This is a genomic window from Variovorax sp. SPNA7, assembly GCF_033807855.1.
Lineage (GTDB): Bacteria > Pseudomonadota > Gammaproteobacteria > Burkholderiales > Burkholderiaceae_C > Variovorax > Variovorax beijingensis.
The window spans coordinates 2,974,957-3,084,450 of sequence record NZ_CP138513.1 but is presented as its reverse complement, the minus strand read 5'-3'; the positions used below and the strand labels follow the sequence as shown (position 1 = coordinate 3,084,450).

Sequence of the window (109,494 nt, the reverse complement as noted above, 5' to 3'; positions counted from 1 at the left end):
GCTTCGGCCAGACCGGCCCGCACACGCAGCGCCCGGCCTTCGACCAGGTGGTGCAGGCGATGGGTGGCGGCATGTCGATCACCGGCACGCCCGAGACGGGCCCGACGCGCAGCGGCATCCCGATCGGCGACCTCGGCGGCGGCATGTTCGGCGCGATGGGCGTGCTGGCCGCGCTGGTGGAACGCGACCAGACCGGCAAGGGCCAGCATGTCGACATTTCGATGCTCGACGCGCAGATCTCGCTGCTCAACTACATGGCGACGATGCACCTGCTGTCGGGCCACGTGCCCGAAGGCATCGGCAACGGGCACTTCGTGCATGTGCCGTACAACAGCTACCCGACAGCCGACGGCCACGTGATCATTGCGTGCATCGGCGACCCGTTCTTCGACCGTTTTGTCGAGTTCATCGACCTGCCGGCGTTGCGCAAGCCCGAGTACCGCCAGCAGCCGGTGCGCTTCGCGGCCAAGGCCGAAATCGATGCGGTGGTCGGCGAAGCGATGCGCAAGCAACCGACCGCCCATTGGCTCGAACGCCTGCGCGAGGCGCGTATTCCGTGCGGCCCGGTCAACAACTTCGAGCAGGCGCTCAACGATGCACAGGTGCTGGCGCGCGACATGGTGGTCGAGGTGCCGCTGAAGACCGGCGAGCGCGTGCGCATGCCGGGCAATCCGATCAAGTTGTCGGCGGCCGAGCAGGGCAGGGCGTTCACCTGCCCGCCGGCGCTCGGTGAAAACACGCGCCAGGTGCTCGGCGACCTCGTCGGCTACGCACCCGACAAGCTCGAAGCACTGCGCGCCGAAGGGGCGATTGCATGAGCGCGAGGGAAGCGATTCACATCACCGACGTCGCTCCGCGCGACGGCTTGCAGAACCAGGCGGTCCACGTCGGCACCGAAGGCAAGCTGCGGCTGATCGAACTGCTGGTCGAGGCCGGCCTGCGCAGCATCGAGGCGACCAGTTTTGTCTCGCCGAAGGCCGTGCCGCAGATGGCCGACGCAGGTGAACTGCTGCCGCAGGTGAAGGCGCGCTTTGCGGCGCTGCGCACCTCGGTGCTGGTGCCCAACCTCAAGGGGCTGGAGCGCGCGCACGCAGCCGGCGCGAAAGAGATCGCCGTCGTGCTCTCGGCCACCGAGACCATGAACCGCAAGAACATCAACATGGGCCTGGACCAGGCGACCGAGGTGAGCGAGCAGACGATCGCCGCCGCGCGCGCGCTGGGCCTGCGCACGCGCGCCTACGTGGCCGTGGCCTTCGACTGTCCCTTCGAGGGCGAGACGCCGCTGGACGAAGTGCTGCGCCTGTCGGCCCGCATGCACGCAGCCGCGGCCGACGAGATCGTCATTGCCGACACCATCGGCTCGGCCTCGCCGGGCCAGGTGAAGGAGCGCATTGCGGCGCTGCGCGGCGTGGTGCCGATCGAGCGCCTCGCGGTGCACCTGCACGACACGCGCGGCATGGGCGTGGCCAATGCCTGGGCGGCGCTCGAAGCCGGCGTGCGCCGCTTCGATGCGAGCGTCGGCGGCATCGGCGGCTGCCCGTTCGCGCCCGGCGCCGCTGGCAACGTGGCGACGGAAGACCTCGTGCTCATGGCCGAGCGCAGCGGCTTTGCCACCGGCATCTCGCTCGCCGGCCTGCTCGCGGCGGTGGACTTCGCGCAGGACGAACTGCAACGGCCGCTCGGCGGCCGTGCCATCAGCTGGCTGCGCCGCCAGCGTGACAAGGACACACAAGACAACACCAGGAGACTTGCATGAACCCGACCTTCAACCTTTCTCATCCCAACCGCCGCCAGATGCTCGCCGGCCTCGCGTCGCTCGCCGCCGTCGGCACGGGCGGCAGCGTCTTCGCGCAAGGCGCCAAGTACCCGAGCAAGGCCGTCACGCTCGTGGTGCCGTACTCGGCAGGCGGCGGCACCGACATCGTGGGCCGCCTGATGGCGCAGCGCCTGTCGGAGCTGTGGGGCCAGTCGGTGGTGGTCGACAACCGCACTGGCGCCAACGGCGTGATCGGCTCCAGCACCGTGGCACGCTCGGCGCCCGATGGCCACACGCTGCTGCTGGTGGTGGGCTCGCATGCGGTCAACCCGGTGCTGATGAAGTCGCTGCCCTACGACACCGACAAGGCCTTCACGCCCATCACCAACATCGCGAGCTCGCCGTCGGTGCTGGTAGTGCAGGCCAACGGCCCCTACAAGACGCTGGCCGACCTGCTGACCGCGGCACGCAAGGAAGAGCTGGGCTGCGGCTACTCGGAAGGGCAGACGCGCCTGACCGGCGAACTGATCCGCCAGGTCGGCCACCTCAAGCTGACCGGCGTGCCCTACAAGGGCGGCGCGCCGATCATGGTCGACATCATCGGCGGCCACCTGCCGATGGGCGTGACCAGCGTGCTCACCGCGCTGCCGCACGTGCGCTCGGGCGCGCTGCGCGTGGTGGGCGTTGCGGCCGATCGCCGCATGCCGCTGTTCCCCGATGCGATGACCTTCAAGGAAGCGGGTTTGAACGGTGTCGAGTCGCTGAGCTGGTATGGCCTGTTCGGACCGGCCGGCCTGCCGGCCCCGATCGTGGCGCAGATCAACCAAGACTTGAAGAAGGTCGCGGCCGACCCCGCGGTGCAAAAGCAGATGCACGACCAGGGCGCCGACATCACGCTCACGCCGCCGGCCGAGTTCCGCACCTTCCTGGCGAGCGAGACGAAGAAGTGGTCGCTCGTCACGCAGCGCGGCGGCATCACGGCGGAGTAAGCGGGCATGGCGAATCCCATCCTCCGGCAGAAGCTCGAACGCGGCGAGTTCATCGTCGCGCCCGGGCTGCACGACATGATCGCCGCCACCGTGGCGAACAAGGTCGGCTTCGACATCGTCTACGGCACGGGCTACTGGCTCACCGCCTCCAGCCTGGGCCTGCCCGACGCGGGCATTGCCACCTACACGCAGATGCTCGACCGCATGGCGACGCTGGTGCGCACGAGCCAGGGCGCCGTCATCGCCGATGCCGACACCGGCTACGGCGGGCTGCTGAACGTGCACCACACGGTGCGCGGCTACGAGGTGGCTGGCGTCACGGCCATCCAGCTCGAAGACCAGGAGTTTCCGAAAAAGTGCGGTCACACGCCCAACAAGCGCTGCGTGCCCATGCAAGACATGGTCGAGAAGATCAAGGTGGCCGCCGAGGCGCGCGAGGACAAGGACAACTTCCTCATCATCGCCCGCACCGATGCGCGCGCTTCGCTCGGCATCGACGAGGCGATGCGCCGCCTGGAAGCGTATGCCGAGGCCGGTGCCGACATCCTGTTCTTCGAGGCGCCGCAGTCCGAAGAAGAGATGCGCAAGGCTTGCGCTGCATTCGACAAGCCGATGCTGGCCAATATGGCCGATGGCGGCACGACGCCGATCCTGCCTGTGAATGTGTTGGAGGAGATCGGATTTGCGCTGGCCATCTACCCCTCGCTCACCAGCCTGTCGGCCGCCGCCGCGATGGAGCGCGCGTTAAGCAACCTCAAGCACAGCGGCGTCAGCCAGGCGCCCGAGGTGCCGCTGTTCGACTTCAACGAGTTCTGCGGTCTCATCGGCTTTCAGGACGTGTGGGATTTCGAGAAGCGCTGGGCGCGCTGAAGATTCAATCAACAAAAGAACGGAGACAAAACCATGACGAACAATTACAAGGCGCCGCGCCGCCGCTTGCTGGCGATGGCAATAGTTGCCACCAGTGCGCTCACCATCGGCATCGCTGCAACGCCGGCGCACGCGCAACAGGACTACCCGAACAAGCCGATTCGCCTCATCGTGCCTTTCACACCCGGCGGCGTCACGGACACCGGCGCGCGCGTCGTGGCCGAGCGCCTCGGTGCTCGGCTGGGCCAGCAGGTGGTGGTCGACAACCGGCCCGGTGCCTCCGGCAACATCGGCACTCAGATGGTCGCGGCCGCGCCGCCCGATGGCTATACGCTGGTGCTGGGCTTCGACGGCACGCTGGTCATCAACCCGCATGTGTTCGCGAAGGTCCCCTTCGACACAGTGAAAGACTTCGTGCCCGTCAGCAAGATCGGCGATGCGGTGCTCGTCATCGTCACGCACCCTCCGGTGCCCGCGAAGACCTTGCCCGAGCTGATCGCGTTTTCGAAGAGCAATCCGGGTGGCTTGTCCTACGGCAGCTCTGGCACGGGTGGCACGCCCCACGTCGCCGCTGAAATGCTCAAGGTGAAGACCGGCGCAAACTTCGTCCACGTGCCCTACAAGGGCGGCGGCCAGGCCATGACCGACGTGGTCGGCGGCCAGCTGCCGATGCTCTACACCGCCGTGGCCGGCGCGCTGCCCTTCATCGAGAGAGGGCAGGTGCGCGCCATCGCGATTTCGAGCGCGCAGCGACTGCCATCGCTCCCCAACGTGCCCACCGTCGGCGAAACCGTGCCGGGCTTCGAAGCGAGTTCCTGGATCGGCATCCTCGCGCCCGCCAAGACCCCCACGCCCATCATCGACCGCATTCAGCGCGAGTTGCATGTCGTGGTGAACGAGCCTGCGGTCAAGGAGCGCCTGGCCAAGCTCGGCATCACGTCGGTGGGCAATACGTCGGCGGAGTTCGGGCAACAGATTCAGGCGGATTTGAAGAAGTACGCGGATGTAGTGAAGGCGGCCGGAATCAAGATTGATTGAGGCGAGACATCGGGTCGGGACATGGGCAGCAGCGCTCCAACGCTCAAGGTGCGAGGCCCGCTGATTTCACGATGGACGCGTATTTGCTGACTTCCGCTGCCGTGTAGCTGGCGAACTGCGCGGCGTTGCGGGTATCTGGTTCGGTGCCGATTTCCCGCAGGCGCTGCACCATGGCGGGAGCCTGCAGCACATCGGCCATTGCCTCGGACAACTGCTTGAGTACAGGCTGCGGGATCTTGGCGGGTGCAAACACGCCGAACCAGGCGCTGACTTCGAAGTCCCGCAGGCCACTCTCCGCGACCGTGGGCACGTCGGGAAGCAACGGACTGCGACGCAGACTTGTGACGGCCAGTGCCTTGACCTTCTGGGCCTTGAGGTTGGGCAGGGCGGTGGTCTGAAGGTCGAACATCACGGGGACATGCCCGGCCAGCACGTCCGCAAGCGCCGGTGCGCTGCCGCGGTACGGCACGTGCAGCAGCTGGACATGCGCGGCGTTCGCGAGCATCTCGCCCGCCAGGTGGTTGGATGTTCCGGGGCCGGCCGACGCAAAGCTGATCGTGCCGGGGCGGCTCCTGCCGGCTGCGATCAGTTCCGCCACATTGTTGTAGGGAGCGGAGGGATGGGCTACCAGCACGAAGGGAATCGATGCCAGTGCGCTGACGACTGCAAAGCCCTTGATCGGGTCGTAGCCCACCTTGCTCATGGCCGGATTGATCGCCTGGGAACTGACGGTGCCCATGAGCAGGGTGTAGCCATCCGGCTTGGCATCTGCGACGAAACGTGCGCCGATGGCGGTGCCGGCGCCGGCCTTGTTCTCCACGATCACGGGCTGTCCAAGGCGCGTCGCCAGCTGCTCTCCGACGGTGCGCGCGAGGATATCGGCCGAGCCTCCCGGCGGATACGGAACGACGAGCGTGACCGGGCGGGCAGGGTAGGTCTGTGCGAGCGACGGCGCAGCAAAGACGACTGCGGCCAACAGCACCGGGGCGGCGAGCAGCTTCATGAGTTTCATCGTGGACTCCGTTTGGCAGATGCGGGCGATGCCGGCGGCGCTCCCCGGCGCCTTTGCCGACATGATGCAAACGGCGCGTCATAACGTCCAATACGGACTGCGTACCGAATCCATACATGAATCGAATCACCATGGTCGGCGCGCTGCGCCGGGATTCAGGTGTCGCGCGCGTGCGAGACGACCTTGCTCGCCACCGAAAGGAAAGAATGGATCACAGGGTTGTCGTTGGTGCGGCTGTAGGCAAAGGCCAGTTGGTAGGTGGGTGGCGCACGCGTTTCGGCCACCTCGAGAAAAGTCACGTCCTTCATGGCCAGCATGCGCATGGAGGCCGGCACCAGGGCGATGCCCAGGCCGCCGGCGACCAGTGTCAGCACGGCCTGCATCTGGGAAGCTTCCTGGACGACCCTCGGCGAGAAGCCCGCGGCCTTGCAGGCGCTGAGCAGCGCCGCCACGAAACCCGCGCCCTCGGCCGCTGGAAAGGCGATGAAGGACTCTGCCGCCAGGGCCTTGATCTTCACGGAGCGCTGTTTTGCCAGGGCATGGCTGCGAGGCACGGCAATCACGAAACCCTGCGCCTGGAGATCCACAAAGGCAAGGTCCGGCGCGTCCTGCAACGGGCCGACCACCAGGGCCAGGTCGACCTCGGCGCGCCGCAGGGCCTCCACCTGCCGGGTGGTGGTCTCCGCGGTCACCTGCAGGTGGACCGTCGGGTAGTCGCGTTGGAACCGCTTGAAGATGTCGGGCAGAAGATCGAGCGCGGCGCTTGGCACGAAAGACAGGCTGAGCGAGCCTTCGGCACCCTGAGCAGCACGCCGCGCGCGTTCCGTGGCTGCATGGGCCTGTGTCAGCAGGCGCTGCGCATCCTTCAGGAAAACCTTGCCTGCCGGCGTCAGGCGCACATGGTGTCGGCTGCGGTCTATCAGCAGCGTGCCCACCTGCAACTCCAGGTTGCGTATGGCCACGCTCAGTGGCGGCTGGGACATGTGCAGCTTCTCCGCTGCACGGCCGAAGTTGAGCTCTTCCGCCACCACCACGAACTGACGCAATTGCCTGAACTCGATCATCTAGGGAGCCTTGTGAAAGTTGACTGGATATACACAGCTCGGATCACGACTCCATTTAAACAGTATTGGATGTATCAAGAGCGCGCGCCTAGCATGAATGGCATCCCCCATCGCCGAACGAAGGAGCCACGCCCATGCAGCCGTCCCTGCTCGAAGAAATCCCCGCCGTTCCCAACCCCTATCCGGTCGTGTCGAAGATCGAGTACCCGGAGGTCTGGCGCCTCTGCACCCAGGCACGCGACCTGGCCTGGAACCCGGTCGCCGACATCGACTATTCCGATCTGCAGAAGGCCGACCTGCCGCCCGAGGTGCGCAAGGCCGGCGCCGAATGGTGGAGCCTGCGTGCCTGGATGGAGCACGGCGCCACGCCCTATGGCGCAGAGCGCCTGCGCGAGGCGATCTTTCAACACCAGCCGTTCGAGGTGAAGCAGCACATCACCAACTTCATCGCCGAAGAATTCCGGCATCACGAGGCCAGCTTCCGCATTGCCGACGCGCTCGCCGAATACGAGCCCATGCCGCGGTCGGACTACTTCAAGGACATCATCCCGCGCTTCCACGACGAGTCGGACGAAAAGGCCATGAGCTTCTTTGCCGGCCTCTCGGTCAATACGCTGTTCGAGCAGCTGTCCGGCGACCTGCTGCAGGCGCGCTACGAGAACGCCCGGTTCCACTCGATCCGCGAGGTCTGCCGGCTGATCCTGCGCGACGAGGCTCGCCACATACAGTTCGGCCGCATCATCATGCGGCGCTTCTTCAGCGAGTTGCCCTCGGAGGAAAAGCGCCTGATAGGCCTGAAGGTCGCGAAGAAGCTGCGCGGCAGCCTGCTCAACGGCGTCTATGCCGTGGTCAACCTGCCGGATGCCGAGCGCGCGCGCTCCGGCCGCAACCGGGCGCTGGCAGCCGACCACGGCCTTGGCGCGACGCACCCCGATGAAGAGATCGGCATCATCCGCATGGGCGTGAACAAGATCCGCGAGGATATCGGCGTGTACGGCGTCGAGATCCCGGCCATCCCGGAAATCGACAACGTCGTGCACTGAGGCCGCCATGCATCAACGCATCGTTCCCGACAATGTTGCAGCGCCTGCGGGTGCCTACAGCCACGGCATCTCCACCCATGGCCCGGGCACCTGCCTGCATGTGGCGGGCCAGATTGGCATAACTCCGCAAGGCCGCCTGCTGGAAGGCTTCGAGGCCCAGGCCGACCAGGCCTGGAGGAATCTGATGACAGTGCTGCAGGCGGCCGGCATGGACGCATCGCACCTGGTCAAGGTGACGACGTACCTCACCCGTGCCGCGGACCTGCCCCGGCTCAATGCGATCCGCAGCGTGCATCTTGGATCGGCGCGGCCGGCCTCGACCCTGGTGGTGGTCGCGGCGCTGGCGCACCCGGACTGGTGTTTCGAGGTCGAGGCCCAGGCCTTCCGGGAGGACTGACCAGCCATGCGTGCGATCTCCCGGTCCGGCGCAATGGACGAACTGCTGCGCGAGGTCGGCCCGGTGTGGCAGCAGGACATCCGCAGCGCGGGCGACCGGGTCAAGGCCGCCTACCTGCCTGTGTTGATGGCGGCACCGCGCGACGGCGTTTCCGTCACGCGTGAACTTTCGTACGGACATCACGCGCGCCAGCGGCTGGACGTCTATCGTCCGGCAGTTGCGCGCGATGCGCCCGTGGTGGTCTTCGTGCACGGAGGTGCTTTCGTGCGTGGCGCCAAGGACATCAACGAGGCCATGTACGCCAACGTGCTGACCTGGTTCGCCCGCCAGGGTTGCGTGGGCGTCAATGTCGAGTACAGGTTGGCACCGGAGGCGCCGCACCCGCAAGGCGCCCTGGACGTCGCCGCAGCCTGCGCCTGGGTGTCGGGGCACATCCGCGGCTTTGGCGGCGATCCGCGCAGCATCTGCCTGATCGGCCATTCCGCGGGCGGCACCCACGCGGCGACCTTTGCCTGCGATCCGGCGCTCGCCCACTTGCGACGCGACGTGTGCTGCCTGGTGCTGGTATCCGCGCGGCTGCAGGCCGACACCTTGCCGGAGAACCCCAACGCGGCCGGCGTGCGGGCGTATTTCGGCGAGGACGCAAGCCGCTATCCGGTCCTGGCGCCCATGGCGCACGCGGCGCACCTCGCAATGCCCGTGTTCGTCGTCAATGCGCAATACGAGAACCCGCTGCTCGACGTCTATGCGACCGAATTCGCCTATCGCGTGGCGGAGGCGCGCCGTGTCGCGCCGCGCCACATGACGGTCGCGGACCACAACCACGTGTCCGTCATGGCGCATTTCAACAGCGGGGAGCAACTGCTGGGCGAGCAGATCCTCGACTTCTTCGCGGCCTCCTGCCGCCGGTAGGGGACGCCGGGCCGACTCAGCCTTCAATGCTCGGCAAGCTCGCACCTGCCGCATGGTCGATGACGTAGAGCCACGAGCCATCCGCCTGCCGGCGCACGACCTCGGCCGAACTGCCGGCGAGGATCGTCTTTCCCTCCGGTGAGGTCAGGCTGTAGTCGGCGCGCAGGAGTGCAAGGCCGTCCACTTCCACGCAGAAGTTGTTGCGGGACACCATCACTCCCGGAATCTGCAGCAGCTTGCCGAGCTCGGCGGCGATGGCGGATTTTCCCCTGCAAGTCTGGACGGAAGAGTCGGTGCGCAGGGCGGCATCCGGTTCGTACAGCGACAGCAGGTTGTCGATGCTGCGGCTGTTGAATGCGTGGGCAAAAGCTTCGTTCATTGCGGCGGGGATCGTGACCTTGAACATGGTGGATGGACTCTCTCTGAAATACGATGGCGCTCATCACAGCATGCGGATCCAGCACTCACCAAATGGATAGAACTGCAGAGAACCCGGCGGCTCCGGCCGGCATCGACACACCTGCGGCCAAGCACGCGAGCGAGTGCCCCGTCGAAGAATGGCTGGCCTTCCTGGGACACCGCTGGAATGCGCTGATCCTCTGGCATCTGCAGACCGGGCCCAAGCGCCATGGCGAACTGGTCGGGCGCCTGGCCGGGATCACGCCCAAGGTGTTGACCGAACGCCTGGATGGCCTGGAGCAACGGGGCCTGGTTTCCCGGGAACTCCTGGCGAGTTTCCCCCGCGGGGTTCTCTACACGTTGTCGGCGCGTGGGCAGTCGCTGGTCTCGGTGCTGGATCGGTTGGAAATGTGGGCCAAGGCTGGCTGATCGGGCTGACCTGAGGCGTACCCGCCAGTGGTCAAGCCTTAACTCGCGAGGTACCGCCAGATCAGCATCACTCCCGAACACAGAACGATCGCACTGACGATGCGCAGGAATTGCGCACGCGACAGTGACAGCGTGATGCGCCGCCCAAGTGCTGTGCCGGCAAGCATTGCGGGCAGCAGCGCCACGGCCAGCACGAGAATCTCCTGGTTAGCGTAAACGCCCGCAAGCAGAAACAGCACCGCGCGCGTCAGTGTGGAAAGACCGATCAATGTGGACTGCGTCACCCGGATGCGTTCACTGGCCTCGATACGCCCGGCCAAATAAATGGCGTAGATGAAACCACCGCTGCCGAACAGGGCGGAGAACACGCCACCCACCAACCCGAACGGCAGCGCAGCGCGCGATGTGAACTTTGCGCCCGATTTGAAGCCGCTGAGCGAATACAAGGCATAGCCCACGGCGAAGACGCCCAGTGCCAACAGCAAGGTCTGCGGCCGGCCGAGCAGAAGGATGGCGGCGCCGCACAGGCTGCCCAGTGCCATCGCCGGCACGATGCGCCTTAATTCGGTCGTGTCGGCCGCCTTGCCGTCGCGCGCCACGTTGACGCCCGCTGCAGCGAAATCCAGCAGCGCCAGCAGCGGCACGATGGTGGCGACCGGTACGAAGTGCGCCAGCACCGGGCCGGCCACCAGTGCGGTGCCGAAGCCTGCGAGGCCGAAGATCACATAGGCGAGGGCCACGCCCAGGCATACGACCAAAAGGTGAAGCGGGGGGAGCGGCAGGCTGGCATGAACGAAAGCAACGAGGGCATCCACAGGGCAATTGGGCAGAGTTGATCGGGTCCGGCCAATCTATCGGCCCATGCCCGAAACGCCCAATACAGAATGCGGCGCGCGCTTATCTCGAAATCAGCTGGATTCACCGACCTTGGCGCCCAGTGATGCTTGCAGCACATCGGCGAAGCGCTGCACCAGCGCTGGTGCAGCGCGCCGCCACAGCGTCAGCACGCCGGTCGTGCAATCGCCGCCTTCGAGCGGCAGAAGACAGACACCTTCCGGGGCCAACTGCGCCATGGATTCGGGCACGACGGCAATCCCGAAGCCCCCCTGCACCAGCGCAAGTTGCGCCCACTTGCGCGAGCGCACCGAGGCAGCCAGAGGCTGAAAGCCCTGCGCCCGGCACAGCTCGGCCACTCGATGGCTCAGACCTCCGCGCTCGAGGTGCGGTGTGGCGACGAAGCGCTCATGGCGAAGTGCACCCAAAGGCACACTGGCTCGGCCAGCCATTGCGTGGCCGGCGGGCACCACAGCTACCAGCGGCTCCTCGTACAGCGGCACGTAGTGCACGTCGCCAAAACGCCGAAGGATGGGTGCGCGTGCAAGTCCCACGTCGGCGCGGCCCTCGTGAATGTCCAGTGCCTGATGTTCCGAGGAAGCCTGCGACACCTCGATCGACACGCCGGGATGTTGTTCGGAGTGTTGCTGCACCAGTGCAAGGATGGGAGCGTTCAGGGGAACGGAACTCGAATGCAGCAGTTGCAGCGTGCCTTCGGTGCCGCGCTGCGCGTGGCTGGCGCGAGCCGCCGCATCCTCCAGCGCGGCAAGAATGCGGCGCGCATCGGTGTATAGCGAACGTCCCGCCGCCGTCGTCTCCAGGTGACGCGTGTCGCGCTCCAGCAGGGCGGCCTGCAGTTCTCGTTCCATCTCGCGCACCTGCCGGCTGAGGGCCGACTGGGCGATGAACAAGCGCTCGGCTGCCAAGCTGAAGCTTCCGGCGTCGACGATCTCCACGAAGTAGCGCAACTGCCGGTGGGTGAGCATGGGAAGATCTTCTCACGGAGGCCTCGACGCATAGAAACTCCGCCTCAGAGGTAGGCGTCAAGGGCGGAGTTCAGTCGCCAGTGCTGCGCGACCAGAAGCACCGAGATTCTCGGACCGCTAAAACACCATCTCCGGCCGATCGACGGGCACGCCGTCGAGTTTGATGGCGATTCTTTCGTTATCGCTGCGCACAACCAAGAAATCAACGGCCTCGCGGTCGCTGAGGTTCAGCTCCTGGTGTGGCACGTAAGGGGCGAAGTAGACAAAGTCACCAACAGACACCTCGGCCGCAAATTCGAGTCGGTCGCCCCACCGAATTTCACTGCGGCCCTTGAGCACATAAATGGCTACTTCATGGCGACCGTGATGGTGCAGTCCCGTTTTCGCACTGGGCTGGATGGTCACTGTGCCAATCCAGGTTTTTTGCCCTCCGGTGCCAGAGAAATCGAGCGCAGTTGCACGTCCAGTTCCCGATGGGTCACGCAAGACCAAGTCCAGTTTCCGTCCCCGCACAACCGTTACACCGTCGCGCCACTTTGTCGTTTCAGGCATCGCTCACCTCCATTTCGGGTCTCAATCCAGTTTAGGGCGAAAGCATCTTTGATATCAAGGCCACGAGAGACTCAAGTGAGTTATTGGGAATGCATTCGCAATTGCAATATAGTCGAGGCATGGAACATCAGACCCGCCTACGTGAAGCAGTGCGCAATGCCTTGTCGGAGAAGCAGCAGTGCCTGCTGATGGCCAGCGCATGGGTGCGCGTGGCGGGCGCATTGATGCTGGCCGCGGCGCTGTGGCTGGCTGTCGGTTGGGCGCTGAAATGAGCGGGGTGCCGATGCCTCCTCCCGCCATCCGGTTGAACAACCTCACGGTGGCCTATCGCGGCCACCCGGCCGTGCATCACCTGTCGGGAGAGTTTGCGCCGGGCTCGCTCACCGCCATCGTCGGGCCGAACGGTGCGGGCAAGACCAGCCTGCTTGCCGCGATCATGGGACGCATCCGGCCGGCCGAGGGCGGGGTCTCTTTCGATGGCGCCTCGCGCGACCGCATCGCGTGGCTGCCGCAGCAGGCCGAGATCGACCGGAGCTTTCCTATCCGCGTATTCGACCTGGTGGCGCTCGGACACTGGGGACGGCTCGGCTGCTTCAAGGGCATCGCCGCGCGGCAGCGCGATGCCGTGGGAGACGCGCTGGAGGCCGTCGGCCTTGGCGGCTTCCAGCGCCGCAGCATCGCCGAGCTGTCGGCGGGGCAGTTCCAGCGCGTGCTCTTTGCGCGCGTGCTGCTGCAGGACGCACCGGTGATCCTGCTGGACGAGCCGTTCAATGCGATCGATGCGCGCACTACCGCCGACCTGCTCGCCGTGGTCGCGCGCTGGCACGCGGAGGCGCGCACCGTGATTGCCGTGCTGCACGACCTCGAGCAGGTTCGCCTGCATTTCGACCGCACCCTGCTCATGGCGCGGCGCTGCGTGGCCTGGGGGCCGACGGCCGAAGTGCTGCATGCCGAAAACCTGTTCCGCGCGCGCCAGATGGCCGAGGCGTGGGACGAGGATGCGCCTGTCTGCAAGGAGGCTGCATGAGCCGCCGGGCCGCTCCCAAGGCGAATACCGCAGCGCGTAGCGCGGAGGTTGTGTCATGAACGCTGGGGCTCTGCTGGTCCAGCCCTTCGTTGAATACGGCTTCATGCGCCGCGCGCTGGTGGCCACGCTGGCGCTCGGCCTGGGCAGTGCGCCGATCGGTACCTTGCTCGTGTTGCGGCGCATGAGCCTGATGGGCGATGCGATGGGCCACGCGCTGCTTCCAGGCGCGGCGCTCGGCTTTCTGTTTGCCGGCTTCTCGTTGGCGGCGATGAGTGCGGGCGGGTTCTTCGCGGCGCTCGCGGTGGCACTGGCCGCAGGCTTTGTCACGCGCGTCACGTCGCAGCGCGAAGACGCGAGCTTTGCGGCCTTCTACCTGATCGCACTCGCGCTGGGCGTGCTGCTGGTGTCGACCCACGGCAGCAGCGTCGACCTGATGCACATGCTTTTCGGCACCATCCTTGCTGTGGACGATGCGGCGCTGCTGCTGATGGCCGGCGTCGCGAGCCTGACCCTGGTCGTGCTGGCGGTCATCTATCGGCCGCTGCTCGTGGAATGCCTCGACCCGGGCTTCCTGCGCAATGTGGGCGGGCCCGGTTCGCTGGTGCACGGCGTCTTTCTGGTTCTTACGGTTGCCAACCTGGTGGCGGGCTTCCAGGCTCTGGGCACGCTGATGGCGGTCGGCTTGATGATGCTGCCGGCCACCGCGGCGCGCTTCTGGGCCGCCGAAGTCTGGAGCCTTGCGCTGGTTGCAGCCGGCATGGCGCTGCTGTCCGGCTTTGCCGGGCTGCTGCTGTCCTTCCATGCGCAGTGGCCGTCGGGGCCTGCGATCGTGCTGGTGGCGGGCGCGGCCTACCTGCTGTCGCTGGCCTTCGGCCCGAACGGCGGACTGCTCGCCCGGTTCCTGCGCTCGCGTTCTCATCGAAATGCCTGACATGAACCCCCACGCTCATCACTTCGTGTATTCGCTGCCCCCCGAGGGGGCGCAGGCCTCCCTTGGGGCGGCCCAGCGGGAGACCTGACATGAACTTTCCATCGAACCCCGCGCGCCGCCGGTTCTTCGCCGCGTCGCTCATCGCGCTGCCGCTGCCAGTGCTTGCGCAATCCACCACACCACGGCCGCTGCGCGTTGTCGCGAGCTTCTCGATCCTTGCCGACATGGCGCGCGAGATCGGCGGCAGCGCGGTCGAAGTCGCGGCCCTGGTCGGCCCGGATTCCGACGCGCACGTCTTCCAGCCGAGCCCGGCCGATGCGCGGCGCCTTGCCAATGCCGAACTGGTCGTCGTCAACGGACTGGCATTCGAAGGCTGGATGGACCGCCTGGTGCGTTCATCCGGCTATCGCGGTCCCGTCGTCGTGGCCAGCGAGGGCGTGCCGGTGCGTCGCATAGGCCGCGAACCCGATCCGCACGCATGGCAAGACCTTGCCAACGCCCAGCGCTATGCCGCGAACCTGCGCGATGCAATGGCGCGCGCACGGCCGGCCTTCGCGGCCGAGATCGGCCAGCGCTGCGCGAGCTACATCGAGCGGCTCCAGGCGCTCGACCGCGAGGTTCGCGCGCGTTTCGACGCGGTGCCGCGCCAGCATCGCCGCGTGATCAGCTCGCACGATGCCTTCGGCTATTTCGGTGCGGCCTACGGCATCGAGTTTCTTGCGCCGCAGGGCATGAACACCGACAGCGAGCCTTCCGCCGCCTCGGTTGCGCGCCTGATCGACCAGATCCGGCGCGAGGGTGTGCGCGCGGTGTTCGTCGAGAATATCTCCGACCCGCGCCTGGTCCAGCGCATTGCGCGCGAAGGCGGGGGCATCGTCGGCGGCCGGCTCTATTCCGACGCGCTGTCGGCACCGGGGACCGAAGCGGACACCTACCTGAAGCTGTTCGCGCACAACGCCACAACCATTGCCTCGGCGCTCTCGGCAAAGCGCTGAGCTTGCCGGGCGCCCGATCAACCTTCAATCACAGTCATCCATGAGCCTCATTCCCGTCACCATCCTCACCGGCTTCCTCGGCAGCGGCAAGACCACGCTGCTGAACCGCATCCTGAAGGAGCAGCACGGCCACAAGGTTGCCGTGATCGAAAACGAGTTCGGCGAAGCCGGCATCGACAACGAACTGCTGGTGCAGGAAGAGGGCGAGCAGATCATCGAGATGAACAACGGCTGCATCTGCTGCACCGTGCGCGGCGATCTGGTGCGCATCCTCGGCGAGCTGGCGGCGCGCCGCAAGAGCGGCAGTGCGAGCTTCGACCGCGTGATCATCGAGACCACCGGGCTGGCCGACCCCGCGCCCGTGGCGCAGACCTTCTTCGTCGATGAAGAGATCAGCCAGGCCTACCTGCTCGACGCGATCGTGACGCTGGTCGACGCCAAGCATGCGATGGCGCAGTTGGACGAACACCATGAAGCCCAGGAGCAGGTGGGTTTTGCGGACCGCATCCTGCTGTCCAAGACCGACCTGGTGTCGGTCGACGAGGTGAGGGCGCTCGAGCAGCGCCTGCTGCGCATGAATGCGCGTGCGCCGATCACCGCGGCCCATTTCGGCCAGGCGCCGATCGACCAGCTGCTCGACATCCGCGGGTTCAACCTGAACGCCATCCTGGAGATCGAGCCCGACTTCCTGACCGACGTGGACCACGAGCACGATGACGACGTTTCCAGCTTCGTGTTTCGTGCCGAACGGCCCTTCGACGCGGCGCGGCTGGAAGACTTTTTCGGCGCCATCCTGCGGATCTACGGCACCCACCTGATGCGCTACAAGGGCGTGATCGCAGTGGTCGGGCTGGACACCCGCGTGGTGCTGCAAGGCGTCCACATGCTGATGGGCACCGAGGCCGGCCCCAACTGGAAAGAGGGAGAGCCGCGCCACAGCCGCATCGTCTTCATCGGCAAGCAGCTGCCCAAGGATGTGCTGGTGCAGGGACTTGAACAATGCCTGGCAGCCGCAGCAGCATGAAACCATGCCCATCGAACCGCCGCCACAGGGCGATGCGCGCCATGGCATGCATCGCCGGCCTGGCGATGCACCCGGTCGCATCGCGCGCCCAGGCCGCCTTGCCAGCCGTCGAAGTATCGGCCGGCGAAACCGCTCCCGGCAGCAGCCTGGGCCTCGACCTGCCGAACGCGACGGGCTCGCGCCTGGGCCTTGCACCGCGCGAGACGCCGGCCAGTGTCAGCAGCCTGGGCAGCGCCGACATCGCCGAACGCAACCTGGCCCGTGCACAGGATGTCGCCATTCGTTTTCCCGGCGTCAGCGAAGCGCCGGCGCCCGGCAACGGTGGCACCAGCCTGGTGGCGCGGGGCTTTGCGGGGCACAACTCGGTGGCCCAACTGGTCGACGGTACCCGGCTGGTGGTTGCGTCCGGCACCGTGACCTATCCGTTCTCCACCTGGCCCTTCGAGTCGGTCGAGGTGCTCAGGGGGCCGGCCTCGGTGCTCTTTGGCGACGGCGCCATCGGCGCGGCCGTCAACTACATCACCAGGCAGCCGCGCTTCGACCGCACGGAGCGCGAAGCCTTCTTGAGCCTGGGCTCCTTTGGCACCCGGCAAGGCGGCGTCGGCCTGCGTGGGCCGATCAATGACACCTTGGCCTATTCCGTCTACATCGACGCGGGCGCGAGCGATGGCTTTCGCCGCTTCGAGAACTACGACCGGCAGAACTACGCGCTCGCTCTTGCGGCGCGTCCGAGCAGCGCGCTCAAGCTGACGCTGTCGTTCGATGGCGGCCGCAATGACGACGCCCGCTACTTCGGCACGCCGCTTCTCGATGGCGTGCTCGACGGCCGGCTGCGGCGCACCAATTTCAACGTGGACGATTCGGTCGTGAAGTACGACGACCGCATGTGGCGCGCCAAGGCCGAATACCAGCTCGGCGACGGCATCCAGCTGCGCAACGAGCTCTACCACCTGGCGTCCGCGCGCCATTGGCGCAACGCGGAGGCCTATGCCTTCAACAAGACCGGCACGCGGGTCGGCCGCAGCGACTACATCGAGATCCTGCATGACCAGGAGCAGACGGGCAACCGCTTCGATGCCACCTTCGACGGCCAGCTCGGCGGCCTGAAGAACCGCTTCGTCGCCGGGCTGGACTGGTACCGCACGACCCTGCTGCACACCAACAATTCGCCCTATGGCGGCGCGAGCACGGTCGACCCGTTCTTCTTTGCACCGGGCCATTTCATCAGCCCGGTGCCAACGCTTCCGGGACGCCGTTCGGCCCTGGAGACGACGGCACTCTTCGCGGAGGATGCGCTGGAACTCGCGCCCGGCTGGAAGCTCGTGGCCGGCCTGCGCAGCGACCGCATGCGGCTCGACAACAACGATCTGCGCACCGGTGCCCATCTTTCGAAGACATACAGCCCGGTCACGGGCCGCATCGGCGCGGTCTGGACACCCAGCGATGCGGTCTCCTTCTATGGCCAGTACGGAACGGGCACCGACCCGTTGAGCGGTGCGCTGTCGCTTCCGAATGGTGGAAACTCCTTCGACCTGACCAAGGGCCGGCAGCTCGAAGTGGGTGCCAAGGGCAGCCTGCCGGCCATCAAGGGCGAATGGACGCTGGCCCTCTACCGCATCGAGAAGCGCAACCTGATGTCCCGCGATGCCAGCGATCCCACGAGCACCCAGCAGGTCGGGCGCCAATCGTCGACCGGCATCGAACTGGCCGTGGCGGCCGAACCGCTGCCCGGCTGGACGGTCGACGCCAACGCGGCATTGCTGCGTGCGCGCTACGACGACTTCAACGAAGCGGTCGGCGGGCGTGCTGTCTCCCGCGCGGGCAACATCCCCGTCGGCGTACCCGAACGCACGGCCAACCTGTGGACGGCCTATCGCTTCCAGCCCCGGTGGCAGCTGGGCGTCGGTGCGCGCTACGTTGGCGCGCGGCAGTCCAATGCGGCCAACACGGCGCGCCTGCCGGCCTACACGGTGTTCGATGTGTCGCTGGCCTACGAGTATTCGCGCAGCCTCGATTTCAGCCTGGCCGTCAAGAACCTGACGGACCGCGACTACGCGGTCTCGGGCACCGGCAACGTGCGCTGGCTGCTGGGAGCGCCGCGCACGGTGCAGCTGACGGCGCGTGCGCGCTTCTGAATGATCGACGCCGTGCGGCTGGCAATTGCGCCATGAAGAAGGCGCTCATCTTTCTGCACAAGTGGCTGGGCGTGGTGCTTGCGCTGTTCTTCCTCATGTGGTTTGCGAGCGGCGTCGTCCTGTACTTCGTGCCGTTCCCGAGCCTCACATCCGTGGAACGCCTGCAGGCCTTGCCCTCGCTGCAACTGCCGCCAGGGTGCTGCCTGACCGCCGAGGAGGCGGCTCGGCGCGCCGGCCTGCGCTTCAGCGAGGCGCGCCTGGGCATGGCAGGTGCGGACCCGGTCTGGCGGCTGCTGGCGCATGAAGAGCAGGGCGCTGCTGCGCCCCATTGGCGAACGCTCGACGCGCGCAGCGGCGCCTTGCGGCCGCCGCTTGCAGATTCGCAGGCGGCCGCGGTGGCCGAAGCCTTCAGCGGGCGCCGCGCGCAGCACACCGAGCGTCTGGAGCGCGACCAATGGACCGTGCCGCAGGGCCTCGATCCCTACCGGCCGCTGGTGAAGGTCGCGCTGGCTGGCGAGGACGGGCTGGAGCTCTATGTTTCGCCGGACGCGGCAGAGGTCGTGCGCGACACGCGCCGTGCCGAGCGCTTCTGGAACTGGCTGGGTGCCGTGCCGCACTGGATCTATCCGACCGTGCTGCGGCAGTTCCCCGCCGCCTGGCACCACGCCGTCGTGTGGCTCTCGCTTCCCGCGACGCTGCTGGCGCTGAGCGGCGTGGTGCTTGGCACCTGGCAACTCTTCCTGAACCGTTCGCGCTGGATTCCCTACCGCAAGTTCTGGCTGCGCTGGCATCACATCGCCGGGCTGGCGGCGGGCATCTTCACGCTCACATGGATCTGTTCGGGCTTGTTGTCGATGAATCCGTTCGGCGTGTTTTCAGCGCGCGGAGCGACGGCGGACGAGCGCGTGCGCTGGGCCGGTGCGCCGGCCGAGGCGCGGCTCGATCCGGCCGAGGCGCTGAGGCAGGCCAACCGGCAGGGCCTTGCGGCGCGTGAACTGGAACTGCTGCACGTTGCGGGGCAGCCGTGGTATCGCTTGCAATCTGCCGAAGGCCAATTGCTGGTGCGTGCCGACACGCGCGATCCGGGGCAGGCCATTGCCGCGCTGCCTGCGGCCACCGTGCAGGCCTTGCTGGCCGCGCTGCGTCCAGAGGCCGGCGCTCCCGCGGTGCGCCGCATCGATTCGTACGACGATCTGTACTACGCACGCGATGCAGCGGACCCGAACACCCGCCATACCCGTCCGCTGCCCGTGTGGCGCGCCGACTGGGCCGACGGAGTGGCGGCCTTCGCAGACCCTGCGTCGGCGCGCATTCTTTTGCGCAGCGATGCGTCGGGCCGATGGCAGCGCGTTCTCTACCATGGCCTGCACAGCCTGGACTTCGCGCCGCTTCTCGCGCGCCCCTGGCTGCGCCATGCGCTGGTGCTGGGCTTCTCGCTGCTGGGGATCGGGCTGTGCGTCACGTCCTGCGTGATTGCCTGGCGCACTCTGGTTCCCTCGCGGCGACGGCAGGCACCAGCAGCAGCGGCGGGCGCCCTCAGGCCGCAACGGCAATCGGAAAGCGCGCCTGCAACCCATCCGGCCCGCGCTCGAAAGGCACTGTGACGGCTTCCCTCGCAGCCTGGGGAAGATTGCGCCAAAGGTAGTCGCGCGCATTGCCCGGGTCACCGGCCACGTAGAGCTGCGTGGTCAGCAGTTCGCGCGTGCCGAGCTTCACCTTGACGTGGATGTGCGGTGTGCGGCCGCTGTAGGGCACCGGGCGGATGGTGCGGAACCGGTAGCTGCCGTCTTCGCCGACCGTGACGCGGCCGAAGCCCTGGAAGGCGGCGTCGGCGCGGTCGCCGTCGCCGGGGTGGTGGTAGTGGCCGTTCTGATCGCACTGCCAGATTTCGACCTGCGCACCGCGCAGCGGCCTGCCGCCCAGGTCGGTCACCGTCCCGTCGACCCAGGCCGGCTGGCCGCCGCGGTAGTCCAGCGTGCCGTTGCGCAGCAGGTCATGGTCGGAATCCTGCGGCAGGCGGACGGGATAGAAGGGCCCCTCGGTCTGCGAAGGCGTTGCGAGCCGGCTTGCCGCCGGCTGCGCGCGGGCGCCCAGCCAGAGCGCGGGCATGGCGACGAGCGCTGCGGCGACGGTGCGCCGGGAAAGGCCGGGTGCGGGTAGGGCGTTCATGGCAGGTCAGAGCCGTGCAGCATGCGCCGAGTTCCGCGTGCGGGTCAACGGTACCCGGCCGTGTTTGAATGCACCGGTGAATCCGAAATCCCCCATGCCCGAACAGCTGCTACTCCCAGGCATCGATCCCGCGCCGCCGCCATTGCGCCGTGCACGCCGCACCGCACCACCCAAGGAGCGCCTGCCGCGCTCTCTCTTCTTCGCGATCTTTCCGCGCCCCGAAGACGCCGCGTCGATTGCCGCGCTGGCGACGCGCCTGAAGGACCGGCACGCGCTCAAGGGCAAGCTGACCGAGGCGCATCGCCTGCACGTCACGCTGCATCACCTCGGACATTTTCCGGCGGTGCCGCGCGAAAAGGTGCAAGCCGCCCTGGAGGCCGCCGCCGCCGTGGCGCCGCCGTCGTTCGAGGTGGTGTTCGACGAGGCCATGCGCTTCGAGCAGAGCAAGGCCTTCGTGCTGTGCGGCGGCGGCAGCGGCACCTCGGCGCTTGCAGCATTCAGGCAGCGGCTGGGCGAGGCGCTGGCGGATGCGGGCTTCAAACCCGAGCGCGGCTTCACGCCCCACATGACGCTGGCCTACACGCCGCGCAAGATCGAGCCGCATTTGGTCGAGCCGGTCCGGTGGATGGCCGACTCGTTCTCGCTGATCGAAAGCCACGTCGGCGAAGGCATCCATGAGGTGCTGGGGCGGTGGCCTTCGAACGGGGCGGCCTGAGGCGTGACGGATCGTCTGTTGTGCATCGCGCCTGTGCGATCTGTATCTGTTCTTCGATGATCGGATGGCGACAATGAGGCTTCGCTGAACGGAAGCCAAGAATGACATTGCAGACCCGAGACCAGATTGCCGAGCGCATCGCCGCCGAACTGGGCCACAGCTTCGAAGGCGAACTCGTTGCCGGCGGCAACTACATCCCCGTCGTGCGCGACGGCCGCACGCTCTACACCAGCGGCCAGGTGCCGCGCGTGGGCACCACGGTGGTCGTCACCGGCCGCGTGGGCGACCAGGTCTCGCTCGGCAAGGCCCGCGAGGCCGCGCAGATCTGCGCCTTGCGCTGCCTGTCGCTGCTGCGCCGCGAACTGGGCTCGCTCGATGGCATCGAGAAGGTGCTGCGTGTTGGCGTGTTCGTGCAATGCACGGCCGATTTCACGCAGCAGAGTGAAGTGGCCGATGCGGCCTCCGAGCTGCTGCACCGCGTGTTCGGCGAGGCCGGCGTGCATGTGCGCACGGCCGTCGGCGTCCATGCGCTGCCGAAGAATGCGAGCGTGGAGCTGGAGATGACGGTGGCAGCCAAGGGCGACGCGGGCCGCGGCAGCTAGCGCTTCGGCAGGCCGGCGATGTCGCGCGCCAGCGAGGCGATCGTCAGCGGCGCGCAGCCTTCGGCGTTGTTGCTCACCGTGACGTAGGCCAGCTGGCCCGCGCCGGTGGTTCCCGCGATCACGCGGGCCAGGGCCTCGCGGGTCTCGGGGTCGGGATCGACGATCCGGTCGAACGGGCCGTAGAGCTTTTCCGCATCTTCATAGCCGAAGCGGCCGTGGCGGCGGTGCAGGTTCCAGCGGCACACCAGCGGCCCGGGCCAGAGCGCGCGCAGCATCGGCAGCTGGTCTTCGATCGGCGGCATCTTGGCGTGCAGGCCCATGCAGAAGGTGGCGCCCACGCTGCGCAGCATGTCGGCGAAGGCGGGGCAGAGCAGCTGCGGGTCGCGCACTTCGACCGCGATCACCGCATCGGGCGCCGTCGGCTTCAGGCCGGGCAAGGCTTCGAGCATTTCGCCGATGCGCGCGAGCAGCGCGGGCTGGTCGGCCAGCAGTTGCGCAGGGATCGGGCTCAGCTGGAACACCAGCGCGCCGATGCGGTGGCCGAGGCCTTCGAGCGCCGGCTGCACGAACTCCTGGACCGCGATCTCGCTGTTCAGGAACACCGGGTTGGCCTGCGTGCCGCGGCCGCTTTCGTCGCGCACCGTAGCGTCGGTCACGAGGCTCGGCGCCTTCACCACGAAGCGGAAGTCGTCGGGCACCATGGCCGCGTAGCGCGCGTACTGGCTGGCGGTGAGCGCGCGGTAGAAGTTGCGGTCCAGGCTCACGGTGCGAAAGAGCGGATGCCGGGCGAGCGCGGACAGACCGCTCTTCGACAGCACCGTTTCAGCGTAGTCGCCATCCCAGACCAGGTTCGCCCAGCCGGGATAGCTCCACGATGAAGTGCCGAGCCGCAGGCCGGCCGGGAGCGCCGCGGCCAGCTCGACCAGTACCGGGTCGGCGGGCACCGGTGCCACGATGGCGCCGCGCGGCTTCTTCTTCGCGGGCGGCTCGACCTCGGCCTCCGGCGGCACACTGGAGGGCGCCTCGGGTGGGCGCGGAAGATCGGGAAAAAGGGAGTCCTGCACTTCATCAGCCATGTTGGGGCCGCATTCTCGGCCAACATCGGGAGGCTGCGCCGCGACGGGCACAATCCGCGCCATGAAACAGTGGTTGCGCACGCAGGGTGGCTGGTGGCTGGCATGGCTGGTCCTCACGGCCGTGGGCGCGGTGTGGCTCGCGCGCGCCGAGCTCGCGCAGCTGCAGCAGGATTTCGAGACCGATGCGCGCATCGCGCACCGGCTCATGAGCCAGCAGGTGGTGCAATACGACGCTGTGCTGGCCACGCTCGCGCTGCTCGAACCCGGCGACGGTGCGGACCATCCGGAGCAGCGCCTGCCATCGGTCTATCCGTCGATCCTGCGCGTGCAGCGGCGCGAGCGCGACCAGGCCTGGCCCGACGAGAAGCAGGCCGGCGCGCTGGCCGCTGCGGAAGCGCGTTCGCGCAGCGAGCGCCGTGCCGAACTGGCGGGACTGGACCTCGCGCAGGGCCGCTACCAACTCGTGATGGGCGCCACGCCGATCAGCTACGTCCTCGAGATCGACCTGGCCGGCTCGGTGCCGTGGCGCGACTGGCCGATGGACCCGAAGCAGAGCCCGGTGCGCGTGAGCCTGCAGCGCGGCGCGCAGCAGTTCGTGCTGCAGCCGGGACAGGCGGCGCAAGCGGACGCGGGTGGCTGGCGCTTCGGCTTGACCAAGCCGCTGGCCTCGTCGAGCCAGCCTTTCGACCTTGTGGCCGAGCGCCATGTGGGCTGGGGTGAACTGCCGTGGCGCAGCATCGCAGGCTGGGCAGCGGCGGCGGCGCTGCTGCTGGCGGGCCTGTGGACTGCGCAGCGCCAGCGCATCGCGCGCCGCCGGGCCGAAGAGCTGCTGCGGCTCGGCCAGGTGGCGCGGCTCAATGCCCTGGGCGAGCTCTCGGCAGGGCTGGCGCACGAACTGAACCAGCCGCTCACGGCCGTGCTGGCCAATGCCCAGGCCGCACGCCGGCTGCTCGACGACGATCCGCCCGACCTGGCCACGGCGCGCAATGCCATGGGCCAGGCCGTGGAGCAGGCGCGCCGCGCGGCCGGCGTGGTCGGCCGGCTGCGCCGCGTCATCGAACGCCCCGAAGCTGGCGGCGACGTGAAGCCGCTGGTGCTGCAGGAGGTGGTGCGCAGCGCCATGCACCTGCTGGCGCCCGAGTTCGCGCAGCGCGGCGTGGCGGCGCAGTTCGACGCCACCGCGCAGGCGCCGGTGCGCGTGCAGGCCGAAGCGGTGGCGCTCGAGCAGATCGTGCACAACCTGCTGATGAACGCCTTGCAGGCGCTCGACCTGGTGCCTGCGTCCGAACGCCGCCTTTCTGTTTCGGTCGGGCGCAATGGGCAGGAGGGCGTGCTGACCGTGACCGACAACGGACGCGGCATCGCGCCCGAGGCCATGCCGCGCCTCTTCGAGCCTTTCTTCAGCACGCGCGAGGGCGGCCTGGGCCTTGGCCTGAGCCTCAGCGAAACGCTGGCGAGCGGCATGGGCGGCAGCCTCACCGCAGCCAATGCGTTGCCGCGCGGCGCACGCTTCACGCTGCTGCTGCCGCTGGTGGCCGCGTCGACGGAAGGCAAGGCATGAACACCACCTCGGCCGCCCACCAGCCGCAATCGCCGCTGATCCATCTCATCGACGACGACCAGGCGGTGCGCGACAGCCTGTCGCTGCTGATCGGCACGGTCGGCCTGCGGGTGCAGGGCTGGGCCGATCCGCAGGCCTTCATCGACGGCTTCGACCGCGCGAGCGTCGGCGCCATCGTGCTCGATGTGCGCATGCCCGGCATCAGCGGCCTCACGGTGCTCGACCGGCTCATGGCGCAGGGCGTCGACCAGCCGGTGATCATGCTCACGGGCCACGGCACGGTCGAGATGTGCCGCCGCGCCTTCAAGGCCGGCGCGGCCGAGTTCCTGGAGAAACCGGTGGACGATGAACAGCTGCTCGAAGCCCTGCAGCAGGCGGTGCGCCAGCATGTGCGCTCGCGCGAACGCTCGCAGGCCGACAACGCGGCGCGCGAGCGCGTGGCACAGCTGTCGGAGCGCGAGCGCGAAGTGCTTGCCTTCATCGTGCAGGGCCTCACCAACAAGGAGATCGCGCGCACGCTCGCGCTGTCGCCGCGCACGGTCGAGACGCACCGCGCCAACCTGTTCGCCAAGCTCGACTGCGATTCGCTCGCGCAGCTGATCCGGCGCTACGCGGTGCTGGTGGCCGGCGAAGACTGAAAGCGGGCGCTCCGTAGAACTACGGAGCACCGGGCGTAGCCGTACGAATGGCCTCGGCGGACGGTGTTTCCTACAGTGGCGCAGCCGCCGGCAACCGCCGTGGCCATCACCTCGCATCCACTGGAGAAAACGAAAAATGGGTTCCAACCTTCGCTTCGGCGCTCTCGCCATCCTGCTTGCCGCATCGGCCGTCCAGGCCCAGGCGCCCGCACCCGCGGTGCGCACCGAGAAGAACATCTCGCTCGCGCTGGCCAACCAGATCGCGGCCGAAGCCGTGGCCGCCTGCGCCGCCAACGGCTACAACGTGGCCGCCACCGCGGTCGACCGCGCCGGCACCGTGCGTGCCGTGCAGCGTGCCGACAACGCCGGCCCGCACACGCTGGCATCGAGCGAGCGCAAGGCATGGACCTCGGCATCGGCAAAGGGCGCGACGCAGGCCATGATGGAAGGCGCGCAGAAGAACCCCGGCGCCGCCAACCTGGTGTACCTGCCGGGCTTCCTGCTGCTGGGCGGCGGCGTGCCGGTGAAGTCGGGCAACGAAGTGATCGGCGCCGTGGGCGTCGGCGGTGCGCCGGGCGGCCACCTGGACGACCAGTGCGCCAACGCTGCCATCGAGAAGGCCAAGGGCCAGCTGGGCTGATGATGAAGCACGGCATCTGCTCCGGGCTGCTGGCGGTCGCGCTTGGGCTGGGCGCATCGGCCGGTGTGTCGGCCCAGGTGCCGCCGCAGGCCGCCGAGCTGCTGGCCTATGAAGGGCTGCACCGGGCGGCCTGGCATGGCGACCTGCCGAAGCTCAAGAGCCTGGTTGCGTCCGGCGCCAATCTCGACGCGCGCGATGCGCGGGGCCGCACGCCCCTGCACGTTGCCACGCATGCCCGGCAGCGCGAGGCGGTGAAGCTGCTTGCCAAGGCCGGCGCAAACCTCGACCTGCTCGACGACGACCGCTACGACGCCGTCACCATCGCCTCGGTGGCCGACGATGCCGCGACGCTCGCACTGCTGCTGTCGCTCGGCGCAAAAGCCGGGCAGGTGACGAGCCGCTACGACGGCACCGCGCTCATTGCCGCCGCGCACCTGGGCCATGACGAAGTGGTGCGCCAGCTGATCGCGGCCGGCGCGCCGCTCGACCACGTCAACAACCTGCACTGGACGGCGGTGATCGAATCGATCGTGCTGGGCGATGGCGGCCCGCGCCACCAGCGCACGCTGGCCGCGCTGATCGATGCCGGCGCCAACCTTGCACTGGCCGACCGGCAGGGCAACACGCCGCTGCAGCTGGCCCGCGCCCGCGGCTACACGGCCATGGTGAAGCTGCTGGAAGCGCCGCGCGCAAGATAGGGCGGCTCGGGGACAATCGAGCCTCACCACGAGGAAATTGCCCCATGTACATGCCGCCGCAATTCAATGCCAAGGACCCGGCCATCGCCCTGGAGCTGATGCGTGCGCATTCCTTTGCCAGCCTGATCTCGAACGACGACGAGGGCTTGCCCTACGTCACCCACCTGCCGCTGGTGGCCGAGCAGCAGGAGGGCGGCCAGCTGGTGCTGCTGGGCCACTGCGCCAAGCCCAACCCGCACTGGCGCCATCTGCAGGCGCGGCCGCAGGCGGTGGCCACCTTTCTGGGGCCGCATGCCTACCTGTCGCCCTCGGTCTATCCGGACCTCGCGCGCGTGCCGACATGGAACTACCTGGTGGTGCACTGCACCGTCCAGGCCCGGCTGATCGAGGAGCCCGCGGCCAAGGATGCGCTGCTCAAGAAGCTCATCGGCGAGCACGAGCCCGGCTACGCGCAGCAGTGGCGCGACCTGGGCGAGGAGTTCCAGCTCAAGATGCTGGCCGGCATCGTCGGGTTCGAGCTGCGCGTGAGTGCCCTGCAATGCAAGGTCAAGCTGAACCAGCACCGGCGCGAATCGCATGCCGCCATGCATGCCGTCTACAGCGCCGGCACGCCAGACGAGAAGGCGCTGGCCGTGTGGATGGAACGCCTCGGCATGACGGCCGAAGCACCGGTGGCGGAAAGAAGCTGAGATGCGCATGTTCGGACTGGTCGGACTGCTGCTGGCGCTCGTGATTGCCGGGGTGGTCGCGAAGAAGCAGATGGCCAGCGTGGCGGCCCCTGCGCTGCCGTCGGTGCCCGGTGCCGCCGCGCCCGCATCCGGCGAGGCGCCCGCCGATGCGCGCACGCAGGCCCGGCAGGTGCAGCAACAGGTCAAGGACGCGCTCGACGCCGCGGCGCAGGCGCGCAAGATGCCGGATGACAACTGAGCCCGCTTCCAAGTCCATGGACGATGCGCACTGGATGGCGCTCGCGCTGGCCGAGGCGCGCCTCGCGGCCGAGGCGGGCGAAGTGCCGGTCGGCGCGGTGCTGGTCAGGAACGGGCAACTCGTCGCCACCGGGCGCAACACGCCGGTCGCGCAGCACGACCCGAGCGCCCATGCCGAGATCAACGCACTGCGCGCCGGCGCCGCCGCGCTCGGCAACTACCGGCTCGACGGCTGCGAACTGTTCGTCACGCTGGAGCCCTGCGCGATGTGCGCGGGCGCCATGCTGCATGCGCGGCTTGCGCGCGTGGTGTTCGGCGCGGCCGACCCCAAGACCGGCGCGGCCGGCTCGGTGCTCGACCTCTTTGCCGAACCCCGCCTCAACCATCGCACGCGAGTGCAGGGCGGCGTGCTGGCCCCGGAGTGCAGCGCGCTGCTGCAAGGCTTCTTCCAGCAGCGCCGCGATGCAGCGCGCACGCAGGCCGAGCCGCTGCGCGACGATGCGCTGCGCACGCCGCCCGGGCGCTTCGACGCGCTCGCCGGCTACGCCTTCGAGCCGCGCTATGTCCATGACCTGCCCAGCCTGCAAGGCTGGCGCATGCACTACCTCGACGAGGGTCCGCAGGACGGCTCGGCCGCCGCCTGCCTCTGCCTTCATGGTCCGGGCGAATGGGGCTACTTCTTTCGCCACCTCGTCGGCGCGCCCGGGCTGCGCACGCTGGTGCCCGACCTGATCGGCTTCGGCAAGAGCGACAAGCCCAAGCGCGAAGCGGCGCACCGCATCGAATGGCACTGCCAGGTCCTGAGCGAATGGCTCGACCGCCTGCAGCCGCCGCCGATGGTGCTGGTGCACAGCGCCGCGGCCACCGGCCTTGCCACGCGGCTGCATGCCGAAAAGGGCAGCCTGTTTGCAGCCGTGCTGCTCGCGCCCGAAGGCGGCGAGCCGGTGGGCGATGCATGGCGCGCGCCGTTCCCCGACCGCGGCTACCAGGCCGCGCTGCGTGCGCTCGGGCCCGTGGCGTCGTCGTCGGGCCCGAGCCCGCAGCAGGCCGCGCTGCTCGCCCAGGAGGTGCGCAACGCAATGGGATACTCGACGCCGTGAGCAAACACATCTACATCTATTCCCCCTCCAGCGCGATTCGCGACAAGGCCGCCTTCCGGCGCGGCGTGGCAAGACTCAAGGCCCTGGGTTACGAAGTCGAGGTCGACGAAACGGCTCTGGCCGCGTACCAGCGCTTTGCAGGCGACGACGCCACGCGTCTCGCTGCCATCAGCCGCGCTGCCGCGAGCGGCGCCGACATTGCGCTGATCGCACGCGGCGGCTACGGGCTCACGCGCATCCTCGATGCCATTCCATACAAGGCCGTGGCCAAGGCGATCGGGCGCGGCACCGAATTCGTCGGCCTCAGCGACTTCACCGCGCTGCAGTGCGCACTCTTCGCCAAGACCGGCGCCGTGACCTGGGCCGGTCCCGCGGTCGGCGAAGACTTCGGTGCCGAAGGCGGCGCGGACGACATCATGGAAGCCTGCTTCGACGACCTGGTGAGCGGGCAGGGCGAAGGCACCGGCTGGCGCATGCCGGTGCGCGATGCCGGCCTCAAGGTGAAGCCCGTGCACGACGCCACCTTGTGGGGCGGCAACCTGTGCGTGCTCGCGAGCCTGCTCGGAACGCCTTATTTCCCGGTGGTGGAGAAGGGCGTGCTGTTCATCGAGGACACCAACGAGCATCCCTACCGCATCGAGCGCATGCTCGACCAGCTGCGCATGGCCGGCGTGCTGGCCAGGCAGCGCGCCATCGTCTTCGGCCAGTTCACGGGCATGCGCAAGGTGCCGGGCTACGACCGCGGCTTCGGATTCGATGCGGTGGTCGACCGGCTGCGCGCCACCCTCAAGGTGCCCGTGCTCACGGGCCTGCCTTTCGGGCACGTGCCGACCAAGGTGCTGCTGCCCGTGGGCGCGAAGGTCGAGCTGGCGGCCGAGGGGCGCGACGTCTTCATGGTGTGGGGCCACCGGCATGGCGACCACGGCCATGACCATGACCACGGCCATGCGCATTGAACGCGAGGCGCCGCGCTATCCTTCAGTGGGTGAAGCGCTGATGGGCGCGCGGGCCCATCGAGCCGGGCAGGCCGCCCTTGAACATGCTGTTGATGGCTTTCATCTGGCGGCGGGCAGCGGCTTCGCCGTCGATGGCGCTCAGCGCAACCATCACGTCCTGCCGCAGGTACCAGAGCGCTTCCACGTCGGACGCAAAGCGCACGCGTTGCGCCACGCGCTGGACCGAGTGCCCGCCGTGCGCCTGCAGCACCGACAGCATGGCGGCCCGGATGCGTCCCAGCTGGTTCTCTCCCACCCGGGGAGACCCGATACCGGGAATTCCGAGGAGGCGGAAAAAACGACGAAGAGTCTGCATGTGGACTAAAGGCGTATTGCCGGGGGCCAGGACGGTCGCTACCTTAAGCCTCGGACGCCCGATTCACAAGTTCTGAAACACTGTTTCTTGTTTGTAAACAACACACTTTACGTTGCACTTAAAGCCTCCGTAGTGATATGAGTACAAAAGTAATATAAACAGGCCGCTGTCACAGCATGGACGTCAATTCCACAGTCGTATTCGCAGACCTGACCGGAAGCTCCAGGGTTTTCGAAGCCATGGGAAATGCGCGCGCCACCGATACGGTGACGCGGCTGACCCAATGGATCGGCGGCGTCTGCCAGGCGCACGGCGGCAGGGTGGTGAAGTCGCTCGGCGATGGCGTGTTCGCCATTTTTTCGAACGCGGCCACCGCCATGCAGGCGGTGATCGAACTGCAGCGCTATCACCAGAAACGCCTCATGACCTGGCCTGTGCCGCTGCGCATGGCGCTGCAGATCGGCGTTGCAAGCGGCGAGGTGGTCGAGGTCGAGGGCGACTGCTTCGGCGATGCCGTCAACCTGGCGTCGCGCCTGAGCGACCTGGCGGGACCGGGGCAGATCTGGGCCACCGATGCAGCCATTGCGCAGTTGGGCGAAACCGGCGTCCGGCATCGCGACCTGGGGCTCATCACCATCCGCGGGCGCAGCGAGATGTCGGCCGTCCACCGCATCGACTGGCAGGAGGAAATGACCTCGTTCCTCACGCTGCCGGCCGCGCTGACGCCGCTGCGGCTGCCCGATTCCTCGATGGGCCAGATCGAGCTGGCGTGGCTCGACGTGCGTTCCACCTTCCGCACCGAAGAACTGCCGATCCATCTCGGGCGCGTTCGCGATGCGCAGTTCGTGGTCAACGATCCGCGCGTCTCCCGGCTGCATGCGCGCATCGAACTGCGGCATGGCAGTTGCGTGCTGACCGACCTGAGCACCTACGGCACCTGGGTCCGGTTTCACGGCAACGGCGGGCCGAGCCAGGAGGTGGCGCTGAGGCGCGAGGAATGCGTGCTGCACGGAAGCGGCGAGATCGGCCTGGGCGCGCCGCTGAGCGATTTCACCGCGCCGACGATCGCCTTCAATACGGCCGGCGCCGAGGTGCAGCTTTCGCACCGCGAGATCACGGGCTGAGCGGCACGCGCCGCGCAGTGACGTTTGGCAACGATCCGGCGAGGCGGCAGGTGCACTCGCAAAGGGCTTCGGGCGTTGCAACCACCATGGGTGCTGGTCGTCAGCACCCTCTCAAGGGAGCTGCAGTGAAATTCAAAAACAAGCGTTCTTCAGTCTTCAAATGGGTGGCCATTGGCGCGATTGCGGCCAGTGCGCTGCTCGCCGCGGGCGTGGCCAGCGCGCGCGGAAGCTGGTCGGTGCAGATCGGGGCGGGTGGCTACCCGGCGCCGTACTACGCGCCCCCGCCGCCTGCCTACTATCCGGCACCGATCTACTACGCGCCGGCCCCGCCGGTCTACTACCGTCCGCCGCCGCCCGTGTACTACCGGCCGGCGCCCGTCTATGCACCGCCGCCCGGACGGATCTACTACGGCCCGGGCTACCCCTACCGCCCGCCAAACGGCGACGAGTGGGACAACGACCGGGAATACGAAGACCGGGACTGAGCGGCCAGGTGCCGCGCTCAGCGCGGCGGCGCGGACAGGATGGCGGAGAGTTCGCCCATGTCGATGGGCTTCTGCAGGTGGTGGTCGAACAGGTTCTGCGTTGCGGCGCCGGCCGCCTCTTCCTCCGAAAACCCCGAAATGGCGACAAGCAGCCGAGGGCCGCGGTCCGCGGCGGCCGAACGCAGCCGCCGCGCCACCTCGGTGCCGGGAAAGTCGGGCAGCGTGAGGTCGATGAGCGCCGCATCGAAGCGCTCCTCCGCCGCTGCATCCATGGCCTGCTGCGCCGTGTAGGTGCAGCGGGCGGTATGGTCCTGCAGCGTCAGCAGTTCCTGCAGCAGGTCTGCCGCGGCTTCGTTGTCATCGACGATCAGCACATTCACTGGGAGGAGGCTTTCAAGCAAGTTGTATCCACCCAGTATCCCGGCCAATCGCCTCCCGTGCAGTAGGAGGGCGCCTACGCCCGCACTTGCGTCGCAGTCTTCGCGGCGGCCTGCAGCGGCAGCTCGACATGGAACAGCGAGCCTTCGCCGGACCGGCTCTCCACCTCGATGCGCCCGCCGTGCAGGCCCACGATCTTGCGCGTGATGTAGAGCCCGAGGCCCAGCCCGGGCGCATGCTTGCGGCTGTCGTCGGTGCGTTCGAACTGCTCGAAGATGCGCTCCTGGTCTTCGGGCGCAATGCCGATGCCCTGGTCGCGCACGGTGATGTGCGCGGTGCCGTCCCGCTCGTACAGCATCATCTCCACGGGCTTGCCGCCGCCGTAGCGCAGCGCATTGGTCAGCAGGTTGGTCAGCACCTGCTCGATGCGGAACTCGTCCCACACGCCACGCAGCTCGCCCGGCGCTTCCAGTGCAATGAGAGAGCCCGCGGCCTCGGCCTGCTGCTTCAGGCCTTCCACCACGGCCCGCGCGAGCGCGGCAAGGTCGACCGGCTTGGGCTGGATCGACAGCGCGTCCCTTCGCATGCGCGTGACGTCGAGCATGTCGTCGATCAGCCGCACCATGTTGCGGATCTGCCGCTGGTCGCGCTCGATCATGGCGGGCAGGCGATCCGCGGCAAAGGACTCCAGCTTGCCCCTGGACACCTGGACCTGGCGCAATTGCGTTTCGAGGTAGAGGGTGTTGAGCGGCGTGCGCAGCTCATGCGAGACCATCGACATGAAGTCGTCGCGCATGCGCACCGCGCGTTCGAGTTCGTGCTGGGTGTGGCGCAGCTGCTGGACCAGTTCTTCCTGCTTCTGGTTGGCCACTGCGAGCGCATTCATTTCGTGCCGCAGCGCCTTGCGGTGGCAGTACAGGTCGACGAACACGTTGACCTTGCCGGTGACGGCATGCGGATCGAGCGGCTTGTAGAGGAAGTCGACCGCGCCGCTTTCATAGCCCTGGAACGCGTAGTTCGAATCGCGGCCCGCCGCCGTCACGAAGATGATCGGGATGTGCCGCGTGCGCTCCGTGCCGCGCATCAGCTCGGCCAGCTCGAAGCCGTTCATGCCGGGCATCTGCACGTCGAGAATGGCCAGCGCGAACTCGTGGTCCAGCAGCAGCGCAAGCGCCTCCTCGGCCGAGGCCGCGCGGTATACCGCACGTCCCGGGCCGCGGATCAGGGCCTCGAGCGCAAGAAGGTTTTCGGGCAGGTCATCGACGATCAGCAGCTTGCTTTCGACGTCAATGGGCATGGGCGGACTCCAGTTGCAGCAGCAAAGTGCGAAGCTCGCGCAGGGCAAGCACGTGATCGGGGGAATGGCGGGCAATGGCTGCCCGGGGCATGGTGGGAATCTGGGCTTCCTCCGGGTCCTGGACGGCGGTGATGCCGCCGGCCATGTGAATGCGCAACAGGCCTTCGGCGCCGTCGTCGTTCGCGCCCGTAAGCAGGAAGCCGGCGAGCGCGGGGCCGTAGGCATCGGCGGCCGAGGCCATCAGCACGTCGATCGAGGGCCGCGAAAAGTGCACGGGCGGCTCGCAGCTGAGCGAAAAGCACCGGTCGCGCTCGATCGACAGGTGATAGCCGGGCGGCGCGAAATACAGGCTGTCGGGCGCGACCGGCATCTTGTCGGCGGCCTCGTGCACCGGCATGTGCAGCCGCTCGGCAAAGATCTCGGCCAGGTGGCTCTGGTGGCCTTCGGGCAGGTGCAGGACCACCACCACTGGAAGCCGCCACGGCGGCGGAATACCGTGCAGGAGCGCCAGCAGCGCCTCGATGCCGCCCGCGGACGCGCCGACCACCACGGCCTCGACGCGCCGCGCAGGGGAGGGGCGGGCATCCGGCTTCATGTGGCCTTGCGGTAGATGCGCTCTGGCTGCGAATGGGCGTCGAAGCGCTCGGCGTAGCTCGAGAAGTCGATGCTCTCCTTCGCGCCCAGGCCCAGGAAGCCGCGGTGGCAGAGCGACTCGTGGAACAGGCCGAGCGCGCGGTCCTGCAGCTCGCGGTTGAAATAGATGAGTACGTTGCGGCACGAGACGAGCTGCGTCTCGGCAAAGACGCTGTCGGTGGCCAGGCTGTGGTCGGCAAAGATGACGTCGGCGCACAGCGCCGGGTCGAAGCGCGCGGCGTCGTAGGCCGCGGTGTAGTAGTCGGAGAAGGAACTGCGCCCGCCGGCGCGCTGGTAGTTGGCCGTGTAGCCGCGGATCGATTCGATCGGGAAGATGCCCTGGCGCGCCTTCTCGAGCGAGGCCGGGTTGATGTCGGTGGCATAGATCTGCGTGCGGGAGAGCAGGCCTTCCTCGCGCAGCAGGATGGCCAGCGAAAAGACCTCCTCGCCGGTGCTGCAGCCCGCCACCCACACCTTGAGGGACGCATAGGTGTGCAGGATCGGCACCACGTGCCGGCGCAGCGCCAAAAAGTAGGCCGGGTCGCGGAACATCTCGCTCACGGGGATCGTCAGGAATTCGAGCAGCCGGCCGAACAGCAGCGGATCGCGCAGCACCTTCTCCTGCAATGCCGAGATGCTCGGCAGCCCGAACTGCGCGAGCGCGTGCAGCACGCGGCGCTTCTGCGAAGCCACGGTGTAGTTGCGGAAGTCGTAGCTGTAGCGCAGGTAGATGGCTTCCATCAGCAGCCGAAGCTCGATCTCCGTGTTGCTCAGCGCGGATGGCAGGGGCAGGGATGCGGCATTGGGGTTCACAGCCGCTCCATTTTGGGCATCCACACGCGCAGAAGGGAGAACAGGCGCTCCAAATCCACAGGCTTGGCCAGGTAGTCGCTGGCGCCCGCGGCCAGGCACTGCTCACGGTCGTCCTTCATGGCCTTGGCGGTGATGGCGATCACGGGCAGCTTTTCGAAGCGCGGGTCCGCGCGCAGCCGGCGCGTGGCCTCCAGGCCGTCCATCTCCGGCATCATCACGTCCATCAGCACCAGGTCGATCTCGCGCGCCTGGTCGAGCTTCTGGAGCGCCTCGCGGCCGTTGCGGCCGATCTCGACCGTGGCGCCGCGCTGCTCCAGCGCGCTCGTGAGCGCGAAGAGGTTGCGCACGTCGTCGTCCACCAAAAGAATGGTGCGGCCCTCGAAGATGCGGTCGCGTCCGCGCGCCGCCTTCAGCATGCCCTGGCGCTCGCTGGACAGCTCGGCCTCGACCTTGTGCAGGAACAGCGTGACCTCGTCGAGCAGGCGTTCCGGCGAGCGTGCGCCCTTGATGATGATGGAGCGCGAATAGCGCTGCAGCTCGGCTTCCTCGCTGCGCGTGAGGTTGCGCCCGGTGTAGACGATCACCGGCGGGAACGAGACGATTTCTTCCGACGCCATGCGCTTGAGCAGCTCGCTGCCCTGCATGTCGGGCAGGTGCAGGTCGGTGATCATGCAGTCGAAGACGCGCCTGCGCAGCAGTTCGAGCGCCTCTTCGCCGGAACCCACGGCGGCGATCTCGATGTCTTCGTCGCCGATCAGTCGGATCACGCTTTCGCGCTGCAGCGCATCGTCCTCGACCAGCAGCACGGCCTTGACCTTCTGCGTGAGCTTTTCCTCGAGCCGGGCGAACACCTGCATCAGTTCGGCGCGGGTGGCCGGCTTCTGCGCATAGCCGATGGCGCCCATGTGCAGGGCGGCGGCCTGCGCGTCGTCGGCGGCCGAGACCACGTGGATGGGGATGTGGCGCGTCTGCGGCGAATCCTTCAGGCGCTGCAGCAGGCCAAGCCCGGTGCTGTCCGGAAGGCGCATGTCGAGCAGGATGGCATCGGGCAGGAACTGGTGCGCCAGCTCGAAGCCGTCGGCCGCGCCATGGGCGACCAGGCAGCGGTAGCCGAGCTCGTGCGCCAGGTCGTAGAGGATGTGCGCGAACTGCGGCTCGTCCTCGATCACGAGCACCCGGCGCACCTGGTCGGGTGGCAGCGTGCGGTCGTCGGCAAAGGAGGGCGGCGGCACCGCAACGGGCAGCGAAGGTGCCGCGGGCGTGGCGTGCGCAGCAGGGAAGGGCGCGCGCCCCGCTGCGGACCTTGCGGGCGTCGCAGCAGGGGGCCGAGCAGCCTGTTGCGAGGCCTGCGGCGCCGCGGCCGGCAGCTGCAGCGTGAAGGTGCTGCCCCGTCCGGGCTGGCTTTGCAGCGTGAGCGTGCCGCCCAGAAGGCGCGTGAGGTCGCGCGAAATGGAAAGACCCAGGCCGGTGCCGCCATAGCGGCGGCTGGTGGTGCCGTCGGCTTGCTGGAAGGCTTCGAAGATCAGCTCCTGCTGCTCGGGCGCAATGCCGATGCCCGAATCGCTCACCGCGAAGACCGCGCCGCCATCCGCAGCCGCCGAGACCGTGAGCGCCACCTCGCCGCTGTTGGTGAACTTGATCGCATTGGAGAGCAGGTTCTTCAGGATCTGCTCGACGCGGTGGCGGTCGGTGGCCAGCGTGGCGGGCGTGCCGGGCTGCATCTCCAGGCGGAAGGCCAGCTGCTTCTCGGCGGCCAGCGGCCTGAAGGTGCTCTCCAGGCTCTGCGCGAGCTTGCCCGGCACCACCTCCTCGATCACGACTTCGAGCTTGCCCGCCTCGACCTTGGAAATGTCGAGGATGTCGTTGATCAGCACCAGCAGGTCGTTGCCCGACGCGTAGATCGACTCCGCGAACTTCACCTGCTCGGGGCTCAGGTTGCCCTGCGGGTTGTCGGCGAGCAGCTTGGCCAGGATGAGCGCGCTGTTGAGCGGCGTGCGCAGCTCGTGCGACATGTTGGCCAGGAACTCCGACTTGTAGCGGCTGGCGCGCTGCAGTTCGTCGGCGCGGTCTTCCAGGTCGCGCTGCACGCGGCGCAGGGCCGCATTGCGCTGGTCGAGCGCCTCGGTGCGCTCGGAGAGCTGGCTGTTGGTCTGCTCCAGCTCGGCCTGCTGGTTCTCCAGCATGGCCTGCGAAGCCCGCAGTGCGCGCGACTGTTCCTCGAGTTCCTCGTTGGCGGTGCGCAGCTCTTCCTGCTGCACCTGCAGTTCCTCGTTCAGCTGCTGCGTTTCAGCCAATGCGTCCTGCAGCTGCTCGCGGTAGCGGGCCGCCGCGAGGGAGTCGCCGATGTCCTCGGTCACCAGGTCGAGCAGTTCGTTGGTCCGCGCATCGGGCACGCCCGGCAGTCCGAGTTCGACCACGCCGTTCACCACGCCGTCGCTCGACACGGGCACCAGCAGCACGGCCGCGGGCGCCATCTCGCCGAGGCCCGAGTTGACCTTCAGGTAGTCGGCCTGGATCGGCTCCACGAGCATGCGTCGCCGTTCGGCCGCCGCCTGCCCGACCAGGCTCTGGGTCGGCGAGAACACCTGCGGCGAGGCCTCGGCCTCCATCGAGAAGCCGTAGCTCGCGGCGCGGCGCAGCGTGCCTTGCCGCTCGCGCACGTACAGCGCGCCGACCGCGCTGCCCAGGTGGCGCGAGAAGAAAGCCAGGACCTTGCGGCCCAGGTCGTTGGCATTCAGTTCGCCCACCAGTTCGCCCACCAGCTCGGTCTGCGCGCTGCGCAGCCACGCCTGCTGCGCCAGCCGCTCGGCATGCGCGGCCTGGTCCCGCAGCACCGCGTCGTAGCTGTTCGAAAGCCGCACGAGCTGCCGGCGCCCGAAGTAGGCCACCATGCCGGTGAATACCAGCGTGAACAGCAGGAACACGGCCACCACCAGCCAGGCCGTGCGGTTGACCTCTTCATTGCGCTGGTAGCGCAGGCCCTCTTCGGTGTCCATGAAGGCCGCGAACTCGGCGCGCATGTCGTCGCGCAGCTGGTTGCCCCGGACTTGCCGCACCGCCTGCTGGTAGTTGCCGCCGGCGCGCCGCAGGGCGATCAGCTCCTGCGCGAATCCGTTCCAGGCATCCTGCAGCGTCGCGATGCGCTCGACCCGCTCCGCCTGCTGCCGGTTGTCCAGCACCATTTCGCGGAGCGCGGCGGTGTCGCTCCTGATCTTCGGCAGCGCGCTCTGGTAGGGCTCGAGAAAACTCTCCTCGCCGGTGATGAGGAAACCGCGCAGGCCCGTTTCCATGTCGATGCTGCGGCGCTGCAGGTCGCTGGCACTGCGCGTCACGCGGTCGGTCTGCTCGACCCGGCCGATGGTGATCAGCAGGAACACGATCAGGCTGACGAACACCAGGGCGCCGACCAGGCCGCCCAGCAGCGGCCACTTGAGGTTGCGGCTCAGCAGGCGGTCGAAGTCGTCGGGGTCGATCGCGGTCGGCGTTTTCATTCGAACAGGATTTGTAAGCAAAACTTTTGAAGTTTTGCCGAATTCTGGAGCGCCGGGTGTCGGAGAAGGCCCCGATACCGTTTTGCAGCGGTGCGGTCGCTATACTGTTGTTTTATACAGCATCAGCCGTGACCACGGACCTTTCCACCCAGTCGCCAGAAGAGGCGCCCGATGCTCGCACCGTCTCCGTGAAGGCCTTGTGCGCCTTCGGTGCCAAGGCCGGCGACCTCGACCTGCGCTTCGTGCCCGCACCCAGTGCGCTCGAAGGCATGGCCGGCCACGCGCTCGTGCAAGGCCGGCGCGGCGACGGCTATGAAAGCGAGGTGCCGATGGTCTCCCGCTGCGGCGCGCTCCAGGTGCGCGGCCGTGCCGACGGGTACGACCCGCGCGAACCCCGCGTCGAGGAGATCAAGACCTTCCGCGGCGACTTCGATGCCATCCGCGGCAACCACCGGGCGCTGCACTGGGCGCAGGCCCGCTGCTACGGCTGGATGCTCTGCGAGATGCACGGCCATGAGCACATCACCGTCGCGCTGGTCTACCTGGACCTCGGCACCGGCGAGGAAACCGTGCTGGAAGAGCAGCACACGCGGGCCGAGCTGCAGGCGCATTTCGAGCTTCTGTGCGCGCGCTACAGCGCCTGGGCTCAGAGCGAGGCCGCTCACCATGCGGCGCTGGGCCATGCACTCGGCCGGCTCGAATTTCCGCATGGCTCGTTCCGGCCCGGCCAGCGGGAGCTGGCCGAGGCCGTCTACCGCGCCGCCGTGAACGCGCGCTGCCTGATGGCGCAGGCGCCCACCGGCATCGGCAAGACGCTGGCCACCATCTTCCCGCTGCTGAAGGCGCGGGCCGCGCGCAAGATCGACAAGATCTTCTTTCTCACCGCCAAGACCTCGGGCCGCGCCGTGGCGCTCGACGCATTCCGCGTGCTGGGCAAGGACTGCGCGCAGGTGCGGGTGCTCGAACTCACGGCGCGCGAAAAAGTCTGCGAATACCCCGACCGCGCCTGCAACGGCGATGCCTGCCCGCTCGCCAAGGGCTTCTACGACCGCCTGCCCGCCGCGCGCGAGGAGGCCGCGCAGGCCACCAGGCTCGACCGGCCGACGCTGCGAAGAATTGCGCTGGCGCACACCGTATGCCCCTATTTCCTCGCGCAGGAAATGGCGCACTGGTGTGACGTGATCGTGGGCGACTACAACTACTACTTCGACGGCAGCGCCTTTCTCTACGCCACCATGAAGGACGCCGAATGGCGCGCGGCGGTGCTGGTCGATGAGGCCCACAACCTGCTGGAGCGCGCGCGCGGCATGTACACGGCGCGGCTCGATGGCCTCGCGCTCGAAGAGGCCCACCGCGTGGCGCCCGCCTCGGTGCGCGGCGCGCTGGGACGGCTGTACCGCGAATGGGACACGGTGCAGCAGGCGCAGCTCGAGCCCTACGACACCGCCGACGAAATTCCCGAACGCTTCGCGCGCACGCTGCAGGCCGCCAACACGGCCATGGGCGAATACTTCGCGGCCACGCCCGACGCGGCGCAAGGGCCGCTGCAACGCTTCTTCTTCGATGCGCTGCAGTTCGCCCGGCTGGCCGAAGCCTTCGACGACCATTCGGTCTTCGAACGCACGCTCGGCCCCGCGCACGACCAGCAGCAGCGCAGCCTCGCGATCCGCAACCTGGTGCCGGCGCCGTTCCTCGAGCCGCGCTTCGCGGACGCCGCATCGGTCACCTGTTTTTCCGGCACCCTGTCGCCCTTCGAGTTCTACCGCGACGCGCTGGGGCTGCCGCCGGAAACGATGCTGCTCGACGTGGCCTCGCCATTCCGCAGCCAGCAGCTGCGCGTGGAGGTGGCCATGAACGTGTCGACGCGCTTTCGCGACCGCGCGGGCTCGCTCGCTCGCGTGGCCGGGATCATCGGCGCGCAGTTCGAGCGCATGCCGGGCAACTACCTCGCGTTCTTCAGCAGCTTCGACTACCTCGAAAAGGCCTGCGCGGCCTTCCTGGCCGGGCACCCCGGCGTGCCCGTGTGGGCCCAGACGCGCGGCATGGCCGAGGCCGATCGCCACGGCTTTCTCGCCCGCTTCGAGGAGGGCGGCCGGGGCATCGGCTTTGCCGTGCTCGGCGGTGCGTTCGGCGAAGGCATCGACCTGCCCGGCAGCCGGCTGATCGGGGCCTTCGTGGCGAGCCTGGGCCTGCCGCAGCACAACGCACTCAACGAGATCACGCGCGAGCGCATGCAGGCGCGCTTCGGCAAGGGCTACGAATACACCTACCTCTATCCCGGCCTGCAGAAGGTGGTGCAGGCGGCCGGCCGCGTCATTCGCACCGAGCAGGACAGCGGCGTGCTGCACCTGCTGGACGACCGCTTCGCGCGCGCCGAGATCCGGCAGCTGCTGCCGCCCTGGTGGGAGCTGCGGCTGGGCGGGCCGGTGCACGCGGGCGAAGGAGAAAGCATCGATGCGTTCAGCCAGGCACATCCAGTTCGCTGACGAGCCCGACCTGTTCGGCGAGGCGCCCGCGGCCGCCATCGAGGGCCTGCGCTACGAGCGCGAATTCCTCACGCGCGCCGAGGAGGCCGAGTTGCTGCGCCTGGTGCAGGGCTTCGAGCTGCGCGAGATGCGCTACAAGGAATACACCGCGCGCCGCCGCGGCATCAGCTTTGGCGGCAGCTACGACTTCGACAAGCACCGGCTGCGGCCCGGCGCTGCGATGCCCCCCGCGCTTCACCCGCTGCGCGCGCGGGTCGCCGCATGGATGGGCACGGCGCCCGAGGATTTCGCCCACATGCTGATCTCCGAATACCGGCCCGGCACGCCGCTCGGCTGGCACCGCGACGTGCCGGACTTCGAGGACATCGTGGGCGTTTCGCTGCAGGGCGACGCGGTGATGCAGCTGCGGCCCTATCCGCCGGCCAGCGCCAGCGCACCCGCGAGCCTGCAGCTGCTGATCGAGCCGCGCTCCATCTACATGCTGCGCGGCGAAGCGCGCTGGGCCTGGCAGCACAGCATTGCGCCGACCGAGGCGCTGCGCTATTCCATCACCATGCGCACGCGGCGCCGCGCATGACTTGCGGCGGGCCTTGCCGCTGGCTTTTTCGCGGCAGGCTGTTTTTCGGCGGGGCGCCTGGCCCCGGCTTTCTTCATCAGTTCCGAAGCCATCGACAGGTCCTTGAGCCAGGCTTCCCAGGCCGCTTCGCGCTGCAGCGGGTCGCCGCGCAACAGGGCGGAGGGATGCAGCGTGACCAGCACGCGGCGGCCGGTTGCGGCATCTTCGACCCACTGGCCGCGCTCCTTCATCACCGCGACCGGGCGGCCGAGCAGTGAGCGCGCGGCCGTGCCGCCGAGCGCAATATAGGCGCGCGGCTGCACGAGCTCCATCTCGCTTTCGAGCCAGTGATGGCAGGCCTCTGCCTCGCGCTGGCCCGGGGTCTTGTGCATGCGGCGCTTGCCGCGAAGCTCGTACTTGAAATGCTTCACCGCATTGGTCACGTAAAGCTTCTCGCGGGACCAGCCGAGTTCGGCCACCGCGCGGTCGAACAGCTTGCCGGCCGGGCCCACGAAGGGGCGGCCGACCAGGTCTTCCTTGTCGCCCGGCTGCTCGCCGACCACCATCAGCGCCGCGCCGACCGGCCCTTCGCCGAACACCGACTGGGTCGCATGCGCGCCCAGCGGGCATTCGCGGCAGGCATCGGTCGCCACGCTGAGCGCCTTCAGCGCGGCCGTGGCTTCGTTGCGATGGGACATGGTGCCGACTCCGGCGGGCCGGTGGCGTCCAGGCCGCTCTCGTCAATGCGTGGAACCGCCGGCGCCGCCGCGGCGGGACTGGCTCTGGTTGCTGCCGCCGACGTGGCTTTCGCGGTCGTGGCGGCTCTCGATGGTGCGGCGCGGCTCGTTGCGCGGTGTCGGACTCTGGTGGCCGGCCTTGTTGTGCTGGGGAGGCAACGAACCACGCTCGTCGGGCGTGTTGGGGTTCGTCTTGGACATGGGCTGCTCCTTCGAATGAATGAATGGATGAACATCTGTTTGTCCGCGCGGCGCCTGCCCGCCGGTGTCGGAATTGGCCCACCGCGGGCGTCGTCCAAGCCTCATGCGCGGGTACGGCGGGGCGTGGAATTTGCCGATAGCCGATATCGGCCACCAGACTGTCCGATCGCAAGATTGGCTGCCTCCCAGGAGGTGAGAACTCGATATTCCACAGCTATCTTTGTCGCCTGCAAGACAACTTGCATTTACCTTCCGCGCCAGCCTCCGCACATGAAGCGTCCCTGTTGCGCGAGGTTGATCCGAACGCGTGTCCTATCCCGGCCAACGTCGGTCAAGTGCCCGCATTCCGATGCCCACACCGGCGGTTTGCCGCGCCGGATTTGCGCCGATACGATCCCGCGCCTTGCCCCCAAAGGAATGCGCGGATGCCGCCAACGATTGCTTCTCCCTCGATGCCCTCGGCATCGAAAAACACCGCTTGGCAGCAGCGCAGCCGGCGCCACGTCTGGCATCCGTGCACGCAGAGCATCCGGCTCGAGGCGGTGCCGCCGCTGCCGATCGCGCGGGGCGAGGGCGTCTGGCTGTTCGACCACGACGGACGCCGCTACCTCGACGCGACGAGCTCCTGGTGGGTCAACCTCTTCGGCCATGCGCACCCGGCCATCAACGCGGCGCTGAAGGACCAGCTCGACACGCTCTCGCACGTGATGCTCGCGGGCTGCACGCACGCGCCAGCGGTCGAACTGGCCGAGCGGCTTGCCGCGCTGACCGGCCATGCGCTGGGCCATTGCTTCTATGCCTCGGACGGCGCCTCGGCGGTGGAGATCGCGTTGAAGATGAGCTTTCATGCGTGGCGCAATGCGGGCCGCGCCGGCAAGCAGAATTTCGTCGCGCTGCGGCAGGGCTACCACGGCGAAACGCTGGGCGCGCTGCATGTGACCGACGTGCCGGTGTTCCGCGACGCCTACGCGCCGCTGCTCGCGAATGCGCACCTCGTGGCATCGCCCGACGCCCGGGCCGCAGGGCCGGGCGAAGACGCCGCCGCCGTGGCGCGGCGCGCCGCGGCCGAACTCGAAGCGCTGCTGGCCGAACGGCATGCATCGATTGCCGCCGTGATCGTCGAGCCGCTGGTGCAATGCGCCACCGGCATGGCCATGCACGACCCCGAATACCTGCGCCTCGTGCGCGCACTGTGCGACCGCTACGGCGTGCACCTCATCGCCGACGAGATTGCGGTGGGCTGCGGGCGCACCGGCAGCTTCTTCGCCTGCGAGCAGGCCGGCATCTGGCCCGACTTCCTGTGCCTCTCCAAGGGCATCAGCGGCGGCTACCTGCCGCTGGCGCTGGTGATGACGCGCGATGCGATCTACCAGGGCTTCGTCGACGACGACGTGGCGCGCAGCTTCCTGCATTCCCATTCCTACACCGGCAACGCGCTGGCTTGCCGCGCGGCGCTGGCAACGCTCGACCTGTTCGAGCACGAGGACGCGCTGCGCCGCAACCGCGCCCGCGCCGAGCGCTTGGTCGGCCGCTTGCGCAAGGGGCTGCACGGCATGCCCGTCGATCACCTGCGCCAGCGCGGAATGATCACGGCCTTCGACGTGCGCGAGCCCGGCGCCCGGTTCGCGGAGCGCTTTCACCTGGCCGCGCGCGCGAACGGGCTGCTGATGCGCCCGATCGGCGCGACCGTCTATCTCATGCCGCCCTATGCGATCGGCGACGACGACATCGACCGGCTGGTCGACGGCACCCTGGCCACACTGGAAGCGGTGGCCGTTTCTGCCCACGCAGAGGAAGGAGGCCGCGATGCCGCGCTTGCTTGAACGCCTGCAGGACGAGATCACGGCGCTCGACGCGCAATCGCTGCGCCGCCGCCGGCAGATCGCCGAAACCGCCTGCGCACCCGCGCAATCGCTGACGCTGGCCGGCGCGAGCGCGCCGCGTACCATGCTCGGTTTCAGCAGCAACGACTACCTCGGCCTTGCCGCGCATCCGGCACTGGCCGCCGCACTGGCCGAGGGCGCGGCGCGCTACGGCACGGGCAGCGGCGGGTCGCACCTGATCCTCGGCCACTCGCGCGCGCATGCCGAGCTCGAGGAGCGGCTGGCCGGTTGGATGGCGCCGTTCATCCCGGAGGCGCAGAGCCTTTTCTTCTGTACCGGCTACATGGCCAACCTCGCGGTGCTGTCGGCGCTTGGCGGCGCGGAGGCAGTGATCTTTTCGGAGTCGCTCAACCACGCATCGCTGATCGACGGCGCGCGGCTGGCCAAGGCGCGGGTCGAACGCTATCCGCATTGCGACGTGGCCGCGCTCGACGCGCAGCTCGGCGCCTGCGATGCGCCGGTCAAGCTGATCGTGAGCGATGCGGTCTTCAGCATGGACGGCAACATCGCGCCCGTGGCCGAGCTGCTCGCGCTGGCCGAGCGCCACGACGCCTGGCTGGTGCTGGACGATGCGCACGGCTTCGGCGTGCTGGGCGCCACGGGCCGGGGCGTGCTGCAGGCCATGGGGCTGCGTTCGGAGCGGCTGGTGCTCATCGGCACGCTCGGCAAGGCGGCCGGGGTGTCGGGCGCGTTCGTGGCGGCGCACCGTACGGTCATCGACTACCTGGTGCAGCGGGCGCGGCCCTACATCTTCACCACCGCCGCGCCGCCGGCCATCGCGCATGCGCTGCTCGCGAGCCTTGCGCTGATCGAAGGCGAGGAGGGCAACGTGCGCCGCGCCCATTTGCATGCGCGCATCGCCCAGCTGCGCCGCGGCCTCGAGACGATCCTGCCGGCGGACGGCAGCGCCTGGCTGCCCGATTCGCCAACCGCGATCCAGCCGCTGATCGTCGGCGACAACGCGCGCGCGATGCAGACGATGGCGCAGCTCGATGCCCGCGGCCTGCGCGTCGGTGCGATCCGCCCGCCGACCGTGCCCGCCGGCACTGCGCGGCTGCGGATCACGCTGTCGGCCAGCCACTCGGAGGACGACGTGGCGCGGCTGCTCGATGCCTTGGGTGAAGCACTGGCGCAGCCGTGGAAGAAGGCGGCATGAGCCCCGCGTCGGGTGCACCCATGACACGTCGCCGCTGGTTCGTCACGGGCACCGACACGGGCGTCGGCAAGACGCTGGCCAGCAGCGCGATGCTGAGCCTGCTGGCCGCCTCGGGCCTGCGCGCGGTTGGCATGAAGCCGGTGGCCGCGGGGCTGGAACGGGTCGATGGCGCCTGGCGCAACGATGACGTCGAGCAGCTGCGCGCGGCCGGCAATGTCGATGCGCCCCTGGCCCTGCGCTGTCCGTACCTGCTGCGCGCGCCGATGTCGCCGCACCTGGCGGCCAGGGAAGAGGGCGTGCGCATCGAGTTGCCGCCGCTGCTGTCGGCCTTCGCGGCGTTGTCGGAGTGCGCCGACGCGGTGGTGGTCGAAGGCGTGGGCGGCTTCTGCGTGCCGTTCGGCGACGATCTCGACAGCGCCGACCTGGCCGTGGCGCTGGGACTGCCGGTGATCCTGGTGGTCGGGCTGCGCCTGGGCTGCCTGAACCACGCGCTGCTCACGGCGGAAGCGATCCGCGCGCGCGGGCTCGTGCTGGCGGGGTGGATCGCGAGCACCGTCGAGCCGGGCATGTTGGCGCCCGAGGCCAATCTCCAGACGCTGCGCGGCCGGCTCGGCGCGCCGCTGCTCGGTGTGGTGCCGCACCTGGCCGAGCCCTCGGCAGCAAACGCCGCGCGGCACCTCGACCTGCGCGCATTGCGCGCTACAGCGGCCTACGCGGCGCGCCAGTCAGCGGCGCTGGCCGAGTTCAGCCACACGGCGACGCCGGCCGAGTTCAGCCACTCAGCCGCGCTCGCCTGATTCAGCCAGCCGCTTCGCCCGCGCGCCGCCCTGGCGCTCCAGCATCCAGCCCGGGTACTCGGAGGGCAGGGCGCTCACCTTGCCGAGCGCGGCCAGCTCATCGGCGGAGAGCCGGATCGCGGCGGCGGCAATGTTGTCGTCCAGCTGCGCGACGCGCTTGGCGCCGACGATCACGCTGGTCACCACCGGCTGGTGCAGCAGCCACGCGAGCGCGATCTGCGCCACCGACACCTTGCGCGCTTCGGCCAGCTGGCGCATCACGTCGATGCAGTCGTAGGCGCGCTCGACGTTCACGGGTGGAAAGTCGAAGCTGGTGCGGCGGCTGCCTTCTTCGGCTTCGGTGCCACGCCCGTACTTGCCGCTCAGCAGGCCGCCCGCCAGCGGGCTCCAGACCATCAGGCCGAGGCTTTCGCTCTGCAGCATCGGCGCCAGTTCGCGCTCCAGGTCTCGGCCCGCGATGGTGTAGTAGGCCTGCAGCGATTCGAAGCGCGCAAGCCCCTGGCGCTCGGCGATGCCCAGCGCCTTCACGATCTGCCAGGCCGCCCAGTTGGAAACGCCCACGTAGCGCACGTGGCCCTGCTGCACCAGGTTGTCCAGCGCGCGCACGGTTTCCTCGATGGGCGTGACGGGGTCGAAGCCGTGGATCTGGTAGAGGTCGATGTGGTCCAGCTGCAGGCGCTTGAGGCTGGCCTTCACGCCGTCCATGATGTGGTAGCGCGAGGCGCCGGCGGCATTGGCTGTCTTGCCGGTCTCGCCGAACACCTTGGTGGCGACCACGACGTTCTCGCGCGGCACCTTGAGGTTCTTCAGCGCCTGGCCGGTGATGGTTTCCGACAACCCTTCGGAGTACACGTCCGCGGTGTCGATGAAGTTGATGCCGGCGTCGAGTGCGCGGCCGACCAGGCCTTCCGCCTCCGACTGCTGGAGGTTGCCGATCTGGCCCCAGATGCCGCTCGCGCCGCCGAAGGTCATGGTGCCGAGGCAGAGTTCGGAAACGAACAGGCCGGTGCGGCCGAATTTGCGGTACTGCATGAGAGATGTCCTTTGGGTGGGGGCGCGAGAAGAGGGGAAGAAGGGGAAGAGGGCCGGAAAGCCCCCGCCGTCCGCAAAAGTATCCGGCCGCGGCGCCGGGCATGGCGAGCGCGTTCCTGCAAAGTCCTTGCCTATTTCTCCAGACCTCCTGCGCGGGCCGTGCAGATTCGTTGGCGTGGCGCTAAGCTTTGAACCACCCGATCCTCCACGCCGGCCGCCACCGCGGCCCCACCCGTGACAAGGCCCCCCGAACATGCCCCAAGACACACCCGAAATCGCTGCCGCCATTGCCCAGCCGATGCCGCTGGAGCCCGAACTCGACGAAGCCAGGAAGGAACTGGTGGCGCTGATCAACCGCATCACGCGCGGCCAGGACGGCACCGTGGAAACGCCGGTGGCCGGCCTGCAGGTGTTCTGCATCAGCAAGCCCGACGGCCCCAAGCACGCCTTCGCGACCCCGGCGCTGGGGCTGATCGCGCAGGGCTCCAAGCGGATCATCGTGGGCGACGACATCTATGTGTACGACCCGATGCACTACCTGGTGACCTCGGTCGACCTGCCTGTGTGCGGCCAGGTGCGCCTGACGAGCGACAACGAGCCCTACCTGGGCCTGCGGCTGGAGCTGGCGATCGACGAGATCGGCAAGCTCATCGGCGACGAGAAGCTGCCCGCGAAGGCCAATGCGCCTGCTTCGCGCGGCATGTACGTCAACCGCATCGGCATGCCGGTGCTGGAGCCGGTGCTGCGGCTGCTGCGGCTGGTCGAGTCGCCCGAGGACGTGCCGATCATGGCGCCGCTCATCAAGCGCGAGATCATGTACCGCCTGCTGGTGAACGGGGAGGGCGCGCGGCTGCGGCAGATCGCGCTGCAGGACAGCCACACCCAGCGCATCGCCAAGGCCATCAGCGCGCTGCGCATCAACTATTCGCAGTCGCTGCGGATCGAGGACATGGCGCGCGCGGTGCACATGAGCGTGTCGTCGTTCCACCATCACTTCAAGGCCGTGACGGCCATGAGCCCGCTGCAGTACCAGAAGCAGCTGCGCCTGCAGGAAGCGCGCCGCCAGATGCTGATGGCCGGTGCCGACGTGTCGAGCGCGGCGCACAGCGTGGGCTACGAGAGCCCGTCGCAGTTCGCGCGCGAGTACAGCCGCATGTTCGGCGCGCCGCCGCTGCGCGACAAGCGCCGCTGGCTCAGCGAAGCCGAGAACGACGCGCTCGGCGCGGGGTCGATGCAGGCCGCCTGAAGCAGGCCCGCCGCGCGTTCAGCGCAGCACCAGCACCGGCAGGCTGGAGTGCGTCAGCACATGCTGCGTCTCGCTGCCCAGCAGCAGCCGCTTGATGCCCTTGCGGCCGTGCGAGGCCATCACGATCAGGTCGCACTTGTGCTTCTTCGCGGCGGCGACGATCGATTCGGCCACCAGGTCCGAGTTGGCGATGGCCTTCTTCAAGGGCACGCCGCTGGCCGCCGCGCGCGCTGCCACGCCGTCGAGCATGTCCTGCGCCTTGTCGTCCCACTGCTTCTCGACCCGGGCGATGTCTTCGGGCGAGAAGGCCATGGCGCCGTCGAAGTAGCTCTTGGGGTAGCGCGGCACCACGGTGAGCGCCACGAGGTCGGCATCGTGCCGGCTCGCGAGGGCGATCGCGCTCGTGACCGCCTTCTTCGAGAGCGTGGAGCCGTCGGTGGCCACGAGAATGCGCTTGTACATGGTTTTCTCTCCGGGAAAGTGTGCTGCGAGCTTAGGCAGGCGGCCACCCGCGCCGCTTGATGCAGATCAAATGCGCGCGCCCGGCCGGCCCTTAGCCTTGCCCGATGCAAGCCGCGCTCGCCTCTTTTTCCCCGGCCGCCGCGCTCCCACGGGCACCCCGTGAAGCGTGGCAGGTGCTCGACGATCCCGCCGAATGGCCCGCGTTCGGCCATGTGCTCGAAGGCGGCGATGCGGGCACGGGGCGCTGGGAATCGCAGGTGGCGGTGGAAGGCATGCACTGCGCGGGCTGCGGCCTGGCCGTGGAGGCGGCGCTGCTGGGCGTGGCGGGCGTGCTCGAGGTGCAGGTGAACGCCGCGAGCCAGCGCGCACGCGTGGTGTGGTCCGCCGCGCTGACGCGGCCTTCGCGCTGGTTCGAGGCCTGCGAGGCCGCCGGCTACCGGCTGGTGCCCGCCGCCGACAGCTCCGCACGCGAGCGCCGTTCGCGCGAGCTGCGGCTCGCGCTCTGGCGCTGGCTGGTGTCGGGCTTCTGCATGATGCAGGTGATGATGTATGCCTACCCGGCCTACATCGCGCAGCCCGGCGAAATGACGCCGGACGCCGCGCAGCTGCTTCGCTGGGCCTCCTGGGTGCTGACGCTGCCGGTGCTGTTCTTCTCCTGCGGGCCGTTCTTTCGCAGTGCGTGGCGCGATCTGCGCCATGCGCGCATCGGCATGGACGTGCCGGTCGCCTTCGGCATCGCCATTGCATTCGCGGTCAGCACCGCGGCCACCTTCGACAGCGCGGGCGCGCTGGGCCACGAGGTCTATTTCGACTCGCTGACCATGTTCGTCTTCTTCCTGCTCACGGGCCGCTGGCTCGAGGCGCGGCTGCGCGACCGCACGGCCGGCTCGCTCGAGGCCGTGATGAACCGCCTGCCCGACGGCGTCGAGCGGCTCGGGGCCGATGGCGGTTGGCAGCGCGTGGCGGTGCGGCGCTTGGCTGCAGGCGACGTCGTGCGGGTGCGCCCGGGCGAGGCCTTTCCGGCCGACGGCGTGCTGGTCGACGGCGGCACCAGCACCGACGAAGCACTGCTGACCGGCGAATCCCGCCCCGTGGCGCGGGCGCGCGGCGAGCGCGTGCTGGCGGGCAGCCACAACCTGTCGGCGACCGTGCAGGTGCGCATCGAATCGGTGGGCGAGGGCACGCGCTTCGCGCAGATCGTGCGGCTCATGGAGAGCGCCGCGCTCAGCAAGCCGCGCCTGGCCCAGCTGGCCGACCGCATCGCGCGGCCGTTTCTCGTGCTGGTGCTGGTGTCGGCCGCCGGGGCCGCGGCCTTCTGGTGGCATGCCGACCCGGGCCGCGCGCTGATGGTGGCGGTGGCGGTGCTGATCGTGACCTGCCCGTGCGCGCTGTCGCTCGCAACGCCGGCCGCCATGCTCGCGAGCGCGGGCGCACTGGCGCGCGGCGGCGTGCTGACGTCCAACCTGCAGGCGCTGGAGGCACTGGCCGCGGTCGACACAGTGATCTTCGACAAGACGGGCACGCTGACCGGCGACACGCCGCGCCTCGAACGCGTCTACTGCCGCCAGGGTTTGCGCCCGGGCGATGCGCTGGAGATCGGCGCCGCGCTCGGCGCGCACTCGCTGCATCCGGGCGCGCGGGCGCTGGTGAATGCATGGAATGCGCAATTCCGCTCGCCGCCCGCCTGGGAGGTGACGCAGCCGGCCGAACTGGCCGGCCTCGGGCTCGAAGGCCTGCTGCGCCGCAGCGCGGCCGGCGATGCTCCGGCGCGGCGCGTGCGGCTGGGCTCGGCGAGCCACTGCAACGTGGCGCCGCTGCAGGTGGAGGCGCCGCAGGTGCACCTCAGCGACGAGCAGGGCTGGATCGCGAGCTTCGTGCTGGCCGAGGAGCTGCGCCCGGACGCCGCCGCCGCCGTGGCGGCACTGCAGGCCGAAGGCGTCACGGTGCGCCTGCTGTCGGGCGACCGCGACAGCGCCGCGCGGGAGATCGCCGCGCGCGCCGGCATCGAATTCGCCCAGGGCGGCTGCACGCCCGAAGACAAGCTCGAGGTCCTGTGGCGCCTGCAGGCCGAAGGCCGGCAGGTGGCGATGGTGGGCGACGGCCTGAACGACGGGCCTTCGCTGGCACGCGCGAATGCCTCCTTCGCCTTCGGGCGCGCCGTGCCGCTCGCGCGCGCGCGGGCCGACTTCGTGGTGCCGGGCGACGCGCTCGCGGCCATTCCGCGCACCATCGCGCAGGCGCGGCGAACGCTGCGCGTGGTGCGGCAGAACCTTGCATGGGCGGCCGGCTACAACGCGCTGTGCGTGCCGCTGGCCGTCATGGGCTGGCTGCCCGCATGGCTGGCCGGACTGGGCATGGCGGCGAGTTCGCTGGTGGTGGTGCTCAACGCCGCGCGGCTCGCGGCCCCCACCGCGGGCAAGGCGGTGCGCTGATGGACATCCTCTTCCTGCTGATCCCGCTGTCGGTCGTGCTCGTGCTCGCCATCCTCGGCGGGCTGTGGTGGGCGATCGAGCGCGGCCAGTTCGAAGACATCGAGATCGAAGGCGACCGCATCCTGCGCGGCGATTGATCTGCATCAAACCGGCCGGCCGGGGGCGCGGGGACACTGCCCGCAGTCCATCAAGAGGCACCACGATGCAAGAACCCAATCCTCCCGCAGCGATCTACGACGACACCGCCGTGCGGCAGTTCGCCCTCATGTCCGTGGTCTGGGGCGTGGTCGGCATGCTGGTCGGCGTGATCATCGCCACCGAGCTCGCCTGGCCCGAATTCAGCCTCGGCATCCCATGGCTCAGCTACGGACGGCTGCGGCCGCTGCACACCAACGCGGTGATCTTCGCGTTCGGCGGCTGTGCGCTCATGGCCACCAGCTTCCATGTGGTGCAGCGCACCTGCCAGGTCCGGCTGTTCGCGCCGGCGCTCGCGTCGTTCGTGTTCTGGGGTTGGCAGGCCGTGATCGTGGCCGCCGCCATCAGCCTGCCGCTGGGCTACACCACGGGCAAGGAGTACGCCGAGCTCGAATGGCCCATCGACATCCTGATCACGGTGGTGTGGGTGGCCTATGCGGTGGTGTTCTTCGGCACCATCGGCATCCGCAAGGTGCGCCACATCTACGTGGCCAACTGGTTCTACGGCGCGTTCATCATCGCGGTGGCGCTGCTGCACATCGTCAACAGCGCCGAGATTCCGGCGGGCTGGATGAAGAGCTACTCGGCCTATGCCGGCGTGCAGGACGCGATGGTGCAGTGGTGGTACGGCCACAACGCGGTGGGCTTCTTCCTCACCGCGGGCTTCCTCGGGATGATGTACTACTACATCCCCAAGCAGGCCGGCCGGCCGGTGTATTCGTACCGGCTTTCCATCGTCCACTTCTGGGCGCTGATCTTCACCTACATGTGGGCCGGCCCGCACCACCTGCACTACACGGCGCTGCCGGACTGGACGCAGTCGCTGGGCATGGTGTTCTCGCTGATCCTGCTCGCGCCGAGCTGGGGCGGCATGATCAACGGCGTCATGACGCTCTCGGGCGCCTGGCACAAGCTGCGCACCGACCCGATCCTGCGCTTCCTGATCGTGGCGCTGTCGTTCTACGGCATGTCGACCTTCGAGGGTCCGATGATGTCGATCAAGACCGTCAACGCCCTGAGCCACTACACCGACTGGACCGTCGGCCACGTGCACTCCGGCGCACTGGGCTGGGTGGGCTTCATCACGATGGGCTCGCTCTATTACCTGATCCCGCGCATGTACGGCCGCACCGCCATGTACAGCGTGAAGGCCATCGAGGCGCACTTCTGGATGGCCACCATCGGCATCGTGCTGTACATCGCCGCCATGTGGATCGCCGGCGTGATGCAGGGCCTGATGTGGCGCGCCATCAACCCCGACGGCACGCTCACCTACACCTTCGTGGAGAGCGTGAAGGCCACCTTCCCGTTCTACGTGGTGCGGCTTGCCGGCGGCCTGCTGTACCTGGCGGGAATGCTGGTGATGGCCTGGAACGTGTGGATGACCGTCATCTCCGGGCGCTCCATGCAGGCCGCCATTCCGCCCGTTGCCATTGCCCACGCCTGAGGAAGCGCCATGACGCAGAAGACCCCCTCCAAGAGCGGCTTCACCCATGAGAAGGTGGAGACCAACAACCTGCTGATGATCGTGCTGATTCTCGTGGTGGTCGCCATCGGCGGCCTGGTCGAGATCGTGCCGCTGTTCTTCCAGAAGTCGACCACCGAGCCGATCCAGGGCCTGAAGCCGCACACGGCGCTGCAGCTGGCCGGCCGCGACGTCTACCTGCGCGAGGGCTGCTACAACTGCCACTCGCAGATGATCCGGCCGTTCCGCTCGGAGACGCTGCGCTACGGCCACTACTCGGTGGCGGGCGAGTTCGTCTACGACCATCCGTTCCAGTGGGGCAGCAAGCGCACCGGCCCGGACCTGCACCGCGTGGGCGGCAAGTACAGCGACGAATGGCAGCGCATCCACCTGAACAACCCGCGCGACCTGGTGCCCGAATCGAACATGCCGGCCTATGCCTGGCTCGACAAGAACCTCGTCGATGCCGACGCCATTCCGCGCCACATGCGCGCGCTGCGAAAGGTCGGCGTGCCGTACACGGACGAGGACATCGCCCGCGCCGCCGAAGACGTGCGCGGCAAGACCGAGATGGACGCCACGGTGGCGTACCTGCAATCGCTGGGCCTCGCGCTCAAGTAGGGAGCACCGAACCATGATCGACATCACCACCTTGCGCGTTGCCGCAACCGTTTCCTGCTTTGTGCTTTTCCTCGGCATCGTGGCCTGGGCCTATGCCCGGCGCAACGCGCCGCGCTTCGAGGAAGCCGCGCACCTGCCGTTCGAGCAGGACTGAAGAACAAAAGGGGCCCACGATGAGCGATTTCGTCAACAACTTCTGGTCCAACTACGTTGCCGCCGGCACGGTGCTGAGCATCCTCGGATGCATGCTGCTGCTGTGGCTCACGGCCCGCAAGCGCGTGCCTTCCGATGCGGACAACACCACCGGCCACGTCTGGGACGAGGACCTGCGCGAGTCCAACAATCCGCTGCCCATGTGGTGGATCGGCCTTTTCGTGCTGACCATCTTCTTCTCGGTGGGCTACCTGGTGGTCTTTCCCGGCCTGGGCAGCTTCAGCGGCCAGGCGAACTGGAGCACCCGGAGCGAATACGACGAGGAGGTCGCCAAGGCCACCGCGGCGCTGGCGCCGGTCTACGCGAGTTATGCCGGCATGCCGATGGAGGACATCGCGCGCGAACCCAAGGCCATGGCCATCGGCGAGCGCCTGTTCATGAACAACTGCTCCCAGTGCCACGGCTCCGACGCGCGCGGCAGCAAGGGCTTTCCCAACCTGACCGACAAGGACTGGCTGCATGGCGGCGCGCCCGAGAAGATCGCCGAGACCATCACCAAGGGCCGTACCGGCACCATGCCGCCGATGGCCGCGGCGGTGGGCACGCAGGAGGACGTCAAGAACCTGGCGAACTATGTGCTGAGCCTCTCGGGTGCGCCGCACGACTCGGTGCGCGCCGGCCTCGGCAAGTCGAAGTTCACGGTATGCGCTGCCTGCCACGGCATCGGCGGTGTCGGCAACCAGGCGGTGGGCGCGCCCAACCTGAGCGACAAGCTCTGGCTGCACGGCTACGGCGAGACGGCCATCGTGCAGATCGTCAACGCCGGCAAGCACAGCGAGATGCCCGCGCAGGAAGGCCGCCTCACCGAGGCGCAGATCAAGCTGCTCGCGTCCTATGTATGGGGATTCTCCAATCCTGCGACGGGGCCCTGAGGCCGCCGGATCGTCACCATGGACCCATCCGCTCCCGTCTCCGCATCGGCCCCGGCCGTTCCCGGCACGCGCAAGATCATTCCCATCGCAGCGGCCGAGAGCGAGTCGGTGGGCCTGTACGAGGCCTCGAAGAAGATCTATCCGCGCACCGTCCGCGGCATGTTCGCACGCTGGCGCTGGGCCATGGTCTTCCTGACCCAGCTGGTGTTCTACGGCCTGCCCTGGGCCGAGTGGGGCGAGCGGCAGTTGGTGCTGTTCGACCTGGCCGCGCGGCGCTTCTACGTCTTCGGCCTGGTGCTGTACCCGCAGGACCTGATCTACCTCTCGGGGCTGCTGGTGGTGAGCGCGCTGGCGCTCTTTCTCTTCACCGCCGTGGCCGGTCGGCTGTGGTGCGGCTACGCCTGCCCGCAGACCGTCTACACCGAGATCTTCATGTGGGTGGAGCACAAGATCGAGGGCAACCGCACCGCGCGCATGCGGCTGGACGCGGAATCGATGTCGCTCGAGAAGCTGGTGAAGAAGTGGTTCAAGCACCTGGTGTGGATCGGCATCGCCATGTGGACTGGCTTCACCTTCGTGGGCTACTTCACGCCCATCCGGGAGCTGGGCATGGCCTTCCTGCAGTCCCGGATGGGCTCGTGGGAAGTGTTCTGGGTCTTCTTCTACGGCTTTGCAACCTATGGCAACGCGGGCTTCATGCGCGAGCAGGTGTGCAAGTACATGTGCCCGTATGCGCGTTTCCAGAGCGCCATGTTCGACCGCGACACGCTCATCGTCAGCTACGACCCGAAGCGCGGCGAGCCGCGTGCGCCCAGGCGCAAGGGTGTCGATCCGCGCAGCATGGCGCTGGGCGACTGCATCGACTGCGGGCTGTGCGTGCAGGTGTGCCCGACCGGCATCGACATCCGCCAGGGGCTGCAGTACGAATGCATCGGCTGCGGCCTGTGCGTGGACGCCTGCGACACGGTGATGCAGAAGATGGCCTATGCGCCGCGGCTGATCCGCTACGACACGCAGAACGGCATGGAGGCAGGATGGTCGCGCCGCCAGCTGGTGCGCCGCGTGCTGCGTCCGCGCGTGCTGGTCTACAGCGCCATCCTGTCGGTGCTGGTCATCGGGCTGCTCGCGAGCCTTGTCGCGCGCACGCCGCTGAAGGTGGACGTGGTGCGCGACCGCGCGTCGCTCGCCCGCATCGTCGAGGACGGCCGGCTCGAGAACGTCTACCGGCTCCAGATCATGAACGCCACCGAGGAGGCGCACGACTACCGCATTGCCGCCCACGGCATTGAGGGGCTGCGCGTCTCGCCGGGCGAGCCGGTCACGATCGGCCCGGCCCAGTCGCGGTGGGTCGCCGTGCGGCTGCAGGTGCCCTACGGCGCCGTGCCCGCCGGTTCACACACGGTGCACTTCGACATCCGGGACGAACGCAGCGGTATTCAGGTGTCGGAAAAAGCGGCCTTCCTGGTGCCGCGCTGAAGGAGACGATATGAACACGACGACGAACGAACCGCTGGCCGCCGACGATCCATGGTGGCGCCATCCGCTGCTCTGGATGGTGATTGCCGGCCCCGCGCTGGTGGTGGTCGCGAGCTTCGTGACCTTCTGGTATGCCTGGGGCAGCCCCGACCCGCTGGTGTCGGAAGACTATTACCGCCGCGGCGTCGAGATCAACAAGACCCTGGCCGACAAGAAGCTGATGCCCGCCGTCAAGGGCAGGAACCATGCGGCAACGCCGGCCGAGGCCGTGCGACCATGAGCTCGTCGCGCCAGCTGATCGGCATCCTCTGGCCCGCGTTCCTGCTGGCCTGCGCCATGGAGCTGCTGGTGTTCGCGCTGGTCGATCCGTCCGACCTGCACTGGGGCGGCGAGGCGCTGCGGATGTCGCGCCAGGGTGTCTACACCGTGGCCTTCTTCCTTTTCTGGGGCATGGCGGCGGCCTCGAGCGCATTCACCGCGCTGCTGGCCATGCCGCCGTCCCGCGAACCTCCCGAGCATCCGCAATGACACAGCCTTGCACCGCTTCCGCCGAGCCTGCAGACGCCGCCCCCTTGTCCAACGCCGTGCTGCGGCAGTTCGACGTTGCCGGCCCGCGCTACACCTCGTATCCCACGGCCGACCGCTTCGCCGAGGCCTTCGGCCCGGACGACTACGCAGCCGCGCTGCGCGAGCGGCGCGATGCGGGCGCCTCGGCGCCGCCGCTGTCGCTCTATGTGCACATTCCGTTCTGCGAATCGTTGTGCTACTACTGCGCATGCAACAAGGTGGTGACGCGGCACCGCGAGCGGGCCACCCAGTACCTGGCGTACCTGGCCCGCGAGACCCGGCTCCAGGCCGCGCAGCTGGGCCGCCGCGCCACCGTGAGCCAGCTGCACCTGGGTGGCGGCACGCCCACCTTCCTGAGCGACGCGGAGCTCGGTGAACTGCTGGCCATGCTGCGCGAATCCTTCGACTTCATGCCCGGCGGCGAATGGTCCATCGAGATCGATCCGCGCACCGTCGATGCCGCGCGGCTCACCAGCCTGGCGGCGCTGGGTTTCAACCGGCTGAGCTTCGGCGTGCAGGACTTCGACCCCGAGGTGCAGCAGGCCGTGCACCGCATCCAGCCCGCGCACCAGGTGTTCGGGTTGATGGCCGATGCGCGCGCGCTGGGGTTCGAGTCGATCAACGCCGACCTGATCTACGGGCTGCCGCGCCAGAACGATGCGTCCTTCGAACGCACGATGGCCCAGGTCTGCGAGCTTCGGCCCGACCGCATCGCGCTCTATGCCTATGCGCACCTGCCCGAACGCTTCAAGCCGCAGCGGCGCATTGCCGCGGAGGAGCTGCCCGACGCCGCGGCGCGCGTGCGCATGCTCTCGCGCGCCATTGCCACGCTCGGCGATGCCGGCTATGTCTACATCGGCATGGACCACTTCGCGCTGCCGGACGACCCGCTCGCGGTGGCCAAGCGGCAGGGGCGGCTGCAGCGCGACTTCCAGGGCTACAGCACGCAGCCGGAGGGCGACCTGGTGGCGCTCGGCGTTTCCGCAATCGGCCGCATCGGCGCCACCTACAGCCAGAACGCCAAGACACTCGAAAGCTACTACGACCTGCTCGACCAGGGCCGCCTGCCGGTGGTTCGCGGCCTTGCGCTTTCGCGCGACGACGTGCTGCGGCGCGCGGTCATCATGGCGGTGATGTGCAGGGGGCGGGTGATGTTCGATGCCATCGGCGAGGCGCACCGCATCGACTTCCGGCACTACTTCGCGGCCGAGATCGCGGCGCTCGGGCCGCTCGCGGCCCAGGGGCTGGTGCGGGTCGGCGACCACGACATCGAGGTCACGGCGCAGGGCTGGTTCGTGGTGCGCGCCATTGCCATGGTGTTCGACCGCTATTGCCGAGAGAACCGCACGCGCTTTTCGCGCGTGGTCTGAGCATGCAGACCGCATGGGCCGGCGCCGCCTTGCTGATGGGCCTTGCAGGCGGCCCGCATTGCGTGGCCATGTGCGGCGCGGCCTCGGCCGCCGTGATCCGCATCGTGCCGGTGGCGGCGGGCGGCCATGGCGGCACAGCCTTCGCGGCGCCGGCGGCCTTCCACCTGGGCCGCATCGCGAGCTACGCCGCCGCGGGCGCCATCGCCGCCGCGAGCGTGGACAGCCTGGCCCAGGCCAGCGCACAGGTCGCCGCGCTCAGGCCGCTGTGGATGCTGCTGCATGTGTTCGTGTTCGCATGGGGCGCCATGCTGGCCGTCGCGGGCCGGCAGCCGGTATGGGCGCAGCGCATCGGCCGAACGCTCGAAGCGCGCCTTCGTCCGATGGCCGGGGGCACGCCGCTGGGCCTGCTGGCAGCCGGCGCACTCTGGGTGGCCATGCCTTGCGGGCTGCTCTACTCGGCGCTGCTGCTGGCCAGCCTGGGCAACGGTCCGCTGCAGGGCGGCCTCGCAATGATGTCGTTTGCCATCGGCAGTGGCATCTCGCTGGTGCTGGCGCCATGGCTGTGGCAGCGGTTGCGCTGGGGCGGCACCGGCCGGCTCCAGGCCTGGGGCGCTCGCCTGGCGGGCGTGCTGCTGGCGGCGGTGGCGCTGCAGGCGCTCTGGTCGGACCTCGGCCACCGGATCGCGGACTGGTGCCGCTGACGGCGCGCGCCGGACCCGGCTGCCGCGCGTTCAGTTCGTCCAGCGCCAGTCCTCGATCTCCGGCATGTCCTTGCCGTGCAGGTTGACGTAGGCGCGGTGCTCCAGCAGCTTGTCGCGCAGATGCTGCTGCACGTGGCCCGCGCTGTTGCGAAAGCGCTCCACGCGCGCAATGGCGTCGGCGGCCAGGTGGAAGCGGTCGAGCCGGTTGAGCACGGTCATGTCGAACGGCGTGGTGGTGGTGCCTTCCTCGCAGTAGCCGTGCACATGGAAGTTGTCGTGGTTGGTCCGCTTGTAGCTGAGCCGGTGGACCAGCGAGGGATAGCCGTGGAACGCGAAGACCACCGGCCGGTCGGTGGTGAAGACGGCGTCGAAGTCCGCGTCGGGCAGTCCGTGCGGATGCGCATCGGGCGACTGCAGCGCCATCAGGTCGACCACGTTCACCACGCGCACCTTCAGCTCCGGCAGCATCCTGCGCAGCAGGTCGGCGGCCGCCAGCGTCTCGAGCGTTGGCACGTCGCCCGCGCAGGCCATCACCACGTCGGGCGCGCCATCTTCGTCGTTGCTGGCCCAGGTCCAGATGCCCAGGCCCACGGTGCAGTGGCGCACCGCCGATTCGATGTCCAGCCACTGCGGGCCCGGCTGCTTGCCCGCAACGATCACGTTCACGTAGTTGCGGCTCTGCAGGCAATGGTCGACCACCGACAGCAGCGTGTTGGCATCGGGCGGCAGGTACACGCGCACCACCTCGGCCTTCTTGTTGACCACGTGGTCGAGAAAACCCGGGTCCTGGTGGCTGAAGCCGTTGTGGTCCTGCCGCCAGACATGGCTGGTGAGCAGGTAGTTGAGCGAGGCGATCGGGCGGCGCCAGCCGATGCCGCGCGTCACCTTGAGCCACTTGGCATGCTGATTGAACATCGAATCGACGATGTGGATGAAGGCCTCGTAGCACGAGAAGAAGCCATGGCGCCCGGTGAGCAGGTAGCCTTCGAGCCAGCCCTGGCAGAGGTGCTCGCTGAGCACCTCCATCACGCGGCCGTCGGGCGACACGTGGTCGTCGCCGGCGAGGATCTCGGCGGTGGAAGTCCGCGCGGTGACGTCGAACAGCGCGCCCAGCCGGTTCGACGTGGTTTCGTCCGGCCCCATGACGCGGAAGTTGCGCGCCGCCTCGTTGCGGCGCATAACCTCGCGCAGGAACAGGCCCGCAACGCGCGTGGCCTCCGCATCCACCGCGCCGGGCGCCGCAACTTCGACCGCGTGGTCGCGGAAGGGCGGCATGGCCAGGTCCCGGAGCAGCAGGCCGCCGTTGGCGTGCGGATTGGCGCTCATGCGCCTCGCCCCCTTGGGCGCCAGCGCCGCGATCTCGGGCCGCAGCGCGCCGCCTTCGTCGAACAGCTCCTCGGGCCGGTAGCTGCGCATCCAGTCTTCGAGCAGGCCCACATGCTCCGGCTTGGCGGCAAAGCCGGTGAGCGGCACCTGGTGCGCGCGGAAGGTGCCCTCGACCGGCACGCCGTCCACCTGCCGCGGCCCGGTCCAGCCCTTGGGCGAACGCAGCACGATCATCGGCCAGCGCGGCCGCTCGCGGAACCCGTTCTCGCGGGCGCTGGCCTGGATGGCGTGGATCTGGTCGAGCGCCTTGTCGAGCGCGGCCGCCATCAGCCGGTGCATCTGCGCGGGCTCGTGGCCGGCAACGAAGTACGGCTCGTGCCCGTAGCCCCGCAGCAGTTGCGCCAGCTCTTCGTCCGGAATGCGCGCGAGCACCGTGGGACCGGCGATCTTGTAGCCGTTCAGGTGCAGGACCGGCAGCACGGCGCCGTCGCTCTCGGGGTTCAGGAACTTGTTGGAATGCCAGCTTGCCGCGAGGGCGCCGGTCTCGGCCTCGCCGTCGCCGATCACGCAGCAGGCGAGCAGGGCGGGGTTGTCGAACACCGCGCCGTAGGCGTGCAGCAGCGAATAGCCGAGCTCGCCGCCTTCATGGATCGAGCCCGGCGTTTCGGGTGCCACATGGCTCGGAATGCCGCCCGGGAACGAGAACTGCGTGAAGAGCCGCTTCATGCCATCGGCGTTGCGGCCGATGGCGGGGTAGACCTCGCTGTAGCTGCCCTCGAGATAGGTGTTGGCGACCACGCCCGGGCCGCCGTGGCCGGGACCGGCGATGAAGATGGCGTCGAGCTCGCGGGCCGCGATGGCGCGGTTCATGTGCGCATAGACGAAATTCAGGCCCGGTGTCGTGCCCCAGTGGCCCAGCAGCCGCGGCTTGATGTGCGAAAGGCTCAGCTTCTCGCGCAGCAGCGGGTTGTCCATCAGGTAGATCTGGCCCACGGACAGGTAGTTGGCCGCGCGCCACCAGGCGTCCAGCAGCGCGAAGTCGTCCTGTTCAGTCATTGTTCGTGCATTCCGCGGTGGTCAGCCGGTTGACGATCAGCGTGACGCCTTCGGCGCGGCGCACGGCGCGCTCCACGGCGCTCTTCAGATCCTCGCTGGCCAGTTGGCCATGCAAGGTGACCACGCCGTCGGCCACGCGCACATCGACATCGCAGCCGAACACCGCCGGGTCCCAGTTCAGTTGGGCGAAGACCTCGTGCCTGAGTTGAATATCGGGGTTCAGGTTCATCTCAAACCTTTCAAAGAGAGGAGGGGCTTCCTGCTCGGCGTCCGCTGTCCACGTGCCCCTTGCCGACACTATCGGCGCACACGGCCCGCACCCTTGCTTCGCGCTGCAATTCCAGTGTTAGCTGCGGGCTCTTTGCGTCGCCTTCTTTCACATCTTTTACGCGGTTGCCGAACGCCTTCATTCTTCGGCCGCAGCGCCGCGGCGCGCTTGCGCCATATCAAGGTCCGTGCGCCAGGGGCTTTGCAGAATGCGCGATCGTTCAAGAGGTGCAAATGCAGCCGTCCGTACTCCTTTCCGGCGTCTTCGATCTTCCATGGTGGGGCGCCGTGCTCGTGGCGCTCGCGCTGACCCACGTGACCATTGCCTCGGTCACCATCTTCCTGCATCGCCACCAGGCGCACCGCGCACTGGAGCTGCATCCCGCGGCCAGCCATTTCTTCCGCTTCTGGCTCTGGCTGACCACGGGCATGGTGACGAAGGAATGGGCCGCGGTGCACCGCAAGCACCACGCGAAGTGCGACACGCCCGAAGATCCGCACAGTCCGCAGGTGCTGGGCATCCACCGGGTGCTGTGGGGCGGCGTCTTCCTCTACATCCGCGAAAGCGACAAGCCGGAAACCATCGCGCGCTACGGCCACGGCACGCCGGACGACTGGATCGAGCGCAGGCTGTATTCGCGCCACAAGATCCTCGGCATCGTGCTGATGGGCATCGTGGACATGGTGCTCTTCGGCGTGGTGCCCGGCGGGCTGATTCTTCTCGTGCAGATTGCGTGGATCCCGTTCTGGGCCGCCGGCGTGGTCAACGGCATCGGCCACTACTGGGGCTACCGCAACTGGGCATCGCCCGACGCCAGCACCAACATCTCGCCGATCGGCATCCTCATCGGCGGGGAAGAGCTCCACAACAACCACCACGCGTTTCCCACCTCGGCCAAGCTGTCGTGCAAGTGGTATGAATTCGATGCGGGATGGCTCTACATCCGCACGCTGCAGGCACTCGGCCTTGCCACCGTGAAGCACGTGGCGCCGACGCCGCGGCTCGCGGCGCCCAAGCCGGCCGTCGACCTGGACACTGTGCAGGCGGTCATCCGGTGCCACTACGACGTGCTCTCGAGCTATGCGCGCTCCCTGAAGCAGGCCTACGCCGAAGAGCTCAGCCGGCTGCGCCGCCTGTCGCCACGCGAGGCCGATTCGCTGCGGGCCGTGAGGCACTGGCTGGCCAAGGACGAGCGCATGCTCGACGAATCGCGGCGCATGCGGCTCGCGCTGGCTTTGCGCGGATCGCGCGCGCTCGATACGATGTACTCGATGCGCAGGGAACTGACGGCACTGTGGAGCCGTTCCGCCGCAACCGGTGAACAGCTGGTCAGGCAGCTGCAGGACTGGTGCCAGCGTGCGGAAGCCAGCGGCATCGCGCCCCTGGCCGAGTTCTCGAAGCGCCTGCGTTCCTACGCCTGAGCGGCCGGGCGGCAACGAACGGATGCTTGGCTTGCACGCAATTTCACTTTCGGACTGAAGGAGCACACCATGGACAGCAACGTTCCCGCGACACCCGCATCGGCGTGGGTCGATGCCTACTTTCGCTCCCTGCTCGACTGGCAGGCGGCCTGCGGCGCGAGCGTGCTGAAGGCGCAGCAGGTCCAGTGGGGAATGCTGGCCGCCTGGCAGGAGTCGGCCAAGGCCGTCCAGCAGGAAATGCTGGACCAGTGGACCAGCCGTTTCGGCGGCGGCGTGCCGCTGGACGGATAGCAGGACCGGCCAGCCTACTGGCTCGCCACCGCGCCGCTCGGCATCGTGAAGCGCGCCGCTTCCGCCTTGGCATGCGATTCGGGCGCGCGCACCAGCAGCACCGGAACGCTCGCGCTGCGCAGTATCTGCTCCGCGCTGCTGCCCATCACCATGCGGCCGAGGCCGCGGCGGCCGTGCGTTCCCAGCACGATCAGGTCGGCGGGCCAGGAAGCCGCCTCGGCCGTGACCCGGTCGGGAACGGCGCCCCTGAAGTTGTCGCACAGCACCGAGTCGGCCTCGACGCCTTCGGCGCCGGCCCTTGCCTTGCCTTCCTCGAGCAGCTTGGTCGCGCCGGCGCGCAGTTCGTCGAGCCAGTCGCCCGTCCGGCCCGCATGGGCGTCCATTGCCAGGGCGAAGGAGAGCTCGTCGATGACGTGGATCAGGCGCAGGCGCCCTGCGGTGACCTTGGCAAGGCGAATGGCTTCGCCCAGGCCATGGCTGGATGTCGAACTTCCATCGACAGGAACAAGAATTCGCTGGTACATGGTGTCCTCGCTTTGCTTTGAGGTGGGTGTGCGGCCAGTGTCCGGACCGGTGCCAGGCGCGGCTTGATGCGGATCAAGCGAAGGCGTCCTCGCGGTGCGAAAGGATCGAACCGGAAGCATCGCGTTTGATCTGCAGCAACCCTGTGCAGGCCCGGACCCGCGATCCTCGGGTACGCACAGGAGCCACATCCATGACCAATGCCACCGTTCGCATCATTCGCCAGGAGCATGCGGCGCTTGCCGCCATGCTGCGCTCCATCATCATGCTGCTCGAACAGCACCGCCGCAAGGGAACCCCGCCCGACTTCGCGGCCTTGCGGGCCATGCTGTTCTACGTGGACGAATTCCCGGAAAAACGCCATCACCGCAAGGAGAGCGAGCTGCTGTTTCCCAAGCTGCGCGCCCGCACGCCGATCTCGCGCGAGCTGATGGACCGGCTCGACAACGACCATGCCTGGGGCGAGCGGAAGATCCGCAACGTGGAGCACGCGATGCTGGCTTTCGAGATGCTGGGCGACTCGCGGCGGGCGGCCTTCGAAAGCGCGATGGGGCAGTACGTCGACTTCTACCTGAACCACATGGCGATCGAGGAGCGCGAGATCCTGCCGCTCGCCGAGAAGGTGCTGACCCCCGAGGACTGGCGCGAGCTCGACGAGGCGTTCGGCCGCAACCGCGATCCGCTCACCGGCTACCGGCCGGAGCGGGAGTACGAGGCGCTCTTCACCCGCATCGTGAACATCGTGCCGGCGCCGATCGGGCTGGGCCCTGCGGCTTAGGGCGCAGAGTCGGCGCCCGCGGGCAACGGGCCGGGCTTCGGCGGCGGCGACCAGGTGGGCCGTTCGGAGCGGCCGGTGTCGACGACGATGAGGTAGCGCCCGGCGCCTTCGACCGGCGCCTGGTCCGGCGGCAGCACCCACGGCGCGCCGCCCTCGGCCTTGGCCCTGAGGTAGTCGGCATCCAGCACGCCCAGGCGGTCGAGCAGGCGGTTCAGGCTGGCCGGAATGCGGATGCAGCCCTTCGATTGCACACTGCCCAGCCGCGGCTCGAGCCGGTCTGGATCGGTGGTGTGCATCTGCAGCCGCATCGTGCTCGTGCCGCCCCGGCCCCACAGGCGCCGCGCCTGCTGCCATCCGAAATCGAACACGCGCATTCCCTTTTCGCCGTAGCCGCGAATGCCGAACTCGTTGCGCGAGCCCTCCGCGCGAAAGTCGTGGTTCGCCACCGAGTGGTCGAACACGCCGAGCGGCGTTTCGAAGTATTCGAACCCGCCGCGGCGCCCGGTCGATACCGGCGCCGCTCCGATCAGCACGGGCGCAGCGCCAGCCGGCAGCCAGAAGACGAAGATGGCCTGGACCGAGGCGCTGCGGTCCACCAGCAGGGCGTACTGGGACGGCTCGTCGGCGATGCCCGCGCGCCTGAGTTCATCGCGCGCGAGATTCCCGTAGCGCTGTGCTTCGTCAGGCGGCAATTCGAGCCGGCGGTCGACCTGTTCCGCGAAAGCCTGGCGCAGGCGCACCGGATCGGCCCAGCAGGTGGCGAGCACGCCTGCAAGCACCGCAAAGACGAGCGCCCGGGCGGCGCGGCGCAGCGCGCCCAGAACGGCCGCGCCCGTGTTCTTTTGTGCTCCCGTTTCTTTCATGCCTGCCAGGGCAGGCGAGCTGCGCCGGCCCTGGTAGGTTGGTACCCCTGGCGCCTCCGCGAGTTCCCGGGGTGGGGCAGCCTCTCAGGGCGTAAGGAACGTGACGGTCTGCGCGGTCAGCACGCCATCCACCACCGCATTGCCGACCACCGTGACGCGGCGGCCGTTGGCCAGGTCGGCGGCGCTGCCGTTCTCGAAGACCGTTGCAGGGCCGCTGGCATTCACCTGCTGGCCCCTCACCACGAAGCTCGAAGGCGACAGGTAATTGCCGATGGCGCCGATCACCGTGAAGGCGACCGGCCCGCCGGTGCCCGGGATATAGCGGATGCGCAGCTTCTTCACCACCAGCACGCCGTTGGTCATGAACCCATCGAGTTCCACCTTGACGCCGTCGCCGATCGAACTCGCCGGGCCGCCCGTGACGATGGCGCTCGACGCATCGACGGCCGTGCCCAGCACCTTGAAGGCATTGAGCCCGCCGTAGTTCGTGATGACACCCGCGAGCTGCACCGCGGCGGCGTTCTGCGTTGGCACCGCGTACCAGCCCTGCACCTTGCTTGCAGTGAAAGTGCCCAGCACCGGCGCAGCGCTGCCGCGCACGCGGACGATGGCGCCCTCGGCCAGCGTGGAGGCGTCGATGCCGCCCGAGAACACCGCACCGGCGTAGCGCACCGTGAGCTGGCCCAGCGTGAACTGCTGTGCGAGCCGGTCCAGGTTCTGCACCATGCCGGTCACCAGCGGCTCTGCCGGCACCAGCTTCAGTTCGACGCGCGTGGCGCGCAAGGTGCCCGGCGCCGAGGGCAGGCCCCAGACCTGCACCACGCTGCCGATCGCGAGCTGGGCCAGGCTGTTCGCGCCGCTCCAGACGGTGGCGTTGTCGATGGTGACGGTGGTGCCCATCACGGCGAAGCTGCCGCCGCCGATATCGATGGCCGAGACCGCACCGCGCAGCTCGGCAGCCGATTCGACCTGCTGCGCCGTGGCCGCGGTGAATTCGCTGTCGATCTTGCCGGCAATGCGCACGCTCATGCCGATCTGCAGTTCGGTGGCGTCCTCCAGGCTGGTGGCGGCGGCGTCGGTGTTGTAGCGCACCCCGTTCAGGATGATGCTGCCCAGCCCGCCGACGGAGCCGATGCCGGTGGCGTCGGCGGTGCTCACGCCGGTGCCGCCCGAGCCCACGCCGGAGCCGTCGTCGCTGCCGTTGCCGGCGGTGCTCGTGCCGTCCGAGCCGCCCGCGGTACCGGTGCCGGTGCCGCCCGTGCCGTCGCTCCCGCTACCTCCCGTGCCCGCGCCGTCGCTTCCGGAGCCCGTCGCACCGCTCCCGGAAATCCCGGCCAGGCTGCCTGCCGAGCCTCCGCCACTGCCGCCGCCTCCGCACGAGAGCAGCAGGGCCATGGCTCCGGCAAAGAGGATGCCGCGCATCCATCGGAAGTGGTGGTTTTTCGTCATCGTGTTCCTTTGTCCCGCGGCGCGGGGACGGGAGGCGCTCCCGGCGCCGCCTCGTCTTCATAGTAGGTGTAGATCCCGACACGCATGCGCCCCTTGGCGCCGTCGGGCGCCTGGTCGACCGCGCGGTTCATCTCGCCCGCCAGTTCCAGGTGCAGGGCCGCCCACCGGTCGCGCACCATCTGGTGGATATTTTCGCAATCCTGCAGGCCGAGGCCGCGCGCATACACGGAGCGTTCGAGCATGCGGGGCTCTTCGCCCAGCGTGTTGGACACCGCCGCCAGCAGGTGGTCGCGGCCGTTGTCGCCAAGGAATGCCAGCATCGACTGCAGGTCGTCCACCGGCACGAAGCCGCTGGCCTTGAGTTCGGCATAGCCGTCCTGCTCGGCCACCATGTTCAGGCGCACCAGCTCGTCGAGGATGGTTCGATGGTGCACGTTGCCGCGGCTGCCGAGCCTGGCCACGGTTTCGAAGGAGGGCGCATCGTCCCCGTCGGAGGTGATCGGCAAGCGCTGGAAGGACTGGTTCTGCGACACCATCTGCAGCCACAGCGTGAAAGTCTTGGCCGCGGCCGAGATCTCGGTGTGGGGCAGGGCGTTGACGGTGTCGCGGACCTTGGCCGTCACGGCCTTGCGGTTGAGCCCGGTGGTGACGGACAGCTGGCTGATATTGGGCTTTGCCACCCCCTGCTGGCGCCAGGAGCGCTTGGCCTCCTCGAGCAGCAGGTCGCGCAGCAGGACTTCCAGGTGCGGGTGCTTCACCCCCATCGCCAGGGCGAGCCTGACCACCGGCCGCAGGATGCGGGCGCAGGCGGCCAATGCCCAGTCGAGCTGGTGTTCCATGAAATGAGGCGTTTCTTCTGATGCGATTGCGGTGCGGCCGCCGGGACTGAAGGGGCCCGGGGCCGTCGATCAGTGCACTATTGTCCGCGTCGCCGAGGATCGCACAAAAAAGACCTCATTCATGCGGCGCAGCTTCCTGCGTCGGTCCGCGTGACCGAGGAACGGCCGGTGGCACTGATCTTGACCAGCCGCTTCGGGGTACCCAGCGGGGTAGCCCGGCAGATCGTGAAGTTGGCCGCGGTGGCGCCGACGCCGGTGCCCTCGAACGCGAGCGCACTGAGGCCGCCGCTGTCGCGGATGCGGTAGCCGCTGGCGGCCGCGGGCTGCTTCTGGATCACCGTGGGTGTCGCACCGCTGCTGATGATGATCCAGCCGGCTTCCCATTGGCCGTCGGTGGCGCAGCTGGTGCCGTTGGACGAGGCGCACAGCGTGACGGACGCATTGCGCTTGATGGCCTCGCTGCGCGCGAGCTGGCTGCCGGCGACGAGATCGGTCGCGTAGGAATTCAGCCGGGTCGAAAGCCGTATGTAGTCGAAGGAGGGAACCGCCACCGACACCAGCACGATCAGCACCACGAGGGTGACCATCAGCTCGATGAGCGTGAAACCGCGGGCGCGCGTACCGGCCATGGCCATCCCTTTTTCCTCTTTTACTTCTGGATGAACCAGTAGACGCGGCCCTTGGGCTGCTTGAAGGCGGCCTTGACCGCGGCGCCCTTCGGGCTCAGGAACGAATCGGGGTTGGCGCCGATCACGACGTCGCGCAGGACGCCATCCACGTTGACCCGGCCGACCACGGGCGAGGGTGCGAGGCCGCCGCCCACCACGTTCTGGAAGCGCGGACCGTTCTGTCCCGTCGCGTCGAGGTACGACAGGTTGTACACATTGGCGGTGCCCAGGTCGGCGCGGCAGGACTGGCTCACGGCCGGGTCGGTCGGCGTATGGGTGTTGAAGGTGGTGTTGCCATAGGCCGTGACCGACGAGGTCACCACTTGCTCGCCGGCCGCAAGCGCAAGGTACCAGCCCTTCTTGGCTGCGAGCTCGGTTGCCGTAGGCTCCGTGGTCGCCGTGATGGCGAACAGCGAGCCATGGCACAGCAGCGTGCTGCCGTTGCAACGGCTGGCTTCGGCGCTGAGCCAGGTGCTATCCGAGGGCTTGTCCACCAGCATGTAGAAGCGGTTGGAGACGCTGAGCGCGGCGGCGTAGGAGCGCAGCGGCTTCTCGCGGTCGCCCGAACCCAGCAGCAGCACGTACATGCCGTTGTCCTCGACCACATCGGGACCGAACATGAATTTGCGGTTGGGCGTGCAGGTGGCCTCAGGAACGTCGCAGCCGAGCGAGGCGATCTTGGCCATCTCCCAGCTGGCGGGCGCGCCGGTTCCCATGGTGATGCGGTAGACGTTGCCGCCCAGGTCGGCCGCGTAGGCGAACTTGGCCAGACCCGTGCTGTCGTTCACGATGGTGATCTCGCCGCTGACCGCGCGGACGGTGTCGAAGGTCTTGAGGACGTCGCCCGTGCTGGCGTCGAGCACGTAGATCTTCTTGCCCTTGGAGGCAGCGCCGCAGGCGCTGGCTTCTTCGGTCGTATCGACGTCCTCGCATTTGTCGTAGCCGCCGCCGAACATCACCATGGGCGTGTTGCCGGCGCCATAGCCGCTGGCCTTCACGATCTTGGGGGCCGACCAGGTCTGGCCGATGCCGCTCATGTCGTTGGCACCGGTGCCGCAGCCGTCGTCGTTGTCCTGGTTGGGGCAGCCGCGGCGCCATTTGAGAACCGGCGCTGCGGCGTCGGACACGTCGAAGGCATAGATCAGGCGACCGCCGCGGCGCATGCTCGCATAGAGCCAGGCCGAAGTGCCCTGGCGGTAAGCTGCCATCGGGCCGTCCATGCCATAGGGCTTGGGGGCGGGGGTGGGAGTATCCGCGATGGCCGGAATGCCGGGAAAGTTGATGCGGGTGGTGTTGTCGTACAGCCGCTTGATGCTGCCGTAGAACTCCGGCGGCACGAAGGACCACAGCTCGCCGCCGGGCGGCGCCGAACCGATGTCCGTGGCCTGGTTGCCGTTGATGGCGCGCAGCACGCCGTCGTTGGCGCCGTAGAACACCACCACCTGTGCATTTGCCAGGTCGTCGCTGCCGTAGTTGATGGCCACCGGACGCGAATGCACCACGTCGCCGTGCACCGAGGGGCGCATGGCGGTGGTGGAGGTCGTGAATTTTCCGTCACCGTCTTTCGTCTCGTCGCCCTTGTTGTTCAGGCCCCGGAGCCAGTTGATCAGCTTTGTTCGGTCGGTATCGGACTGCGCGCCCAGGGCATCGGACGTGATGCTCGTGTTGCCGTCGACGAAGCTCGTCAGCGCCGTGCAAGCGCCCGGCGCGCAGGTCATGACGTTGCGGTTGGCTGTGAGCACTTGTCGCAGCATGTAGCCCTGTGCGCCTTTTTCGACCACGTTGCCGTCGGGGCTGTCCGAAGCGTCAAGTCCGGGAACGGGCAGCTTGGTGATCGGGTCGGTGCGTACGCAATCGCCGGCGGGATTGAAGCTCCAGTAGTCGTTGAGCTCGGTCGGCGTCCAGAAACTTCGTGCGCATGGGGTAATGAAGCCGGTCTTGTCGTTGATGGCGTTGGCGCTGTCCGCGTCCTGCAACACCAGTTGCTTGGTCTCGGCGTCCACGCCGAGCTTGTATTGCTTGAGGTTGCCGTTCCAGCGCGGAAGGGCGGCATCGTTGGGGCGGAACATGCCCACGAAGACCTGGTTCAGGTAGGTGCCCTGCGTGTTCACGCTCACGGGCAGGCTCACCGACGCGAAGACGCTGTTGACCGACTGGATCTTGCTGAAGATATCGTCGAATGCGTCGTTCAGCGCCTTGCCCACATCAGCCGCGCCAGCGGCCTTGTAGTACCCGCCACTGCTTACCTTTCCCATACTCTCGAGCAGTGCGGTCCAGCCTGGAGCCTGTCCCCCCGTTGCAACGGCTGCTTCGACGGTATAGACGCTGACGCCCATGCTGCTCTTCAGGAACCTGGCCCATTCGTCGGCCATGTTGTCCTGCGAGCCGCTCACCTGGAGCGTGATGGTGGCCGTGTCGCCGCCAGCCAGGCGCAGTGCGTCAGCCGCTGTCGTGGTGTCGTTGTTGCTGTCCTGCGTGGCGCCGTTGCTGACATAGATGACATAGGTTCTGGCGCAATTGGCGGTGCTTGGGGCGTTGTAGGCAGTGCCGTTGAATGCATCCAGCGGATTGCCGGGAAGCGCCCAGATCGCCCTGGACGCGACGGATCCAGCGGATTCGTTGTTGCCCTGGCCATAGGTGGAGACATTGCCCCTGTAGTCGGCCTTGAGCTTGTTGTTGCCGGCCAGGGGTGCCTGGCCGGCCAGATAGCGGTAGACCTCTGCCATCATCTTGCCGGCCTTGCCGCTGTTTGATTTGTCGGCCCCCACATCGAGAGTGTCGATCATCCTGGCGTACGTGGCCTTGGTGGTGGCGTCCATCAGGCGCACGCCGGCGCGCACGTAGGCGCCGTCGAGATTCGAGTTGCCGTTGCCCGTTTCGCTGAACAGCATCAGCCCAACATTGAAGCCGCCGTCTTCGAGGCCCCTGAAGGCGGAGGCCAGCGCTGTCATCTCGGCAGCGAAGAGCGGCGTCCAGTTGGCCGTGTTGTCCACCACGAACAGCACGTTCGGCTTGCCTGCGACGGTCCGGTCGTGGCCGACGAAGAGATCGATGTCTTCCGCCTGTGCCGAGCCCAGGCCGAGCATCAGCATCGCAGCGGCGCAAAGCGACCGGAAGAGGTTCTTTTTCATGATGGCGATCCGTTCATCGTCGTGATCATTCGGAGGTGGGCGTGGCTAGGAACACAGCGCTTCGAACTGCGCCTTGCTCAGGAGCGCGCGCACGCCCTGGCGAACCGAGGTGACCGTGCCACTGGCGGCATGCGTCACGGTGGTGCTGATGTCCCACACCGAGTTGTATTGATCGGGCAGCGCATTGAGCCCGGAGCCTGCCGTGGATGCCCCGCCGCCGATGCCGCCCGGGCCGACGGCGCCGCCGCCGGTGTCCGTCGACTTGGTCGCACGCACACAGGTCGGCGGTGCTATGTCCACCGTGTAGTCGGGCGTGCCGTCGTTGTTGATGTCGACCAGGCTCGCAGTGGCCTGGGGCGCCGCCAGCGAAGGCGAGCCATCGACACCCGGCAGCAGCAGCGAGGCCGCCACTTCCTCGATCGCCCGGTTCGAAGCGGCCACGGCTTCGTTGCGGTTCTGCATATTGCCCACCGACTTGAGGTTGGTGTTGCTGAGCGTGAAACCCGCCGTCACGGCCAGCGTGATCAACAGCAGCATGATCAGCCCGACGATCAGCGCCGCGCCGCCTTGCCGGCGCATGGTGGGGTGAGTTGTCGATGGCTTCACGGCGTTTCCCTGCGTCCGGTCACGTTGGTCATGCGGATCGCGGTGGTGAACGCATGCCGCTTGTAGTGGTCGTTGAAGGGGCCGATCGCTCCGCTTCCCAGGTTGTAGGTGCGCGTGTCGTTGTGGCCCGGCGAGATCTCGATGCTGCGGGCGACCACGTAGAGCTTGACCGCCGCCACGTTCATCAGCTGGTCGGCAGTGCAGGGCGAAGCCGTGCTGCAGTGCACGAAGTTGCCGTCGGGGCTTCCGTCGCCGCGGTTGGTGGGCGTGGATCTGTTGGCGGTGTCGGCCCAGTTGATGGCCTGGGCGTAGTTCACGAGCGCGCCGGTCTTGCCGAGCGTGTCCAGGCCCAGTTCGACGCGGAAGCCTTCGATGCCCTCGATGAGCGGAACCGGCGGCTGCTGCGCGAGGCCGGTGGCCGACAGGTCGAAGCGCGAGCGCGCCAGGGTCGGAATGCCGTCGCCCACGGTCTCGGCGTAGGTGCGCACGTAGTAGATGTCGGAGATGAACTTGCGCTTGGGCGCCTGCGCAGTGCAGTTCTTGGCCAGCATGGTGGTGAAGCCGGCCGTGCTGAGGTCGAATTCCGAGGGCTTCTGCGTACCGCAGAACGACGACTGGAAGTAGAGCTTGCCCAGCGTGTCGGCTTCGCAGTTGGGCGCGCCCGCCACGCATGTCTCGGCATGGCGCACCACCAGCACGTCGGTGCCGGTCTTGTGGTTCGGCAGCAGGTCGGTGCAGGTGGCGGGCACCGCGGCGTAGGCCTGCACGGGCATGTCGAGCAGGCTGCGCTTGTAGTCGTCGGTCCAGTTGGCGGCCGAGTAGGCCAGGCAGGGATCGGGCGCCGTGCCCGTGGGCACCTTCTGGGGCACGCCGCTGACCGTGAGGTCATCGAACTCGGGCATGTAGTTTTCCCAGAAGCCGGCGTGCGAAATCTCGTTCTCCAGCACGAAGATGCTGAGGCGCCCGCCCTCGATCTGGCGGTTGACCCTGACCATCTCGCGCTGGGTGTTGTTCACGTTGAGGAACAGCGCAAGCAGCGCGGCCACGACGATCAGCATGATGGTGATCGACACCATCAGCTCGATCAGCGTCAGCCCCCGCTGGCGCAGCGAAGCGCGTGCAAGCCGGGCAGGGCGCCGGACCGCGGTCGCGAAGCGGGCCTGGCTCATGAGAGATTCCCGATGCGCACCAGCGTCGTCACGGTCCTGCGGCACCTGTCGCTGGAACAGGCCGGTGCCGGGTCGCTGGGCGAGGCCGAGGCGGCGGCGTCGTACATGTCCTTGCCGCAAGGCACGCCCGCCGGCGGCGCGGCAGTGGGCACCAGGCCTTGCCAGGCGACCGTGATCAGGTATTCGTTGTTGCCCAGGCTTTGCACGCAGCCACGGCCGCCGATCATCGCGCCGAGCTTGGTGTCGCCCGAGGTCTCGGCCGCGCCCTGCAAGGCGTCGCACCACTCCTTCGCATCCACCTGCTGGCGCGAGGCGATGGCGGTCGGACAAGTGTCTCCAGCGCCCAGCGGCGAGTCCGTGACATAGCTGGCGGCGGCGCGGCGGTTGGTGGCGATGCGGCTGGCCATGTCGTTGAGCAGGATCAGCGCCTGCGAGCGCTGGTAGGACTCCATCTCCGACGTCTGGAGCCGCGCCTGCAGGCCCACGAGCCCGAAGAGCCCGAACGAGACGATCACCAGTGTGACCAGCACCTCCAGCAGCGTGGCACCGCGCTGCGCGCGGCCGTTCGGTGCGGCGGGCAAATGGCGCCTCACCATTTGCCCGCCGGCGTCTTGACGCCCTGGTTGTCGAGGGTGAGGTCGCCATCTCCCCGCTGGCTTCCCGTGGACGTAGGACTGAAGGTCAGGAGAAAACTGGGCACCTCTGTGGCGGTTGGATCCTGCAGCGTGATGGTGTAGCCGTAGTTGGCCGCAACCTCCGCGGGCAGCGCGTAGCCGCTGGCCGTGAGGGCGTCCTTGGTCGCGTAGCTGCGGTTGGCCAGCAGGAACTGCTGCTGGCGGTTGGCGATGTCCATCATCTGTGCCTGGGCCGCCGAGCGCTTGGACCGGATGATGTATTGCTGGTAGCTGGGATACGCGATGGACGCCAGGATGGCAATGATCGCCACCGTGATCATCAATTCGATCAATGTGAAGCCATTGCGTTTGCGCGGAAACGAGTGCTTTTTCATTCAGCTGGCCATCAATGTTTCACAATGTTAGTTATGTGAATTTATCACATACAAATGTGAATAGGGGGCATTGGATGCTGATCCATTCGAGCGCCGCCGGCAAGGTGTTGCGCCTTTAACGAAACACTTCGGCAACATTCAACAACGTAACGGCGGCGCCGGGGCGAGGAAGCTTCCGACTAAGGGACGCTGGCCTCGTCCTACGTGCGCGACCGGGGTACCTCCCAGAATCGGTTCGTTCCAACTTGTGTTCCCCAGAACAGAGAGGAGTCGATCGACATGACCAGAGCACCCGGAAGCCTCGGTTCAGGCGACGGATCGCGCCCCACCACGGATGGCGGCGTGGACAACATCGGCGCGGGCGAAAAGTTCGCGACCGGTTCCTCGGCCGCCGGCGAGCCGGACTCGGCACCGGCGCCGGCCGAAGGCATGGCGCGCAAGCGCAAGAACGCGGAGGCCTCGCGCCACGACGATTCCGCAGCCTTCGGGCTGCGGGAAGACCTCCGCCCCAAGACCAACCAGGAGCCGTCCAAGCCTTGAGCGCTTGGATGGCCTGAGGAGCCCAAGATGACTTCTTCGGAAAAAGCCTTTCCCTTTCCCACCTCCAAGAACCACGGCAAGCCGCCGGTCGAGCCCGCCAAGCCGACCGAACAGGCGCCGAGCGAGGAGGCCCTGGACAGCGGGGTCGAGGAGTCCTTTCCCGCGAGCGACCCGGTGTCCGTCACGGTGACCAAGGTCAAGCTGCCCAAGGCGCCGCAAGACAAGGACAAGGACACGGACAAGGCGGAGCAGGGCCGCGACGCGGACGCCAAGAGGTAGCCCTCCTACAGCGTGCCGCGCTGCGAGCCGACCCGGCGCCGCCGGCAAGGACCTAGCTTTTCCAAGGTCGGGCATCCGGTCCGGCACGGCCCTTATCTGCCGGGGACAGCCGGCTTTTTTCAGGAGACATGACCATGAACAGCACTTCCAGACTCCTTGCAGCACTTGCCCTGGGTGCCGCAGGCGCAGCCTTTGCGCAAGGCAACCCACCCACCACGGCGCCCCCCAATCCGGCCACCGCGGCAGGCCAGCAGAATCCGTCAGGCGGTCCGATGGGCACCACGGGCGTGACGCCGCAGAGCCCGCAGACCGGCAGTGCTCCGGCAAGCTCTGCGCCCACGGCACAAGGCTCGACCGACACCGGCAGCAGCGCCGGCACCTCCATGGCCGCCTCGGGCGACACGCCTGCGATGCGGCGGGCGCGCGCCGACCGCAACTGAACGCGGTCCGTTCCGGTCCCACGCAGCACGGCCGATCCATGCATGCCGTGACAACTGCACCGGGCGCGGCGAGCCGCGCGCTTGCCGCGTTCGTTTTGCTCTCTCTTCTGTCGCTGTCGGCCTCGACCCCGTCGCCGGCCGCGGTGGAAGATCCGCGCTGGCTCGCGCGGGCCGTGGTGGCCGCGGCGGACAATCGGGCCGCTCCGTTCGCGGTGGTCGACAAGAAGAACGCCCGCGTCTTCGTCTTCGACGCGGCGGGCCGGCTCCAGGGCTGGTCGCCCGTGCTGCTGGGCCTGGCGCGCGGCGACGACTCCGTGCCAGGCATCGGCGAACGGGAAATGTCCAGGATTCGGCCTGACGAGCGTACGACGCCGGCAGGGCGCTTCAGGACGGAGCCGGGGCGCAACACCAAGGGCGAAGACATCGTGTGGATCGACTACGACGCAGCCGTTTCCATGCACCGGGTGCGCACCACCGACAAGTCGGAGCGCCGCCTGGAGCGGCTGGCATCGCCGAGCGTGGCCGACAACCGCATCTCGTATGGCTGCATCAACGTGCCGGCCGAGTTCTATGACGCCTACATCAAGCCCGCGCTCGGCAGCCGCCGCGGCGTGGTGTACGTGCTGCCCGAGACCGTGGCGCCGCACCAGCGCTTCGAATTCCTGGGGCGTTCCGTGCTCTGAAGAAGGGGCCGATGCTCGCCCTCGGCTCAAGTCCGCAGGCTGATCACGCCAAGCAGCGCCACCACCGCCATGCCCAGCAGCAAGGCAGTGCATTTCCAGAAGACCACCGGGTTCTTGTCGACGAGCGGCGTGCCGCGCCGGTTCAGGAAATCGGGATGCGGCTGGCGCAGGTCCTCGACGAATTCCGACAGCGCTTCATGGCGCTTGAGCGGGTTGGGATGCAGCGCCTTGCGCAGCACTTCGTCGATCCACGCCGGGATGGCGCGCTGCGCGTCGAGTGCCGAGCGGTACTGCAGGTTGCGCTGGTCCGCGCGCGTGCGGATGCGTGCCACCTGCGCGCCGTAGGGCAATCGGCCGGTCAGCATCTGGTAGACGATCACGGCCAGCGAGAACAGGTCGGACTGCGGCGAGCCGCCGTCGCCGACGAAGTACTCGGGCGCCGTGTACTGCACCGTGCCCAGCACCTGGGCCGGGTCGGCCAGCTTGCTGTCGCCCAGGCCCGCCACCCAGGCCGAGCCGAAATCGATGATCCGCACCGTGCCCGTGCGGTCGATCATGACGTTCTCGGGCCGCAGGTCCTGGTGCAGCATCTCCATGCGATGGAAGGCCTGCAGCCCCCTGGCCAGCTGCTCCACGATGCCGCGCACCGATTCCAGGCTCGGCCGCGGGTTGTCGACCATCCATTGCGCCAGCGTCTGCCCGTCGACGAACTCCATGGCCACGTAGAGGTAGTTGCGCTTGCGCTGCGGCACATGCGGCTTGAGCACGTGCGCGCTGTCGATGCGCCGCGCCACCCATTCCTCGAGCAGGAAGCGGTCGAGATGGGCCTCGTCGTTCTGCAGGTCGACGGATGGCGTCTTGAGCACGACGCGCTCGCCCGTGTCGTCGTCGACCGCCAGGTAGATGTGGCTGCGGCTGCTGCGGTGCAGGTCGCGCACGATGGTGTAGCCGTCGAACGGCATGCGCGCCTCGAGCACCGGCGGCAGGCGCAGTGCCGCGCGCTGCGCCTGCAGTTCGTTGATGTCGCCATCGGGCAGGGCGTCGACGCGCACGACCTGCACCGTCAGGTTGTCGGGGCTGCCGCGCCGGTACGCTTCCTCGGCAATGCTTCTTGCCGCGGCGTCCAGGTCGCCGGGGTGGGCATCGAGCGCGGTACTGATGACGGCCGCATCCACGTGTTCATGGACGCCGTCGGAAGTCAACAGGAAGACATCGTCTTTCTCGATGGCGAGGGCCTGGTAATCGATCTCCACATGCGGGCCCACGCCCAGCGCCCGGCTCAGGTAGCTGTGCCCGCCGGCCACCGAGACGCGGTGGTCTTCGGTCAGCTGCTCGAGCGCTTCGGCATGCCAACGGTAGACGCGCGTGTCGCCCACATGGAAGACGTGCGCCGTGGTCGACTTGATCACCAGCGCGCTGAAGGTGCAGACGTAGCCGCGGTCCTTGTCGAAACGGCCGCCGCTGTTCTGGGTCTGCGCGTGCAGCCAGGCGTTGGCGGCCGTGAGCACGCGCTGCGCCGAGCGGCTCACGCTCCATGCGTCGGAGGTGCAGTAGTAGTCGGTCAGGAAGCTGCGCACTGCCGACTCGCTGGCCACGTGGCTCACGTCGCTGCTGCTGATGCCGTCGGCAATCGCAACGGCCACGCCCTTGGCGCTGCGGCCCGGCGCGTCCGGCAGGGCGGCGCCGTGGAAGTCCTGGTTGGAATCCTTGCGTCCCTTGTCGGAGTGCTGGCCGATGGAGACCGCGAGGCCGGAGCGCATCGTCAGGCGGCGATGGCGCGCAGGTTCAGCGCGGAACGCGCTTGGGCGCCGTGCGCACGTGCGTGGCGTACAGCGTCAGGCCGGTGAACGACAGGCCGCCGATCAGGTTGCCCAGCACGGTCGGGATCTCGTTCCAGATGATGTAGTCCATGATCGAAAAATTGCCGCCCATGAGCAGCGCCGACGGAAACAGGAACATGTTGACCACCGAGTGCTCGAACACCATGAAGAAAAACACCATGATCGGCATCCACATGGCCAGCACCTTGCCGGTCACCGAGGTCGAGATCATCGCACCCACCACGCCGGTGGACACCATCCAGTTGCACAGCATGCCGCGCACGAACAGCGTCAGCATGCCCGCGGCACCGTGGTCGGAATAGCCCACCGTGCGCGCCTCGCCGATCGTGGCGATCACCTGGCCGACCTTGTCGGGCGGGCTGGTGAAGCCGAAGGTGAAGACGATCGCCATCAGCACGGCCACCGTGAAGGCGCCGAGGAAGTTGCCGACGAAGACGAGGCCCCAGTTGCGCAATACGCCGCCGATGGTCACGCCCGGGCGCTTGTCGATCAGCGCGAGCGGCGTCAGCACGAACACGCCGGTCAAGAGGTCGAAGCCGAGCAGGTAAAGAATGCAGAAGCCGACCGGGAACAGGATCGCCCCGATGATCGAGTAGCCGGTCTGCACGTTGATGGTGACGGCGAACACCGCCGCCAGTGCGAGGATCGCGCCCGCCATGAAGGCGCGGATGAGCGTGTCGCGCGTGGACATGAAGATCTTGGATTCACCGGCGTCCACCATCTTGGTGACGAATTCGGAAGGCTGCAGATAGGCCATGGCGTTTTTCTTTGGGATTGAAGAGTGAGAAGCTGAACGGAAAAGGGAAGGGGGCTGCTGCGCCTCAGGCGGCCTTCTCCAGCGCGGGCTGCGCGGAAGAAGCTGCGGCCGCGAGCCCTTGCAGGACATCGCCGACCACGATGATCGAAGGGCTGCCGAGGCCGTTGTCCGCAATCGTGCGCTGCAGCGTCGCCAGCGTGCCGACGGCGTGCCGTTGCAGCGGCAGGCTGGCGTTCTGGACCACCACGACGGGCGTGGCCGGCGGCAGGCCGCTCAGCAGTTCGTCCTGGATCGAGCCCGCGCTCGATACGCCCATGTAGATGACCAGCGTCAGGCGCGCCGAATGGGCCGTGGCGGCCAGCGTGCGCCAGTCGGGCCCCGGCGATCCGGGCTTGGCGTGGCCGGTGATGAACACCACGCCCTGCGCATGTGCACGATGCGTGAGCGGCACGCCGAGCGAGGTCAGCCCGGCGAGTCCGGCGGTGATGCCGTTCACCACCTCCACATGGATGCCGGCCTGCGCCAGGTGCTCGACCTCTTCGCCGCCGCGGCCGAAGATGAAGGGGTCGCCACCCTTGAGCCGGACCACGTGCTCGCCTTCGCGAACCGCCATGATCATCAGCCGCTCGATGAAGCTTTGCGGCGTGCTCTTGCAGCCGCCGCGCTTGCCGACGTGGATCATGCGCGCGCCGGGCGCCGCCATGGCGACGATGTCGTCGCTGACCAGGTCGTCGACGAGCAGCACGGTGGCCGACTGGATGGCCCTGAGCGCCTTCAGCGTGAGCAGTTCGGGATCGCCGGGGCCGGCACCGACGAGGGTGCAGCGGCCCTGCAGCACGGATGACTGCGCACCGGGGGCGTGATCGGCGGGCGTTGCGGCACGCATCGCAGGGGTGGAGGAAGTCAAGCTAAGGCTCATGATTGCTCGGTGGTTCAGGCGGCCGTGTCTTCGGACAGGCGGGTGCGTTTCGCGGGCCCTGCAACGGGGCGTTCCAGTTCGACGGCATGCGTCGCGAGTTCTTTCGAATCCAGATGCACCACGCCTTCGGCGACCTTCACCGCAAACTTGGGCGTACACCCCTCATCCGGCGACTTCGCACACCCGTCATCCAGCCCGATGGCCCAGTTGTGCAGCGGACATGCCACGCTGGTGCCGAACACGATGCCCTGGGAGAGGGGTCCGCCCTTGTGCGGACAGCGGTCCAGCAGCGCGAAGACCTGGTCCTCGGCATTGCGGAACACTGCCACGTCCACCCCCACCGGGCGCGCCACGCGGCGCGCGCCCAGCACCGGGATGTCCTCGACGCGGCAGATCACCTGCCATTCGTTGTGATTGCTGTTGTTGCTCATGGGTTGTTTCTCCTTGTCCTTCAGGCCGCCTGGGTGGCCTTGTCCGCGTCATCCACCACCGCCACCGGCGTGAACTGCCGCACATCCACCGACGCCTGGCTCGATTCGAACCACGGATCCGGCTCCCCATCCAGCGCGAACTGCAGCCGCTCCCACAGCGCCTTGCGGCCGGCCTCGTCTTCCAGGATCTTCTTCTTCACATAGTCCAGCCCCACCCGCCCGATGTAGTGCACCGTGCGCTCCAGGTACCAGCCTTCCTCGCGGTACAGCTGCAAGAAGGCGCCCGAATACTCCATCACCTCGGCGGCCGTCTTCACCTTCACCAGGAACTGCGCCACCTCGGTCTTGATGCCGCCGTTGCCCCCCACATACAGCTCCCACCCCGAATCCACCCCGATCACCCCCACGTCCTTGATCCCGGCCTCGGCGCAGTTGCGCGGGCAGCCGGAGACGGCGAGCTTGACCTTGTGCGGCGAATACATCGCCCACAGCGCGCGCTCCAGGTCCTTGCCCATCTGGGTACTGTCTTGCGTGCCGAAGCGGCACCACTCGCTGCCCACGCAGGTCTTCACCGTGCGCAGGCTCTTGGCATAGGCAAAGCCCGAAGGCATGCCGATGTCCTTCCAGACACCCTCCAGGTCCTCCTTCTTCACCCCCAAGAGGTCGATGCGCTGGCCGCCCGTGACCTTGACGGTGGGAATCTGGTACTTGTCGGCCGCATCCGCGATGCGGCGCAGCTCGTCGGGCGTGGTGTGGCCGCCCCACATGCGGGGGATGACCGAGTAGGTGCCGTCCTTCTGGATGTTGGCGTGGCTGCGCTCGTTGATGAAGCGGCTCTGCGGATCGTCCCTGGCCTCCTTGGGCCAGGTCGAGATCAGGTAGTAGTTGACGGCCGGGCGGCAGGTGGCGCAGCCGTTGGGCGTGCGCCAGCCCAGGCCGCGGTAGACCGCGTCGTGGCTGAGCCAGTGTTCCTTCTTGATCGCGTCGCGCACGTCCTGGTGGCTCGCGTCGGTGCAGCCGCACACCGCCTTCTTCTTGGGCGTGGCCGAGTAGTCGCCGCCGGCGGTGAACATCAGGATCTGCTCCACCAGGCCGGTGCACGAGCCGCAGCTGGCGCTGGCCTTGGTGTGCTTCTTGACCTCGTCCAGCGTGAACAGGCCCTTGTCCTTGATGGCCTTGCAGATGGTGCCCTTGGTCACGCCGTTGCAGCCGCACACCTCGGCGTCGTCGGGCATGCTGGCGGCCTTGCTGTGGCCCTCGTGGCCGGTGTCGCCGATGTTGGACTCGCCGAACATCAGCTTGTCGCGGATGTCGTGCACGCTGCGCCCGTCGCGCAGCAGCTTGAAGTACCAGCTGCCGTCCACCGTGTCGCCATAGAGGCACGCACCCACCAGCTTGTCGTCCTTGATGACGAGTTTCTTGTAGACCCCGCCGAAGGGGTCGCTCATGACGATCTCTTCCGTCCCTTCGCCGCCCATGAACTCGCCGGCGCTGAAGAGGTCGATGCCGGTGACCTTGAGCTTGGTGGAGGTCAGCGACCCGAGGTAGCGCCCGATGCCGAACTGGGCCAGGTGGTTGGCCGCGACCTTGGCCTGCTCGAAGAGCGGCGCGACCAGGCCGTAGGCGATGCCGCGGTGGGCCGCGCATTCACCGACCGAGTAGATGCGCGCATCGGTCACGGTCTGCATGGTGTCGGTGACGACGATGCCGCGGTTGCAGTGCAGGCGCATCTGCTCGGCGAGCTCCACATTGGGGCGGATGCCGACGGCCATGACGGCCAGGTCGGCGGGCACTTCGGTGCCGTCCTTGAAGCGGATGGCAGCCACGCGGCCCTGGTCATTGCCCACCAGCTCCTGGGTCTGGGCACCGATCAGGAACTTCAGGCCCCGGTCCTCCAGCGACTTCTGCAAGAGCTTGCCCGCGACGTCGTCGAGCTGGCGCTCCATCAGCCAGGGCATGACGTGCACCACGGTGACGTCCATGCCGCGCAGCATCAGGCCGTTGGCCGCTTCCAGGCCCAGCAGGCCGCCGCCGATGACGACCGCGCTCTTGTGGGTCTTGGCGGTCTCGATCATGTAGTCGGTGTCGGCGATGTCGCGGTAGGCGATGACGCCCTTCAGGTCCTTGCCGGGCACGGGCAGCATGAAGGGGTTGGAGCCGGTGCACATGAGGAGGCGGTCGTAGGGCGCCTCGGTGCCATCCTCGGCACGCACGATGCGCTTGACGCGGTCGACCTCGACCACCTTCTTGCCGGCGTGCAGGGTGATCTTGTTCTCGGCGTACCACTCCCAGCTGTTGAGCACGATCTCGTCCACGGTCTGCTCGCCCGCGAGCACGGGCGACAGCAGGATGCGGTTGTAGTTGGGGTGCGGCTCGGCACCGAAGACGGTGATGTCGTACAGGTCGGGGGCGAGCTTCAGCAGCTCCTCGAGCGTGCGCACGCCGGCCATGCCGTTGCCGACCATCACGAGCTTGAGTTTCTTCATCATGGGTGGGGCCTTCGTGAAATCAGGTGATTCGAAACAACAAATGCAAACGCCGAAACGAAGCCCTTGCGGGGCTGCATTTCGGACGGGGGTTTAGGGGGTAGGGCGCCCGCGAGATGCGGGCGGAAGGTGCTGGGCGCTCCTCGCGCTCCTGGAATCCGCAAGACCGCGGAAACCTCACCAAAACGGTGCTTCGTTACACCATGAGTTTGTAGTTACGCAAAGAGCGTGCCTGCTTGCGCGCCAGGCTTCGGGGCGTGCAGAACCATCGCTGCGGCCCTTCCAACAAGCCAGTCGGGAGGTCAACATGTGCCTGTGCGGGCTATCTGCACGCACAGCACAGCAACTGCGACGCACCAATTCAAGGAGCAAACGCCATGTCGAATCACGTTTACAAGTCGCTCGAGCTGACCGGCTCTTCGCCCATCAGCATCGAGGATGCCGTGCAGACCGCCATTGCCAAGGCGCACGAGACCGTTCGCAACATCCAGTGGTTCACCGTCACCGAGACACGCGGCCATGTGGTGGACGGCAAGATCGCGCACTGGCAGGTGACGGTGAAGATGGGCTTCACCCTCGAGTGAGCGCGCCAGGGGCGCAGGGCAGGGCGCCGCGCTCTTTAGGAGCCGATCAGGTGCAAGGCCACCTGCCTTCGATGCGGCCTCGACCGGTGCTCCCACAGGTAGATGCCCTGCCAGGTGCCCAGCGCCATGCGCCCGTTCGTCACCGGAATCGATAGCTGGACCGCGGTCAGCGCCGAACGCACATGGGCCGGCATGTCGTCCGGCCCTTCGTCGCGATGCCGGAACAACGGGTCGCCGTCGGGCACCAGGCGCGCCAGAAAACGGTCGAGGTCTGCCTGCACCTCCGGGTCCGCGTTCTCCTGCACCAGCAGGCTGGCCGAGGTGTGGCGAATGAAGAGCGTCAGCAGCCCGGTCTGAAAGCCGGTGCGTTCGATCCATTGCGCCACGGCGCGGGTGATTTCCAGAAGGCCCCGGCCATCGGTGTCGAAGTCGAGTGTGGTGGTTGTCTGCTTGAGCATCGCATCGACACTTTAGCTCCGTGCACATGCTCGAGACGCACGCCACCGGGGTACCTACCGGCCGAAAAATGAGTCGCCGCAAGCGTGGCCCGGGACTAGCATTCAGTCGTTCGATGCGCGGCTTGGCACGAGGCTGCCGCGGACCACCTGCTCACTCGTGCCAAGGAGAGTAGTGATGGCAAATTCGATGAACGTCACCAAGCTTCAGACGAAATCCCACGACGTCCCAGACGAGATTCGGGAGCCGGAAAAGACCCGCGTCGAAGTGGTCCGCCTCGAGGGGTACACGCTGGGCCGCTTCAAGTTTCAGCCAGGGTGGCGCTGGTCGCAGTGCATCAAGCCGGTCGTCGGCACGGACAGCTGCCAGGTAGCCCACGTCGGGTACGCGGTTTCCGGTCGAATCACCGTGCAAATGAATGACGGCTCGAAGACCGCCATCGAGGAAGGCATGTCGTACACCATTCCTCCAGGCCACGACGCATGGGTCGAAGGCAACGACCCGTTCGTTGGCGTCGAGGTGATGAGCGCAGAGGAATACGCAAAGCCCAAGAGCTGATGACCCCGAAGGGCCTGTCGGCCGGCTGGCAATGGCGAAAAGGACTTACCGCAGCCACTGCAGGGAGCAGTGGAGCGTGGACGACAAGGTTCTGCAGGGAGGCTTGCCGTCCAAGTCATTTAACATAATGCACATTGTGTTCAAAAAGACCTGATGGACGCCCGCCCAAGAAAAATGCCGAAGCCCGTGCTGTCATTGCTGCGAGATTCAAAGTCATGTGCTCGGACGCTGGATTAAAGGTGCCCGAGGTGGCGCAATGTCTTCAGGTCACTGAGCGCACGGTCTATGCGTGGCTTTCAGGAAAAACGGCCGTGCCCTATGCGGCGTACAAGCTGCTCAGGGTCTTGAATCGGTTCGATCTTCCGGGCTGGCCGGGCTGGCACATGCACAGTGGCAAGCTCTGGACGCCCGAGGGCTTCGGTTTCGAGCCGCAGGACGGTGCGTGGTGGTCGTTGCTCGTTCGGCAGGCTCGGGCCTTCAAAAAGCTGTATGAGCGCTCAGGCGAGCTTGAGCGTGGGTTGGCGGGAGGCGCTGAGGGCCTGCCGCAGACGAAGGAGCTTGCGACGCCCGTCAGCGGCAGGCGCGAAGCGCCGGGCCCAGCTGGCGTAGCAGCTGGGCGGCGCGCAGCGCCGCCTAACTTGTTTCAAAGTCACGTTCCGACACAGAACACTGTGCGGTACGTCTTCAAGGGGCAATCGCATGCGTGAGCGGGTCATTGAGGGGGTGCTCTACCGTGAAGAGGTGGTGCCTGGAGCCTGGACGTTTGAGGGTTGGCGTGCCAGTGGCCATCATGAGTTGTCTACCCGGCCGGCCACCACGTGGGTCGAGGTCTGTGCGGTCGATGCGACCATGGGCGGCCTGCCTGCCGGATCGTTCGTTCTCGACTCAGAGGAGCGTGCCCTGGCGGCCGAGCGTGATGCGCAAGAGGCTGCGGAGCGCAAGCTGATCTACCAGCGTGGCAATGCCCGCCGGGCCCGTACCCGTTGCCGTCGCTACATCAAAGCCTCGGCCTTCAATGAGATGCTCACCCTCACCTATCGGTTGAATCAGGGCTGCATCGTGCTGTGCAAATCGCACTTCGAATCGTGGGTGCGTCGAATGAAGCGGGCGCTCGGGGGTGAGTTCTCGTACTGCGCTGCGTATGAGCGGCAGGAGCGTGGCGCGTGGCACGTTCACGTGGTCTGCCACAAGCTGCCTCGGCACGTCGAGGTCAAGGGTGTCCGCATCGACGCCTGGAAGCTCGGCACGCAGGTGTGGCGCAGCGTCGTTGGCGACGATGGGGGCCTGTGCTTTGTTGGTGGTCGCACCCGCCATGGCTCCCCTGCCCGTCGCCGCCTGAGCTGCGGCCAGATGGCTTCGTATGTCTCGAAGTACATCACGAAGCACTACGACGACGTGCCCGACGGATTCAAGAGCTATAGCCATTCAAAAGGCCTGATCGAGGGGGAACGCTACCGCTTCACTCTCACCGGGTTGGGGGTCGAGGGCTACCCTGGCACATCGTTCTCTGAGGCTATCGCCTTGGGCTTCGAAGTGCCCGAAGGTTCGTGCATCGTGTCTTGGCGCATCAATGATCCCGATCGGGAGTTGCGCCGATGTTGGTTCGTCACAGAGCCCATAGGAGGTAGGTCTCATGGCCAAGAGCAAGCGTAGTTCGTCTCAGCCCAGTCGCCAGCAACGGCGCTTGGCGCGTGTTCGTTCACTGCAGATGGATGGTGCCGCCGAAGCGCTGGCTTCGGGTCGTGGCCTGCCGGTTGCGGTGCCTGCCGGGTATGCCGCGGTCGCAGCGCGGATCTGGTCGGAGGTCACCGGAGGTGCTGGGGTCACTCTGGTCGACGGGAAGGAGGTGCCTGTCGAGCCTTGATTAAGTCGGTCCCCGGGGGTGCTGACACACGCCCGAGGGCCTAACCAATTCAACTGTCTAGGAGTGGAAATGGCTGAACGTGAGTCTATTACGCGGGCTGCTGGCCCGTTTGGTTCGTTGACTGCGGCTGACGTCGCAAAGCTCGGTGAGCAAGCCTTCATGGTGGCTGCGCACATGGCCCTCGAGGAGCGTGATCCCACTGAATGGCCCAACGGTGCGCAGTTCGCTGAGTGTGTCGCGCAGACCTTCGAAGCGTTGCTCGCTTGTCGCGCTGAGCGCGATGGGGATAGGTTCCTGGCTGTTGGGTACACCCAGTGGGCTGCGGAGCGCTTGGCGGAGGTTCCTACGGGCTGGCGCCCGATGTATGAGGCCGGGAGGCTCCGGAGGGAGCATGCCAAGGCGCAGCGCCCTGCCCGTGCCCGCCAGCTGGCGAAACCCGCCACCGAGGCCGGCATCGTTGAATCAGGCGCTCGAGACACGCTCGCTGCTGTTACTTCGGCCTGGGTATTCGGGGGCCGGAGCGAAGCGCAGGGAGGGGGCGAAGCGCCCCTGCAAAGCGGGAGTCCGAATTGACTGAGACCGCACTTCCACTGATCTTTGCCGCGTGGCTAATTGCTCGTGCACCGCAGGAGCTAATTCGCGCTTTGCAAAGCTGTCTTCAATTGGTGTCTAATTGAAGGAAATTCAGTGAGCAAGAAAACTAAAAAGAAGTGCACATTGTGTTCCTTTTGAATGGGATTGATCGAAGGCCGATCCAGGCAAAACCAAGCCCTCCCTCAGGACCCCATGGGACTCACCGATGCCAGCGTCGGATCGAAGTCCGCCTCCACGCGCCCCACATCCGGCACCCGTGGATAGCGCAGCACGCGGTAGCCGGCCTCCACCAGCAGCGCCTCGCGGTCCAGGTCGCGCTGCGACTTGCCCTTGCTGCTCTTGTCGCCGCCGAACGCGACCACGGCCACGACCTTGAACGAGCGATCGCAGACGACGAAGTCGGCGATCTTTCGGCTGAACGAGCTTCGCGCCGCGCGCGTGCGGGCCGTGAGCAATGCACCGAAGCTGACCTGCGGCAACACCACGAGGTCCGGCAGCGTCTGCACGAGCCGGTTGTACATGGCCTGCTCGCGCGCCGTGAGCGGCGGGCGTGCCTTGGGCTTGTCGACGAAACCGCTGCTGTTTTGCGCTGACCTCTTTTTTGCGACCGCTGCGAGCACAAGCAGTCCGATGGCCAGCAAAAAGATTATGAATAGGAACGTATTCATCTCTGCTTCTCCTTCAGCGCAGAGTCTCGCACGAGGCGCCGGCGCCCTCTTTTTGGCGTTTTCCCGGGCCTGCCGTTGCGGCGAATCCGGCCCTCAACGGAGCGTATGGAAGCTCACCATTTGCCATCCTTCGGAATGGCCTGGGGGTCGGCCTTGGCGCCGGCCGCAGCAGCAATCAGCTGCGCAGCCTCCGGGCGGTTGGCCTTGTTCGCAAAGTCGACGGCCGTCATGCCGAGCTGGTTCTTCATGGTGGTGTCCGCGCCTTCGGCCAGCAGGAGCTTCACAGCCTCGGTCGAGCCGTACATCGCGGCCATCATGAGCGGCGTGGTGCCGTTGGGCGATTGCGCGTCGATGAAGGCGTAGTTGTCCAGCAGCACCTTCATGATGCTCAGCTGGCCGCTGCTGGCGGCGTAATGCAGCGGTGTCCAGCCGGTCTTGTTGACGGCGGCGTCGCGCTTGAGCAGCTGCGTGACCACGTCCTGCTGGCCCTTGATGGCGGCCAGCATCAGCGGGGTTTCGTCCTTGGCGTTGGCCAGGTCGACGTCGGTCTGCGGCGATTCGAGCAGCACCTGGACCACCTTGGGCGACGGTTCACGCAGCGCAATGATCAGGCCGGTCTGGCCGTGCTCGTCGCGCGTGTTGGGGTCGAAACCGCGGTTCAACAGGGTGCGCACGCCGCTCGCGTTGTCTCCGCGCACGGCCCGGAAGAAATCTTCGAACGAGCCCGCGTGCGCGGCAAAAGTTGTTGCTGCGACAGCAAGATACAAGAACTTCTTGATGTATTTCTTCATATTTCTTTGACGCCCTTGAACAGCGTTTCGAAGTTGTTGCTGGTGGCCTCGGCCACGGCTTCGAGCGGTAGCTTGCGCAGTTCGGCGATCTGCTTGGCCACAAAGGGCACGTAGGACGGATTGTTGGTCTTGCCGCGGTACGGCACCGGCGCCAGGTACGGGCTGTCGGTTTCGATCAGCATGCGGTCGAGCGGCACGAAGGCCGCCACGTCGCGCAGGTCCTGCGCCTTCTTGAAGGTCAGGATGCCCGAAAAGGAAATATAGAAGCCCAGGTCGAGCGCCGCGCGTGCCACTTCGGCGGTTTCGGTGAAGCAATGGAACACGCCGCCCGCAGCCTTGCCGGCGCCGTCTTCGCCCTCCTCCTTGAGGATGGCCAGCGTGTCGGCCGAGGCTTCGCGCGTGTGGATGACCAGCGGCATGCGGGTTTGCTGCGCGGCGCGGATGTGCACGCGGAAGCGGTCGCGCTGCCACTCCATGTCGGCAATGCTGCGCCCGCCCTTGCGCTCTTCCATCTGGTAGTAGTCGAGCCCGGTTTCGCCGATGGCCACCACGCGGGGCAAGGCCGCGCGGCGCACCAGGTCCTCCACCGTGGGCTCGGCGATGTCCTCGTTGTCGGGGTGCACGCCCACGCTCGCCCAGAAGTTGTCGTAGCGCGCGGCCAGCGCCTGCACGTCGTCGAACTCCTCGAGCTTGGTGCAGATGCACAAGGCCCGGTCGACCTGCGCCTCGGCCATGGCGGCGCGGATTTGCGGCATCTGGTCCGCGAACTCGGGAAAAGTGAGGTGGCAGTGGGAATCGGTGAACATGGCTTGTCAGGGAGCGGCGGCTGGTCCCCATTCCAGAAATACCGCGGAACCGGCTCTGCCGGGCCGCTGGTATTGCCCCCGGTAGGGGGTGGGCGTAGCGACACGAAGTGCGCGCAGCCTGGGGGCGAGCTAAATGGTTTGTGTCGGGCGGTCGGAGGCCATCGAGCCGCCGAGCGCCGCTTCGATGCGGGCCTTGAGCTGGCGCGATTTCTCGTCCGAAGGAAAGCGGATGCCCACGCCTGGTGCCCGGTTGCCCGCGGCGCGCTGCGGCGTGATCCATGCAACCTTGCCGGCCACCGGATAGCGCTGCGGGTCTTCGGGAAGCGTCAGCAGCACGTAGACATCGTCGCCCAGCCGGTATTCGCGCGTGGTCGGAATGAAGATGCCGCCTTCGGCAAAGAGCGGAATGTAGGCGGCATAGAGCGCGCCCTTTTCCTTGATGGCGAGTTGGATCACGCTCGGCCGTTGAGGCGCCGGTGCGGCGGGTGCGGGTGCGGCTGGTTGGTTCATGGGCGGCGAGCAGCAGAGTTTAGGGTGGTTCGCGCTTCGCTCACAAGCGCTTCCAGCATCAGGCCCGCATTGAAGGGGTGTTCGGCGGTCCTGGCCGCATTCGCGAGCGACTTCGACCAGCGCGCGAGCGCCAGGTGCGAAGGCGCCGCGGACGGCAGGTCGGCGGCATCGAAGAAACGCGGTGCGGCGCCGCTGCCGACGGCCATCAGGTCGTGGCAGAGCTTCTGCAGCGAGCCGATGGCCTGCGAGGGCGACTGGTCCGCAAGCGCCGCCACCTCACCGCGCGAAACGGCCTTGGGCAAGAGCGACCAGGCCTTGGGCGACTGGCCGGAGCGCGCGAGCCGCAGCGCATCGCTGGGGCGTCCACCGGCGGCGCGCAGCAATGCGGTGGCATCGGCGGCGGGCACGTCTTGAGCGGCCAGCCAGGCTTCGGCTTCGGCCGTCTCGGGCCAGGGCAGCGTGAAGCCCAGGCAACGGCTGCGGATGGTCGGCAGCAACTGCCAGGCCGCCTCGCTGGCCAGCACGAAGCGGACATCGCCGACCGGCTCCTCGAGCGTCTTGAGCAGCGCATTGGCGGTGATGGTGTTCATGCGCTCGGCCGGATACACCAGCACCACCTTGCCGCGGCCGCGGGCGCTGGTGCGCTGGGCAAAGCCGACGGCGTCGCGCATGGCTTCGACGCGGATCTCGCGGCTGGGCTTGCGCTTCTTGTCGTCGATGTCGGCCTGCGCCTTTTCGTCGAGCGGCCAGCCCAGCTCCTGCATGGCCACCTCGGGCATCAGCACGCAAAGGTCGGCATGGGTGCGCACCTCGATGGCATGGCAGCTCGGGCAATGGCCGCAGGCGGTGCCGCCCTCCTCCTTGTTGGGCTGTTCGCACAGCCAGGCCGCGGCAAGCGCGAGCGCGAGTTCGTATTGGCCCAGGCCCGAAGGCCCCTGCAGCAGCCAGGCATGGCCGCGCTGGCGCAGCAGTTCCGCGAGCGGCCGATGCAGCCAGGGCGAGAGCGCGGGCGTGCTCATCGCGGCGCTCCACTTGAAGGTGCCAGCGCGCCGCGTGCGGCGAGCGCCGTCTCCACCTGTTGCCAGACCTGGTCGCGCGTCTGGCTGGCGTCGATGCGCACGAAGCGCTGCGCATCGGCCGCCGCGCGGGCCGCGTAGCCCGCCGCCACGCGCCGGAAGAATTCGACCGGCTGCGATTCGAACTTGTCGGGCAGGCGCGCGCCCGCCAGCCGCTCGGCGGCGATCTCGGGCGCCAGGTCGAACCAGAGCGTGATGTGGGGCTGAAGCAGCCCCGCCGCTCCCCTGCCCCCCTGCACCCATTGCTCCAGCGTCGACAGCACCTGCGTATCGAAATCGCGGCCCGCGCCCTGGTAGGCGAAGGTGGCGTCGGTGAAGCGGTCGCACAGCACCACGTCGCCGCGCGCCAGCGCCGGCTCGATGACCCGCAGCACGTGGTCACGCCGCGCCGCGAACACCAGCAGCGATTCGGTCAGCGGGTCCATCGCCTGTTCGAGGACGAGCCCGCGCAGGGTTTCGGCCAGTGGCGTGCCGCCGGGCTCGCGCGTGCGCACGACCGTGCGGCCGCGGGCCTTGAAGAGCGCCTCCATCGCGTCGAGATGGCTCGACTTGCCGGCGCCATCGATGCCCTCGAGCGTCAGAAACAAGCCGTCACTCATTGCGCAACTTTCGGTTTGGGTTCGGTGCCGCCGCGCTGGTAGCGGTTGACCGCGCGGTTGTGATCGTCGAGCGAACTGCTGAACTGGCTGGTGCCGTCGCCGCGCGACACGAAGTACAGCGACTTGCTCTGCGCCGGCTGCACCGCCGCCAGCAGCGCCGCCTTGCCCGGCATGGCGATGGGCGTGGGCGGCAGGCCGCCGCGGGTGTAGGTGTTCCAGGGCGTGTCGGCCAGCAGGTCCTTCTTGCGCAGGTTGCCGTCGAACGCGGTGCCCAGGCCGTAGATCACGGTCGGGTCGGTCTGCAGCGGCATGCCGGCACGCAGCCGGTTGACGAAGACAGCGGCGATCTCGGAGCGGTCCTTGGCTTTTCCTGTCTCCTTTTCGACAATGCTGGCCAGGATCAGCGCCTGATCCGCCGACTGGATCGGCAAATCGGCCGCCCGAGCCGCCCATGCCGCTTCGAGCTTCTTGTCCATCGCCCGCATGGCGCGCTGCAGCAGCGCGATGTCGGTCGAGCCCTTCGAGTAGGTATAGGTGTCGGGGAAGAAGCGGCCTTCAGGATGCACGCCGGGCCGGCCCAGCTTGGCCATCAGTGCATCGTCGGGCAGGCCGATGGTTTCGGGCTTGAGCTGTTCGGCCTTGGCGAGCGCGGCGCGCACCTGCCGGATGTTCCAGCCTTCGACCAGCACGAGGCTGCGGGTGGCTTCCTCGCCGCGCACCAGCACGTTGAGCAGCATCTTGGGCGTGATGCCGCGCTCCAGTTCGTAGCTGCCGGCGCGGATCTGGCGGTCCTGTCCCGAAATGCGGAACCAGAAATAGAGCATCTGCGGCTGCACGTCGGTGCCGGTATCGGCCACCGCCTGCGCGACGCCGCGCGGCGTGGTGCCGGGCTCCACGGAAAGATCGACGCTGGGCGCGGGCAGCTTGAGCGGCTGGTGCACCCACCAGAGGCCAGCGGCGCCGAGGCCGAGCGCAGCCAGGGCGGCGAGCAGGAAAAGCGTGAGAAAGAAGCGGCGCACGGGTCCGATGATTTAGCGGAGAGAAGAAAACGAATCAGCACGAAAAGCCGGTGGCCCTGCGGGAACCGGGGCGGGATTCCCTGCGGACCCGACGGAACGGCTCCGACCATGATAATTCAGCGATGACTACTGTCGTTCTCAATGGTGTTACCGCTCTTTCCGGCCTTGGCGTGATCCGCGCCGAGGGGCCCGATGCCGCCAGCTTCCTGCATGGCCAGCTCACCCAGGATTTCGCGCTGCTGGGCGCCACCGAGGCCCGCCTGGCCGCGCTTTGCACCGCCAAGGGCCGCGTGATCGCCAGCTTCGTCGGCATCCGGCCGCAGCCCGAACTGGTGCTGCTGGTGTGCAGCCGCGACATCCTGGCCGCCACGCTCAAGCGCCTGTCGATGTACGTGCTGCGCGCCAAGGCCAGGCTCACAGATGCCACGGAGCAATTCGCGCTGTACGGCCTTGCCGGCACCGCGCTGGCCGCCAACGGGCTCGATGCCGCCGCCCTGCCCGGCCAGCGCACTGCCATCGGCCAAGACATCAGCGCGGTGTCGCTCTACCCGGCCGACGGCGTGCCGCGCGCGATGTGGATCGCGCCCGCCGGCAGCCCGGCGCCTGCCGGTCCGGCGCTCGATGCGCAGCTGTGGCAGTGGAGCGAGGTCCGCAGCGGCATCGTGACCGTGACCACGCCGGTGGTCGAGGCCTTCGTGCCGCAGATGATCAACTACGAATCCGTGGGCGGCGTGAACTTCAAGAAGGGCTGCTACCCGGGCCAGGAAATCGTGGCGCGCAGCCAGTTCCGCGGCACCCTGAAGCGGCGCACCTACCTCGTGCAGGCCGATGCGCCTCTGAGCGCGGGGCAGGAGGTGTTCGCGGCCGGCGACGCCGAGCAGCCCGTGGGCACGGTGGCGCAGGCCGCGCCGGCGCCCGGCGGCGGCTGGGCCGCGCTGATCTCGATCCAGATCTCGGCGCTCGAGACCGGCGGCCTGCATGCGGGCAGCGCCGACGGGCCGGCGCTCAGGGTCGAGCCGCTGCCGTATCCGCTGCTCGAAGACATCTAGACGCAACTGGACCGAAGAAACGGACGCCCGGCGCCGCCCCGAAAGAGGCGGCGCCATTTTTTTGCGCGCGTTTAACCCTGCCGCCGGTGCTGCTGCGTAGAAGCCTTACCGATCCACTCCTGGCAAGGAAAGACATCATGAAGCGCAGACTCCTCTTCTCGACCGCCCTCGCATGGACCGCGCTGGGCGTGCTGCCGGCTTGCGCCGAAAGCCCGGTGCGGCCCCTGCCCTCGCTTTCGCCACCTTCGACCTTCAACCGCATCGGTTCGCTGATGCAGCTCAGCGTGATCGATCGCGCGAGCGGCCGCGAACTGCCCATCTACCGCCACCGCGGCGAATACTGGGTGGCCGGCCGGCCCGGCACGCGCTACGCGATCCGCGCGCGCAATGCGATGGGTGAACGCGTCATGGCCGTGATGTCGGTGGACGGCATCAACATCGTGACCGGCGAGACCGCGGGCGTGCTGCAGAACGGCTATGTGTTTTCCGGCGGCGAGGGCAGCGACATCACGGGCTGGCGCAAGAGCGATTCGCAGATCGCAGCCTTCGAATTCACCTCCATCGGCAATTCGTATGCAAACCGCACCGGCCGGCCGGACGACGTCGGCGTGATCGGCGTTGCGATGTTCCGCGAGCGCGCGCCCGAGCCGCCTCCCGCGCCGCCCATCGCCTTTCCGCGCCGCGACGGCAGCGCCCGCGAGATGGAGCGCCGCAGCGGGGCGCCATCGGCCGCGTCCGAAGCCGCACCGGCCGAACCTGCCGCGCAGGCCCGCTCGGCCGACAGCGCGCTGGGCGCCGAGGCGGCCGCGTCGGCAAAGGGAAGCCTGGCCCGGCCAGCGCCGCCCAGCCCGAGCCTGGGCACCGCCCACGGCCGGCGCGAGACCTCGCACGTCGGCCACACCAGCTTCGAGCGCGCGCGGCCCACGCCCGACGAGGTGGTGCGCATCCGCTACGACAGCCGCGAGAACCTCATCGCCGCGGGCGTGATTCCGGCGCCGCCGCCCGCGCGCTGGCCGCGTCCCGAAGGCCCGTCCGCCTTTCCAGGTTCGGAGATGGGCTACGTGCCCGATCCGCCGGCGCGCTACTGAGCCCTGTCGAGCGCTGCGTGCTCAGGCCAGCGTGCGGCGCATCTCGATGTGCGGGATGCCGGCTTCCTCGAAGGGCTCGCCGTGCACGGCATAGCCCAGGCGCGCATAGAAGCGCTCCGCGCTGCGCTGGGCATGCAAGCCGATCTCGCGGTCGCCGCGCGCCTTGGCTGCGGCTTCCAGCGCCTGCATCACGGCGGCGCCGTGGCCGCCGCTGCGCAGCGCGCGGTGCACGGCCATGCGGCCGAGCATGGCCGTGCCGTCGACCGCATCGAGCAGCCGGCCGGTCGCAATCACCTGGCCGAGCCGGTTGCGGACCACCGCGTGCAGCACGATGGCATCGTGCGCGTCCCACTCCAGTTCCTTGGGGATGTTCTGCTCCTCGATGAAGACCGCGCGGCGCAGCGCGCCCGCGCCTTCGCCCAGGGTTTTCCAGTCGCCTGTTTCCACCGTGCGCATCGGCTCGCCGGCCTCGAAGCCCGTGAGGATTTCGCGCAAGGCCGCCGGCACCGGCTTCGAGGTCTGCGTGGCCGGGTCGGCAAACACATAGACGAGTTCGCAGCCCACCAGGTACTGGTCCTGCCGGAACAGCGCGCCTTCGAAGACGATGGACGAGTTGCCGATGCGCGCGCATTTCATGGCCACGTCGATCACGTCGTCCATGCGCGCCGAGGCGCGAAAGTCGACCGTGGCCTTGCGCACGTACAGGTCGCCGCCCAGCGCATGCATCGCTTCTTCGTATGGCAGCGCGAGCGCGCGCCAATAGTCGGCAACTGCGGTGTCGAAGTACATCAGGTAGTGCGCGTTGAATACGATCTTCTGCATGTCGACTTCGGCCCAGCGCACGCGCAGGCGGTGAAAGAAGCGGAAGTCTTTTCTCTGGGGCATGGTCTTGTCGTTCATGGGTTCAGTGCGTCCTTGAGTGCACGGGCCGCGTCGTCCTGCGCCTGCAGCGCCTCGGGGATGGCGCGGCCCATTTTCAGAAATTCGTGGATCACGCCGCGGTAGATTTCCAGGTCGACCGCCACCCCCGCGGCACGGAGCTTGTCGGCGTAGGCAATGCCCTCGTCCACCACCGGATCGCATTCGGCCAGGCCGATCCATGCGGGCGCCACGCCGTCGACGTCGTCGGCCAGGAGCGGCGCAAAGCGCCAGTCGTCGCGGTCGGCCGGCGTGCGCACGTACTGGCCGAAGAAATAGTCGATCAGCGCCTTGGTGAGCAGCGGGCCATGGGCGTAGCGCCGGTGCGAGGCCGTGTCCTGGTGCGCCGCGGTGCCGGGATAGATGAGCATCTGCAGCGCGAGCGGCAGGCCCGCGTCGCGCGCGAGAATCGCGCACACCGCGGCCAGCGTGCCGCCGGCGCTGTCGCCGCCCACGGCCAGGCGCTCGATGTCGACGCCGACGCGGCCGCCTTCATGGGCGAGAAACGCGAAGGCATCCCATGCGTCGTTCGATGCCGTCGGAAACTTGAACGCGGGCGCCAGCCGATAGTCGACCGACACCACCGCGCAGCCGCTCTTGCTGCTCAGCACGCGGCACAGCGTGTCATGCGTGCGGATGTTGCCGACCGTGAAGCCGCCGCCATGAAAATACACCAGCGCCGGCAGCACCGCCGTTGCCGACGGCGCGTAGAGCCGCGCCGGAATCGCGAAGCCATCGCGCGCCGGAATCGTGAAGTCGTCGACGCGCTCCAGCGCGGGCTTTTGCACTTCGAGCACGCCCGCGCCTTTTTCGTAGGAGGCCTTGGCCTCGTCGGGCGTGAGCTGGTCGAGCGAGGGATGGCCGGCCCGTGCCATGCGCTCGACCACGCCGGCCATCTTCGCGGTGAGCGGAGGCTGCCATGTACCGGGCGCGACATCGGCAAGGGTTTTATTCATGTGCAAGACTGTCCCTGCTTGTTAGATTTGGGTGGTCTGCAATCGTACTGCCCCAGGCAAACCCACCTCATGGCCCTCATCCAATACCTCACCCAGATCCAGTTCGAATTCGGCGCCATCAAGCTGCTGTCCAGCGAATGCGCGCGCATCGGCATCAACCGGCCGCTGATCGTGACCGATGCGGGCGTGCGCGCGGCCGGCGTGCTGCAGAAGGCGCTCGATGCCATTGCCGACCTCGAGGTGGCGGTGTTCGACCAGACGCCGTCCAACCCCACCGAGGCCGCCGTGCGCGCAGCCGTCGAGCTGTACCGCAGCGGCCGCTGCGACGGCCTCATCGCCGTGGGCGGCGGCTCCGCCATCGACTGCGCCAAGGGCGTGGCGATTGCCGCCACGCACGAAGGCCCGCTCAAGACCTACGCCACCATCGAAGGCGGCTCGCCCAAGATCACCGACCGCGCAGTGCCGCTCATTGCGGTGCCCACCACCAGCGGCACCGGCAGCGAGGTGGCGCGCGGCGCCATCGTGATCGTCGACGACCACCGCAAGCTCGGCTTCCACAGCTGGTTCCTGATGCCCAAGGCCGCCATCTGCGACCCCGAGCTCACGCTCGGCCTGCCGCCCCGGCTCACCGCCGCCACCGGCATGGACGCGATTGCGCACTGCATGGAAACCTTCATGTCAGCCGCCTTCAATCCGCCGGCCGACGGCATCGGCCTGGACGGCCTGGAGCGCGCCTGGCTGCACATCGAGCGTGCCACCAAGGACGGCAGCGACCGCGAGGCGCGCCTCAATCTCATGAGCGCGTCGATGCAGGGCGCCATGGCGTTCCAGAAGGGCCTGGGCTGCGTGCACTCGCTGAGCCACAGCCTGGGCGGCGTCGATCCGCGCCTGCACCACGGCACGCTCAACGCCCTCTTCCTGCCGGCCGTGATCCATTTCAACGCCGGTGCCGAGTCTGTGCAGAAGGAGCAGCGGCTGCAGCGCATGGCGCGGGCCATGCACCTCGATTCACCCGGCGATCTCGGCGACGCGATCCGCGACATGAACGCGCGCCTCGGCCTGCCCAAGGGCCTGGCCGAAGTGGGCGTCACCCCCGCCCTGTTCGAACAGATCATCGACGGCGCCATGGCCGACCACTGCCACAAGACCAACCCGCGGCTGGCTTCGCGCGACGACTACAAGGCGATGCTTGAGGCCTCGATGTAAGGGGCTGTCCATTTGGGGCAGGTTGGGCGCAGTTGTTCGGGGCGCGATCACGCCGACGGGGGACATTCGCGGAGGGGAGTACCCGGTGATCTGTGCACGCGCCCCGAACAACAGCGCCCCAAACTAGGGAAGGTCTGATCAAGAGCACGTTTCTTGCATGAGGGCTGAACCCTGCAAAGGAGCAAGAGCGATGAGCCAGATCAGTTTTGCGGATGCCGAGCAAGCGGGCAAGAGGAAGAAGACAAGGCGCGAAGTCTTCCTTGGCGAGATGGAACTGGTGGTGCCGTGGAAGGCGCTGCTCAAGGTCATCGAACCTCACTACCCAGTGGCAGGCCGAGGCCGTCGACCCTACCCGTTGCAAGCCATGCTGCGCGTGCACCTGATGCAGAACTGGTTCGCCCTGAGCGACCCGGCGATGGAAGAAGCGCTGTATGAGATCGCCTCGCTGCGCACGTTCGCCGGACTCGGTCTGGAGGCCATCCCCGATGAGACGACCATCCTGAACTTCCGCCACCTGCTGGAAGCCAGCGATCTGGCCGAAGACATCTTCAAGCAGGTCAACGCCCACCTGGCCAGGAAGGGGCTGCTGCTGAAGAGAGGTTCCATTGTCGATGCCACGATCATCTCGGCGCCCAGTTCCACCAAGAACGAGAGCGGCGAGCGAGACCCTGAGATGCACCAGACGAAGAAGGGAAACCAATGGCACTTCGGGATGAAGGCGCACATCGGTGTGGATGCGGACTCGGGGCTGGTTCACACGGTGACGACCACTGCGGCCAACGAGGCCGACGTGGAACAGGTGGGCGACCTGCTTCACGGCAAAGAGGACGCCGTATGGGCAGACTCGGGCTACCGGGGAGCGCAGAGCCGTGTGAAGCGGGGTGTGCAATGGCACATCGCGGGCCGACCCAGCGACATGGCGAAGATGCCAGAGGGCCGCGCCAAGGACAGGGCACGCAAGTTGGAGTATCAGAAGGCGAGCATCCGCGCGAAGGTGGAGCACCCGTTCCGGGTGATCAAGCGGCTGTTCGGGCTCGTGAAGGTGAGGTTCAAGGGACTGGCCAAGAACACGGCGCATGTGATCACGCTGTTTGCGCTGTCGAACCTGTGGATGGCCCGCAGAAAGCTGATTGCGATGCTGGAGCAGGTGCGTCCGCAAACAGTCTGAGGGCGCTGGATGAGGGGCAGGTCTTGTCGCTTCGGGGCATCCGGCGATGCGGTTCATCACCATGCACACCATTGGCCCTCAGCGCACGCCAATTTGTGACCTGTTCAGACCTTCCCTAGAGCACACGTCATGTATATGACATAAGGAATTTCTAGACTGGCATTCGAAGGCTTCGCATCCGCAGAAGCCCCAAGGGCCAGGGAAATTTCGAATGCCACGTACCGTCCAGGTTCACACCGTACTCAACGCCGAGCAGCTGAAGTTCCGCGCGATGCGGGGACAGGAAGGCCTCTCGCAGCTGTTCGAGTTCGAGGTCGACATGGTCAGCCCGAGCTTCAACCTCGACCTGAAGAAGCTGCTGGGCACTTCGCTCACGCTCGAACTGCAGGACGAAGGCGCATCGCGCTTTCTCAACGGCACCGTGGTGCGCTTCGAGCTCGTTGGCCGCGCCAACGAAACCGGCCGCCACTACGTCTACCGCGCGCTGGTGCAGCCCTGGCTCTGGTACCTCACGCGCACCACCGACTGCCGCATCTTCCAGAACATGAGCGTGCCCGACGTGCTCGACGAAGTGCTCGGCAAATACGGCTTCGAATACGAGAAGCGCCTCACCGGCAGCTACCGCCCCTGGGAATACTGCGTGCAGTACCAGGAGAGCGACTTCGCCTTCGTGTGCCGCCTCATGGAGCACGAGGGCATCGCCTACCACTTCGAGCACCGCAACGGCTCGCACCTGCTGGTGCTGGCCGACGACATCGGCGGCTATAGCACCCTGCCGGGCCATGCCACCATTGCCTACCGTCCGCGCGACCGCGTGGTGAACGCCATGGAGCCCTGCATCGACCAGTGGCGCATCTCGGAGCAGATCACCTCGGGCCGCGTGATGCTCGACGACTTCGACTTCAGGAAGTCGCGCGCGTCGCTCCAGAGCGTGCAGCAGGATCCGAAGGGCCACGACCATTCGAGCTACGAAGTCTATGAATGGCTGGGCGGCTACAGCGAGAACGACCAGGGCGACAGCTACGCGAAGATCCGCCTGCAGGAGCTGCAGTGCGCGCACGAGTTGGCCACGGGCCACACCAACGTGGCGGGCATGGCGCCGGGCTACCTGTTCCAGATGACGCACTGCCCCCGCGAGGCCGACAACCGCGAATACCTTGTCACGCAGACCCGCTACGACCTGCAGGAGCCCGAGTACTCCACCGGCGGCACGGCCGAATCGGTGTGCGAGTTCGACTTCACCGTACTGCCTTCCAGCGTGCCCTACCGCCCCGCGCGCAAGACGCCCAAGCCGCGCACCAACGGCCCGCAGACCGCCACCGTGGTCGGTCCCGAAGAGATCTGGACCGATCGCTTCGGCCGCGTGAAACTGCAGTTCCGCTGGGACCGCTACGGCCAGTCGGACGAGAACAGCTCGTGCTGGGTGCGCGTGTCGAGCAACTGGGCCGGCGCCAACTACGGCACCATGCACATGCCGCGCGTGGGCCAGGAAGTGATCGTCGATTTCATCGGCGGCGAACCCGACCGCCCCATCATCACCGGCCGCGTCTACAACAACGACCAGATGCCGCCGTGGGAACTTCCGGCCAACGCCACGGCCAGCGGCATCCTCACGCGATCGAGCACGGGCGGCGCGGCCAACCAGGCCAACATGCTGCGCTTCGAGGACCGCAGCGGCGCCGAGCAGATCCTGCTGCACGCCGAGCGCAACCTCGACGTCGAGGTGGAAGCCGACGAAACGCACACCACCGGCGGCACCCGCACCACGGTCATCAAGGGCCACGAGTCGGCCACCTACCAGAGCGGCGAGACGCGCGACATCACCGCGGGCGCGAAAGAAACCATCACCGGCGGCGACACGCGCGACGTGACCGGCGGCTTCAGCGAAACGGTCAGCGGCGGCGTCACGCAGACCATTTCGGGCGGCAAGAAGCGCACGCTCAGCGGCGGGCTGAACGACACCATCAGCGGCGGCGTCAACCTTGCGATCACCGGCGGCTTCCACGGCACCATCGATGGAAAGGAGATCCGCTTCGTGAGCGGCGGACGCAATGACACCATCGACACCTCGAACACCGTGCTGGTCAACGGCCCATCGAACACCACGGTGACCGGCCCGACGGTGCACACCTCCCCGGATGTGACCTTCAACACGACGAACCACATCCACAACACGACGCAGCACGTCATCAACACCAGCGTCTACAACACGACGTCCAACACCTACAACAACCTGACGGTCAACTACACCAACAACTCCATCTCCTACACCAACAACTACTCCAAGAGCAGCGACTGGAGGTGGTTCCGCCTGGGCGGCACCGGCCTGAACATGGACGTGTCGGGCATTTCGCTGGGCGTGGTGGCCGTGCGTTCGATGGCCATCGGCGTGCAGGCGCAGGCCATCGGCGTGAAGCTGGAGGCTGTGGGCGCGGAGTGGAAGAACAAGGCAATGTCGCTGGGGGATGCCGGTGCGCTCATCCAGCTCGTGGGCACGGAGATCAAGACGGGCGGCCTGCGCGCCGGCATCCAGGCGCTCAAGATCCTGCTCTGAAGCGTGGAAAACGTGCTCGAGATCGTGCTGTGGGGGGTATTCGGCATCGTCAGCCTGGGCGTGATCGTGCTCGCCGCAATCGTGCTCGCGGTGTCGCTGATGAGCCATCGCGCCTATGCCGAGGAAGGCCGTCTGTGGCAGCAGCTGCAGGCCAGCGGGCGTCCGCTGCAGGGCGTCGCGGTTTCCCTGGTGCGCTCGCCCAGCGGCTACTCCCGTCGCGGCCCCGTCGGGCAGCGCATGACAGCCGTGCAGCTCGGCGTCGCCTACGTCGATGCCGACGGCATCGAGCAGCAAACCACCTTGCGCACGCTCATCGACGAGGACCTGCTGGCCCATTTTTCCGCGGGCCGGCCCGACATTCATCTACTGCAGGACCCGCAAGACCCGTCGCGACTGGCCATCGACCGCAGGCACACCCCGCTGGCGATCCGCGGCGCAAGGCGCTGATCCCGCCGTGAAGACCATCAAACCCCTGCGCCTGAGCGTCCTGACGCGACCCTTCCTGCGCGCGCAAAGCCAGCGTCTCGCACTCACCGTGATCGGCATGCACACCCTCGGCGAAGGGGGCGTGCTGCTGCCGGAGACGGAGCTCTGGAAGACCGTCTCTGCCGAACTGGGAAACCAGTCCGCGATCGATCTCGGCATTCCCAAGCTGCGGCCCGAGTTCCTGGTGAGCGGCCAGGCCTACACCTGCCACCAGCAGGACAAGACACGCTGCGCGGTCGACTTGCGCGTCGGCACCTTGCGACGACAGTTCCTCGTTTCGGGCGACCGCTACTGGCTGGATGGCCGCGCCACCGAGCCGCAGGTTTTCGACACCATGCGCCTGGACTGGCGACACGCGTTCGGTGGCCCCGGCTTTGCCGCCAACCCCGCGGGCATCGGGTACGCACCCGAGATGGTCAATGGCCTGCTGGTGCAGCGGCTTCCCAACGTCGAACGCCCGGGCGATGGCATGGACCGCCCCGACCGGCAACCGGTCCCGGCCTGCCCGGGTGCAATGGACGTCGATCTGCCCGAACGCCTGAAGCTGCTGGGAACGGACTACGGCGACCAGTGGCGCGAGACGCTCTACCCCGGCTTCGCGCGCGACATGGACTGGCAGTTCTTCAACGCCGCGGCTCCGGAACAACGCTGGAACGACGAACTGTCCATCCCCGCTGCCGCGCCCTACGAGATCTGGAACATGCACCCAGAGCATGCGGTGCTGCGCGGACGGCTTCCGGATCTGCGCGCGCGCGGCTTCGTGGCGAGAAAGTCTGCGCGGCCCCTTGCGCTGGAAGAGGTGCCGCTGCGGCTGACCACCGCCTGGTTCTTCCCGCACATGGCGCAGGTCATGCTGATCTTTCACGGCGAGACGCTCATCGCCGAGGACGATGCCGCGGATATCACGCATGTCATGCCGGCGATGGAGGCGGCAGACAGCCCGCTGCGCCCCCTCTCCCACTACGAGAAGGTCTTGGAGAATCGCTGCAACCTGGAGAAAGGCGCGATCCACGCGCTCCTCGACGAGGAACTGCTGCCGGCCTCGGCCATCGGCCCCTGGCTGGACCAGATCGACGCGCGCGAATCGATCCTGGCAAGGAACATCAAGGACAAGGGCGAGCGCCTGCGCGCCGAACTGACGGCGCGCGGCCTGGAGGCCGGCCGCAAGGCGCGCCATTTCCGGGAACGGCCCCTGCCGAAGCCTTTCGACAAGATGCCCACGCTGGCCGAACTGCCCGAGTTCATCGACAAGACACGCGCCTACCAGCGCGAACAGGAACGCAAGCTGGACGAAGCCAGGCAGGAGGTCGCGAAGGCGGCCCGGGACAACGCATCCGAGTCGCGCAAGGCGGGCTTCGACAGCAGCCGGATCACCGACGAGGAAAGCCAGAACGCGCAGCTCAAGGGCCCGCCGAAATTCGAGGCCGAGACGATCGTCGAGGGCCTGGCCGGCATCGCCGCGGCCACGGGCACCCCGGCCATGAGCGCCGCCGAGCACGCCGAGCTGCAGGCCCTCGGGCAGCGGGGCCGGCAGGACATGCTGACGCTGTACCGCATGGCGGCCCACCACCAGGCCGCTGCCGATCCGATGGCTGCCGAACAGAATGCGCAGACGCGCGAACGCGTGCTCGCCGCCATGGCCGCGAACCGCGACCTGTCCGCCATGGATCTGACGGGCTGCGACCTGTCGGGCCTCGATCTGCGGGGCGCCCGCATGCACCAGACCTTGCTCGAAGGCGCCCGCCTCCAGGGCACCCGCCTGGATGGCGCCGACCTGAGCCAATCGGTGCTGGTGCGCGCCGACCTGCGCCAGGCCTCGTTGACGGGCTGCAACCTGGAGCGTGCCAACCTCAGCCTCGCGCGCTGCGAAAACACCAACTTCGCGCAGGCCCGCTTCGAGCGCACGCAGATGGAAAAGCTGCGCCTCGACGGCTGCTGTCTCGACGAAGCGAGGTGGAGCCACCTGTTGCTGCAGGGGATCGAACTCGCGGATTGCAGCCTGCGGCGCGCCGACCTCCGCTACGTGAGCATGGCCGAACACTGCCGGCTGGCGCGCTGCGACTTCGGCGAGGCACGCCTGGAAAAGGTGCTGTTCGTGCAGGCCGAGTTCGAGTCGGTGGATTTTTCCGGCGCCACCGTCGAAGCCTGCAGCTGGGCCCACACGCCGCTGCACAAGGGCATCCGGTTTCGGCGTGCCCTGCTCAAGACCACCAGCTTCGTCGGCACCACGGATCTTCGCGAGGCCGACTTCGAGGATGCCACGCTGGTGCATTGCACCCTGCGCGAGCTGCCTCTCGATGGCGCGAACTTCAGGCGGGCTACGCTCGATACCTGCGATTTCTCCTCCGCGTCGCTCAAGGGCGCGGACCTGCGCGCGGCGGCGGCGCCCGACAGCCTCTTCATCCGCGCCGATTTCACGCGTGCCTCCCTGCGGCTCGCCAATCTCATGAATGCCAACCTTCAGAAGGCCTGCCTGGTCGATGCCGACCTGGGCGAGGCCAACCTGTTCCGTGCCGATGTCTCCCAGATCCTCATCACCCCAGGCACGATCACCCTGGGTGCCCACATCGACCAGATGAAGACACTGCCCCGGGGCCCCGAGGCGGGCGGCGCGTGAATGCCGAGACGCTGGCAGCCCAGGTCCGCAACGGCGAGCCGATCCGCGAGAAGGACTTCAGCAACATGGACATGAGGGGCATCGACCTGCGCGGCGGCGTGTTCAGCGAATGCAGCTTCCGGGGCGTTCAGGCCGATGCCGCGCGGCTGGGCGAATCCCTCTTCGAGAAATGCCGCTTCGACCAGGCGCAGTTGCCTGCGGCGGAGCTGACGCGCGCCGCCTTCCACGAGTGCAGCCTGCAGGATGCGGTGCTGGATGCGGCCTCCATGCCGCATTCGGTGTTCAGCGGCTGCACGCTGCGGGGCATTCGGCTGGAAGAGGCCTTCATGGACCAGGCGAACTTCCATCAAAGCGAGCTGCGCAACGCCTGCCTGGACCGTGCCAGCCTCGACAAGGCCGTGTTCTCCGAGTGCGACTTGACCGGCGCGTCCTTCCATGCGGTGGCCTTCTCGTCGACCATCTTCTTTCGCGCAGCGCTGACGGGCACGCGCTACGCCGGAGCCAGCTTCACGAACGCGATTTTCAGCGAGGCGGATCTTGCGGGGCAGGACTTCTCCGGGCAGCAGTTCCACCTCTGCCAGTTCATCGATGCGGTGCTGGCGGCGTGCCGATTCGGCGATGCGCGCCTCACGCAGTGCAACTTCAAGGGTGCCGACCTGCGCAATGCGGTGCTGGCGGGGGCGCAGGCCATGCAGTGCCTGTTTCCCGAGGCCGACCTGCGCGGCGTCGATGCGCGGCGCGGCCACTTCCAGCAGAGCATCTGGGTCGACGCCCATCTCGACGGCGCAGACTTCTCGCAGGCGCAGCTCGAGCAAGGCGTCTTCCATCGCGCGCACTGCGGGCAGACCGCATTCGCCGGCAGCCGCCTGGACTACGCCGATTTTTCCTACGCCTCGCTGGTCCAGGCCGACTTCCGCGATGCCGCTTTCCTGCGCACCGTGTTTCATCGCGCCGACCTGGACGGCGCCAGGTTCAGTACCCGCCTGGGTACGCTGGACCGGGACCCTGCGCTGCACGAAGCCGAGAAGGTGGCGCTCCAGCAGACCGAGCGCCCATCCCGCCTGGACCGCGACATCCATGGCCGCCGCCCCAAGAAAGGAAGCCCATGACCTCCACCCGGACCACCGCCGGCGACACGATCGCCACTGCACGCCATGCAACGCAAGGCGTGCTGGATCCGCTCATGCAGCGCCCTTCGCATGCGGCCCGCGCGGACTCCGGCACGCGGACCGCCACGGTGATCGCCAGCGATGGCGATCCCTGGTTCGAGGTCGACCTCGACGATGGCCAGGGATCGCTGCGCTGCCGGCGCGTCGCCAGCTGCCTGCTGCTGCCTGCGCCGGGCGATACGGTGCTGATCACCTCGACCCGCCAGGGCGACAGCTTCGTCATCGCGGTGGTCGCCCAGGCCGACCCGCGGCAGGCGACGCTGGCCGTGGACGGCGACCTGACGCTGGTGTCGCGCTCGGGTGGCATCCGCGCGCGCAGCGCCGGCCCGATGGCGCTGGAGTCGGACACATCGATCGCCATGCAGTCGCCCGAGTGGCGCGCGCAGGCCCGGCGGGCCCATTGCGAGATCGGGGAGATGGACTACCAGGGCACCCGCATCCGCTTCAGCGTGCTGGTGTCGCGCTTCGTCGGGCGCACCTGCGAGGTGGTGCTGGATCGCCTCAACCTGCTCACCCGCTCGAGCTTCCGCCTGACCGAGGAGATGGAACAGGTGCGGGCCGGCCAGATCGACATTCAGGCCGAGCAGACCTTGCGCCTGCATTCGAAGAACACGCTGCTGACCAGCAAGGGGCTGGTCAAAGTCGATGCCGAGCAGATCCACATGGGCTGAAAGAAGGAACCCCGACATGTTTGCCAACGCACAGATGATGGGCATGGACCTCGCGTTTCCCGATGTCTGCAAGACGCCGCCAGCGCTGCCCATCCCTTACCCGAACTTCGCGCTCGGGCCCACGGCCATTCCCAATGCCTGGAACATCCTCTACGGCGGCACGCCGGCCCACAACCTGGCCACCACCACGCCCATCACCAACGGCGACAACGCGGGCGTGCTGATGGGCGTGGTGTCGCAGACGGTGATGGGGCCTTCGCGCCACATCACCGGCGCGTTCACCGTGCTGCTCAAGGGCACGCCCTGCACGCGCATGACCAGCCTGTCGGTGCAGAACCGCTGCAACATCATCGGCATGCGCATCGTGCCCAGCCAGTTCAAGGTGCTGGTGCTGGCGGCCTGAGGCTTTTTTTATTCCGCCTTCACGCCCGCCGTGCGGATGACCTTGCCCCACTTGGCCGTTTCGGCCTTGATGAAGGCATCGAACTCCTCGGGCGTGCTGCCGGCCGGAATGGTGCCCATGGCGTCCAGCTTGGCGCGCGTCTCTTCGCTCTTGATGATGCGCGCGATCTCGTCCGACATGCGCTTGACGATGTCACGCGGCGTGCCGACCGGCGCCAGCATGCCGGCCCAGGTGCTGCCGGTGAAGCCCGCGAAGCCCTGCTCGATGAAGGTCGGCACGTCGGGCGCGGCAGCCAGGCGCTTGTCGCCCGCCACGCCGATGAGCCGCACCTTGCCCGCCTTGGCCTGGTTGATGAGGCCCGTGGGTGCATCGAAGAACAGCTGGATCTGCCCGCCCATCAGGTCCGTGAGCGCGGGCACCGCACCGCGGTACGGAATGTGGATCATGTAGGTCTGCGTGAGCGACTTCCACAGCTCGGTCGTCAGGTGCGCGGCCGAACCATTGCCCGACGAGCCGAAGCTCACCTTGCCGGGATTGGCGCGTGCGTAGTCGATGAGTTCGCGCGCGGTCTTGAACGGCGCATCGATGTTGACCGCGGCCAGCAGCGGCGAGATGCCCATCAGCGAGACGCCCGTCAGGTCCTTTTGCGGGTCGTAGGGCAGCTTGGGATACAGCGTGGTGTTGGCCGCATAGGCCGCGATCACGACGCCGAAGGTGCTGCCGTCGGGCGGCGCCTTGGCAATGGCATCGACGCCGATCAGGCTGTTGGCGCCGGGCTTGTTGTCGACGAGCACCGGCTGGCCGAGCCGCGCCTGCAGGCCGACCTGCACCAGCCGCGCCATCTGGTCGGTGAACCCGCCGGGCGTGTAGGGCACGATGATGCGGATCGGCTTGCTGGGCCAGGCGCTTTGCGCCAGCACGGGCATCGGAACGGTCGCGGCGGCAGCGGCGGCAAGGGTGAATCGGCGGCGTGAAATGCGGGCCTGCAACATGGGTGGCGGCTTTCTCTGGACAAGAATGATCCGGCCATTCTCGAAGCCGCTGCGCGGCCGGCCCCTCAGGGTTTGCCCCGGCGGGGCATGTTCAGAGCGGCAGGATGTCGCGCGTGCGACCGCCGGTTGCGAGCCAGGCCTCGAACTCGTCCGATAGCCTCTCGGCCTCGCGCGTGGCCTTGCTCCATGCACCGATGCGCGCCTGCGCGTCGTTCGCGAAGTGGATGAAGTCCTTGCGGTCGGGCAGCTTGCCGTTGGGCAGCGAGCGCACCCAATCGGCATCGGGCGCGAGCACCACCATGCGGTCCAGGAAGCTGGTGGACCTGTGGCGCCAGCGCAGGCCCTTGTCGAGCCAGCCCGGCACCACCGCACGCTGGAAATGCGGGTACAGCACGATGCCTTCGTCGGCCGGCTGGTAGTCCAGGTGCAGGTGGTAGTCGGTGATGCCGCCATCCCAGTACGCGCCGCGCGGCGCGCCGGGAATGTCGTGCACCGCCGCCAGGAGAAACGGAATGGAGCACGAGGCCTGCAGCACCAGGTTGAAGTTCTCTTCGCTGAGCGCGTGCTGTCGCGTGCGGAAATCTTTCGTGCCGAAAGGCAAGGCCGCGCCAGGCGTGGAAAACACGCAGCGCTCCAGCCATGCGCCCAGCCCCTTGCGATGCAGGCTGTTGGTGGCAAAGGCGCCCAGGTAGCCGACTGGCGTGCGCGCCCTGCCCTCGCGCCCGAGGATGTGGCGGCCGCGTGAAGTCACCACGTGGAGCTTGTAGCGCGAGTGGTGCAGCACCTCGCCGATGCGTCCGCCATAGAAGTCCGCCAGGCTGTCGGCAAAGCGCGCGCTGAGCTGCTGCGGGCTCAGCCGCTTCTGCCCCGGCGGCACCTCGAACTGCTGGCGCACGTAGTCGTGCTCGAAGCGCGCGAAGGCCTTCTGCGGATCGGCCAGGCAGGCCGTGGCCAGCCGCCATGCGCCGATCGACGCGCCCACCAGGTGCACCGGCTGGCTCGACTGCGCGAGCCAGCGCCCGAAGATGAAGCGGTCGAGCGGCCCGAGGATCAGGCCCTTGGGACCGCCCGCTGCGCCGGGAATCGTGCGCACGTCCTGCGGGCGCAGGCCGTGCTGTTCGATGTGCTTGCGGGCGGTGGGGCCGGCGTAGATGCGCAGGGCTTTCATTTCCTCATGCTGCGCCGAACGGATTGAAGACTTCGACACCGAAGCTCGCGAAGTCGCCGACGTTGCGCGTTACGACCGTCAGCCCATGCTGCTTTGCCGTGGCGGCGATCATGGCGTCCTCATAGAGCGTGTTCGAGCTGCGGTGCATCAGCCGGGCCCACAGCCTGAACGTTTCTGCATTCATGGGCAGGACGTTGTACGAGGCGGCCACCAGGGCCGCCCAATGCTCGATCTCGTCGGCCTTGGCGGCATCCTGCTCACGCGTGATTTCGATGCCGGCCTGGATTTCGCCGATCGTCACCGCGGAAAGGTGCAGGTCGCTGTCGGCAATGGGCGCGAGCCATGCGACGACCGCACCGTGCGGACGAGGCCGGCGCAGTTCCGAGATGACATTGGTGTCCAGCAGGTACATGCCGCTGCTCAGCGAATCGGCGTGATGCGCCGCCGCCGCGCTGCGCCGCGCTGCGGAACGAGAAATTCCGTGCGCGCCTCCGCCGAGAGCAGCAACTCCTTGAGGGAGGGCTTGGCCGTGGCGTGCAATCGCCGCCACTCTGCCGCCGGCACCAGCACGGCGGCTTCGGTGCCCCGCTTGGTGACCATTTGCGGTCCCTCGGCCAAGCAAGCCTCCAGAAATTCGCTGAAACGCGCCTTCGCGTCTTGGACAGGCCAGGTTTTCATTTGCAGTCTCCCATCAGACTAGTGTGCTGACTAGTTTAACAGGCCGACCGCAAATCTGCAGTGCCCTCTACTTGCGCAACCCCTGCAGCTTCGCAAACGCACTCGCCATCTGCCCCGCGGGCTGTGGCGAGTTGTCGCGGCGCGGGCCCTGCTGCTGGCCACGGCCTGCGCCTTCGAAGCGGTTGTCGCGCGGGCCGTCGCGGCGGGCGGGCGCTGCGTCGAGCTTCATCGACAGGCCGATGCGCTTGCGCGCCACGTCCACTTCCATCACCTTCACCTTGACGATGTCGCCGGTCTTCACGACCTCGCGCGCATCGTTCACGAACTTGTGGCTCAGCTGGCTCACATGCACCAGGCCGTCCTGGTGCACGCCCAGGTCGATGAAGGCGCCGAACTGCGCCACGTTGCTCACGGTGCCTTCGAGGATCATGCCCTCGACCAGGTCCTTGATGTCGTCCACGCCATCGTTGAAGCGCGCCACCTTGAAGTCCGGGCGCGGGTCGCGGCCGGGCTTCTCGAGTTCACCCAGGATGTCCTTGACCGTGATGACGCCGAA

The 109,494-nt window shown here is 67.8% G+C and carries 116 protein-coding genes (2 of these 116 cut by a window edge); 66 read left to right on the top strand and 50 right to left on the bottom strand.

The genetic code is table 11. The annotated features are described in order from the left end of the window. The 5 genes in view from RZE77_RS14420 to RZE77_RS14400 are tightly spaced (at most 33 nt apart) and all read left to right on the top strand, a layout consistent with a single transcriptional unit that may run on beyond the window. A protein-coding gene (locus RZE77_RS14420; RefSeq protein WP_319438074.1) for a CaiB/BaiF CoA transferase family protein crosses the window boundary here: on the top strand, window positions 1-818 show its 3' portion. The gene continues 382 nt to the left of window position 1, outside the view; the window shows 818 of its 1,200 coding nt (coding positions 383-1,200); its start codon lies off the left edge, out of view; its stop codon occupies window positions 816-818. After that, entirely contained in the window at window positions 815-1,756 is a 942-nt protein-coding gene (locus tag RZE77_RS14415) for a hydroxymethylglutaryl-CoA lyase (protein WP_319438073.1), read from the top strand. The genes RZE77_RS14420 and RZE77_RS14415 overlap by 4 nt, the downstream gene beginning before the upstream one ends. Next, window positions 1,753-2,745, top strand: coding sequence for a tripartite tricarboxylate transporter substrate binding protein (locus tag RZE77_RS14410; RefSeq protein ID WP_319438072.1), 993 nt, complete (start codon window positions 1,753-1,755; stop codon window positions 2,743-2,745). Before RZE77_RS14415 ends, RZE77_RS14410 begins: the two co-directional genes overlap by 4 nt. A 6-nt stretch (window positions 2,746-2,751) precedes the next feature. After that, window positions 2,752-3,615 (top strand): isocitrate lyase/PEP mutase family protein, encoded by an 864-nt coding sequence (locus RZE77_RS14405; protein WP_319438071.1) that lies wholly within the window; start codon window positions 2,752-2,754, stop codon window positions 3,613-3,615. A 33-nt stretch (window positions 3,616-3,648) separates the two neighbouring features. Continuing rightward, window positions 3,649-4,653 (top strand): Bug family tripartite tricarboxylate transporter substrate binding protein, encoded by a 1,005-nt coding sequence (locus RZE77_RS14400; protein WP_319438070.1) that lies wholly within the window; start codon window positions 3,649-3,651, stop codon window positions 4,651-4,653. A gap of 43 nt (window positions 4,654-4,696) precedes the next feature. Here the strand turns inward: RZE77_RS14400 and RZE77_RS14395 are convergent, their stop codons facing one another. Next, window positions 4,697-5,665 (bottom strand): Bug family tripartite tricarboxylate transporter substrate binding protein, encoded by a 969-nt coding sequence (locus RZE77_RS14395; protein WP_319438069.1) that lies wholly within the window; start codon window positions 5,663-5,665, stop codon window positions 4,697-4,699. 155 nt (window positions 5,666-5,820) lie between these two features. Beyond that, window positions 5,821-6,729, bottom strand: a complete 909-nt coding sequence (locus RZE77_RS14390) for a LysR family transcriptional regulator (protein ID WP_319438068.1) — start codon at window positions 6,727-6,729, stop codon at window positions 5,821-5,823. Window positions 6,730-6,863: 134 nt separating this feature from the next. Between RZE77_RS14390 and RZE77_RS14385 the strand changes: the two genes are divergently transcribed. The 3 genes from RZE77_RS14385 to RZE77_RS14375 are packed head-to-tail and all read left to right on the top strand — an operon-like array spanning window position 6,864 to window position 9,081. After that, window positions 6,864-7,772 (top strand): ferritin family protein, encoded by a 909-nt coding sequence (locus RZE77_RS14385; RefSeq protein ID WP_319432804.1) that lies wholly within the window; start codon window positions 6,864-6,866, stop codon window positions 7,770-7,772. 7 nt (window positions 7,773-7,779) lie between these two features. Then, window positions 7,780-8,169 (top strand): RidA family protein, encoded by a 390-nt coding sequence (locus tag RZE77_RS14380; RefSeq protein ID WP_319438067.1) that lies wholly within the window; start codon window positions 7,780-7,782, stop codon window positions 8,167-8,169. Between the two features lie 6 nt (window positions 8,170-8,175). Beyond that, a complete protein-coding gene (locus RZE77_RS14375; protein ID WP_319438066.1) occupies window positions 8,176-9,081 on the top strand; it encodes an alpha/beta hydrolase in 906 nt (301 codons plus the stop codon). Window positions 9,082-9,097: 16 nt separating this feature from the next. Here RZE77_RS14375 and RZE77_RS14370 read toward each other — a convergent pair whose 3' ends face one another. Then, window positions 9,098-9,487: a YybH family protein gene (locus RZE77_RS14370; RefSeq protein ID WP_319438065.1), complete on the bottom strand. Its 390-nt coding sequence runs from the start codon at window positions 9,485-9,487 to the stop codon at window positions 9,098-9,100. A 65-nt stretch (window positions 9,488-9,552) separates the two neighbouring features. On the opposite strand from RZE77_RS14370, the gene RZE77_RS14365 reads away from it, so the two are divergent. Further along, window positions 9,553-9,909, top strand: a complete 357-nt coding sequence (locus RZE77_RS14365; protein ID WP_319438064.1) for a winged helix-turn-helix transcriptional regulator — start codon at window positions 9,553-9,555, stop codon at window positions 9,907-9,909. A gap of 38 nt (window positions 9,910-9,947) precedes the next feature. Here the strand turns inward: RZE77_RS14365 and RZE77_RS14360 are convergent, their stop codons facing one another. The 3 genes from RZE77_RS14360 to RZE77_RS14350 all read right to left on the bottom strand — a co-directional run bounded on the left by RZE77_RS14360 (window position 9,948) and on the right by RZE77_RS14350 (window position 12,281). Next, complete coding sequence (locus RZE77_RS14360; protein ID WP_319438063.1) at window positions 9,948-10,724, bottom strand: sulfite exporter TauE/SafE family protein; 777 nt, start codon at window positions 10,722-10,724, stop codon at window positions 9,948-9,950. Between the two features lie 93 nt (window positions 10,725-10,817). After that, on the bottom strand, window positions 10,818-11,729 hold the full coding sequence (locus tag RZE77_RS14355) for a LysR family transcriptional regulator (protein ID WP_319438062.1): 912 nt from the start codon (window positions 11,727-11,729) through the stop codon (window positions 10,818-10,820). A 117-nt stretch (window positions 11,730-11,846) separates the two neighbouring features. Next, complete coding sequence (locus tag RZE77_RS14350) at window positions 11,847-12,281, bottom strand: cupin domain-containing protein (protein WP_319438061.1); 435 nt, start codon at window positions 12,279-12,281, stop codon at window positions 11,847-11,849. A 119-nt stretch (window positions 12,282-12,400) separates the two neighbouring features. Between RZE77_RS14350 and RZE77_RS14345 the strand changes: the two genes are divergently transcribed. The 7 genes from RZE77_RS14345 (at window position 12,401) to RZE77_RS14315 (ending at window position 19,997) form a co-directional block, all read left to right on the top strand. Next, window positions 12,401-12,553, top strand: a complete 153-nt coding sequence (locus RZE77_RS14345) for a hypothetical protein (RefSeq protein ID WP_319438060.1) — start codon at window positions 12,401-12,403, stop codon at window positions 12,551-12,553. 11 nt (window positions 12,554-12,564) lie between these two features. Then, window positions 12,565-13,308 carry a metal ABC transporter ATP-binding protein gene (locus RZE77_RS14340; RefSeq protein WP_319438059.1) on the top strand — a complete coding sequence of 248 codons (744 nt, stop codon included), beginning with the start codon at window positions 12,565-12,567 and terminating at the stop codon, window positions 13,306-13,308. 55 nt (window positions 13,309-13,363) lie between these two features. Then, on the top strand, window positions 13,364-14,239 hold the full coding sequence (locus RZE77_RS14335; RefSeq protein ID WP_319438058.1) for a metal ABC transporter permease: 876 nt from the start codon (window positions 13,364-13,366) through the stop codon (window positions 14,237-14,239). Between the two features lie 89 nt (window positions 14,240-14,328). After that, window positions 14,329-15,234, top strand: coding sequence for a metal ABC transporter substrate-binding protein (locus RZE77_RS14330; protein WP_319438057.1), 906 nt, complete (start codon window positions 14,329-14,331; stop codon window positions 15,232-15,234). Window positions 15,235-15,274: 40 nt separating this feature from the next. Beyond that, on the top strand, window positions 15,275-16,258 hold the full coding sequence (locus tag RZE77_RS14325; RefSeq protein ID WP_319438056.1) for a CobW family GTP-binding protein: 984 nt from the start codon (window positions 15,275-15,277) through the stop codon (window positions 16,256-16,258). A 41-nt stretch (window positions 16,259-16,299) separates the two neighbouring features. Continuing rightward, on the top strand, window positions 16,300-18,393 hold the full coding sequence (locus tag RZE77_RS14320) for a TonB-dependent receptor (RefSeq protein WP_319438055.1): 2,094 nt from the start codon (window positions 16,300-16,302) through the stop codon (window positions 18,391-18,393). Window positions 18,394-18,425: 32 nt separating this feature from the next. Then, on the top strand, window positions 18,426-19,997 hold the full coding sequence (locus tag RZE77_RS14315) for a PepSY domain-containing protein (protein WP_319438054.1): 1,572 nt from the start codon (window positions 18,426-18,428) through the stop codon (window positions 19,995-19,997). Here the strand turns inward: RZE77_RS14315 and RZE77_RS14310 are convergent. After that, entirely contained in the window at window positions 19,930-20,562 is a 633-nt protein-coding gene (locus tag RZE77_RS14310) for a dioxygenase family protein (protein ID WP_455685318.1), read from the bottom strand. The two genes, RZE77_RS14315 and RZE77_RS14310, sit on opposite strands and share 68 nt — an antisense overlap. A gap of 94 nt (window positions 20,563-20,656) precedes the next feature. Between RZE77_RS14310 and thpR the strand changes: the two genes are divergently transcribed. Then, window positions 20,657-21,277: an RNA 2',3'-cyclic phosphodiesterase gene (gene thpR, locus RZE77_RS14305; protein WP_319438053.1), complete on the top strand. Its 621-nt coding sequence runs from the start codon at window positions 20,657-20,659 to the stop codon at window positions 21,275-21,277. A 101-nt stretch (window positions 21,278-21,378) separates the two neighbouring features. Continuing rightward, a complete protein-coding gene (locus RZE77_RS14300) occupies window positions 21,379-21,879 on the top strand; it encodes a RidA family protein (RefSeq protein WP_319438052.1) in 501 nt (166 codons plus the stop codon). On the opposite strand, the gene RZE77_RS14295 is transcribed toward RZE77_RS14300, so the two are convergent. Continuing rightward, a complete protein-coding gene (locus RZE77_RS14295) occupies window positions 21,876-22,955 on the bottom strand; it encodes a DUF72 domain-containing protein (protein ID WP_319438051.1) in 1,080 nt (359 codons plus the stop codon). The two genes, RZE77_RS14300 and RZE77_RS14295, sit on opposite strands and share 4 nt — an antisense overlap. A gap of 61 nt (window positions 22,956-23,016) precedes the next feature. Between RZE77_RS14295 and RZE77_RS14290 the strand changes: the two genes are divergently transcribed. The 8 genes from RZE77_RS14290 (at window position 23,017) to RZE77_RS14255 (ending at window position 29,474) form a co-directional block, all read left to right on the top strand. Further along, window positions 23,017-24,516, top strand: coding sequence for a sensor histidine kinase (locus RZE77_RS14290; RefSeq protein ID WP_319438050.1), 1,500 nt, complete (start codon window positions 23,017-23,019; stop codon window positions 24,514-24,516). After that, entirely contained in the window at window positions 24,513-25,154 is a 642-nt protein-coding gene (locus tag RZE77_RS14285) for a response regulator transcription factor (protein WP_319438049.1), read from the top strand. Before RZE77_RS14290 ends, RZE77_RS14285 begins: the two co-directional genes overlap by 4 nt. A 136-nt stretch (window positions 25,155-25,290) precedes the next feature. Then, complete coding sequence (locus tag RZE77_RS14280) at window positions 25,291-25,794, top strand: GlcG/HbpS family heme-binding protein (protein ID WP_319438048.1); 504 nt, start codon at window positions 25,291-25,293, stop codon at window positions 25,792-25,794. Next, the gene (locus tag RZE77_RS14275) at window positions 25,794-26,492 is read left to right on the top strand and encodes an ankyrin repeat domain-containing protein (RefSeq protein ID WP_319438047.1); all 699 of its coding nucleotides are present in this window, start codon (window positions 25,794-25,796) and stop codon (window positions 26,490-26,492) included. The genes RZE77_RS14280 and RZE77_RS14275 overlap by 1 nt, the downstream gene beginning before the upstream one ends. Window positions 26,493-26,536: 44 nt before the next feature. After that, the gene (locus tag RZE77_RS14270; RefSeq protein WP_319438046.1) at window positions 26,537-27,181 is read left to right on the top strand and encodes an FMN-binding negative transcriptional regulator; all 645 of its coding nucleotides are present in this window, start codon (window positions 26,537-26,539) and stop codon (window positions 27,179-27,181) included. Between the two features lie 7 nt (window positions 27,182-27,188). Continuing rightward, entirely contained in the window at window positions 27,189-27,419 is a 231-nt protein-coding gene (locus RZE77_RS14265) for a hypothetical protein (RefSeq protein WP_405545831.1), read from the top strand. Beyond that, on the top strand, window positions 27,409-28,518 hold the full coding sequence (gene tadA / locus RZE77_RS14260) for a tRNA adenosine(34) deaminase TadA (RefSeq protein ID WP_319438044.1): 1,110 nt from the start codon (window positions 27,409-27,411) through the stop codon (window positions 28,516-28,518). The genes RZE77_RS14265 and tadA overlap by 11 nt, the downstream gene beginning before the upstream one ends. Further along, entirely contained in the window at window positions 28,515-29,474 is a 960-nt protein-coding gene (locus RZE77_RS14255; RefSeq protein ID WP_319438043.1) for an LD-carboxypeptidase, read from the top strand. The genes tadA and RZE77_RS14255 overlap by 4 nt, the downstream gene beginning before the upstream one ends. A gap of 22 nt (window positions 29,475-29,496) precedes the next feature. Here RZE77_RS14255 and RZE77_RS14250 read toward each other — a convergent pair whose 3' ends face one another. Next, window positions 29,497-29,769 (bottom strand): hypothetical protein, encoded by a 273-nt coding sequence (locus tag RZE77_RS14250; RefSeq protein WP_319438042.1) that lies wholly within the window; start codon window positions 29,767-29,769, stop codon window positions 29,497-29,499. Between the two features lie 236 nt (window positions 29,770-30,005). On the opposite strand from RZE77_RS14250, the gene RZE77_RS14245 reads away from it, so the two are divergent. Further along, window positions 30,006-30,953, top strand: a complete 948-nt coding sequence (locus tag RZE77_RS14245) for an adenylate/guanylate cyclase domain-containing protein (protein ID WP_319438041.1) — start codon at window positions 30,006-30,008, stop codon at window positions 30,951-30,953. 125 nt (window positions 30,954-31,078) lie between these two features. Beyond that, window positions 31,079-31,438, top strand: coding sequence for a hypothetical protein (locus RZE77_RS14240; protein ID WP_319438040.1), 360 nt, complete (start codon window positions 31,079-31,081; stop codon window positions 31,436-31,438). A 17-nt stretch (window positions 31,439-31,455) separates the two neighbouring features. Here the strand turns inward: RZE77_RS14240 and RZE77_RS14235 are convergent, their stop codons facing one another. The 5 genes from RZE77_RS14235 to RZE77_RS14215 form a co-directional block, all read right to left on the bottom strand. Continuing rightward, on the bottom strand, window positions 31,456-31,818 hold the full coding sequence (locus tag RZE77_RS14235) for a response regulator (protein ID WP_319438039.1): 363 nt from the start codon (window positions 31,816-31,818) through the stop codon (window positions 31,456-31,458). Window positions 31,819-31,892: 74 nt separating this feature from the next. Further along, entirely contained in the window at window positions 31,893-33,113 is a 1,221-nt protein-coding gene (locus tag RZE77_RS14230; RefSeq protein ID WP_319438038.1) for a hybrid sensor histidine kinase/response regulator, read from the bottom strand. Then, window positions 33,103-33,708 carry a chemotaxis protein CheB gene (locus RZE77_RS14225; protein ID WP_319438037.1) on the bottom strand — a complete coding sequence of 202 codons (606 nt, stop codon included), beginning with the start codon at window positions 33,706-33,708 and terminating at the stop codon, window positions 33,103-33,105. Before RZE77_RS14225 ends, RZE77_RS14230 begins: the two co-directional genes overlap by 11 nt. Next, complete coding sequence (locus RZE77_RS14220; protein WP_319438036.1) at window positions 33,705-34,559, bottom strand: CheR family methyltransferase; 855 nt, start codon at window positions 34,557-34,559, stop codon at window positions 33,705-33,707. The genes RZE77_RS14225 and RZE77_RS14220 overlap by 4 nt, the downstream gene beginning before the upstream one ends. Further along, complete coding sequence (locus tag RZE77_RS14215) at window positions 34,556-38,050, bottom strand: response regulator (RefSeq protein ID WP_319438035.1); 3,495 nt, start codon at window positions 38,048-38,050, stop codon at window positions 34,556-34,558. Before RZE77_RS14215 ends, RZE77_RS14220 begins: the two co-directional genes overlap by 4 nt. A gap of 128 nt (window positions 38,051-38,178) precedes the next feature. Between RZE77_RS14215 and RZE77_RS14210 the strand changes: the two genes are divergently transcribed. Continuing rightward, window positions 38,179-40,536, top strand: a complete 2,358-nt coding sequence (locus RZE77_RS14210; protein ID WP_319438034.1) for a helicase C-terminal domain-containing protein — start codon at window positions 38,179-38,181, stop codon at window positions 40,534-40,536. Next, the gene (locus RZE77_RS14205; RefSeq protein ID WP_319438033.1) at window positions 40,505-41,113 is read left to right on the top strand and encodes an alpha-ketoglutarate-dependent dioxygenase AlkB; all 609 of its coding nucleotides are present in this window, start codon (window positions 40,505-40,507) and stop codon (window positions 41,111-41,113) included. The genes RZE77_RS14210 and RZE77_RS14205 overlap by 32 nt, the downstream gene beginning before the upstream one ends. Here RZE77_RS14205 and RZE77_RS14200 read toward each other — a convergent pair. Both RZE77_RS14200 and RZE77_RS14195 read right to left on the bottom strand, forming a co-directional pair. Next, a complete protein-coding gene (locus RZE77_RS14200; RefSeq protein ID WP_319438032.1) occupies window positions 41,077-41,790 on the bottom strand; it encodes a UdgX family uracil-DNA binding protein in 714 nt (237 codons plus the stop codon). The genes RZE77_RS14205 and RZE77_RS14200 overlap by 37 nt on opposite strands. Window positions 41,791-41,832: 42 nt before the next feature. Next, window positions 41,833-42,030 (bottom strand): hypothetical protein, encoded by a 198-nt coding sequence (locus RZE77_RS14195; protein WP_319438031.1) that lies wholly within the window; start codon window positions 42,028-42,030, stop codon window positions 41,833-41,835. 425 nt (window positions 42,031-42,455) lie between these two features. On the opposite strand from RZE77_RS14195, the gene bioA reads away from it, so the two are divergent. Genes bioA through bioD form a run of 3 tightly spaced genes read left to right on the top strand, consistent with a single transcriptional unit; the run spans window position 42,456 to window position 45,866 of the window. Further along, window positions 42,456-43,853, top strand: a complete 1,398-nt coding sequence (bioA, locus tag RZE77_RS14190; RefSeq protein WP_319438030.1) for an adenosylmethionine--8-amino-7-oxononanoate transaminase — start codon at window positions 42,456-42,458, stop codon at window positions 43,851-43,853. Beyond that, complete coding sequence (bioF, locus tag RZE77_RS14185; RefSeq protein ID WP_319438029.1) at window positions 43,837-45,069, top strand: 8-amino-7-oxononanoate synthase; 1,233 nt, start codon at window positions 43,837-43,839, stop codon at window positions 45,067-45,069. The genes bioA and bioF overlap by 17 nt, the downstream gene beginning before the upstream one ends. Window positions 45,070-45,089: 20 nt before the next feature. Further along, window positions 45,090-45,866: a dethiobiotin synthase gene (bioD, locus tag RZE77_RS14180; RefSeq protein ID WP_319438028.1), complete on the top strand. Its 777-nt coding sequence runs from the start codon at window positions 45,090-45,092 to the stop codon at window positions 45,864-45,866. Here the strand turns inward: bioD and RZE77_RS14175 are convergent. Further along, window positions 45,849-46,898, bottom strand: coding sequence for an aldo/keto reductase (locus RZE77_RS14175; RefSeq protein WP_319438027.1), 1,050 nt, complete (start codon window positions 46,896-46,898; stop codon window positions 45,849-45,851). The two genes, bioD and RZE77_RS14175, sit on opposite strands and share 18 nt — an antisense overlap. A gap of 253 nt (window positions 46,899-47,151) precedes the next feature. Between RZE77_RS14175 and RZE77_RS14170 the strand changes: the two genes are divergently transcribed. Then, window positions 47,152-48,144 carry an AraC family transcriptional regulator gene (locus RZE77_RS14170; RefSeq protein ID WP_319438026.1) on the top strand — a complete coding sequence of 331 codons (993 nt, stop codon included), beginning with the start codon at window positions 47,152-47,154 and terminating at the stop codon, window positions 48,142-48,144. 18 nt (window positions 48,145-48,162) lie between these two features. Here the strand turns inward: RZE77_RS14170 and RZE77_RS14165 are convergent, their stop codons facing one another. Next, window positions 48,163-48,606, bottom strand: coding sequence for a universal stress protein (locus RZE77_RS14165; protein WP_319432723.1), 444 nt, complete (start codon window positions 48,604-48,606; stop codon window positions 48,163-48,165). A 104-nt stretch (window positions 48,607-48,710) separates the two neighbouring features. On the opposite strand from RZE77_RS14165, the gene RZE77_RS14160 reads away from it, so the two are divergent. The 11 genes from RZE77_RS14160 to RZE77_RS14110 all read left to right on the top strand — a co-directional run bounded on the left by RZE77_RS14160 (window position 48,711) and on the right by RZE77_RS14110 (window position 58,518). After that, window positions 48,711-51,038 carry a heavy metal translocating P-type ATPase gene (locus RZE77_RS14160; protein ID WP_319438025.1) on the top strand — a complete coding sequence of 776 codons (2,328 nt, stop codon included), beginning with the start codon at window positions 48,711-48,713 and terminating at the stop codon, window positions 51,036-51,038. Beyond that, window positions 51,038-51,175, top strand: a complete 138-nt coding sequence (ccoS, locus tag RZE77_RS14155) for a cbb3-type cytochrome oxidase assembly protein CcoS (RefSeq protein ID WP_012747919.1) — start codon at window positions 51,038-51,040, stop codon at window positions 51,173-51,175. The genes RZE77_RS14160 and ccoS overlap by 1 nt, the downstream gene beginning before the upstream one ends. Before the next feature lie 65 nt (window positions 51,176-51,240). Continuing rightward, entirely contained in the window at window positions 51,241-52,680 is a 1,440-nt protein-coding gene (ccoN, locus tag RZE77_RS14150) for a cytochrome-c oxidase, cbb3-type subunit I (RefSeq protein WP_319438024.1), read from the top strand. A gap of 9 nt (window positions 52,681-52,689) precedes the next feature. Further along, window positions 52,690-53,319: a cytochrome-c oxidase, cbb3-type subunit II gene (gene ccoO, locus RZE77_RS14145; protein WP_319438023.1), complete on the top strand. Its 630-nt coding sequence runs from the start codon at window positions 52,690-52,692 to the stop codon at window positions 53,317-53,319. A 13-nt stretch (window positions 53,320-53,332) separates the two neighbouring features. Further along, complete coding sequence (locus RZE77_RS14140; RefSeq protein ID WP_319432715.1) at window positions 53,333-53,473, top strand: cbb3-type cytochrome oxidase subunit 3; 141 nt, start codon at window positions 53,333-53,335, stop codon at window positions 53,471-53,473. A 19-nt stretch (window positions 53,474-53,492) separates the two neighbouring features. Beyond that, window positions 53,493-54,404, top strand: coding sequence for a cytochrome-c oxidase, cbb3-type subunit III (gene ccoP / locus RZE77_RS14135; RefSeq protein WP_319438022.1), 912 nt, complete (start codon window positions 53,493-53,495; stop codon window positions 54,402-54,404). Between the two features lie 18 nt (window positions 54,405-54,422). Then, window positions 54,423-55,880, top strand: a complete 1,458-nt coding sequence (gene ccoG, locus RZE77_RS14130) for a cytochrome c oxidase accessory protein CcoG (RefSeq protein ID WP_319438021.1) — start codon at window positions 54,423-54,425, stop codon at window positions 55,878-55,880. 10 nt (window positions 55,881-55,890) lie between these two features. After that, on the top strand, window positions 55,891-56,160 hold the full coding sequence (locus RZE77_RS14125; RefSeq protein WP_319438020.1) for a FixH family protein: 270 nt from the start codon (window positions 55,891-55,893) through the stop codon (window positions 56,158-56,160). Continuing rightward, entirely contained in the window at window positions 56,157-56,408 is a 252-nt protein-coding gene (locus tag RZE77_RS14120; protein WP_319432707.1) for a hypothetical protein, read from the top strand. Before RZE77_RS14125 ends, RZE77_RS14120 begins: the two co-directional genes overlap by 4 nt. Continuing rightward, window positions 56,405-57,817, top strand: coding sequence for an oxygen-independent coproporphyrinogen III oxidase (hemN, locus tag RZE77_RS14115; RefSeq protein ID WP_319438019.1), 1,413 nt, complete (start codon window positions 56,405-56,407; stop codon window positions 57,815-57,817). The genes RZE77_RS14120 and hemN overlap by 4 nt, the downstream gene beginning before the upstream one ends. A gap of 2 nt (window positions 57,818-57,819) precedes the next feature. Then, the gene (locus RZE77_RS14110; protein WP_319438018.1) at window positions 57,820-58,518 is read left to right on the top strand and encodes a sulfite exporter TauE/SafE family protein; all 699 of its coding nucleotides are present in this window, start codon (window positions 57,820-57,822) and stop codon (window positions 58,516-58,518) included. Window positions 58,519-58,548: 30 nt separating this feature from the next. Here RZE77_RS14110 and RZE77_RS14105 read toward each other — a convergent pair whose 3' ends face one another. Both RZE77_RS14105 and RZE77_RS14100 read right to left on the bottom strand, forming a co-directional pair. Beyond that, the gene (locus RZE77_RS14105) at window positions 58,549-60,900 is read right to left on the bottom strand and encodes a phosphoketolase family protein (protein WP_319438017.1); all 2,352 of its coding nucleotides are present in this window, start codon (window positions 60,898-60,900) and stop codon (window positions 58,549-58,551) included. Beyond that, the gene (locus tag RZE77_RS14100; RefSeq protein ID WP_319438016.1) at window positions 60,893-61,129 is read right to left on the bottom strand and encodes a BON domain-containing protein; all 237 of its coding nucleotides are present in this window, start codon (window positions 61,127-61,129) and stop codon (window positions 60,893-60,895) included. The genes RZE77_RS14105 and RZE77_RS14100 overlap by 8 nt, the downstream gene beginning before the upstream one ends. A gap of 272 nt (window positions 61,130-61,401) precedes the next feature. Between RZE77_RS14100 and RZE77_RS14095 the strand changes: the two genes are divergently transcribed. Beyond that, window positions 61,402-62,589, top strand: coding sequence for a DesA family fatty acid desaturase (locus tag RZE77_RS14095; RefSeq protein WP_319438015.1), 1,188 nt, complete (start codon window positions 61,402-61,404; stop codon window positions 62,587-62,589). Between the two features lie 69 nt (window positions 62,590-62,658). After that, window positions 62,659-62,880, top strand: a complete 222-nt coding sequence (locus RZE77_RS14090; protein WP_319438014.1) for a hypothetical protein — start codon at window positions 62,659-62,661, stop codon at window positions 62,878-62,880. A gap of 14 nt (window positions 62,881-62,894) precedes the next feature. Here RZE77_RS14090 and RZE77_RS14085 read toward each other — a convergent pair whose 3' ends face one another. Then, window positions 62,895-63,404, bottom strand: coding sequence for a universal stress protein (locus RZE77_RS14085; protein WP_319438013.1), 510 nt, complete (start codon window positions 63,402-63,404; stop codon window positions 62,895-62,897). A gap of 191 nt (window positions 63,405-63,595) precedes the next feature. On the opposite strand from RZE77_RS14085, the gene RZE77_RS14080 reads away from it, so the two are divergent. Then, window positions 63,596-64,180 (top strand): hemerythrin domain-containing protein, encoded by a 585-nt coding sequence (locus RZE77_RS14080; RefSeq protein WP_319438012.1) that lies wholly within the window; start codon window positions 63,596-63,598, stop codon window positions 64,178-64,180. Here the strand turns inward: RZE77_RS14080 and RZE77_RS14075 are convergent. From RZE77_RS14075 to RZE77_RS14035, 9 genes are all read right to left on the bottom strand, one after another. After that, a complete protein-coding gene (locus RZE77_RS14075) occupies window positions 64,177-65,043 on the bottom strand; it encodes a L,D-transpeptidase family protein (protein ID WP_319438011.1) in 867 nt (288 codons plus the stop codon). The two genes, RZE77_RS14080 and RZE77_RS14075, sit on opposite strands and share 4 nt — an antisense overlap. A gap of 84 nt (window positions 65,044-65,127) precedes the next feature. Then, window positions 65,128-66,492 (bottom strand): DUF5666 domain-containing protein, encoded by a 1,365-nt coding sequence (locus tag RZE77_RS14070; protein ID WP_319438010.1) that lies wholly within the window; start codon window positions 66,490-66,492, stop codon window positions 65,128-65,130. Then, a complete protein-coding gene (locus tag RZE77_RS14065; protein WP_319438009.1) occupies window positions 66,489-67,331 on the bottom strand; it encodes a DUF6502 family protein in 843 nt (280 codons plus the stop codon). Before RZE77_RS14065 ends, RZE77_RS14070 begins: the two co-directional genes overlap by 4 nt. 119 nt (window positions 67,332-67,450) lie before the next feature. Further along, window positions 67,451-67,960, bottom strand: coding sequence for a GspH/FimT family pseudopilin (locus tag RZE77_RS14060; protein WP_319438008.1), 510 nt, complete (start codon window positions 67,958-67,960; stop codon window positions 67,451-67,453). 20 nt (window positions 67,961-67,980) lie between these two features. Beyond that, the gene (locus RZE77_RS14055; protein ID WP_319438007.1) at window positions 67,981-71,130 is read right to left on the bottom strand and encodes a pilus assembly protein; all 3,150 of its coding nucleotides are present in this window, start codon (window positions 71,128-71,130) and stop codon (window positions 67,981-67,983) included. A gap of 45 nt (window positions 71,131-71,175) precedes the next feature. After that, window positions 71,176-71,736: a pilus assembly PilX family protein gene (locus tag RZE77_RS14050; protein ID WP_319438006.1), complete on the bottom strand. Its 561-nt coding sequence runs from the start codon at window positions 71,734-71,736 to the stop codon at window positions 71,176-71,178. Further along, window positions 71,733-72,905: a PilW family protein gene (locus tag RZE77_RS14045; RefSeq protein ID WP_319438005.1), complete on the bottom strand. Its 1,173-nt coding sequence runs from the start codon at window positions 72,903-72,905 to the stop codon at window positions 71,733-71,735. The genes RZE77_RS14050 and RZE77_RS14045 overlap by 4 nt, the downstream gene beginning before the upstream one ends. Next, on the bottom strand, window positions 72,902-73,501 hold the full coding sequence (locus tag RZE77_RS14040) for a prepilin-type N-terminal cleavage/methylation domain-containing protein (protein WP_319438004.1): 600 nt from the start codon (window positions 73,499-73,501) through the stop codon (window positions 72,902-72,904). Before RZE77_RS14040 ends, RZE77_RS14045 begins: the two co-directional genes overlap by 4 nt. Further along, window positions 73,495-73,914, bottom strand: coding sequence for a type IV pilin protein (locus RZE77_RS14035; protein ID WP_319438003.1), 420 nt, complete (start codon window positions 73,912-73,914; stop codon window positions 73,495-73,497). The genes RZE77_RS14040 and RZE77_RS14035 overlap by 7 nt, the downstream gene beginning before the upstream one ends. A 279-nt stretch (window positions 73,915-74,193) precedes the next feature. On the opposite strand from RZE77_RS14035, the gene RZE77_RS14030 reads away from it, so the two are divergent. From RZE77_RS14030 to RZE77_RS14015, 4 genes are all read left to right on the top strand, one after another. After that, complete coding sequence (locus RZE77_RS14030) at window positions 74,194-74,454, top strand: hypothetical protein (protein WP_319438002.1); 261 nt, start codon at window positions 74,194-74,196, stop codon at window positions 74,452-74,454. 27 nt (window positions 74,455-74,481) lie between these two features. Further along, window positions 74,482-74,733, top strand: a complete 252-nt coding sequence (locus RZE77_RS14025; protein ID WP_319438001.1) for a hypothetical protein — start codon at window positions 74,482-74,484, stop codon at window positions 74,731-74,733. Window positions 74,734-74,867: 134 nt separating this feature from the next. Next, entirely contained in the window at window positions 74,868-75,173 is a 306-nt protein-coding gene (locus tag RZE77_RS14020; protein ID WP_319438000.1) for a proteophosphoglycan ppg4, read from the top strand. 38 nt (window positions 75,174-75,211) lie between these two features. Next, the gene (locus RZE77_RS14015; protein ID WP_319437999.1) at window positions 75,212-75,856 is read left to right on the top strand and encodes a L,D-transpeptidase; all 645 of its coding nucleotides are present in this window, start codon (window positions 75,212-75,214) and stop codon (window positions 75,854-75,856) included. Window positions 75,857-75,882: 26 nt separating this feature from the next. Here the strand turns inward: RZE77_RS14015 and RZE77_RS14010 are convergent, their stop codons facing one another. The 5 genes from RZE77_RS14010 to nirB form a co-directional block, all read right to left on the bottom strand. Continuing rightward, window positions 75,883-77,616: a bifunctional protein-serine/threonine kinase/phosphatase gene (locus RZE77_RS14010; RefSeq protein WP_319437998.1), complete on the bottom strand. Its 1,734-nt coding sequence runs from the start codon at window positions 77,614-77,616 to the stop codon at window positions 75,883-75,885. Between the two features lie 25 nt (window positions 77,617-77,641). Next, on the bottom strand, window positions 77,642-78,454 hold the full coding sequence (locus tag RZE77_RS14005) for a formate/nitrite transporter family protein (protein ID WP_319432662.1): 813 nt from the start codon (window positions 78,452-78,454) through the stop codon (window positions 77,642-77,644). A 64-nt stretch (window positions 78,455-78,518) separates the two neighbouring features. After that, window positions 78,519-79,340 (bottom strand): uroporphyrinogen-III C-methyltransferase, encoded by an 822-nt coding sequence (cobA, locus tag RZE77_RS14000; RefSeq protein ID WP_319442357.1) that lies wholly within the window; start codon window positions 79,338-79,340, stop codon window positions 78,519-78,521. A 47-nt stretch (window positions 79,341-79,387) separates the two neighbouring features. Continuing rightward, window positions 79,388-79,804: a nitrite reductase small subunit NirD gene (gene nirD, locus RZE77_RS13995; protein WP_319437997.1), complete on the bottom strand. Its 417-nt coding sequence runs from the start codon at window positions 79,802-79,804 to the stop codon at window positions 79,388-79,390. Between the two features lie 20 nt (window positions 79,805-79,824). Beyond that, window positions 79,825-82,290, bottom strand: a complete 2,466-nt coding sequence (gene nirB, locus RZE77_RS13990) for a nitrite reductase large subunit NirB (RefSeq protein WP_319442356.1) — start codon at window positions 82,288-82,290, stop codon at window positions 79,825-79,827. Window positions 82,291-82,667: 377 nt separating this feature from the next. On the opposite strand from nirB, the gene RZE77_RS13985 reads away from it, so the two are divergent. After that, window positions 82,668-82,874: a dodecin gene (locus tag RZE77_RS13985; RefSeq protein WP_021007296.1), complete on the top strand. Its 207-nt coding sequence runs from the start codon at window positions 82,668-82,670 to the stop codon at window positions 82,872-82,874. A 35-nt stretch (window positions 82,875-82,909) separates the two neighbouring features. On the opposite strand, the gene RZE77_RS13980 is transcribed toward RZE77_RS13985, so the two are convergent. Then, window positions 82,910-83,332 (bottom strand): secondary thiamine-phosphate synthase enzyme YjbQ, encoded by a 423-nt coding sequence (locus tag RZE77_RS13980; protein WP_319437996.1) that lies wholly within the window; start codon window positions 83,330-83,332, stop codon window positions 82,910-82,912. A gap of 175 nt (window positions 83,333-83,507) precedes the next feature. Between RZE77_RS13980 and RZE77_RS13975 the strand changes: the two genes are divergently transcribed. From RZE77_RS13975 to RZE77_RS13965, 3 genes are all read left to right on the top strand, one after another. Next, complete coding sequence (locus RZE77_RS13975) at window positions 83,508-83,888, top strand: cupin domain-containing protein (protein WP_319437995.1); 381 nt, start codon at window positions 83,508-83,510, stop codon at window positions 83,886-83,888. 239 nt (window positions 83,889-84,127) lie between these two features. Beyond that, window positions 84,128-84,595: a VC1465 family Xer recombination activation factor gene (locus RZE77_RS13970; protein ID WP_319437994.1), complete on the top strand. Its 468-nt coding sequence runs from the start codon at window positions 84,128-84,130 to the stop codon at window positions 84,593-84,595. Next, window positions 84,588-85,541, top strand: coding sequence for a rolling circle replication-associated protein (locus RZE77_RS13965; protein ID WP_319437993.1), 954 nt, complete (start codon window positions 84,588-84,590; stop codon window positions 85,539-85,541). The genes RZE77_RS13970 and RZE77_RS13965 overlap by 8 nt, the downstream gene beginning before the upstream one ends. A 987-nt stretch (window positions 85,542-86,528) precedes the next feature. Here the strand turns inward: RZE77_RS13965 and RZE77_RS13960 are convergent. The 7 genes from RZE77_RS13960 to mltG form a co-directional block, all read right to left on the bottom strand. Further along, window positions 86,529-87,014, bottom strand: a complete 486-nt coding sequence (locus tag RZE77_RS13960; RefSeq protein WP_018905827.1) for a DUF2726 domain-containing protein — start codon at window positions 87,012-87,014, stop codon at window positions 86,529-86,531. A gap of 113 nt (window positions 87,015-87,127) precedes the next feature. Continuing rightward, window positions 87,128-87,805: an ankyrin repeat domain-containing protein gene (locus RZE77_RS13955; protein ID WP_319437992.1), complete on the bottom strand. Its 678-nt coding sequence runs from the start codon at window positions 87,803-87,805 to the stop codon at window positions 87,128-87,130. Continuing rightward, window positions 87,802-88,611, bottom strand: coding sequence for a TatD family hydrolase (locus RZE77_RS13950; protein ID WP_319437991.1), 810 nt, complete (start codon window positions 88,609-88,611; stop codon window positions 87,802-87,804). Before RZE77_RS13950 ends, RZE77_RS13955 begins: the two co-directional genes overlap by 4 nt. 129 nt (window positions 88,612-88,740) lie before the next feature. Then, window positions 88,741-89,121 carry a PilZ domain-containing protein gene (locus tag RZE77_RS13945; protein WP_012747958.1) on the bottom strand — a complete coding sequence of 127 codons (381 nt, stop codon included), beginning with the start codon at window positions 89,119-89,121 and terminating at the stop codon, window positions 88,741-88,743. Continuing rightward, window positions 89,118-90,140: a DNA polymerase III subunit delta' gene (locus RZE77_RS13940; protein ID WP_319432649.1), complete on the bottom strand. Its 1,023-nt coding sequence runs from the start codon at window positions 90,138-90,140 to the stop codon at window positions 89,118-89,120. The genes RZE77_RS13945 and RZE77_RS13940 overlap by 4 nt, the downstream gene beginning before the upstream one ends. Beyond that, window positions 90,137-90,796, bottom strand: coding sequence for a dTMP kinase (gene tmk / locus RZE77_RS13935; RefSeq protein ID WP_319437990.1), 660 nt, complete (start codon window positions 90,794-90,796; stop codon window positions 90,137-90,139). Before tmk ends, RZE77_RS13940 begins: the two co-directional genes overlap by 4 nt. After that, window positions 90,793-91,815 (bottom strand): endolytic transglycosylase MltG, encoded by a 1,023-nt coding sequence (mltG, locus tag RZE77_RS13930; protein ID WP_319432645.1) that lies wholly within the window; start codon window positions 91,813-91,815, stop codon window positions 90,793-90,795. Before mltG ends, tmk begins: the two co-directional genes overlap by 4 nt. Window positions 91,816-91,937: 122 nt before the next feature. Here mltG and ygfZ point away from each other — a divergent pair, with 122 nt between their 5' ends. Both ygfZ and RZE77_RS13920 read left to right on the top strand, forming a co-directional pair. Further along, window positions 91,938-92,864: a CAF17-like 4Fe-4S cluster assembly/insertion protein YgfZ gene (gene ygfZ, locus RZE77_RS13925; protein WP_319437989.1), complete on the top strand. Its 927-nt coding sequence runs from the start codon at window positions 91,938-91,940 to the stop codon at window positions 92,862-92,864. Window positions 92,865-93,001: 137 nt separating this feature from the next. After that, window positions 93,002-93,952 (top strand): hypothetical protein, encoded by a 951-nt coding sequence (locus RZE77_RS13920; protein WP_319437988.1) that lies wholly within the window; start codon window positions 93,002-93,004, stop codon window positions 93,950-93,952. A 21-nt stretch (window positions 93,953-93,973) separates the two neighbouring features. Here the strand turns inward: RZE77_RS13920 and RZE77_RS13915 are convergent, their stop codons facing one another. Continuing rightward, window positions 93,974-94,852, bottom strand: a complete 879-nt coding sequence (locus tag RZE77_RS13915; protein WP_319437987.1) for a YbgC/FadM family acyl-CoA thioesterase — start codon at window positions 94,850-94,852, stop codon at window positions 93,974-93,976. Beyond that, window positions 94,849-95,826 (bottom strand): alpha/beta hydrolase, encoded by a 978-nt coding sequence (locus RZE77_RS13910; RefSeq protein WP_319437986.1) that lies wholly within the window; start codon window positions 95,824-95,826, stop codon window positions 94,849-94,851. Before RZE77_RS13910 ends, RZE77_RS13915 begins: the two co-directional genes overlap by 4 nt. A 69-nt stretch (window positions 95,827-95,895) precedes the next feature. Between RZE77_RS13910 and RZE77_RS13905 the strand changes: the two genes are divergently transcribed. The 8 genes from RZE77_RS13905 to RZE77_RS13870 all read left to right on the top strand — a co-directional run bounded on the left by RZE77_RS13905 (window position 95,896) and on the right by RZE77_RS13870 (window position 106,100). Further along, window positions 95,896-97,032, top strand: a complete 1,137-nt coding sequence (locus tag RZE77_RS13905) for an iron-containing alcohol dehydrogenase (protein ID WP_018905837.1) — start codon at window positions 95,896-95,898, stop codon at window positions 97,030-97,032. Window positions 97,033-97,222: 190 nt separating this feature from the next. Beyond that, a complete protein-coding gene (locus RZE77_RS13900) occupies window positions 97,223-98,200 on the top strand; it encodes an IS5 family transposase (protein ID WP_319437985.1) in 978 nt (325 codons plus the stop codon). A gap of 211 nt (window positions 98,201-98,411) precedes the next feature. Continuing rightward, window positions 98,412-100,754: a type VI secretion system Vgr family protein gene (locus RZE77_RS13895; protein WP_319437984.1), complete on the top strand. Its 2,343-nt coding sequence runs from the start codon at window positions 98,412-98,414 to the stop codon at window positions 100,752-100,754. Window positions 100,755-100,757: 3 nt separating this feature from the next. Beyond that, on the top strand, window positions 100,758-101,201 hold the full coding sequence (locus tag RZE77_RS13890) for a hypothetical protein (protein ID WP_319437983.1): 444 nt from the start codon (window positions 100,758-100,760) through the stop codon (window positions 101,199-101,201). A 7-nt stretch (window positions 101,202-101,208) separates the two neighbouring features. After that, window positions 101,209-103,857, top strand: a complete 2,649-nt coding sequence (locus RZE77_RS13885) for a DUF2169 family type VI secretion system accessory protein (RefSeq protein WP_319437982.1) — start codon at window positions 101,209-101,211, stop codon at window positions 103,855-103,857. Continuing rightward, on the top strand, window positions 103,854-104,966 hold the full coding sequence (locus RZE77_RS13880) for a pentapeptide repeat-containing protein (protein WP_319437981.1): 1,113 nt from the start codon (window positions 103,854-103,856) through the stop codon (window positions 104,964-104,966). The genes RZE77_RS13885 and RZE77_RS13880 overlap by 4 nt, the downstream gene beginning before the upstream one ends. Then, complete coding sequence (locus RZE77_RS13875; RefSeq protein WP_319437980.1) at window positions 104,963-105,697, top strand: DUF3540 domain-containing protein; 735 nt, start codon at window positions 104,963-104,965, stop codon at window positions 105,695-105,697. The genes RZE77_RS13880 and RZE77_RS13875 overlap by 4 nt, the downstream gene beginning before the upstream one ends. Before the next feature lie 16 nt (window positions 105,698-105,713). Beyond that, window positions 105,714-106,100, top strand: a complete 387-nt coding sequence (locus RZE77_RS13870) for a DUF4150 domain-containing protein (RefSeq protein ID WP_319437979.1) — start codon at window positions 105,714-105,716, stop codon at window positions 106,098-106,100. A gap of 8 nt (window positions 106,101-106,108) precedes the next feature. Here RZE77_RS13870 and RZE77_RS13865 read toward each other — a convergent pair whose 3' ends face one another. The 5 genes from RZE77_RS13865 to RZE77_RS13845 form a co-directional block, all read right to left on the bottom strand. Further along, window positions 106,109-107,092 (bottom strand): tripartite tricarboxylate transporter substrate binding protein, encoded by a 984-nt coding sequence (locus RZE77_RS13865; protein WP_319437978.1) that lies wholly within the window; start codon window positions 107,090-107,092, stop codon window positions 106,109-106,111. 91 nt (window positions 107,093-107,183) lie between these two features. Then, window positions 107,184-108,260 carry a patatin-like phospholipase family protein gene (locus tag RZE77_RS13860; protein WP_319437977.1) on the bottom strand — a complete coding sequence of 359 codons (1,077 nt, stop codon included), beginning with the start codon at window positions 108,258-108,260 and terminating at the stop codon, window positions 107,184-107,186. 4 nt (window positions 108,261-108,264) lie between these two features. After that, window positions 108,265-108,672 carry a type II toxin-antitoxin system VapC family toxin gene (locus RZE77_RS13855; RefSeq protein ID WP_319437976.1) on the bottom strand — a complete coding sequence of 136 codons (408 nt, stop codon included), beginning with the start codon at window positions 108,670-108,672 and terminating at the stop codon, window positions 108,265-108,267. Between the two features lie 8 nt (window positions 108,673-108,680). Continuing rightward, window positions 108,681-108,938 carry a type II toxin-antitoxin system Phd/YefM family antitoxin gene (locus tag RZE77_RS13850; RefSeq protein ID WP_012747976.1) on the bottom strand — a complete coding sequence of 86 codons (258 nt, stop codon included), beginning with the start codon at window positions 108,936-108,938 and terminating at the stop codon, window positions 108,681-108,683. Between the two features lie 67 nt (window positions 108,939-109,005). Then, window positions 109,006-109,494: the 3' end of a Tex family protein gene (locus RZE77_RS13845; protein WP_319437975.1), read on the bottom strand. 1,887 nt of this gene lie beyond the right edge of the window; only the last 489 of its 2,376 coding nucleotides appear in the window; its start codon lies off the right edge, out of view — the gene reads right to left on this strand; it ends in the stop codon at window positions 109,006-109,008.

Bases quoted from the DNA above. Each gene is read 5' to 3' on its own strand.
- RZE77_RS14415 (WP_319438073.1), top strand. From the start codon at position 815: ATGAGCGCGAGGGAAGCGATTCACATCACCGACGTCGCTCCGCGCGAC.
- RZE77_RS14410 (WP_319438072.1), top strand. From the start codon at position 1,753: ATGAACCCGACCTTCAACCTTTCTCATCCCAACCGCCGCCAGATGCTC.
- RZE77_RS14405 (WP_319438071.1), top strand. From the start codon at position 2,752: ATGGCGAATCCCATCCTCCGGCAGAAGCTCGAACGCGGCGAGTTCATC.
- RZE77_RS14400 (WP_319438070.1), top strand. From the start codon at position 3,649: ATGACGAACAATTACAAGGCGCCGCGCCGCCGCTTGCTGGCGATGGCA.
- RZE77_RS14395 (WP_319438069.1), bottom strand. From the start codon at position 5,665: ATGAAACTCATGAAGCTGCTCGCCGCCCCGGTGCTGTTGGCCGCAGTC.
- RZE77_RS14390 (WP_319438068.1), bottom strand. From the start codon at position 6,729: ATGATCGAGTTCAGGCAATTGCGTCAGTTCGTGGTGGTGGCGGAAGAG.
- RZE77_RS14385 (WP_319432804.1), top strand. From the start codon at position 6,864: ATGCAGCCGTCCCTGCTCGAAGAAATCCCCGCCGTTCCCAACCCCTAT.
- RZE77_RS14380 (WP_319438067.1), top strand. From the start codon at position 7,780: ATGCATCAACGCATCGTTCCCGACAATGTTGCAGCGCCTGCGGGTGCC.
- RZE77_RS14375 (WP_319438066.1), top strand. From the start codon at position 8,176: ATGCGTGCGATCTCCCGGTCCGGCGCAATGGACGAACTGCTGCGCGAG.
- RZE77_RS14370 (WP_319438065.1), bottom strand. From the start codon at position 9,487: ATGTTCAAGGTCACGATCCCCGCCGCAATGAACGAAGCTTTTGCCCAC.
- RZE77_RS14365 (WP_319438064.1), top strand. From the start codon at position 9,553: ATGGATAGAACTGCAGAGAACCCGGCGGCTCCGGCCGGCATCGACACA.
- RZE77_RS14355 (WP_319438062.1), bottom strand. From the start codon at position 11,729: ATGCTCACCCACCGGCAGTTGCGCTACTTCGTGGAGATCGTCGACGCC.
- RZE77_RS14350 (WP_319438061.1), bottom strand. From the start codon at position 12,281: ATGCCTGAAACGACAAAGTGGCGCGACGGTGTAACGGTTGTGCGGGGA.
- RZE77_RS14345 (WP_319438060.1), top strand. From the start codon at position 12,401: ATGGAACATCAGACCCGCCTACGTGAAGCAGTGCGCAATGCCTTGTCG.
- RZE77_RS14340 (WP_319438059.1), top strand. From the start codon at position 12,565: ATGCCTCCTCCCGCCATCCGGTTGAACAACCTCACGGTGGCCTATCGC.
- RZE77_RS14335 (WP_319438058.1), top strand. From the start codon at position 13,364: ATGAACGCTGGGGCTCTGCTGGTCCAGCCCTTCGTTGAATACGGCTTC.
- RZE77_RS14330 (WP_319438057.1), top strand. From the start codon at position 14,329: ATGAACTTTCCATCGAACCCCGCGCGCCGCCGGTTCTTCGCCGCGTCG.
- RZE77_RS14325 (WP_319438056.1), top strand. From the start codon at position 15,275: ATGAGCCTCATTCCCGTCACCATCCTCACCGGCTTCCTCGGCAGCGGC.
- RZE77_RS14320 (WP_319438055.1), top strand. From the start codon at position 16,300: ATGGCATGCATCGCCGGCCTGGCGATGCACCCGGTCGCATCGCGCGCC.
- RZE77_RS14315 (WP_319438054.1), top strand. From the start codon at position 18,426: ATGAAGAAGGCGCTCATCTTTCTGCACAAGTGGCTGGGCGTGGTGCTT.
- RZE77_RS14310 (WP_455685318.1), bottom strand. From the start codon at position 20,562: ATGAACGCCCTACCCGCACCCGGCCTTTCCCGGCGCACCGTCGCCGCA.
- thpR (WP_319438053.1), top strand. From the start codon at position 20,657: ATGCCCGAACAGCTGCTACTCCCAGGCATCGATCCCGCGCCGCCGCCA.
- RZE77_RS14300 (WP_319438052.1), top strand. From the start codon at position 21,379: ATGACATTGCAGACCCGAGACCAGATTGCCGAGCGCATCGCCGCCGAA.
- RZE77_RS14295 (WP_319438051.1), bottom strand. From the start codon at position 22,955: ATGGCTGATGAAGTGCAGGACTCCCTTTTTCCCGATCTTCCGCGCCCA.
- RZE77_RS14290 (WP_319438050.1), top strand. From the start codon at position 23,017: ATGAAACAGTGGTTGCGCACGCAGGGTGGCTGGTGGCTGGCATGGCTG.
- RZE77_RS14285 (WP_319438049.1), top strand. From the start codon at position 24,513: ATGAACACCACCTCGGCCGCCCACCAGCCGCAATCGCCGCTGATCCAT.
- RZE77_RS14280 (WP_319438048.1), top strand. From the start codon at position 25,291: ATGGGTTCCAACCTTCGCTTCGGCGCTCTCGCCATCCTGCTTGCCGCA.
- RZE77_RS14275 (WP_319438047.1), top strand. From the start codon at position 25,794: ATGATGAAGCACGGCATCTGCTCCGGGCTGCTGGCGGTCGCGCTTGGG.
- RZE77_RS14270 (WP_319438046.1), top strand. From the start codon at position 26,537: ATGTACATGCCGCCGCAATTCAATGCCAAGGACCCGGCCATCGCCCTG.
- RZE77_RS14265 (WP_405545831.1), top strand. From the start codon at position 27,189: ATGTTCGGACTGGTCGGACTGCTGCTGGCGCTCGTGATTGCCGGGGTG.
- tadA (WP_319438044.1), top strand. From the start codon at position 27,409: ATGACAACTGAGCCCGCTTCCAAGTCCATGGACGATGCGCACTGGATG.
- RZE77_RS14245 (WP_319438041.1), top strand. From the start codon at position 30,006: ATGGACGTCAATTCCACAGTCGTATTCGCAGACCTGACCGGAAGCTCC.
- RZE77_RS14230 (WP_319438038.1), bottom strand. From the start codon at position 33,113: ATGCCCATTGACGTCGAAAGCAAGCTGCTGATCGTCGATGACCTGCCC.
- RZE77_RS14225 (WP_319438037.1), bottom strand. From the start codon at position 33,708: ATGAAGCCGGATGCCCGCCCCTCCCCTGCGCGGCGCGTCGAGGCCGTG.
- RZE77_RS14215 (WP_319438035.1), bottom strand. From the start codon at position 38,050: ATGAAAACGCCGACCGCGATCGACCCCGACGACTTCGACCGCCTGCTG.
- RZE77_RS14205 (WP_319438033.1), top strand. From the start codon at position 40,505: ATGCGTTCAGCCAGGCACATCCAGTTCGCTGACGAGCCCGACCTGTTC.
- RZE77_RS14200 (WP_319438032.1), bottom strand. From the start codon at position 41,790: ATGTCCCATCGCAACGAAGCCACGGCCGCGCTGAAGGCGCTCAGCGTG.
- RZE77_RS14195 (WP_319438031.1), bottom strand. From the start codon at position 42,030: ATGTCCAAGACGAACCCCAACACGCCCGACGAGCGTGGTTCGTTGCCT.
- bioA (WP_319438030.1), top strand. From the start codon at position 42,456: ATGCCGCCAACGATTGCTTCTCCCTCGATGCCCTCGGCATCGAAAAAC.
- bioF (WP_319438029.1), top strand. From the start codon at position 43,837: ATGCCGCGCTTGCTTGAACGCCTGCAGGACGAGATCACGGCGCTCGAC.
- bioD (WP_319438028.1), top strand. From the start codon at position 45,090: ATGACACGTCGCCGCTGGTTCGTCACGGGCACCGACACGGGCGTCGGC.
- RZE77_RS14175 (WP_319438027.1), bottom strand. From the start codon at position 46,898: ATGCAGTACCGCAAATTCGGCCGCACCGGCCTGTTCGTTTCCGAACTC.
- RZE77_RS14170 (WP_319438026.1), top strand. From the start codon at position 47,152: ATGCCCCAAGACACACCCGAAATCGCTGCCGCCATTGCCCAGCCGATG.
- RZE77_RS14165 (WP_319432723.1), bottom strand. From the start codon at position 48,606: ATGTACAAGCGCATTCTCGTGGCCACCGACGGCTCCACGCTCTCGAAG.
- RZE77_RS14160 (WP_319438025.1), top strand. From the start codon at position 48,711: ATGCAAGCCGCGCTCGCCTCTTTTTCCCCGGCCGCCGCGCTCCCACGG.
- ccoS (WP_012747919.1), top strand. From the start codon at position 51,038: ATGGACATCCTCTTCCTGCTGATCCCGCTGTCGGTCGTGCTCGTGCTC.
- ccoN (WP_319438024.1), top strand. From the start codon at position 51,241: ATGCAAGAACCCAATCCTCCCGCAGCGATCTACGACGACACCGCCGTG.
- ccoO (WP_319438023.1), top strand. From the start codon at position 52,690: ATGACGCAGAAGACCCCCTCCAAGAGCGGCTTCACCCATGAGAAGGTG.
- RZE77_RS14140 (WP_319432715.1), top strand. From the start codon at position 53,333: ATGATCGACATCACCACCTTGCGCGTTGCCGCAACCGTTTCCTGCTTT.
- ccoP (WP_319438022.1), top strand. From the start codon at position 53,493: ATGAGCGATTTCGTCAACAACTTCTGGTCCAACTACGTTGCCGCCGGC.
- ccoG (WP_319438021.1), top strand. From the start codon at position 54,423: ATGGACCCATCCGCTCCCGTCTCCGCATCGGCCCCGGCCGTTCCCGGC.
- RZE77_RS14125 (WP_319438020.1), top strand. From the start codon at position 55,891: ATGAACACGACGACGAACGAACCGCTGGCCGCCGACGATCCATGGTGG.
- RZE77_RS14120 (WP_319432707.1), top strand. From the start codon at position 56,157: ATGAGCTCGTCGCGCCAGCTGATCGGCATCCTCTGGCCCGCGTTCCTG.
- hemN (WP_319438019.1), top strand. From the start codon at position 56,405: ATGACACAGCCTTGCACCGCTTCCGCCGAGCCTGCAGACGCCGCCCCC.
- RZE77_RS14110 (WP_319438018.1), top strand. From the start codon at position 57,820: ATGCAGACCGCATGGGCCGGCGCCGCCTTGCTGATGGGCCTTGCAGGC.
- RZE77_RS14105 (WP_319438017.1), bottom strand. From the start codon at position 60,900: ATGACTGAACAGGACGACTTCGCGCTGCTGGACGCCTGGTGGCGCGCG.
- RZE77_RS14100 (WP_319438016.1), bottom strand. From the start codon at position 61,129: ATGAACCTGAACCCCGATATTCAACTCAGGCACGAGGTCTTCGCCCAA.
- RZE77_RS14095 (WP_319438015.1), top strand. From the start codon at position 61,402: ATGCAGCCGTCCGTACTCCTTTCCGGCGTCTTCGATCTTCCATGGTGG.
- RZE77_RS14090 (WP_319438014.1), top strand. From the start codon at position 62,659: ATGGACAGCAACGTTCCCGCGACACCCGCATCGGCGTGGGTCGATGCC.
- RZE77_RS14085 (WP_319438013.1), bottom strand. From the start codon at position 63,404: ATGTACCAGCGAATTCTTGTTCCTGTCGATGGAAGTTCGACATCCAGC.
- RZE77_RS14080 (WP_319438012.1), top strand. From the start codon at position 63,596: ATGACCAATGCCACCGTTCGCATCATTCGCCAGGAGCATGCGGCGCTT.
- RZE77_RS14075 (WP_319438011.1), bottom strand. From the start codon at position 65,043: ATGAAAGAAACGGGAGCACAAAAGAACACGGGCGCGGCCGTTCTGGGC.
- RZE77_RS14070 (WP_319438010.1), bottom strand. From the start codon at position 66,492: ATGACGAAAAACCACCACTTCCGATGGATGCGCGGCATCCTCTTTGCC.
- RZE77_RS14065 (WP_319438009.1), bottom strand. From the start codon at position 67,331: ATGGAACACCAGCTCGACTGGGCATTGGCCGCCTGCGCCCGCATCCTG.
- RZE77_RS14060 (WP_319438008.1), bottom strand. From the start codon at position 67,960: ATGGCCGGTACGCGCGCCCGCGGTTTCACGCTCATCGAGCTGATGGTC.
- RZE77_RS14055 (WP_319438007.1), bottom strand. From the start codon at position 71,130: ATGAAAAAGAACCTCTTCCGGTCGCTTTGCGCCGCTGCGATGCTGATG.
- RZE77_RS14045 (WP_319438005.1), bottom strand. From the start codon at position 72,905: ATGAGCCAGGCCCGCTTCGCGACCGCGGTCCGGCGCCCTGCCCGGCTT.
- RZE77_RS14040 (WP_319438004.1), bottom strand. From the start codon at position 73,501: ATGGTGAGGCGCCATTTGCCCGCCGCACCGAACGGCCGCGCGCAGCGC.
- RZE77_RS14035 (WP_319438003.1), bottom strand. From the start codon at position 73,914: ATGAAAAAGCACTCGTTTCCGCGCAAACGCAATGGCTTCACATTGATC.
- RZE77_RS14030 (WP_319438002.1), top strand. From the start codon at position 74,194: ATGACCAGAGCACCCGGAAGCCTCGGTTCAGGCGACGGATCGCGCCCC.
- RZE77_RS14025 (WP_319438001.1), top strand. From the start codon at position 74,482: ATGACTTCTTCGGAAAAAGCCTTTCCCTTTCCCACCTCCAAGAACCAC.
- RZE77_RS14020 (WP_319438000.1), top strand. From the start codon at position 74,868: ATGAACAGCACTTCCAGACTCCTTGCAGCACTTGCCCTGGGTGCCGCA.
- RZE77_RS14015 (WP_319437999.1), top strand. From the start codon at position 75,212: ATGCATGCCGTGACAACTGCACCGGGCGCGGCGAGCCGCGCGCTTGCC.
- RZE77_RS14010 (WP_319437998.1), bottom strand. From the start codon at position 77,616: ATGCGCTCCGGCCTCGCGGTCTCCATCGGCCAGCACTCCGACAAGGGA.
- RZE77_RS14005 (WP_319432662.1), bottom strand. From the start codon at position 78,454: ATGGCCTATCTGCAGCCTTCCGAATTCGTCACCAAGATGGTGGACGCC.
- cobA (WP_319442357.1), bottom strand. From the start codon at position 79,340: ATGCGTGCCGCAACGCCCGCCGATCACGCCCCCGGTGCGCAGTCATCC.
- nirD (WP_319437997.1), bottom strand. From the start codon at position 79,804: ATGAGCAACAACAGCAATCACAACGAATGGCAGGTGATCTGCCGCGTC.
- nirB (WP_319442356.1), bottom strand. From the start codon at position 82,290: ATGAAGAAACTCAAGCTCGTGATGGTCGGCAACGGCATGGCCGGCGTG.
- RZE77_RS13985 (WP_021007296.1), top strand. From the start codon at position 82,668: ATGTCGAATCACGTTTACAAGTCGCTCGAGCTGACCGGCTCTTCGCCC.
- RZE77_RS13980 (WP_319437996.1), bottom strand. From the start codon at position 83,332: ATGCTCAAGCAGACAACCACCACACTCGACTTCGACACCGATGGCCGG.
- RZE77_RS13975 (WP_319437995.1), top strand. From the start codon at position 83,508: ATGGCAAATTCGATGAACGTCACCAAGCTTCAGACGAAATCCCACGAC.
- RZE77_RS13965 (WP_319437993.1), top strand. From the start codon at position 84,588: ATGCGTGAGCGGGTCATTGAGGGGGTGCTCTACCGTGAAGAGGTGGTG.
- RZE77_RS13960 (WP_018905827.1), bottom strand. From the start codon at position 87,014: ATGAATACGTTCCTATTCATAATCTTTTTGCTGGCCATCGGACTGCTT.
- RZE77_RS13955 (WP_319437992.1), bottom strand. From the start codon at position 87,805: ATGAAGAAATACATCAAGAAGTTCTTGTATCTTGCTGTCGCAGCAACA.
- RZE77_RS13950 (WP_319437991.1), bottom strand. From the start codon at position 88,611: ATGTTCACCGATTCCCACTGCCACCTCACTTTTCCCGAGTTCGCGGAC.
- RZE77_RS13945 (WP_012747958.1), bottom strand. From the start codon at position 89,121: ATGAACCAACCAGCCGCACCCGCACCCGCCGCACCGGCGCCTCAACGG.
- RZE77_RS13940 (WP_319432649.1), bottom strand. From the start codon at position 90,140: ATGAGCACGCCCGCGCTCTCGCCCTGGCTGCATCGGCCGCTCGCGGAA.
- tmk (WP_319437990.1), bottom strand. From the start codon at position 90,796: ATGAGTGACGGCTTGTTTCTGACGCTCGAGGGCATCGATGGCGCCGGC.
- ygfZ (WP_319437989.1), top strand. From the start codon at position 91,938: ATGACTACTGTCGTTCTCAATGGTGTTACCGCTCTTTCCGGCCTTGGC.
- RZE77_RS13920 (WP_319437988.1), top strand. From the start codon at position 93,002: ATGAAGCGCAGACTCCTCTTCTCGACCGCCCTCGCATGGACCGCGCTG.
- RZE77_RS13915 (WP_319437987.1), bottom strand. From the start codon at position 94,852: ATGAACGACAAGACCATGCCCCAGAGAAAAGACTTCCGCTTCTTTCAC.
- RZE77_RS13910 (WP_319437986.1), bottom strand. From the start codon at position 95,826: ATGAATAAAACCCTTGCCGATGTCGCGCCCGGTACATGGCAGCCTCCG.
- RZE77_RS13905 (WP_018905837.1), top strand. From the start codon at position 95,896: ATGGCCCTCATCCAATACCTCACCCAGATCCAGTTCGAATTCGGCGCC.
- RZE77_RS13900 (WP_319437985.1), top strand. From the start codon at position 97,223: ATGAGCCAGATCAGTTTTGCGGATGCCGAGCAAGCGGGCAAGAGGAAG.
- RZE77_RS13895 (WP_319437984.1), top strand. From the start codon at position 98,412: ATGCCACGTACCGTCCAGGTTCACACCGTACTCAACGCCGAGCAGCTG.
- RZE77_RS13875 (WP_319437980.1), top strand. From the start codon at position 104,963: ATGACCTCCACCCGGACCACCGCCGGCGACACGATCGCCACTGCACGC.
- RZE77_RS13870 (WP_319437979.1), top strand. From the start codon at position 105,714: ATGTTTGCCAACGCACAGATGATGGGCATGGACCTCGCGTTTCCCGAT.
- RZE77_RS13865 (WP_319437978.1), bottom strand. From the start codon at position 107,092: ATGTTGCAGGCCCGCATTTCACGCCGCCGATTCACCCTTGCCGCCGCT.
- RZE77_RS13860 (WP_319437977.1), bottom strand. From the start codon at position 108,260: ATGAAAGCCCTGCGCATCTACGCCGGCCCCACCGCCCGCAAGCACATC.
- RZE77_RS13855 (WP_319437976.1), bottom strand. From the start codon at position 108,672: ATGTACCTGCTGGACACCAATGTCATCTCGGAACTGCGCCGGCCTCGT.
- RZE77_RS13850 (WP_012747976.1), bottom strand. From the start codon at position 108,938: ATGAAAACCTGGCCTGTCCAAGACGCGAAGGCGCGTTTCAGCGAATTT.